This is a genomic window from Hymenobacter rubidus, from assembly GCF_016734815.1.
GTDB classification, from domain to species: domain Bacteria; phylum Bacteroidota; class Bacteroidia; order Cytophagales; family Hymenobacteraceae; genus Hymenobacter; species Hymenobacter rubidus.
Window position 1 is genome coordinate 1 of record NZ_JAERQF010000010.1, and the last position, 115,343, is coordinate 115,343.

The 115,343-nt window shown below is 59.8% G+C and carries 96 protein-coding genes, 3 tRNA genes and 1 pseudogene (1 of these 100 running past the window's edge); 55 read left to right on the top strand and 45 right to left on the bottom strand.

What is annotated here, in order from left to right; translation table 11 throughout:
* The first annotated feature begins 101 nt into the window (after positions 1-101).
* From JKL48_RS09140 to JKL48_RS09155, 4 genes are all read left to right on the top strand, one after another.
* A complete protein-coding gene (locus JKL48_RS09140) occupies positions 102-443 on the top strand; it encodes a hypothetical protein (protein WP_201981647.1) in 342 nt (113 codons plus the stop codon).
* A gap of 66 nt (positions 444-509) precedes the next feature.
* Positions 510-893 (top strand): hypothetical protein, encoded by a 384-nt coding sequence (locus JKL48_RS09145; protein WP_201981649.1) that lies wholly within the window; start codon positions 510-512, stop codon positions 891-893.
* Positions 894-1,536: 643 nt separating this feature from the next.
* On the top strand, positions 1,537-2,931 hold the full coding sequence (locus tag JKL48_RS09150) for a dihydrolipoamide acetyltransferase family protein (protein WP_201981652.1): 1,395 nt from the start codon (positions 1,537-1,539) through the stop codon (positions 2,929-2,931).
* Between the two features lie 77 nt (positions 2,932-3,008).
* Positions 3,009-3,275, top strand: coding sequence for a hypothetical protein (locus JKL48_RS09155; RefSeq protein WP_201981653.1), 267 nt, complete (start codon positions 3,009-3,011; stop codon positions 3,273-3,275).
* 9 nt (positions 3,276-3,284) lie between these two features.
* On the opposite strand, the gene JKL48_RS09160 is transcribed toward JKL48_RS09155, so the two are convergent.
* From JKL48_RS09160 to JKL48_RS09170, 3 genes are all read right to left on the bottom strand, one after another.
* Positions 3,285-3,743 carry an RES family NAD+ phosphorylase gene (locus tag JKL48_RS09160; RefSeq protein ID WP_201981654.1) on the bottom strand — a complete coding sequence of 153 codons (459 nt, stop codon included), beginning with the start codon at positions 3,741-3,743 and terminating at the stop codon, positions 3,285-3,287.
* A gap of 2 nt (positions 3,744-3,745) precedes the next feature.
* Entirely contained in the window at positions 3,746-4,174 is a 429-nt protein-coding gene (parS, locus tag JKL48_RS09165; protein WP_201981656.1) for a type II RES/Xre toxin-antitoxin system antitoxin, read from the bottom strand.
* 276 nt (positions 4,175-4,450) lie between these two features.
* The gene (locus tag JKL48_RS09170; RefSeq protein ID WP_201981665.1) at positions 4,451-7,084 is read right to left on the bottom strand and encodes a valine--tRNA ligase; all 2,634 of its coding nucleotides are present in this window, start codon (positions 7,082-7,084) and stop codon (positions 4,451-4,453) included.
* A 369-nt stretch (positions 7,085-7,453) separates the two neighbouring features.
* Here JKL48_RS09170 and JKL48_RS09175 point away from each other — a divergent pair, with 369 nt between their 5' ends.
* Positions 7,454-8,374, top strand: coding sequence for a carbon-nitrogen hydrolase family protein (locus JKL48_RS09175; protein ID WP_201981666.1), 921 nt, complete (start codon positions 7,454-7,456; stop codon positions 8,372-8,374).
* Between the two features lie 125 nt (positions 8,375-8,499).
* On the top strand, positions 8,500-9,708 hold the full coding sequence (locus JKL48_RS09180) for an N-acetyl sugar amidotransferase (protein WP_262895990.1): 1,209 nt from the start codon (positions 8,500-8,502) through the stop codon (positions 9,706-9,708).
* Positions 9,709-9,775: 67 nt separating this feature from the next.
* Here the strand turns inward: JKL48_RS09180 and JKL48_RS09185 are convergent, their stop codons facing one another.
* Entirely contained in the window at positions 9,776-10,126 is a 351-nt protein-coding gene (locus JKL48_RS09185) for a 4Fe-4S dicluster domain-containing protein (protein WP_201981668.1), read from the bottom strand.
* A 198-nt stretch (positions 10,127-10,324) separates the two neighbouring features.
* On the opposite strand from JKL48_RS09185, the gene JKL48_RS09190 reads away from it, so the two are divergent.
* Both JKL48_RS09190 and JKL48_RS09195 read left to right on the top strand, forming a co-directional pair.
* Positions 10,325-11,338 carry an acyl-CoA reductase gene (locus JKL48_RS09190; RefSeq protein WP_201981669.1) on the top strand — a complete coding sequence of 338 codons (1,014 nt, stop codon included), beginning with the start codon at positions 10,325-10,327 and terminating at the stop codon, positions 11,336-11,338.
* Between the two features lie 109 nt (positions 11,339-11,447).
* A complete protein-coding gene (locus JKL48_RS09195; RefSeq protein WP_201981670.1) occupies positions 11,448-11,753 on the top strand; it encodes a hypothetical protein in 306 nt (101 codons plus the stop codon).
* A gap of 154 nt (positions 11,754-11,907) precedes the next feature.
* Here the strand turns inward: JKL48_RS09195 and JKL48_RS09200 are convergent, their stop codons facing one another.
* The 8 genes from JKL48_RS09200 to xerD form a co-directional block, all read right to left on the bottom strand.
* Positions 11,908-12,777: a nucleoside phosphorylase gene (locus tag JKL48_RS09200; protein WP_201981672.1), complete on the bottom strand. Its 870-nt coding sequence runs from the start codon at positions 12,775-12,777 to the stop codon at positions 11,908-11,910.
* A 109-nt stretch (positions 12,778-12,886) separates the two neighbouring features.
* Positions 12,887-13,834 carry an oxygen-dependent tRNA uridine(34) hydroxylase TrhO gene (trhO, locus tag JKL48_RS09205; RefSeq protein ID WP_201981674.1) on the bottom strand — a complete coding sequence of 316 codons (948 nt, stop codon included), beginning with the start codon at positions 13,832-13,834 and terminating at the stop codon, positions 12,887-12,889.
* A 240-nt stretch (positions 13,835-14,074) separates the two neighbouring features.
* On the bottom strand, positions 14,075-14,707 hold the full coding sequence (locus JKL48_RS09210; RefSeq protein WP_201981684.1) for a NeuD/PglB/VioB family sugar acetyltransferase: 633 nt from the start codon (positions 14,705-14,707) through the stop codon (positions 14,075-14,077).
* A 104-nt stretch (positions 14,708-14,811) separates the two neighbouring features.
* On the bottom strand, positions 14,812-16,122 hold the full coding sequence (locus tag JKL48_RS09215; RefSeq protein WP_201981686.1) for a hypothetical protein: 1,311 nt from the start codon (positions 16,120-16,122) through the stop codon (positions 14,812-14,814).
* An 8-nt stretch (positions 16,123-16,130) separates the two neighbouring features.
* A complete protein-coding gene (locus JKL48_RS09220; RefSeq protein ID WP_201981688.1) occupies positions 16,131-17,432 on the bottom strand; it encodes a DUF2851 family protein in 1,302 nt (433 codons plus the stop codon).
* A 148-nt stretch (positions 17,433-17,580) separates the two neighbouring features.
* Positions 17,581-18,225: a LolA family protein gene (locus JKL48_RS09225; RefSeq protein ID WP_201981689.1), complete on the bottom strand. Its 645-nt coding sequence runs from the start codon at positions 18,223-18,225 to the stop codon at positions 17,581-17,583.
* Positions 18,226-18,392: 167 nt separating this feature from the next.
* Positions 18,393-21,350: a DNA translocase FtsK gene (locus JKL48_RS09230; RefSeq protein WP_201981691.1), complete on the bottom strand. Its 2,958-nt coding sequence runs from the start codon at positions 21,348-21,350 to the stop codon at positions 18,393-18,395.
* Between the two features lie 215 nt (positions 21,351-21,565).
* Entirely contained in the window at positions 21,566-22,465 is a 900-nt protein-coding gene (gene xerD, locus JKL48_RS09235) for a site-specific tyrosine recombinase XerD (RefSeq protein WP_201981692.1), read from the bottom strand.
* Between the two features lie 187 nt (positions 22,466-22,652).
* On the opposite strand from xerD, the gene aroQ reads away from it, so the two are divergent.
* The 6 genes and pseudogenes from aroQ to JKL48_RS09265 all read left to right on the top strand — a co-directional run bounded on the left by aroQ (position 22,653) and on the right by JKL48_RS09265 (position 27,390).
* Positions 22,653-23,099 carry a type II 3-dehydroquinate dehydratase gene (gene aroQ, locus JKL48_RS09240; protein ID WP_201981694.1) on the top strand — a complete coding sequence of 149 codons (447 nt, stop codon included), beginning with the start codon at positions 22,653-22,655 and terminating at the stop codon, positions 23,097-23,099.
* Positions 23,100-23,306: 207 nt separating this feature from the next.
* Positions 23,307-24,374, top strand: coding sequence for an aminotransferase class V-fold PLP-dependent enzyme (locus tag JKL48_RS09245; RefSeq protein ID WP_201981696.1), 1,068 nt, complete (start codon positions 23,307-23,309; stop codon positions 24,372-24,374).
* 121 nt (positions 24,375-24,495) lie between these two features.
* On the top strand, positions 24,496-24,957 hold the full coding sequence (rnhA, locus tag JKL48_RS09250) for a ribonuclease HI (protein WP_201981699.1): 462 nt from the start codon (positions 24,496-24,498) through the stop codon (positions 24,955-24,957).
* A gap of 120 nt (positions 24,958-25,077) precedes the next feature.
* Complete coding sequence (locus JKL48_RS09255; protein ID WP_201981701.1) at positions 25,078-25,803, top strand: tRNA1(Val) (adenine(37)-N6)-methyltransferase; 726 nt, start codon at positions 25,078-25,080, stop codon at positions 25,801-25,803.
* Between the two features lie 532 nt (positions 25,804-26,335).
* A pseudogene (locus JKL48_RS23745) lies at positions 26,336-26,488 on the top strand (hypothetical protein); the annotation flags it as partial.
* 416 nt (positions 26,489-26,904) lie between these two features.
* Positions 26,905-27,390: a hypothetical protein gene (locus tag JKL48_RS09265; RefSeq protein WP_201981703.1), complete on the top strand. Its 486-nt coding sequence runs from the start codon at positions 26,905-26,907 to the stop codon at positions 27,388-27,390.
* Positions 27,391-27,562: 172 nt separating this feature from the next.
* On the opposite strand, the gene JKL48_RS09270 is transcribed toward JKL48_RS09265, so the two are convergent.
* Positions 27,563-28,903, bottom strand: coding sequence for a saccharopine dehydrogenase family protein (locus JKL48_RS09270; RefSeq protein WP_201981704.1), 1,341 nt, complete (start codon positions 28,901-28,903; stop codon positions 27,563-27,565).
* Between the two features lie 302 nt (positions 28,904-29,205).
* Here JKL48_RS09270 and JKL48_RS09275 point away from each other — a divergent pair, with 302 nt between their 5' ends.
* Both JKL48_RS09275 and JKL48_RS09280 read left to right on the top strand, forming a co-directional pair.
* Positions 29,206-29,703, top strand: coding sequence for a cytidine deaminase (locus JKL48_RS09275; RefSeq protein ID WP_201981705.1), 498 nt, complete (start codon positions 29,206-29,208; stop codon positions 29,701-29,703).
* An 11-nt stretch (positions 29,704-29,714) separates the two neighbouring features.
* A complete protein-coding gene (locus JKL48_RS09280; protein WP_201981706.1) occupies positions 29,715-30,371 on the top strand; it encodes an alpha/beta hydrolase in 657 nt (218 codons plus the stop codon).
* Between the two features lie 79 nt (positions 30,372-30,450).
* Here the strand turns inward: JKL48_RS09280 and JKL48_RS09285 are convergent, their stop codons facing one another.
* The 4 genes from JKL48_RS09285 to JKL48_RS09300 all read right to left on the bottom strand — a co-directional run bounded on the left by JKL48_RS09285 (position 30,451) and on the right by JKL48_RS09300 (position 35,181).
* On the bottom strand, positions 30,451-31,197 hold the full coding sequence (locus JKL48_RS09285; protein ID WP_201981708.1) for an SDR family NAD(P)-dependent oxidoreductase: 747 nt from the start codon (positions 31,195-31,197) through the stop codon (positions 30,451-30,453).
* Between the two features lie 87 nt (positions 31,198-31,284).
* The gene (porT, locus tag JKL48_RS09290) at positions 31,285-32,004 is read right to left on the bottom strand and encodes a type IX secretion/gliding motility protein PorT/SprT (RefSeq protein WP_201981710.1); all 720 of its coding nucleotides are present in this window, start codon (positions 32,002-32,004) and stop codon (positions 31,285-31,287) included.
* A 32-nt stretch (positions 32,005-32,036) separates the two neighbouring features.
* Positions 32,037-32,765, bottom strand: coding sequence for a bifunctional demethylmenaquinone methyltransferase/2-methoxy-6-polyprenyl-1,4-benzoquinol methylase UbiE (ubiE, locus tag JKL48_RS09295; RefSeq protein WP_201981713.1), 729 nt, complete (start codon positions 32,763-32,765; stop codon positions 32,037-32,039).
* Positions 32,766-32,937: 172 nt separating this feature from the next.
* On the bottom strand, positions 32,938-35,181 hold the full coding sequence (locus tag JKL48_RS09300; RefSeq protein WP_236668702.1) for an OmpA family protein: 2,244 nt from the start codon (positions 35,179-35,181) through the stop codon (positions 32,938-32,940).
* A gap of 435 nt (positions 35,182-35,616) precedes the next feature.
* Here JKL48_RS09300 and yihA point away from each other — a divergent pair, with 435 nt between their 5' ends.
* From yihA to JKL48_RS09315, 3 genes are all read left to right on the top strand, one after another.
* Positions 35,617-36,237, top strand: coding sequence for a ribosome biogenesis GTP-binding protein YihA/YsxC (gene yihA / locus JKL48_RS09305; protein WP_201981714.1), 621 nt, complete (start codon positions 35,617-35,619; stop codon positions 36,235-36,237).
* 79 nt (positions 36,238-36,316) lie between these two features.
* Positions 36,317-36,778 (top strand): energy transducer TonB, encoded by a 462-nt coding sequence (locus tag JKL48_RS09310; RefSeq protein ID WP_201981715.1) that lies wholly within the window; start codon positions 36,317-36,319, stop codon positions 36,776-36,778.
* A gap of 121 nt (positions 36,779-36,899) precedes the next feature.
* Positions 36,900-37,463, top strand: coding sequence for a DUF5606 family protein (locus JKL48_RS09315; protein ID WP_201981716.1), 564 nt, complete (start codon positions 36,900-36,902; stop codon positions 37,461-37,463).
* A gap of 91 nt (positions 37,464-37,554) precedes the next feature.
* Here JKL48_RS09315 and fbp read toward each other — a convergent pair whose 3' ends face one another.
* Positions 37,555-38,604: a class 1 fructose-bisphosphatase gene (fbp, locus tag JKL48_RS09320; protein ID WP_201981719.1), complete on the bottom strand. Its 1,050-nt coding sequence runs from the start codon at positions 38,602-38,604 to the stop codon at positions 37,555-37,557.
* Positions 38,605-38,810: 206 nt separating this feature from the next.
* Here fbp and JKL48_RS09325 point away from each other — a divergent pair, with 206 nt between their 5' ends.
* From JKL48_RS09325 to rsgA, 5 genes are all read left to right on the top strand, one after another.
* The gene (locus tag JKL48_RS09325; RefSeq protein WP_201981721.1) at positions 38,811-40,106 is read left to right on the top strand and encodes an aspartate kinase; all 1,296 of its coding nucleotides are present in this window, start codon (positions 38,811-38,813) and stop codon (positions 40,104-40,106) included.
* 48 nt (positions 40,107-40,154) lie between these two features.
* The gene (locus JKL48_RS09330) at positions 40,155-40,928 is read left to right on the top strand and encodes an enoyl-CoA hydratase-related protein (RefSeq protein ID WP_201981723.1); all 774 of its coding nucleotides are present in this window, start codon (positions 40,155-40,157) and stop codon (positions 40,926-40,928) included.
* 116 nt (positions 40,929-41,044) lie between these two features.
* Complete coding sequence (locus JKL48_RS09335; RefSeq protein ID WP_201981727.1) at positions 41,045-41,623, top strand: peroxiredoxin; 579 nt, start codon at positions 41,045-41,047, stop codon at positions 41,621-41,623.
* Between the two features lie 52 nt (positions 41,624-41,675).
* Positions 41,676-42,926: a 3-deoxy-D-manno-octulosonic acid transferase gene (locus JKL48_RS09340; RefSeq protein ID WP_201981729.1), complete on the top strand. Its 1,251-nt coding sequence runs from the start codon at positions 41,676-41,678 to the stop codon at positions 42,924-42,926.
* 2 nt (positions 42,927-42,928) lie between these two features.
* On the top strand, positions 42,929-43,888 hold the full coding sequence (gene rsgA / locus JKL48_RS09345) for a ribosome small subunit-dependent GTPase A (RefSeq protein ID WP_201981732.1): 960 nt from the start codon (positions 42,929-42,931) through the stop codon (positions 43,886-43,888).
* Positions 43,889-43,972: 84 nt separating this feature from the next.
* On the opposite strand, the gene JKL48_RS09350 is transcribed toward rsgA, so the two are convergent.
* A complete protein-coding gene (locus JKL48_RS09350; RefSeq protein WP_201981733.1) occupies positions 43,973-44,602 on the bottom strand; it encodes a fasciclin domain-containing protein in 630 nt (209 codons plus the stop codon).
* Between the two features lie 174 nt (positions 44,603-44,776).
* Here JKL48_RS09350 and JKL48_RS09355 point away from each other — a divergent pair, with 174 nt between their 5' ends.
* Both JKL48_RS09355 and JKL48_RS09360 read left to right on the top strand, forming a co-directional pair.
* Positions 44,777-45,235, top strand: a complete 459-nt coding sequence (locus JKL48_RS09355) for a peptidylprolyl isomerase (protein ID WP_201981734.1) — start codon at positions 44,777-44,779, stop codon at positions 45,233-45,235.
* A gap of 59 nt (positions 45,236-45,294) precedes the next feature.
* On the top strand, positions 45,295-46,566 hold the full coding sequence (locus tag JKL48_RS09360) for a hypothetical protein (protein WP_201981735.1): 1,272 nt from the start codon (positions 45,295-45,297) through the stop codon (positions 46,564-46,566).
* On the opposite strand, the gene JKL48_RS09365 is transcribed toward JKL48_RS09360, so the two are convergent.
* Positions 46,563-47,132 carry a DUF3109 family protein gene (locus tag JKL48_RS09365; RefSeq protein WP_201981736.1) on the bottom strand — a complete coding sequence of 190 codons (570 nt, stop codon included), beginning with the start codon at positions 47,130-47,132 and terminating at the stop codon, positions 46,563-46,565. The two genes, JKL48_RS09360 and JKL48_RS09365, sit on opposite strands and share 4 nt — an antisense overlap.
* 101 nt (positions 47,133-47,233) lie before the next feature.
* Between JKL48_RS09365 and JKL48_RS09370 the strand changes: the two genes are divergently transcribed.
* From JKL48_RS09370 to murA, 3 genes are all read left to right on the top strand, one after another.
* Positions 47,234-49,480 carry an ATP-dependent helicase gene (locus JKL48_RS09370; RefSeq protein WP_201981738.1) on the top strand — a complete coding sequence of 749 codons (2,247 nt, stop codon included), beginning with the start codon at positions 47,234-47,236 and terminating at the stop codon, positions 49,478-49,480.
* A gap of 200 nt (positions 49,481-49,680) precedes the next feature.
* Positions 49,681-50,421: a DUF4290 domain-containing protein gene (locus JKL48_RS09375; protein ID WP_201981740.1), complete on the top strand. Its 741-nt coding sequence runs from the start codon at positions 49,681-49,683 to the stop codon at positions 50,419-50,421.
* A gap of 160 nt (positions 50,422-50,581) precedes the next feature.
* Entirely contained in the window at positions 50,582-51,886 is a 1,305-nt protein-coding gene (gene murA / locus JKL48_RS09380; RefSeq protein WP_201981742.1) for a UDP-N-acetylglucosamine 1-carboxyvinyltransferase, read from the top strand.
* Positions 51,887-51,963: 77 nt separating this feature from the next.
* Here the strand turns inward: murA and JKL48_RS09385 are convergent, their stop codons facing one another.
* The 7 genes from JKL48_RS09385 to JKL48_RS09415 all read right to left on the bottom strand — a co-directional run bounded on the left by JKL48_RS09385 (position 51,964) and on the right by JKL48_RS09415 (position 61,496).
* Positions 51,964-52,302 (bottom strand): phage holin family protein, encoded by a 339-nt coding sequence (locus JKL48_RS09385; RefSeq protein WP_201981747.1) that lies wholly within the window; start codon positions 52,300-52,302, stop codon positions 51,964-51,966.
* Positions 52,303-52,329: 27 nt separating this feature from the next.
* Positions 52,330-53,424, bottom strand: a complete 1,095-nt coding sequence (gene speB / locus JKL48_RS09390; RefSeq protein ID WP_201981749.1) for an agmatinase — start codon at positions 53,422-53,424, stop codon at positions 52,330-52,332.
* A 191-nt stretch (positions 53,425-53,615) separates the two neighbouring features.
* Positions 53,616-54,236: a chemotaxis protein CheC gene (locus JKL48_RS09395; RefSeq protein ID WP_201981752.1), complete on the bottom strand. Its 621-nt coding sequence runs from the start codon at positions 54,234-54,236 to the stop codon at positions 53,616-53,618.
* Positions 54,237-54,304: 68 nt separating this feature from the next.
* Positions 54,305-55,945, bottom strand: a complete 1,641-nt coding sequence (locus tag JKL48_RS09400; protein WP_201981753.1) for a chemotaxis protein CheA — start codon at positions 55,943-55,945, stop codon at positions 54,305-54,307.
* A gap of 105 nt (positions 55,946-56,050) precedes the next feature.
* On the bottom strand, positions 56,051-56,452 hold the full coding sequence (locus JKL48_RS09405) for a response regulator (protein ID WP_236668703.1): 402 nt from the start codon (positions 56,450-56,452) through the stop codon (positions 56,051-56,053).
* Between the two features lie 62 nt (positions 56,453-56,514).
* Complete coding sequence (locus JKL48_RS09410) at positions 56,515-57,045, bottom strand: chemotaxis protein CheW (protein ID WP_201981754.1); 531 nt, start codon at positions 57,043-57,045, stop codon at positions 56,515-56,517.
* Between the two features lie 38 nt (positions 57,046-57,083).
* Complete coding sequence (locus JKL48_RS09415; RefSeq protein WP_236668704.1) at positions 57,084-61,496, bottom strand: methyl-accepting chemotaxis protein; 4,413 nt, start codon at positions 61,494-61,496, stop codon at positions 57,084-57,086.
* A gap of 289 nt (positions 61,497-61,785) precedes the next feature.
* On the opposite strand from JKL48_RS09415, the gene topA reads away from it, so the two are divergent.
* Complete coding sequence (topA, locus tag JKL48_RS09420; RefSeq protein WP_201981755.1) at positions 61,786-64,260, top strand: type I DNA topoisomerase; 2,475 nt, start codon at positions 61,786-61,788, stop codon at positions 64,258-64,260.
* Positions 64,261-64,488: 228 nt separating this feature from the next.
* The gene (locus tag JKL48_RS09425; RefSeq protein ID WP_201981756.1) at positions 64,489-65,376 is read left to right on the top strand and encodes a DUF4846 domain-containing protein; all 888 of its coding nucleotides are present in this window, start codon (positions 64,489-64,491) and stop codon (positions 65,374-65,376) included.
* Between the two features lie 17 nt (positions 65,377-65,393).
* Here the strand turns inward: JKL48_RS09425 and JKL48_RS09430 are convergent, their stop codons facing one another.
* Together JKL48_RS09430 and JKL48_RS09435 are read right to left on the bottom strand one after the other, a co-directional pair.
* Positions 65,394-66,851 (bottom strand): T9SS type A sorting domain-containing protein, encoded by a 1,458-nt coding sequence (locus tag JKL48_RS09430; protein ID WP_201981757.1) that lies wholly within the window; start codon positions 66,849-66,851, stop codon positions 65,394-65,396.
* A 92-nt stretch (positions 66,852-66,943) separates the two neighbouring features.
* Positions 66,944-67,612, bottom strand: a complete 669-nt coding sequence (locus JKL48_RS09435) for an HAD family hydrolase (RefSeq protein WP_236668705.1) — start codon at positions 67,610-67,612, stop codon at positions 66,944-66,946.
* 167 nt (positions 67,613-67,779) lie between these two features.
* Between JKL48_RS09435 and JKL48_RS09440 the strand changes: the two genes are divergently transcribed.
* From JKL48_RS09440 to JKL48_RS09455, 4 genes are all read left to right on the top strand, one after another.
* Positions 67,780-68,496 carry a pirin family protein gene (locus JKL48_RS09440; RefSeq protein WP_201981760.1) on the top strand — a complete coding sequence of 239 codons (717 nt, stop codon included), beginning with the start codon at positions 67,780-67,782 and terminating at the stop codon, positions 68,494-68,496.
* A 59-nt stretch (positions 68,497-68,555) separates the two neighbouring features.
* The gene (locus tag JKL48_RS09445; protein ID WP_201981762.1) at positions 68,556-69,146 is read left to right on the top strand and encodes a nitroreductase family protein; all 591 of its coding nucleotides are present in this window, start codon (positions 68,556-68,558) and stop codon (positions 69,144-69,146) included.
* The gene (locus tag JKL48_RS09450; RefSeq protein WP_201981764.1) at positions 69,143-69,853 is read left to right on the top strand and encodes a pirin family protein; all 711 of its coding nucleotides are present in this window, start codon (positions 69,143-69,145) and stop codon (positions 69,851-69,853) included. Before JKL48_RS09445 ends, JKL48_RS09450 begins: the two co-directional genes overlap by 4 nt.
* Positions 69,854-69,977: 124 nt before the next feature.
* On the top strand, positions 69,978-70,394 hold the full coding sequence (locus tag JKL48_RS09455) for a pyridoxamine 5'-phosphate oxidase family protein (RefSeq protein ID WP_201981766.1): 417 nt from the start codon (positions 69,978-69,980) through the stop codon (positions 70,392-70,394).
* A 162-nt stretch (positions 70,395-70,556) separates the two neighbouring features.
* On the opposite strand, the gene JKL48_RS09460 is transcribed toward JKL48_RS09455, so the two are convergent.
* Positions 70,557-70,832, bottom strand: coding sequence for a hypothetical protein (locus JKL48_RS09460; protein WP_201981768.1), 276 nt, complete (start codon positions 70,830-70,832; stop codon positions 70,557-70,559).
* A gap of 266 nt (positions 70,833-71,098) precedes the next feature.
* Between JKL48_RS09460 and JKL48_RS09465 the strand changes: the two genes are divergently transcribed.
* Positions 71,099-71,788: an SIR2 family NAD-dependent protein deacylase gene (locus JKL48_RS09465; RefSeq protein ID WP_201981770.1), complete on the top strand. Its 690-nt coding sequence runs from the start codon at positions 71,099-71,101 to the stop codon at positions 71,786-71,788.
* A gap of 28 nt (positions 71,789-71,816) precedes the next feature.
* A complete protein-coding gene (locus tag JKL48_RS09470) occupies positions 71,817-72,365 on the top strand; it encodes a metal-dependent hydrolase (RefSeq protein ID WP_201981771.1) in 549 nt (182 codons plus the stop codon).
* 99 nt (positions 72,366-72,464) lie between these two features.
* Here the strand turns inward: JKL48_RS09470 and JKL48_RS23750 are convergent, their stop codons facing one another.
* On the bottom strand, positions 72,465-72,710 hold the full coding sequence (locus JKL48_RS23750) for an FAD-dependent monooxygenase (RefSeq protein ID WP_201981773.1): 246 nt from the start codon (positions 72,708-72,710) through the stop codon (positions 72,465-72,467).
* Between the two features lie 159 nt (positions 72,711-72,869).
* On the opposite strand from JKL48_RS23750, the gene JKL48_RS09480 reads away from it, so the two are divergent.
* Together JKL48_RS09480 and JKL48_RS09485 are read left to right on the top strand one after the other, a co-directional pair.
* Positions 72,870-76,589, top strand: a complete 3,720-nt coding sequence (locus JKL48_RS09480; RefSeq protein ID WP_201981774.1) for a BamA/TamA family outer membrane protein — start codon at positions 72,870-72,872, stop codon at positions 76,587-76,589.
* Positions 76,590-76,664: 75 nt separating this feature from the next.
* Positions 76,665-77,651 (top strand): Ppx/GppA phosphatase family protein, encoded by a 987-nt coding sequence (locus JKL48_RS09485; protein ID WP_201981775.1) that lies wholly within the window; start codon positions 76,665-76,667, stop codon positions 77,649-77,651.
* Positions 77,652-77,792: 141 nt separating this feature from the next.
* On the opposite strand, the gene JKL48_RS09490 is transcribed toward JKL48_RS09485, so the two are convergent.
* The 11 genes from JKL48_RS09490 to JKL48_RS09540 all read right to left on the bottom strand — a co-directional run bounded on the left by JKL48_RS09490 (position 77,793) and on the right by JKL48_RS09540 (position 91,593).
* Positions 77,793-78,731: an Omp28-related outer membrane protein gene (locus JKL48_RS09490; RefSeq protein ID WP_201981776.1), complete on the bottom strand. Its 939-nt coding sequence runs from the start codon at positions 78,729-78,731 to the stop codon at positions 77,793-77,795.
* 59 nt (positions 78,732-78,790) lie between these two features.
* Positions 78,791-80,446: a DUF6029 family protein gene (locus JKL48_RS09495; protein WP_201981778.1), complete on the bottom strand. Its 1,656-nt coding sequence runs from the start codon at positions 80,444-80,446 to the stop codon at positions 78,791-78,793.
* 81 nt (positions 80,447-80,527) lie between these two features.
* Positions 80,528-81,112, bottom strand: a complete 585-nt coding sequence (locus tag JKL48_RS09500; protein ID WP_201981780.1) for a TlpA family protein disulfide reductase — start codon at positions 81,110-81,112, stop codon at positions 80,528-80,530.
* A 42-nt stretch (positions 81,113-81,154) separates the two neighbouring features.
* Positions 81,155-83,206: a T9SS type A sorting domain-containing protein gene (locus JKL48_RS09505; protein WP_201981783.1), complete on the bottom strand. Its 2,052-nt coding sequence runs from the start codon at positions 83,204-83,206 to the stop codon at positions 81,155-81,157.
* A 733-nt stretch (positions 83,207-83,939) separates the two neighbouring features.
* Entirely contained in the window at positions 83,940-86,294 is a 2,355-nt protein-coding gene (gene ppk1, locus JKL48_RS09510; protein WP_201981785.1) for a polyphosphate kinase 1, read from the bottom strand.
* A 55-nt stretch (positions 86,295-86,349) separates the two neighbouring features.
* Complete coding sequence (locus JKL48_RS09515; protein ID WP_201981787.1) at positions 86,350-86,730, bottom strand: RidA family protein; 381 nt, start codon at positions 86,728-86,730, stop codon at positions 86,350-86,352.
* Positions 86,731-86,854: 124 nt separating this feature from the next.
* The gene (gene gyrB, locus JKL48_RS09520) at positions 86,855-88,849 is read right to left on the bottom strand and encodes a DNA topoisomerase (ATP-hydrolyzing) subunit B (RefSeq protein ID WP_201981788.1); all 1,995 of its coding nucleotides are present in this window, start codon (positions 88,847-88,849) and stop codon (positions 86,855-86,857) included.
* 236 nt (positions 88,850-89,085) lie between these two features.
* On the bottom strand, positions 89,086-90,555 hold the full coding sequence (locus JKL48_RS09525) for a T9SS type A sorting domain-containing protein (RefSeq protein ID WP_201981789.1): 1,470 nt from the start codon (positions 90,553-90,555) through the stop codon (positions 89,086-89,088).
* Positions 90,556-91,249: 694 nt separating this feature from the next.
* Positions 91,250-91,323 (bottom strand) — tRNA-Arg (locus JKL48_RS09530).
* Positions 91,324-91,348: 25 nt separating this feature from the next.
* Positions 91,349-91,422: transfer RNA gene (locus tag JKL48_RS09535), tRNA-Pro, on the bottom strand.
* Between the two features lie 80 nt (positions 91,423-91,502).
* A tRNA-Ser gene (locus JKL48_RS09540) sits at positions 91,503-91,593 on the bottom strand.
* 205 nt (positions 91,594-91,798) lie between these two features.
* Here JKL48_RS09540 and JKL48_RS09545 point away from each other — a divergent pair.
* From JKL48_RS09545 to hisS, 8 genes are all read left to right on the top strand, one after another.
* Complete coding sequence (locus tag JKL48_RS09545; RefSeq protein ID WP_201981790.1) at positions 91,799-92,776, top strand: VWA domain-containing protein; 978 nt, start codon at positions 91,799-91,801, stop codon at positions 92,774-92,776.
* Positions 92,773-93,780, top strand: coding sequence for a tetratricopeptide repeat protein (locus JKL48_RS09550; protein WP_201981791.1), 1,008 nt, complete (start codon positions 92,773-92,775; stop codon positions 93,778-93,780). Before JKL48_RS09545 ends, JKL48_RS09550 begins: the two co-directional genes overlap by 4 nt.
* 140 nt (positions 93,781-93,920) lie before the next feature.
* The gene (locus JKL48_RS09555) at positions 93,921-95,105 is read left to right on the top strand and encodes an acetyl-CoA C-acyltransferase (protein ID WP_201981792.1); all 1,185 of its coding nucleotides are present in this window, start codon (positions 93,921-93,923) and stop codon (positions 95,103-95,105) included.
* 163 nt (positions 95,106-95,268) lie between these two features.
* A complete protein-coding gene (locus tag JKL48_RS09560) occupies positions 95,269-96,723 on the top strand; it encodes a toxin-antitoxin system YwqK family antitoxin (RefSeq protein ID WP_201981793.1) in 1,455 nt (484 codons plus the stop codon).
* A gap of 455 nt (positions 96,724-97,178) precedes the next feature.
* A complete protein-coding gene (locus JKL48_RS09565; protein ID WP_201981794.1) occupies positions 97,179-99,710 on the top strand; it encodes an outer membrane beta-barrel protein in 2,532 nt (843 codons plus the stop codon).
* 364 nt (positions 99,711-100,074) lie between these two features.
* Entirely contained in the window at positions 100,075-102,018 is a 1,944-nt protein-coding gene (locus JKL48_RS09570; protein ID WP_201981795.1) for a M28 family peptidase, read from the top strand.
* Between the two features lie 181 nt (positions 102,019-102,199).
* The gene (locus JKL48_RS09575; protein ID WP_201981798.1) at positions 102,200-102,838 is read left to right on the top strand and encodes a hypothetical protein; all 639 of its coding nucleotides are present in this window, start codon (positions 102,200-102,202) and stop codon (positions 102,836-102,838) included.
* 113 nt (positions 102,839-102,951) lie between these two features.
* Positions 102,952-104,385, top strand: a complete 1,434-nt coding sequence (gene hisS / locus JKL48_RS09580; protein WP_201981800.1) for a histidine--tRNA ligase — start codon at positions 102,952-102,954, stop codon at positions 104,383-104,385.
* A 185-nt stretch (positions 104,386-104,570) separates the two neighbouring features.
* Here hisS and JKL48_RS09585 read toward each other — a convergent pair whose 3' ends face one another.
* Together JKL48_RS09585 and JKL48_RS09590 are read right to left on the bottom strand one after the other, a co-directional pair.
* Positions 104,571-104,942 carry a hypothetical protein gene (locus JKL48_RS09585; RefSeq protein WP_201981802.1) on the bottom strand — a complete coding sequence of 124 codons (372 nt, stop codon included), beginning with the start codon at positions 104,940-104,942 and terminating at the stop codon, positions 104,571-104,573.
* Between the two features lie 105 nt (positions 104,943-105,047).
* Positions 105,048-105,536, bottom strand: a complete 489-nt coding sequence (locus tag JKL48_RS09590) for a nuclear transport factor 2 family protein (protein WP_201981803.1) — start codon at positions 105,534-105,536, stop codon at positions 105,048-105,050.
* Between the two features lie 282 nt (positions 105,537-105,818).
* Here JKL48_RS09590 and JKL48_RS09595 point away from each other — a divergent pair, with 282 nt between their 5' ends.
* The 7 genes from JKL48_RS09595 to JKL48_RS09625 all read left to right on the top strand — a co-directional run bounded on the left by JKL48_RS09595 (position 105,819) and on the right by JKL48_RS09625 (position 114,205).
* Positions 105,819-107,021, top strand: coding sequence for a sensor histidine kinase (locus tag JKL48_RS09595; RefSeq protein ID WP_201981804.1), 1,203 nt, complete (start codon positions 105,819-105,821; stop codon positions 107,019-107,021).
* Positions 107,022-107,095: 74 nt separating this feature from the next.
* Positions 107,096-108,145 (top strand): sensor histidine kinase, encoded by a 1,050-nt coding sequence (locus JKL48_RS09600; RefSeq protein WP_201981805.1) that lies wholly within the window; start codon positions 107,096-107,098, stop codon positions 108,143-108,145.
* Positions 108,142-108,849 carry a LytR/AlgR family response regulator transcription factor gene (locus JKL48_RS09605; protein ID WP_201981806.1) on the top strand — a complete coding sequence of 236 codons (708 nt, stop codon included), beginning with the start codon at positions 108,142-108,144 and terminating at the stop codon, positions 108,847-108,849. Before JKL48_RS09600 ends, JKL48_RS09605 begins: the two co-directional genes overlap by 4 nt.
* A gap of 82 nt (positions 108,850-108,931) precedes the next feature.
* Positions 108,932-110,425 (top strand): histidine ammonia-lyase, encoded by a 1,494-nt coding sequence (gene hutH / locus JKL48_RS09610; RefSeq protein WP_201981808.1) that lies wholly within the window; start codon positions 108,932-108,934, stop codon positions 110,423-110,425.
* Positions 110,426-110,841: 416 nt separating this feature from the next.
* A complete protein-coding gene (locus JKL48_RS09615) occupies positions 110,842-112,515 on the top strand; it encodes a T9SS type B sorting domain-containing protein (RefSeq protein WP_201981810.1) in 1,674 nt (557 codons plus the stop codon).
* Between the two features lie 201 nt (positions 112,516-112,716).
* Positions 112,717-113,055 carry a YbaB/EbfC family nucleoid-associated protein gene (locus tag JKL48_RS09620; protein WP_201981813.1) on the top strand — a complete coding sequence of 113 codons (339 nt, stop codon included), beginning with the start codon at positions 112,717-112,719 and terminating at the stop codon, positions 113,053-113,055.
* A gap of 64 nt (positions 113,056-113,119) precedes the next feature.
* Complete coding sequence (locus tag JKL48_RS09625; protein ID WP_201981815.1) at positions 113,120-114,205, top strand: glycosyltransferase family 2 protein; 1,086 nt, start codon at positions 113,120-113,122, stop codon at positions 114,203-114,205.
* 179 nt (positions 114,206-114,384) lie between these two features.
* Here JKL48_RS09625 and JKL48_RS09630 read toward each other — a convergent pair whose 3' ends face one another.
* Positions 114,385-114,603, bottom strand: coding sequence for a PspC domain-containing protein (locus JKL48_RS09630; protein WP_046242767.1), 219 nt, complete (start codon positions 114,601-114,603; stop codon positions 114,385-114,387).
* Positions 114,604-114,777: 174 nt separating this feature from the next.
* Between JKL48_RS09630 and JKL48_RS09635 the strand changes: the two genes are divergently transcribed.
* Positions 114,778-115,343, top strand: the 5' portion of a protein-coding gene (locus JKL48_RS09635; protein ID WP_201981816.1) for a tetratricopeptide repeat protein. Its footprint extends 1,234 nt past the window's final position; the window shows 566 of its 1,800 coding nt (coding positions 1-566); its start codon is at positions 114,778-114,780; the stop codon falls past the right edge of the window.

The following is a 115,343-nucleotide window of genomic DNA, read 5'->3' on the forward strand; positions in this document are numbered from 1 at the left end:
GGCGGGGGCAGGCCCCGCACCCTACTTCGCGACGAGTATAACTAGCCGCTTCCTAGTTCTGCGTTATGTCTTCAAACCGCCTGTTTTTCCTAAAATGTCTGTTGGCAATCTCTGTTGCTGCAACTGGCAGCATCGCAAGTTGTGCCGATTCCTGCAACGGCAGCATCGAAACCACGGTGCTCTTTGCCAAGCCGGGGCCGAAGGGCGTGGGCCGAAATATCTACGTGGATGTGGTGAACAAGCCAGCTTTGGGCATTAAGAAAACATTGCTGTACGAGGGTAAGGAATTCGGCACGTTTCCGCATGTTGTCGTCATCAACGACCCCACCAACCGCTACGCCTCCAACCGCAGCATCTGCTTCTCGAAGTTTCGGCAAGCGGCACCGGAAACGGGTGGGGACTTGGCCGAAGAAGGCATCCCGACTATCGTCATCGAGCGATAAATTCCGTGCAACTTCCCGAAAGGGCCAGGATTCTTCTTTTTGAATCCTGGCCCTTTTCTTTGCTTGATGCTGTTCCGACTGCTGTTTTTCTTCTTACTGGCAACGACTTCCCTTCGGGCCCAGGATGCCGGTACGCCGCGTCCGGTCCGCGACTCTGCCTACGCGGTGCACAACCTGTTCCGACAGCGCCGGGGCACTGCCTTGGGTGAAGCGGGATACGGCCTTGCAGGTTTGGCGGGCTCGCTGTTCGCAACATCCCGGGGAAAAGGAACTGTGGCAGTAGTATTGACACTCAATGCACTGGCATCGACGGTGCTTGCGGTGCGGCAGCTTGGGCGCTACAGCGAGAGCCGAGAAGCGGGCGTGGTGCAAATGTATGAGCAGGGTTGGCCGTTGCCGCCAGCTATTCGCCGTCGGCTGCGCCCCAAGTATTTCCGCCCCCTGCGATAAGGTGCATCTGTCTTATTGCTTACCTTTCAAGGCTGCCCAGCAAGTTATCAGTACCTCGTTCAGTAACTTCATTCGCCAATGAAAACACACTTTTTAGTAAGCGCAGGAGCCGCCTGTTTCTTGCTCGGTGCGGGGGGTATGCAGGCATCGGCGCAGCCTCGTGTTTTATCGCCCCCGCCGACAGCATCTGACTCAGGCCCAAGACAACAGCCTACCGACGAGTGGAGTGGGCTGGGCTGGCGCTTCGAGCAACCGGTGTGCGTCGAAGCTTTAGATGATTTTTCGGGAAGTGTACGCTTTAAGCTTGTCGTCAATGCCACCGGCACGCTCGACTCGGTGCTGGCAATCAGCAGCACCGTTTCGGCCCGGCAGCAGGAGCTATGCCGACAGGCCTTGTGGGCGGTCCGCTTTGTCGCCGTTGGGGACAATCCCCGACGTGCCACGGGTTTTTACACGTTCAAATTCGTGGTTCGGTGAAGTTGTTAAGCCCAGTACTGCAGGCCATAATTCGTCGCTTGCCAGCATACTCAGATTATTAAAACGCCCCCGCTGCCCTGCGCGCCGGGGGCGTTCAGCTTTCTGGCTACCTTTGCCCCACCAAACTCCCACCCCACCCTTTATTCCCCAATACCCCTCCTAATATATGGCACGAGTGGAAATGACGATGCCCAAAATGGGCGAAAGCATCATGGAAGGCACCGTCCTAAAATGGCTCAAGCAAGTTGGTGACACCATTGAGCAGGACGAATCGGTGCTGGAAGTAGCCACCGACAAAGTTGATACCGAAGTTCCGGCCATCTATGCCGGCGTGTTACAGGAAATCCTCGTGCAGGAAGGCCAGGTCGTGGCCGTGGGTGCGCCCATCGCCGTGATGGAAACCGATGCCTCGGCTGCCAGCAGCGCACCGGCTTCCGCAACAGTTTCCGCTCCTTCCAGCAACGGCAGCACCCCGGATGCCAGAGTAGCCGAAGTACCGTATTTGCCCACGAGCGATGCCGCTCCGGCGGCACAATCGGCCCTCAACGGTGCCGAGCACCAGCCCGGCCGTTTCCTCTCGCCGCTGGTGCTGAGTATTGCGCGCGAAGAAGGGGTGAGCATGACGGCCCTGGAATACCTGCCCGGCACGGGCAAGGAAAACCGCGTGACCAAGAAGGACATTCTGGATTACGTAGCCGCTGGCAAGCCCGCCCTCGGCCCCAAAGCCGCCGCCGTAACTACTGTTCCCGAAGCGCCAGCCACACAGCCCCAGTCCGCTCCTACCGAAACCCAAGTCCCCAAGACCTCAAGTCCCCAAGTCCCCGCTACCAAGCCCGCACCCAGTGTGAGCGGCGGCCAGGAACTGATTGAGATGGACCGCATGCGCAAGATGATTGCGCAGCGCATGGTGGACTCGAAGCGGATTTCGCCGCACGTTACCAGCTTCGTGGAGGCCGATGTGACGGACATCGTGAACTGGCGCAACAAGCACAAGGACGCCTACAAGAAGCGCGAGGGCGAAAACCTGACGTTCACGCCCATCTTCATTCAGGCCGTGGCCCGCGCCATCCAGGATTTCCCGATGATAAACGTGTCCATCGACGGCGATTACATCGTCAAGAAGCGCGACATCAACATTGGCGTAGCCGTGGCCCTGCCCTCGGGCAACTTGATTGTGCCCGTTATTCACAACGCCGACCAGCTCAACCTCAACGGCCTGACCAAGAAGGTAAACGACCTGGCCAACCGCGCCCGCATCAACAAGCTCACGCCCGCCGACCTTGAAGGCGGTACTTACACGCTGAGCAACGTGGGTTCGTTCGGCAACGTGATGGGCACGCCCATCATCATGCAGCCGCAGGTGGCCATCATGGCCGTGGGCGCCATTAAGAAAAAGCCGGCCGTGATTGAGACACCGCAGGGCGACCTCATCGGCATTCGCCACTTCATGTTCCTGAGCCACAGCTACGACCACCGCGTGGTGGATGGCTCGCTTGGTGGCATGTTCGTGCGCAAAGTAGCCGATTATTTGGAGCAGTTCGACCCGAACACGGCCATCTAGCGCACCACTCACTGCATGTAAAGACCGTCATGCTGAGCGCAGCCGAAGCATCTCGCTTGGGGCAGTAATTCCTTCGATTGGTTTACTACTGCACGCGCGATGCTTCGGCTGCGCTCAGCATGACGGTCTTTCTTCTTTTGAATTATATGAAAAACATTCTGTTTCTCGGGGCGCTGGTTTTAGCGCTGGGCCTCATCGGTTACTTATACCAGCAGCTTGATGCCACGGAAAAGGCCTTGAAACTATCCGAGCAGCGCTTTACTGATTGCCAGAAGGTTACCTTCCAACTACAACACCAGCTGGCCCCTTTGCAAAAGGCCCAACCCGGTGGCATCCCGCAATAAGCACCAAAGCTATTTCTTCAGCCGCTCATCAAAATGAAAGGGCTGCGCCTCCAGCAGCCGCACCCGCAGAAACTCGGGGTGCACGGGGTTCAGCAGCAGATTACGCTCCTGCGGCACCACGACCGACGGCACTTGCAAGGCTACGCTACGGCCCGATTGCAACCACGCGTGGCCAAGGATGGCCGTGGGCTGCGGCATGGAGAGTCGCTGCCAATCGGTGGGCAGGTCGCTGGGGCCGAGGGTTTCGCGGCTGACATCGTCGGGCACTTCCAGCGTCATGAGATACATGTCGTTGGGCAAGTCCTCGACGGGCAGGTGAACCAAAGTTTCGAGCAGGGCAATGGCCCGCTGCTCGGCCGTGTAGAGCAGCGCCAAGCCGGGCAGGTTCCAGCGGCCACCGTAGAGGTAGGCCCCGTAGCCGCTCAGGTCGAAGCGCCGGGTGTAGCGGGCAAGCCGAAAAACTTCCATTTCTACCCAAAAACACCGTGCTCGATGCGCCCCAGCATGTCGCGCAGCATCCGAATGCCCACGGAGGAGTTGATGAACTCGACGGGTTTGCGGCTGCCCAATGCCGGAATAGAAGATTCCATCCAATGCCGAAACTTCGCTTCGCCGAATAAGTCGAAGCCCTCGGCGTAGAGGGTGGCCAGCTGCACCAGCCGGTCGGTGGCATCGGCTTTGAGGCGCTGGGCCGGGGTGTAGCGCTGCAGGGTACGCACCGACAAATCGACGGCCGCCGCCAGCACCGGCAGCGGCAGGTGCGAGCGCCGGGCCAGGTGGTCGAGGGCTTTGCGCTGGAGCCCGCGCTGAATCACGTCCACCAGCTGCAAGTCGCTGGCAATGGGCTCGCCCACCACCGACGGGCCGCCCAGCACATCTATAAACGCATACGGAGTCATGGCGTGGGGTTTGTAGTTATAAGTGCGGCCGCCACGCAGAGCGCAGCGAAGCACCTCGCTTGTGGTTGTAATGCTGTCGAATGCATTGCATTGCGCGCGAGATGCTTCGCTGCACTCGGCATGATGCCATCTTAGCACTCGGTGTTGCGACAACTGACGCGAATATAACGACACATGTCGCCGAATTGATTCTGACCGGCTTTGCAGCTAAAGCAAAAAGCCGCCCCCAATAGTCAGGAGCGGCCTTTTTGTTACTTAAAAACCTTCGGCTACGTGCTACAAGCCTTTCAGGGCTTGCGCCAATGCAGCAATTTTTGCCTCGGCATCGGCCAGCTTCTGGCGCTCACGTTCCAGCACGTCGGGCTTGGCATTTTGGGCGAATTTCTCGTTGCCCAGTTTCTTCTGCACCGACTCGCGGAAGCCCTGGGCGTATTCCAGCTCCTTTTCGAGGCGGGCGCGTTCGGCGGCCAGGTCAATGTGGCCTTCGAGCGGGATGAAGAACTCGCTGCCGCCCAGCACAAAGCTCACCGAGGCGGCGGGGCCGGCATCGGCTAAGCTCACCTCCGCGATGCTGCCCAGCTTGCGGATGATGCCTTCGTAGTCGGTCACGAGTTGCGGCTCGTCGGTTTTGGCTACCAACATCAGGGGCTTGTTGGGCCCGAGGTTTTTCTGGTTGCGCACGGTGCGGATGCCGGCCACAATGGCCAGCGCCTTCTCCATCTGGGCCATGGTTTCGGCGATGTGGGCGGGCACGGTGGCGCGCGGCCAGGGCGCCACGGTCACGTAGTCGCGGGGGCCGCGCTCGGCCAGCTCGTGCCACAGTTCCTCGGTGATGAAGGGCATGAAGGGATGCAGCAGCTTGAGCAGGGCCTCAAAATAGGCCAGCGTGTGGCGTAGCGTTTCGGCATCGATGGGATGCTGGTAGGCAGGCTTCACCATTTCCAGGTACTGAGCGCAGAAATCGTCCCACACCAGCTTGTAGATGGTCATCAGCGCATCCGACATGCGGAACTTCTCGAAATGGTCGTCCATTTCCACGATGGCGGCCTGCAGCTTAGCGTTGAACCACTCTACCGGCTTGGCATTCACGAAGGGCAGCGAGGCATCGGCTTCCCAGCCCTTCACGAGGCGGAAGGCGTTCCAAAGCTTGTTGGAGAAGTTGCGGCCCTGCTCCACCAACTTCACGTCGTAGAGCAGGTCGTTGCCGGCGGGGGCCGAAAACAGCATACCCGTCCGCACGCCGTCGGCGCCGTACTGGGCGATGAGGTCGAGCGGGTCGGGCGAGTTGCCGAGCTGCTTGCTCATCTTGCGGCCCTGCGCGTCGCGCACGATGCCGGTGAGGTACACGTTTTTAAAGGGCACTTCCTGGCGGTATTCCAGGCCGGCCATAATCATGCGGGCCACCCAGAAAAAGAGGATGTCCGGCCCCGTCACCAGGTCGTTGGTGGGGTAGAAATAGTTGATGTCGGCGTTGTCGGGGTCTTTGAAGCCGTCGAACACCGAAATCGGCCACAGCCACGACGAAAACCAGGTATCGAGCACGTCCTCGTCCTGGCGCAGGTCGCTGAGTTGCAAGTCCGGCTTGCCGGTTTGGGCGCGGGCTTTTTCCAACGCGTCCGCCGCCGTCAGGGCCACCACGAAGGTGCCATCGGGCAGGTAATAGGCCGGAATCTGCTGGCCCCACCAGAGCTGACGCGAAATGCACCAGTCGCGCACGTTCTCCATCCAGGCCCGGTACATGTTCTTGAACTTGGGCGGGTGCAGCTTGATGGTGTCGTTTTCCACCACTTCCAGCGCCGGCTTGGCCAGGTGCTCCATTTTCAGGAACCACTGCAAGCTGAGCTTGGGCTCAATCACCGTATCAGGATTTCGCTCCGACATCTGCGTGATGCTGGCGTATTCCTCAATCTTTACGAGGCATCCGGCTTCCTGCAAGTCCTTGGCAATCTGCTTGCGCACGGCAAAACGGTCCTGGCCCACGTAGAGCACGGCCTTTTCATTCAGGGTGCCGTCGTCAGCCAGAATATCTATTACCGGTAGATTGTGCTTCACACCCAGCTCGTAGTCGTTCAGGTCGTGAGCAGGCGTCACCTTCAGCGCGCCCGTACCAAAGTCGATGGACACGTACTCATCAAAAATCACCGGGATTTCGCGGCCCAGCAGCGGGATGCGCACTTTCTGGCCAGCCAGATGGGCAAACCGGGGGTCGTTCGGGTTCACGGCCACAGCCACGTCGGCCATAATCGTCTCGGGACGCGACGTAGCGACTGTCAGAAACTGACCCTCCTGCCCCACTACCGCATAGTTAAGGTAGTACATTTTGGCCATCACATCCTTGGGCACTACTTCCTCGTCGGATATCGCCGTGCGGCTTTTCGGGTCCCAGTTCACCATGCGCACGCCGCGGTAAATCAGGCCTTTATTATACAGGTCCACGAACACGCGGAGCACGGCCTCGGTCAGGTCGGGCTCCATGGTGAAGCGGGTGCGGTCCCAGTCGCATGAGGCGCCGAGCTGCTTGAGCTGCTCCAGAATGATGCCGCCGTATTTGTCTTTCCACTCGAAAGCGTGGGCCAGGAATTGCTCGCGGGTGAGGTCGGTTTTGGCAATGCCCTGCTCCTTGAGCAAGGCCACTACTTTGGCCTCGGTGGCGATGCTGGCGTGGTCGGTGCCGGGCACCCAGCAGGCTTCCTTGCCTTGCATGCGGGCGCGGCGCACCAGCACGTCCTGAATGGTGTTGTTGAGCATGTGCCCCATGTGGAGCACACCCGTCACGTTCGGCGGCGGGATGACGACGGTGTAAGGGACTTTTTTCAGGTTGGGTTTGGCCTTAAAAAAGCCTTGCTGCTGCCAACGCTGGTACCATTTGGCTTCAACGTCGGTGGGCGAATAGGTGGGGGCGAGGGACATGGGGTAATAAAGAAACAGAAAAGGCAAAAATAGGCAACAGGTTCCGGGACCAAGCGTGGCCCGGCTGCGATTGTCCGGTTTGAACAGCAGGTGCCACACCCGTCACAAAAGCCCGTTGTCCAGGCTCCGGGCCATTGGCTTTTTTCAACAATGCCCACAACCTGTAAAAATCAACTATTTGGCTTCACTGTAGGGTAAACGCCAGCCCTGACAACCAATCTATTGTCCTTATTCGCTTTTTAACCCTTGTTTAATGTAGGGCCTCCTCCATTTTTTATATTTGACTCGCGACTGACACCAGAAGGAAAAGTTTAATTCCTCCTTTGTACCTTACTCAGGTTTACGCAAGAAATTACCAGAAAAGTATCAATGGCCGCGCTTTTTTCTTTTCGAAAACCTGCTCCTGCCGCTAGCCCAGTTGCGCCCGCCGCCATTCCGCCGCCCGTGGGCAGCCTGCGCGTGGGCATGGCCCAGCTGCTGGTGGAGGGCGGCGAGCCCGCCCGCAACCTGGCCCGCGCCGTTGAGAAGATAGCCGAAGCCGCTGCCCAAAACTGCGACTTGGTGCTCTTGCCCGAAACCCTGGATTTCGCCTGGACCCACCCCAGCGCCTTGCAAGAGGCCCAGCCTATTCCGGGCCCCTTCAGCGACCAACTGTGCCAGGCCGCGCTGGAGCACGGCCTGTACGTGTGCGCCGGCCTCACCGAGCGCGCTGCCGACGGCCGCAACTACAACGCGGCGATTCTCATTAACCCGCAGGGAGAAATAATCGTTAAATACCATAAAATCAATTTATTATCGGTCGAACAGCCATTCTACTCCGTGGGCCAGACGCTGAACGTGGTGGACACGCCGCTGGGCAAGATTGGCGTCAACGTGTGCGCCGACAACTACCTCGACGGCCTGTCCATCGGCCATACGCTGGCGCGTATGGGGGCTGAGTTCATCATCGCCCCGGCTTCCTGGACGGTTGATTATTCCATCAACGAGGAGCACGACCCGTACCAGGAAAAATGGGTGAAGCCCTTTTCCATTCTGGCCCAGCTTTATAATGTGGTGGTCATTAGCACCACTTCGGTGGGCTACATTGTGGGCGGACCGTATGAGGGCAAAAAAAGCGTGGGCTGCTCCTTGGCGGTCGATGCCAACGGCGTCCAGGCCCAGGGGGCCTTCAACGAATTTGCGGGCCAACTGGTGGTAGCCGACCTGGCGCGGCCGCACCGCCCCGAGCGCGGCACCGACATTGGCGTGATGCTCCAGCGCAAGGGCTACCGCTTCGACGAGCTTCCGTAGTTTTCATCTTTCTATTCTATCACTTCTTCATTCACGCTGCCTCTACTCTTCCCATTCCAGATATTCCCGCATCCGTCGTTGCTGCCCACCCCTAATCATCCGCAGCACTAATTCGTCCCCCTCCTTTGCTAACACAATCACACCCTTCTTTTACCCAGATTGCAACCGAGCAGGCACCTGGGTACCAGCAGTGCACCCGTTGCCTGATGGACACGACGGCACCAGGTATCGCGTTCGAGGAGGACGGAACCTGTTCGTTTTGCGCGGTCCACGACCGCATGGAAAAGGCCTTTCCCCTGGGCGAGGCCGGCCGCCAAACCGTGCGTAAACTGGCCGACGCCATGCGCCAGGCCGGCAAAGGCCAGCGCTACGACTGCGTGCTGGGCGTGAGCGGCGGCCGCGACAGTACCTATTCCCTCTGGTATTGCGTGACGCAGCTAAAACTGCGCCCGCTGGCAGTGCATTTCAACGACGGTTTTGGCAACCCTGTGGCCGGCGAAAACATGGTGCGGGCCTGTCAACGGCTGGGGGTGGAGCTGCGCACCATCACCTCGGACTGGCGCGAGTCGAAAGACCTGAAAATTGCGTTTCTGAAAGCCTCCGTGCCCGACATGGAGGAAGGCACTGACCTCGGCATTGCAACCGCCCTCTACGGCGTGGCGGCGAAGGAAGGCATTAAGCATTTGGTCATTGGCCAGTCATTTCGCACCGAAGGCATTGCTCCCCTGAGCTGGAATTTCCTCGATGGCCGCTACCTGCGGGCCGTGCACAAGCAGTTTGGCACCGTGCCCCTGCGGCCTTGGCGGCCCACCGACCCCGGCTTCAATCTAGGGATTAAAGAGATGTTTTACTACGCTTTCATTCGGCGTATCAAAACCGTGACGCTGCTGTACCACCTCGACTACGTGCGCACCGAAGTTGATGAGCTGTTGGAAACAGAGCTGAGCTGGAAAAACCCGGGCGCACACTATTTCGACGACCTCTACCAGAGCCTGATTTATTACCTGAACCGCACCAAATTCAACATCGACCGGCGGCTGTTCAACTATTCTGCTCTGGTGCGCTCCGGCCAAATGAGCCGGGAAGTGGCCCTGGACCGGGTGTCGCGCATCAACCCCATTGAGGACGAGGCAATCATCAACCTCTGCATCAAGCGCTTGGGCCTGACCCGCGCCGAGTTTGAGAACATTGTGGCTGCTCCGCCCAAAACCTTCCACGACTACCCCAACAGCTACTGGTTTCTACGCCTGTGCCGCTGGCCCATCAAGCTCATGAGCCAGTTGAACCTGATTCCAGAATCGGCCTACGACAAGTTTTTTAATTGCGGTACCTGACGCTGCCACCAAAAAAGGCCGCTTCCTCGTGGAAGCGGCCTTTTTTTGGCGCTTATAGTACCCAATTTTAGGCGGCGATGTGCAGCCACTCTTTCTTTTCGAGCAGGCGCTCGCGGGTTTCGCGGTAGTCGGGGTCATCTACGCAGCAATCGACGGGGCACACGGCGGCGCACTGGGGCTCCTCGTGGAAACCTACGCACTCCGTGCACTTGTCCGACACGATGTAGTAGTACTCATCCGAAACCGGGGTTTGGGGTGCGGTGCCGGAAACCACGGCGCCATCGGCGGCGGTTACTTCTTTCAGGCTGGTGCCATCGGCCCAGCGCCATTGGGCGCCGCCTTCGTAAATGGCGTTGTTGGGGCATTCCGGCTCGCAGGCACCACAGTTGATGCACTCGTCGGTTATCATGATGGCCATGGGGCGGTCGGGGGGTCAGAAAGTGAAGGGAAACAAAGCGGGACACGCAGGCTTTACGTAAAACGCACGACCTGCGCCGTTCTACGGGCCTACAAAATTAACCAACAACGACCGGGTTTGCATGGTTTAGCCCAATTTTGCGGGGCAATAGTTCGGTAGCGGCCCCATGCCTTGCCGCCTGCTCCTCTCCCTTTTCCTATGAATCATTCCGAACGTTTAGCTGCTTTTGTCGCGCTGGGCCAGCGCCTCGCCACTATTCCGGCCGAGGAGCTGACCAACCTGGCCGCGCAGGCGCGCAACCAGAATGCCTGGTTTGACCGGCCGAGCGTGGCCGCCGCCGTGGCGGGCCTGGCCCACCTGCTGGCCGAAGAGCCCCTGCGCCATTGGGCGGCCCGCTACCCGGCCGAGCCCACCACCGTGCACCCGATTGGGGTGGTGATGGCGGGCAATATTCCCATGGTGGGCTTTCACGATATGTTGTGCGTGCTGCTCAGCGGGCACGTGCTGCTGGCCAAGCTCAGCAAGGACGATACCGTGCTCATGCTCTGGCTGATGGAAGAATTGACGAAACTGGAGCCCCGCTTCACCGATGCCATCAAGGTGCTGCCGCGGCTGAATGCGGCCGATGCTTTTATCGCCACCGGCTCGGATAATACGGCCCGGTATTTTGAGTTTTATTTCGGCAAGAAGCCCCACCTCATCCGGCGCAACCGCACCAGCGTGGGCGTACTTACGGGCCAGGAAACCAGCGCCGACCTGGCCCAACTGGGGCCCGACATTTTCCAATACTACGGGCTGGGCTGTCGCAACGTGAGCAAGCTGTTTGTGCCGACTGGCTACGATTTTGTGCCCCTGCTCGATGCCCTGCAGGTGCATGAGGGCGTGTTCGACCACCACAAATACAAAAACAATTACGACTACAACAAGAGCATTCTGCTGGTCAACCGCGTGCCGCACTACGACACGGGCTTCCTGCTGCTCACGCAAAATCCGGCGCTGGTGTCGCCCATTTCCATTGTGCACTACACGGAGTACAGCAGCGAAATTGACCTAGTGGACCAGCTTACCGATGTGGCGGTCCAAACGCAGTGCGTAGTATCGGCCGCCGGCCGGTTTGCGGGCAGCCTGCCGTTTGGCCAGGCGCAGTCGCCGGGCGTGGCCGAATACGCCGACCGGGTGGATACCATGGAATTCCTGGCGGAACTGCCCTAAATTTTTCAGGAAAACTACAGACAACTGGGGTTTACTTTCCGTTGTTAACACCAGTAGCAGGACTTTTTCCGCTGCTGCCACCCACGCAAACGCTTACTCCCACCCCGCCATGTCCTTTATTCCGGTTGCACCCACAGTCGAGATTGTTGAGAAAGAGACACTTCCCACCCTGCACTTTGCCCACGACGACGTGCTGGCCGACCCGGCCGACCGTCAGCGCCGCCGCGCCGATGCGGACCGCGCCGTCACGCTCGGCAACGCCTACCACGGCAAACTCGACATTTATTTCAAAACCTCCGACGGGTCCACCAAGCGCATGGCCACCACCGTCTGGGCCGCCGACGCCGACCACCTCACCCTCAAATCGGGTGCCTCATTGCCCTTACGAGCCGTGCTGGGCTTTGATTTTTATTAAGTTGACGCCGGGCAGAAATAACCGCGCAGAAAGGCGGTCCTGCTGAGCGCAGCCGAAGCATCTCTACTGCAGTAGTAAATCTAATTACTTGCGCGGGAGAGATGCTTCGGCTGCGCTCAGCAGGACCGCCTCTTGGCTAAAATCACTTACTTGATTAGAGCCGCTGCAGGGTCTTCTCAATCAACTCATCCACTACGGCAGCAGCGTTTTCGGCAAATTCCCCGGTGGCGCGGTTGGCCACGATGGCGTTCAACGACAGGACTTCGTGCCCCAACAGGCGGCCCAGCGCGTAGTAGCCGGCGGTTTCCATCTCAAAATTGCTGAGGCGGAAAGCGCCTTCCGCGCTCTGGTGCTGAAAGTTCTGGAGGCGGGCAATGTAGTCGGGCTGGCGCAGGTCGAGGCGCAGGCTACGGCCTTGAGGGCCGTAAAAGCCGGGGCAGGTGACCGTGTTGCCCATCACCATGCCAGCGCCCAGTTGTTCGCGCAGCAGGTCGGAGCCGCGCACCACATAGGGCGCGAAAGGCAGCGCCAGCGACTGCTGAAGCTGGGTGGCAATTTCGGTTTCCAGGCCGGTTTCCATCAAGGGGTAGAACTGCATCAGGCTGTCAAGGCCCACGGCGTGCTCGGTGGCCAGGTGGCTGCCAACGGGCACGTCGGCCTGCAGGCTGCCACTGGTGCCCAGCCGGATGATGCGCAGGCTGAGCCGCTCCTCGGGCGGACGCACGGTTCGGGCCATGAAGTCGATGTTGACCAGCGCATCCAACTCGTTCATCACGATGTCGATGTTGTCGGTGCCCATGCCGGTGCTCAGCACCGTGAGGCGCTTGCCCCGGTAGTAGCCCACGTGGGTCACGAATTCGCGGTGGGTGCCCTCAAATTCCACCGAATCGAAATGCCGGCTCACCTGCGCCACCCGGCCGGGGTCGCCTACGGTCAGGATGGTATCGGAAATGTGGTCGGGCAACAAGTTGAGGTGGTAAATGCTGCCGTCGGGGTTCAGGATGAGTTCGGAGGAAGGAATCATTTTTTGAATGAGGAATGAAGAATGAGCAATGAAGAATTGGGGGGTTAAGGACGAGGAATGAAGAACGGTGCCGCACGCCAATTCCTCATTGCTCATTCTTCATTCCTCATTAAGCTTTAGCGTAAGAGGCCAAGCCCTGCGCCGGATTATAATGGTTGCTGAGCTTGGGGTAGGTGCCGGTACCGTCGTAGGCGCGCTTGTCGGGGTGCGCGGCGCAGGCTTCGGAGCAGGCGCCTTGCAGGGTTTCGCCGCAGGCTTCGCACAGCGGCAGGTGGGCGTTGCAGTGCGGGTTGGCGCAGTTGATGAGGCGGCTGCTGGGCTGCTGGCAATGCTGACAGCGCGAAATAACCGTGGGGTTCACCCGGTTTACGTCCACGGCTACGCGGTTGTCGAACACGTAGCACTGGCCGTCGAAATCTTCCCCGCCGGCCTCCATGCCGTACTTGATGATGCCGCCGTGGAGCTGGTACACGTTTTCAAAGCCCTGCTCCAATAGGAAAGCGCTGGCTTTTTCGCATTTCACGCCGCCGGTGCAATAGGTCAGAATTTTCTTGTCCTTGAACTCCTTCAGGCGCTCGACGCGGTCGGGGAAGTCGCGGAAATTTTCGATATCCAGCGTCACGGCGTTTTTAAAGCGGCCGAGGTTGTACTCGTAGTCCGAGCGCACATCCACTACCACTACATCGTCGCGGTCCTTCAGGGCCTTGAATTCTTCGGGGGAGAGGTGCTGGCCGGTTTTCTCATGGGGCCGAACGTGGCGCAGGCTGCTGTGCACAATCTCGGGCTTCACGCGCACGTGCAGCTTTTGGAAGGTGTGAGCGGCCACGTTGTCAACCTTGAATTCTAACGCGGCAAAGCGCGGGTCGGCCTTCACGGCTTCCATGTAGCGGGCGCAGCTTTCCTGGGTGCCTGACACGGTGCCATTCAGGCCTTCGGCGGCTACGATGATGCGGCCGCGCAAGTCCAGCGCAAGGCACAGGCGGTGGTGCTCGTCGCGGAACTGCTCCGGGTTGTCGAGCGGCGTGTAGCAGTAATAAAGAAGTACCTGGTAGTTCATAGTTGTCAGTTGCTTGTTGTCAGTTGTTGGCTAGCTATCGAAGCTGTTTAGAAAGTCCATAACGTCATGCTGAGCTTGTCGAAGCATCTCTCCCGCTTCGTTGGATGGTGTAGATGAAGCTAGGGAGATGCTTCGACAAGCTCAGCATGACGTTCTGCTTACTTCTGGACACTTTTTAAACAGCTTCATCAGTTTGTTCATAAATCTGACAACTAGCAACAAGCAACTGACAACTAAAATTTAAACTTTAACTGCCGGGTTGCCAAATACGGTTTGGCCGTTTGGCACGTCGGCCACCACCACGGAGCCTGCCCCGATGCGGGCCTTTTCGCCAATTTTGATACCGGCCACTACCACGACACCGGCCCCCACGAAGGCCAACTCACCTACTTGCACGTCGGCCCCGAGCAGGGCGCCGCTGCCCAGCTGGGCAAAGTTGCCTACGGTGGCGCGGGCTTCCACCACGGCGTTGGCGCCCACCAGGCAACCGTCGCCGAGGGTGGCAGTGGCGGCCACCACGGCATTGGGACCCACGTAGTTGCCGTGGCCCAACGTGGCGTGGCCCGATACGCTGGCGCGCTCATGAATAGCGTTGACCGGGACAGCTTCGTACTCGGTGCGCAGCATTTGGGTCAGGCTGCGGCGGCTGGCCGTGTCCTCGGTGGCCACGAATACTTCGCACTTTTTGCCCAGCAGCTTCAGCAGCTCGCCGTCGTCGGTGTTGCCCATCACGGGCACATCAAGCAGTTCGGTGCCCTGTAGCTTTTTATCGTCGTCGAGCAGGCAGTACACCACCACGTCGTTGGAGAGAAAAGCATCGAGTGCGGCGGTGCCCACCGTTTGGGCACCAAGAATGATAACGGGGTTTTCCATGAATAGGGAAGCGGGTGTCGGAAATGGAGCAGGCCGGCAGCAACAAGTCGCCGACGCTCCCTCCGGAATTGCAAAGGTACAACGCCGGGCGCAGGGGGCTGTTTTCAGGGAGCAACAGCGCGCGGCGGCCAAGCCGTTTCGTTGCGCAGGCCCAGGCGGCGCATGGCGGCCACCGCATAGCCGTTTTGCAGCAGCAGCAGCAGCAGATACGGCAGCATTCCACTGCGGTAGCGGTGCAGCGAGCCCAGGTTGGGCGTGCTCAACCCAATCAACGCGGCCACTACGGCGCACTGAATCAGGAGGGCGAGCACCAGCCCAAACGGCAGCCGGCCCGCTTTGCCGCGCCACACGGCCAGCAGCGCCACGGCCAGCAGCAGCAGCAGCACCAGGTTTTCGAGGCCGGCGGCCACGTAGCGCAGCTCGCCGGATTCGCCCAGCCACGGGCGCGTGATGACGTTGGCAATGGCCTGGGGCACGTGCCGCACGATGCTTTCGAGCGTGGGCTGCATATCAGGGTATTCAAAATGCGGCTTGCCGGCCGAGGCTTCCAGGTCTTGCGTGTAGATGCGGCTGACCTGGTTTACAAATTTATTCAGCCGAAACGCCACGCTGACTTCGGCCGCCAGCCACGCGCCCCCGCTCAACACGGCCAACATCAGCACGGCCTGTGCCCAACGGCTACGCGCCCACCCCAGCGGCTGCAACAGCCGCACCACGCCCAGCGCCACAAGGGCCCCGATAAGCGCTACGGCAAAAAAATAGCGCATGTTGAAATGCAGGAGGGCCAGCGCCAGCATGGCCGCCCCCTGCCCTACCCGCTGCCATTTGCTGCGCACAGCCGGCCCGTAAATCAGCTGCACGGCCATGGCTAGCAGCCAGGCCCCGCTGCTCACCACCACCGATTCCTTGGTCACCCCCGACGTCCACAAGATGGCCGTGGGCCACACCACGAAGGCCAGGATGGGCGCCCAGGCGGGCGTTTGGGGCAGCGTGCGGGCCACGGCCCGGGCCAACTGCCAACACCCGGCGAAGCTGAACACCGACAAATACACCGAGTTTGGCCAGTCGGTACTCAGCGAAGCCAGGTTTAGCAAACCCAGGATTTTGGTAAAGAAAAACGTGTTCGACAGCCCATGAAATATCATGTGGTAGCCGCCGGCGTGCATCTCGTTGCCCACCAATGCCTGCCACGCCGCCGCAGGGTCGGCCCAGAGCTGGGCGGTGAGCTGCCGGCTGTATAAGCTCATGATGTGCGCATCGTACAACAAGTGCCGCGCCGCCCACAGGCCCAGCGCTAAGCGTCCGCCCAGCCCCACCGCAAACGCGGCCCGGCCCAGCGGCGCCGCTTGCTGCCACTGCCGCCGTACCCACGGCAGCACCCAGGCCAGGAATGCCGCGTTCAGTAAAATTGCCAACGCTATTTTCATCGGGCTACGCGGGGCTGCTGCACCAGCCGGCTGCCAATGGCGCAGTGCAGGCAGCGGCGCGGGGTGCAATAGTTTTTGTGCAGCGCCAGCAGGCCTTGCGAGTCGGCCGCCGTGCGGTGCGCAAAGCCAAGGGCTTCGTACACGTCCGTGAATTGGTTGTGCTCGGCGGGCAATTCGCTCAGCAACGCCACGCTGCTTTCCACCAGCGCAGGCTCGCCCAGGTGGCGGGCATAGGCCACGCGCAACGGTACCACCACGTTGGTGATGAGCAGGTCGATGCTGGCTTTGCCCAGGCTGGGCACCTTGCCGGCCCGGCCCGGCCGGTAATGCGTGCGCCAGTACTCGGGCGTGGGCGTTTGAAAAAAAGCCATCAGGGCGGCTACATTTTGTGCCGTGAGCAGCGCATCGAACAGCGCCGGACGGGCGTGTAGCAGGCCCGTCAGTTGCCCCAGCCGCACGGGCGGAAAATTGGCGGGCCGCAGGCGCAGGTAGTTCCAGTCGTGCACGGCCAAAGCGGCCGCGCCAAGGCTGTATTTGTGTTGCAAGAATTCGTGCTCGCGCTTCAAGTCCTGGATGTACTCATCCTCACTGGTTTCCTCATTATCAGCCAGGAAACCTGCTTGCCCGAATAGCAGCGCTTCGAGTTGGCGCACGTTGTGGCGGTGGCGGCGCAACACCGCCAGCGGCAGGGCTTTGGCGAGGCGGGCCAGGGGTTCGCTGTTCTTTTGGAAGCCAAACGCAGCCATCAAAGCGTGGTACGTGGTGGCCTCCCAGTCCTGCCCCAGCGTGTGGTGCAGGTCTGTAATGGCATCAGCCTTGCGCTCGACTCGCTCCAGCAGGGCGCGTTCGGTCATCATGGTTCTCGTGATTTCGGGTACCAGGTTCAGCAACGGCGCGCAGGGCAGCGGCGCGGCGGCCGGAGCGTCGGCCAGCGCCTGATACCGCGCCAACAGCTCGGGCGGTACACGGTTTTGCAACGCCAAGGCCGGAATCTGGCTGCCGTTGGTGCGAAACACGTCGGCGTCGAAATGGCCCACTACGTGCAGGATTACCTGGTCGTACTTAGGGTCGGTCTGGTGGTTGTGGCGCGCCCAGTCGGAGGCGCGAAGGTGAATCTCTACCGCGCCGTTCCACTCCACTTCGCCCAGGCGCAGGCGCGCATCGAGGAAATCGGGGCCGGCGTCGGCATTACGGTGGCCCGGCTTCAACACCTGGATTTCCTCTCCTGCCGTCGTGCGCAGGTCGGCCTTGTCAAAGTACTGGTGCTGCCAGACGTAATGGAGAAAATCTTCGCGCATGGCCGCAAATTAGTTGTCAGTTGGTAGTTGTCCGTTGTTAGGGCCGACCAATGGCTGAGCGCTAAAGAAAAGCGGCCCGCAACTTTCGAAGCGGACCGCCAAAATTATCGGCCTGACAACCGACAACTAAAAACTGACAACTAATCGATTACCGCAAATCCACCACCTTCACGTTCTTGTACTTGGCCTTGTCGAAGGCGAAGGTGCCGGCATCGGTGGGTGGGTTGGGCTGGAATTTCTTGATGAGGAAAGTATACTGGTTGCCGTTCTTTTTGAACATCTGCCAGCTTTTCACCGACGCATCCTTCTTGCGCACTTTCAGGCGCACTTTAAACACGTCATTCTGACGGTTTTCAGGGGCCAGTTCAATCACATCCAGCGGCTCGCCGCCTTCCGTCACTTGCTGCACGTAGGTGTACTTGTAGCCCTTTTTATACATGGTATAAATCTGGGAGGGCGACATTTCCTGCGAATCGGGGTCCGAATCCGAGATGTTTACCTCGTTTTCGTTCTTCAGGTAAGTCCAGGTGGTTTTGCCGTCGTTGATGACTTCCTGGCCACTGATTTTGAGGCGGAATTTCTGGCCGCTCACCACAATGTCGCCGTTGATGTTCTGCTTTACCTTGGCGCTGGGGTTTTCCAGCGTCTGGGTAAATGTGGCCTGAAACGCTTTCAGTGCCTGGTATTTGGCACTCATCTGGTCCAGAATCTTGCCGGCTTTGGGGTCCTGCTGGGCGGCAGCGGGCAATGCGAACGTAGCCGCGAGCAACAGGAAAGAGAAGGATTTTTTCATTATAAGGAGAAGGGTCAAAAAGCGCTTGTGCAGGGCTTGGAATGCCTGATACGGATTCTGTTTAACAAACGTCCGGCCAAAATGCCAATGAAGCATCAATGAAGAGAAAAAAGTGCGTCAGGCGGAGTACCGCGAAATTTTATTTCGCGGTACTCCGCCCGGCGGCGCTACTTCATGCTGTTAAGCAATTGCTCCAGTTGATATTCATCTGGAATGAGCACGTCGCGGGCCTTGCTGCCCTCGAACGGGCCCACGATGCCGGCGTGCTGGAGCTGGTCGATGAGGCGCCCGGCGCGATTGTAGCCGAGCTTGAGCTTGCGTTGCAGGAGCGAAGTGCTGCCCTGCTGGTGCAGCACGATGCAGCGGGCGGCCTCTTCAAACATGGAGTCGCGCTCGGAGGGGTCCATTTCCTCGTTGCCCCCGCCGTCGCCGTCGGCGCCAGCCACTTCGGGCAGCAGGTAGGCGTCGGAGTAGCCCTGTTGCTCGCCGATGAAGTCGCAGACGCGGTCGACCTCGGGCGTGTCGATGAAGGCGCACTGCACCCGAATCAGGTCGGAACCGGCCGAAAACAGCATGTCGCCCTGCCCGATGAGCTGGTCGGCGCCGCCGGTGTCGAGGATGGTGCGCGAGTCGATTTTGCTCGTCACCTTGAAGGAGATGCGGCAGGGGAAGTTGGCCTTGATGATGCCGGTGATGACGTTCACCGACGGGCGCTGGGTGGCTACGATGAGGTGGATGCCGATGGCGCGGGCCAGCTGCGCGAGGCGCGCAATGGGCGTTTCTACCTCTTTACCGGCCGTCATCATCAAATCAGCCAGCTCGTCAATCACCAGCACGATGAAGGGCAGGAAGCGGTGGCCTTTCTTGGGGTTGAGGCGGCGCTCGATGAACTTGGCGTTGTACTCCTTCAGGTTGCGGCAGCCGGCTTCCTTGAGCAAGTCGTAGCGCCGGTCCATCTCCATGCACAACGAGTTGAGCGTGTTCACCACCTTCTTGGTGTCGGTGATGATGGCTTCGTCGGTGTCGGGCAGCTTGGCCAGGTAGTGGCGCTCAATCTTGTTGAAGATGCTCAATTCCACCTTCTTGGGGTCAACGAGCACAAATTTCAGCTGCGCTGGGTGGCGCTTGTAGAGCAGCGAGGCCAGAATCACGTTCAGGCCCACCGACTTGCCCTGGCCCGTGGCTCCGGCCATTAGCAAGTGGGGCATCTTGGCCAAATCGGCCACGAACACCTCGTTGGTGATGGTGCGGCCGAAGGCAATGGGCAGGTCCATTTCCGAGCGGGCAAACTTTTCCGAGCCCAGCACCGAGCGGATGCTCACCATTTCCTTTTTGGTGTTCGGCACCTCGATGCCGATGGTGCCTTTGCCCGGAATGGGCGCAATGATGCGAATACCCAAGGCCGCCAGGCTCAGCGCAATGTCATCTTCCAGGCTCTTGATTTTGGCAATACGCACCCCTACTTCGGGCACGATTTCATAGAGCGTAACCGTGGGCCCGATGGTGGCCTTGATGCTGGCAATGCCGATGTTGTAGTGGCCCAGCGTCTCCACAATGCGGTCCTTGTTGGCCTCCAGCTCCTCCTTGGTCACCTGGGCTTTGGCCACGCCGTAGTCGTTGAGCAGCTCCAGGGTGGGGAACTGGAAGCGGGAAAGCTCCAGCGTGGGGTCGTAATTGCCGGGCGGCATGGCGTCGGCGTCCTCGTCTTCGTCCACCACGGCGGCAATGTCGGCTCCGGCGTTGGGGTCCAGGTCGTCGCGGCCGGGCACGGTGATTTCGAGGGGGCGCGGGACTGGCGGACTGACAGACTTGGCTACTGGTAGTGGCGCGTCGCCATCGGCCAAGTCGGCCAGCGAAAGCGGCGTAGGAATAGTCGACGCGGGTACACTAGAAGCCAAGGGGCCTTCCGGTTCCGGCGCAGGCATTTCAATAGAAAACGCCGGGCCCGAAGCCACCGCAGGCACAAGGGCCGCGGCCGAGGTCAGGGCAGTAGCAGCGGGTGCCACTGCTGCGCTGGCAACGCTCAGGGCCACGCCCGCGCCGAGGCGGGGAGCGGGCTCAAATTCCTGCGGGGCGGCGGGTTCTTCGGGCACGTCGCCGTCGAGCCGCAAGGGCAAGCCGGCGGCCTGAGCTCCCCCGGCGGCAACCGTAGCAGCCGAAGCAGCAGCGGCTTCGGGCACGGCTGGGCGCACTTTAGCAGAAGCAGCCACGGCAACGGGAGCGGCGGCTTGCTCGGAGGCAGCTTGTTCGGCCGCAATTTCGGCTTCCAGCTCGGCGTCTTCTTCAGGGTCGTCTTCGGTGCTGAGGCGACGGAAGCGGCCCAGGTTGAGGCTGGTGACGTTGAAAAAGAACACCACAAACGAAATCAAGGCAAAAGCCAATAGCAGCACCGTGCCCCAGCCAATGAGGCTGTCGAGCCAGGAGGCAGCCTCGAACCCCACGCCGCCGCACAGGAAATCGAGGCGGTGCGCCAGCACGGGGTCGGCGCCGGGCGTGGCCAGCGTCACCACCACATAGCCCAGCAGCAAACTCAGCCAAGCCATGGTGAACAGGCCCAGGGCCATCACGTAGCTCACCGACACCGTGGCGGTGCGGAACACAATTTTATACCCCAGGAAAAATACGATGGGAATGAGCGCAAACGCCGCAATACCGAACAGCTTATAAATAAACAGCTGCGCGGCCCAGGCGCCCAGCAGGCCCAGCCAGTTGCCGGATTCCTGCCCGGCCTCCCGCACGGGAATGGTACCCATGGCCGCCACCACGCTCTGGTCGGCGTGGCCCGTAAACAGGAACGAAGTAAAGGCAATGGTGAGGTAGAGGCTGCCCAGGAGCAGCCCGAAGCCAACGAACAAGTGAAAGCGGCGGTCGCGCAGCAGGCCCAGCAGCTTGCCCGCGCCGGGCACGGGCCCGCGCGGGGCGCGGGGCGCTTCGGGCTTGGGCGCGGTAGCGTAACGCGCCGCCTTGGGCACATTGGCGGCGGCGGGCCGGGGCTCCGGACGGGCGGGCGCCGGCTCCGGGACCGGGCCATTGGGACGCGGCTCGTTGCGCCGCGAGGGCCGGGGGTCGGCGGGGCGGTTGGCCGAGGTGCCGGGCGGAGGGGTTTTATAACGATTATCGGCCATTCGACGAATACAGAAAGGTCAAATTTACACAAGGCAGGTGGGAAACGACGGCGAAGAATACAGAAGGCCCGTCTGTCATCCTGAGCGCAGCGAAGGACCTTCTCACTTCCGGGTGTTTTACCGTAACCGAAGGTGCTACGTGTCATTCAGGGTTGGTAAGGTCCTTCGCTGCGCTCAGGATGACAGTACCGCCCACACCAGCATCCCCTCCTCCCCTAGCTGCGCGGGTGAAACTCGGTGATGACCTGCCGCAGGAAGTCCCTATCTAGGTGCGTGTAAATTTCCGTGGTGGTGATGCTGGCGTGGCCCAGCATTTCCTGCACAGCGCGGAGGTCGGCCCCGCCTTCAATGAGATGCGTGGCGAAGGAATGCCGCAGCGTGTGCGGGCTGATGGTTTTGCGCAGGCCCGCCTGCTCGGCCAGTTTCTTGAGGGTGGTGAAGACGGTGATGCGCGACAGCGGCCGGCCGTTCTTGCTCAGAAACACAAAGTCTTCGGCGCCGCTTTTGATGTCGAGGTGGCCGCGCACGCCGCTGAGGTAGAAGTTGAGGTGCTTGAGGGCTTCGCGGCCCACGGGCACGAGGCGCTCCTTGTTGCCTTTGCCCACCACTTTCATAAAGCCTTCGTCGGTGTAGATGTTGCTCAGGCGCAGGTCGCACAATTCGCTCACGCGCAGGCCGGAGGAATAAAGGACTTCGAGCAGGGCGCGGGCGCGCAGGCCGTCGTCGGTGCTCATGTCGATGGCTCCGAGCAGTTGCTCTACTTCGGGGTAGCTGAGGGTATCGGGCAGGTGGCGGCCGGTTTTGGGGGCTTCGAGGGTGTCGGTGGGGTCAAGCTTCAGCAAGTCTTCCATGATGAGGAAGCTGAAAAACGCTTTCAGGCCGGAGAGCGTGCGGGCTTGCGAGGTGGCGCTCAGGCCCAGTCCTTGCAGGGTGGCCAGAAATTCGCGCAGCACGTCGGTGCTCACCTGCGTGGGGCCGACGTGCAGCCGCTGAATGAGGAGGAACTGCTGGAGCTTGCCGATGTCGCGCACGTAAGCCTCCACGGAGTTGGGCGAGAGGGATTTTTCGAGGCGCAGGTAGCCGTCGAATTGTTTGATTGCCTGGGGCCAGGTCATGGTTGCAGTGGTTTAAACACCCCAAAGAACGCACCGGAACGTCCTGCGGAGCGGAGTCGAAGCATCTCTCCCGCTTCGTGGGGACAACAGAATTACCTGCACGGCAGAGATGCATCGACTCCGCTGCGCTTCGCTCAGCATGACGTTCTTTGGAGTCGTTTTATTCCCCGCAAGCACACTCTCCACCATGGAAATTCTGATAATCAACGGCCCCAACCTCAACCTGCTGGGCCGGCGCGAGCCCGGCATCTACGGCAACCGCTCGTTCGAAGACTTCTTCCCCGAGTTGGAAGAAACCTTCCCGCAACTGAAGCTCACGCAGTTCCAGAGCAACCACGAAGGGGTTATTCTCGACAAGCTGCACGAGGTCGGCTTCACGCACCACGGCATCGTGCTCAACGCCGGCGGCCTCACCCACACCAGCGTGGCCTTGGCCGATGCCGTGGCCGCCATCAGCACGCCCGTGGTGGAGGTGCACCTCAGCAACCTGCACGCCCGCGAGGAGTTCCGCCAGAAAAGCCTCTTCGGCCGGCACTGTGCGGGCAGCATCAGCGGTTTCGGACTTGAAAGCTACCGGCTGGCCCTGCAGTGGTTCATCAACCAGACGCCCAAGCGGGTGGGTTTCCGGGTCTAGTCTGTACCGCGGATTCAGCGGATTTTTCGGATTTCACGGATTTTGTAGGTCGTTGTCTGCGACCTTTGTGAGCGGCGACCTTTCCAGCCGGCTACACGGTTTTGCAAGTGCCCTCGTTAAAGGCCGGGGCAGTTGTCTTGGTGGGCGAAGGGTCGCCTCCAAAATCCGTGAAATCCGAAAAATCCGCTGAATCCGCGGTTCAGACCTATGTATACCTTCAATCCCGGGCCTTCGGCCGTTTACCCGGCCGTGCGCCAGTACCTCACCGATGCCTTTGACCAGGACTGGCTCTCGGCCGGGCACCGCTCCGAAAAGGTTATCGGCCTGGTGCGCCAGACCGTGACCGACCTCAAAGCCAAGCTCAACGTGCCGCAGGACTACACGGTGCTCTTCACCGGCTCGGCCACCGAGTGCTGGGAAATTCTGGCCCAGAGCCTCACGCCACGCCGCTCGTTTCACCTCTACAACGGCGATTTTGGCGAGAAGTGGTTCAAGTATGCCCAAGCCATTCGGCCGGCCAGCACGGGCCTGAAGTTTGGGCTCGATGAAGTGCCCGACGTGGCCAGCCTGCCCTTTGCCCCCGACGACACGGACCTCGTCTGCATCACCCAAAACGAAACCAGCACCGCCACCCAACTGCGCGAAGGCTTCGTCCTGAACCTCTACAACCGCCTCGGCGGCGCCCTGCTGGCTGTGGACGCCACCAGCTCGCTGGCCGGCCTGAACCTGAAATACATCAAGGCCGACATCTGGTACGGCTCGGTGCAGAAATGCTTCGGGCTGCCCGCCGGGCTGGGCGTGATGATTTTGTCGCCCAGAGCGGTGGCCCAAGCCAAGGCCGTGAACGACCGCGCCCACTACAACGCCCTGCCCGCCATGCTGGCCCAGATGCTGAACTACCAAACCAACTATACGCCCAACGTGCTGGGCATCTACCTCATGAGCCGCGTGCTGGCCGACCGCGAGCCCATCAAAAACGTGCACCAGCACCTCGTAGACCGCGCCGAGAAGCTGTACGCGTTTTTCGAGCAGGCCACGCCCCTCTCGCCCCTCATCAGCAACTACGAAACCCGCTCCACCACCGTCATCGGCCTGCGCGGCGACGCTGCTTTGATTGAAGAAATCAAAGGCAAAGCCAAGGAAGCCGGCCTGCAGCTGGGCAGCGGCTACGGCCCGCTCAAAAACACCACCATCCGCATCGCCAACTTCCCCGCCGTGCCCGATGCGGCCATGGAAGCGCTGGTGCAGTTTTTCGTGAAGGAATACCCTAATTAGGGCAAATAGAACGTCATGCTGAGCTTGTCGAAGCATCTCTACCGCAGCAGTAAACCAAATTACTCTTGCGGTAGAGATGCTTCGACAAGCTCAGCATGACCGTCCATTACCAAAAAAAGCCATGATTCATTTATTCACCGACGGCTCGGCCCGCGGCAACCCCGGCCCCGGCGGCTACGGCGCCATTCTGCGCTACGGCCCCCACGAAAAAGAGCTGACCCAGGGCTTCCGCCTCACTACCAACAACCGCATGGAGCTGCTGGCCGTGATAGTCGGCCTGGAGGCCGTGACGCGCCCCGAGCTGCCCATCCGCGTCGTTTCCGATTCCAAATACGTGGTCGACGCCGTGGAGAAAAAATGGGTCTTCGGCTGGGCTGCCAAATCCGATTTCGGCAAAAAGGCCAACGAGGATTTGTGGCGCCGCTTCCTGCGCGTCTACCAGCAGCGCAAGGTCACCTTCCACTGGATAAAAGGCCACGCCGGCCACGCCGAAAACGAGCGCTGCGACGTGCTGGCCGTGCAAAGCGCACTCGGCAAGGGCTTGCTGGTGGACGAGGGGTATGAAGCCATTGCCGCACACTAGCACGAGTACCGCGAAATTTTATTTCGCGACAAGCGCAGCGAGTGAGTTGCCCCTGAACATCCCCCCCCCCAAGCTCGCTGCGCTCGCCGCGAAATAAAATTTCGCGGTACTCGTCCTGCTATGCCCAACGACTACTTCCAGTTCCAGCAGTTCCGCATCGAGCAGGCCGATTGCGCCATGAAGGTGAGCACCGACGCCTGCCTGCTGGGCGCGGCGGCCGACCTCACCGGCGCCACGCGCCTGCTTGACATTGGTACCGGCACCGGACTGCTGGCTCTCATGGCCGCCCAGCGCCACGCCACGGTCGATATTGAAGCGGTGGAGATTGATGCGGCTGCCTCAGTTCAAGCAACGGCCAATGCGGCCGCTAGCCCGTGGGCCGGGCGCATTTGTATCCACAGCCTGAGTTTGGCAGAATACGCGGCCACTCGGCCGGCGCCGTTCAGCCACATTATCTGCAACCCACCCTTCTTCCGGCAGTCGCTGCGCTCGCCCGACGCGGCGCGCACCACCGCCCGGCACGAGGCAGCCGATACGCTTTCGTTTGACGCGCTGGCCGATTTCGCAGCGGATTTTTTGCTGGCCGATGGCCTGCTGACGGTGCTACTGCCGCCGCCGGAGATGCAGGCGTTTGAGCGAGTGGCGGCAGCAACGGGGCTGCAGCCGGCCACGCGGCTGCTGGTGCGGCACCGGCCCGGCAGCCGGCCGCTGCGGCACATCGTCGGGTTTCGGCGGGAAGCAGGTGCTACCCAGGAAACGGAGCTGAGCATTCGGACGGCCACGGATGAGGGAGAATATTCGGCGGAGTTTCGGGCGCTGCTAAGCGGGTTTTACCTGGCGCTGTAGCGTGGACTCTGCGAGTACGCGCGGTTGAACGTCTGCCCCGCAGGCGGCAGGCCAATAACAGGCAGGCGCGAAGTGGTATTATGCCCCAAAGTAACGCCAGCCGGATAGCAGCTATGATGAGGCAGTTCTATTGGCCGAAGCCGATTCAACCGTCGGCTAATTCAGGGAGCAGCTGCTAACACTCAAGCCGACTAGCTTGCCTGCTCATGACACGAAGCGAAGGCTGCAGCCCCACTAGCGGCAGCGGCCAGTACCACAGCGGCTACCATCAGCTTCACGGCCCCGGCCGGGGCTACGGGCTACTATGTGCTGCTGGCCCCAGCGGGCGTCGCGCCCGTGCAGGTATTGCCGGCCCCGACGACTTTGCCCTTCGCCCTGACCGGCCTGACACCGGGCACCGGGCACCGGCTACACCGTGTACCTGGGTAGCTCTTGCGCGGGGGGCCTCTTGTCGACGAATACGGAGGTGCGCTTCGTGACCTTGATCCCCGTGGCAACTTGTACTGCCCCCACGGCGGTGGCCGTTACGGGCGTGCTCGGCACGTCAGCCAGCGCCCGCTTTACCGGCCCGGCAGGGGCCGTGAGCTACACCGCCACGGCCACGCCCACGGCGGGCAGGGCGGCCGTGGCGGTGAGCGGCCCGTCGTCGCCCCTGTTGCTCACGGGCCTGCGACCCGGCACGGCGTACGCCGTGACAGTGCTAACGAACTGCGGAGCCGGAACGGCATCGGGGCCCAGCAACACAACGGCCTTTCATACCCTGCTGGCGTCGCGCTCTACGGCCCTGGCCGCCACGGTGGGCCTGTTTCCGAACCCCGCCCACCGCACCGCCACGCTGGCCGTGCCGGCCGACCTGCTCCAACAAGCCGCTGAAATGAAGCTGCTGAACGCCGTGGGCCAGGTGATGCTCCGCGCTACTGTGCCCGCCCGCCGCCCGTGCCGATGCCCAGCTAACGCTGGATTTGGCCACGCTGCCCGCCCGCCGGCCTCTACCTCGTGCAGCTGGCCACCGGGCAGGGTCCGCTGGGGAAGCGCCTTGTGGTGGAATAGCTGTCTCTCGTCTGCCAACCATCTTCCATCTTTTACCCAACCCCCACTCCCATGCCCAAAGACACCAACTACCCCGCCGCCGTGGACGCGGCTGCTTTGCAGAAAGCCCAAAAAGCCAGCGCCGACCTGGCCGAGTCACTGCACTTCATCCCCAACCTGGAGCCCGACGTGCTGACCTCGGCCACCATCATCCCGGAGCGCCTGCCCCTGGCCGATAAGGCCATTGAAGTGGCCCTTGCGGCCCCCGATGTCATGCGCCGCGCCTTCGACCCGCAGCGCCTCATCGACAAGCTGGCCTACTACCGCGCCCTGGCCAAGCTGCGCGGCGACCTGGCCACGGCCGATACCAAGCTCAAAAACGCCCTCAACGTGCGGGGCAGCGACATGATGTACGACATCGGCCACGTCCACGAAGACGTGGAAAAGGACAACGGCGAAACCATCGACCTGGGCCCCTGCGCGCCCAGCTGCACGACTACTACACCCACCTACACCCACCCCGGGGCCCGCAAGGACGCCGCCGCGAAGAAACCCTAAGGCACTTCCGGTGCTTCGAAGGACCCAAACGGCCCTTCCGACGACCAGATGGGTCGCTGGAAGGGCCGTTTGGGTGGTGGGAAAGGCGGATGAAGTCGCTGCAAGGGCAGTGGCGGTCGTTGCAACGCCCCCAGCTGTCCTTGCAACGAGCAGTTGGGGTGTTCGGAGGGCCTTACTCCTCGCTGAATCGAATCCCGTACTCCGCCGCCAGCTCGTCCAGAATGGGCTCGTATAGCTCGGGCAGCACCGGAATGACCACGCCGTGCGCCGCCACTTCGCCGCGCACCAGCCGCCGCACGGCCATGCCCAGCGGCAGGCCCACGGTTTTGGCCATGCCGGTGTGGGTGGCGTCGTCGCCCTCCACGGCCAGCGAGGACGTGAGGCGGTGCGTGGTGCCATTCAGCTCGTATTCGAACAGGTGCTGCATCACAATCAGGTCGTGGTCGTGGGGTTGCAGCTGCCACTTTTCGGCCAGCAGACGTTCCAGCAGCTGGGCGGGCGTGGCGTGGGCGTGGCCCACCCGTTTATCCGAAAACAGGCCCAGCCAGTTGAGGAGGCCGATTTCGTCGCCCACCGGGTTCAGGCCGAGGTAGGTGGCCACGCGCTGCGACAAATCGAGGTGCGGAATGAGCGAAGTGGGCAGGTAAGCTTCTACCAGCTCGGCCCAGGTCATGGTTTCGGGGTTGTCCAGGTTCACGCCGTCGTCGGTCAGCCCGAGGCGCACCAATGCGTGCCAGGCCGCGCTGTAGCCCGGCCGGCGCAGCGTGCCCCGCAGCATGGTCGGAATCTCTTCCAGCCCGTACGGCGCGCGGTAGCTCAGCGAGTCGCGGTTGGCATAGCCCTCAAACTCGCCGTAGTCGGGCACGGTCAGGGTTTCGGTCCGGCAGAAAAGCTGCTGGTAGGGAATGAAGCGCAGGTGCCCGTTTTCGAGAAACTTGGCCGTGCTCTGGCCGGCCAGCACCACGTTGCGCGGGTTCCAGGTGAACTTGTATTTCCAGGGATTATCGCCTTCGGCCGCCGGGGCCAGCAGGCCGCCGCAGTAGCTCTTGAAACTGGTGATGCGCCCGCCCCGCGCCCGAATGTGCGCAATGGCCCGCATAGCCGACATGTGGTCGAGGCCGGGGTCCAGCCCGCATTCCATGAGCAGCGTCACGCCGGCCGCCAGCGCCTCCCCGTGCAGCTCGCGGATTTCCGGACCCACGTAGCTGGCCGTGGCCAAGTGGCGGCCGTGGCGCACGCAGGCCCGTGCCACCACCGGATGGAGCATGGCGGGCAGCATCGAAATCACTACGTCGGCCTGGGCTACCAGCTCTTCCAGCAGCGCATCATTGGCCAGGTCCACGGGTATGGCGCGGGCGTATTCGGTGTGCGCGGCGAGTACCGGCACCAAGTGGGCCGGGTTCACGTCGGCCACGGTCAGAAACCACCGTTCGGTGGGCGCGTGGCGCAGCAGGTATTGGATGAGCGACGAGGCCGAGCGGCCGGCCCCGAGGAGCAAAAGGCGGGAAGTCATGAAGCAAATATGGGGAATTCAGGAAGAAGGGGTCAGAAACAGGGCCCTTGCGCGCTGGTGCCGGATAAGCAAACCATCTTTATATTTTACCTGCAACTCAAACTACGACCGGCGCGGCCGGACATTTCCTACGAAACGCTGCCCTTCATCAGCCCCAACGGCCCGCTCACTTTCCTGCTTCAGGAACGCCGCCTGTTACTACAAAATAGCCCTCAGAAAGCGAGCAAATTCCCTACCCAACGGCACTAAGGCTTCAGGGCTGAAGACTTTCTTCTATCTTCGCCGCCCCTATTCCCATCCTTATGGCCCGCATTTCCCGCCAGCAGCTCATCACCTTCGAAGAACTGGACGACGCCACTGACCTCACGCCCGCTGAACTGACCCTCTGGCAGGCGGCCCGCGCGGCCACGGCCCACGCCTACGCGCCCTATTCCGGTTTCCACGTTGGGGCGGCCCTGCTGCTGGCCGATGGCACTATTTTCAAGGGCACCAACCAGGAAAACGCCGCTTACCCCTCCGGCTTGTGCGCCGAGCGCACGGCTTTGTTTGGCCTGGCCGCCAACCTGCCCGGCCATGCGCCCATTGTGGGCATGGCCGTGGCTGCCCGGCCCGCCGCGGGCGACTTTGGTGCCGCGCTCCCCTGCGGTGCCTGCCGCCAGGTAATGTTGGAATACGAAGCCCGGCAGGGCCAGCCCATTCCGCTGCTGCTGCCCAGCCGCGCGGGCACCATCATGCGTTTCGAGTCGCTGGCGGCGCTCATGCCCTTCCATTTTTCAGCCGACGACCTGCCGCCGGCTTAGCCCGCCGCCTCATGGCCGAACACCACCTCACCGTTAGCCGCACGGCCCGCTACCAGCAGCTGGGCGACTTATCCGCCGCCACCAAACGCGTGTGGTTTGTTTGCCACGGCTATGGGCAGCTGGCCGCTTACTTTATCTGGCATTTCGCGTTCCTGCATGCTGCCGACCCCGCCACCGTCATCGTTGCGCCCGAAGGTCTTTCCCGCTTCTACCTCAGCGGCAACGACGGCCGCGTAGGCGCCAGCTGGATGACGCGCGACGACCGCCTGCACGAAATCGCCGACCACGTTAACTTCCTGAACCAACTGGCCGAAAAAGTACTGAACGAATGCCTGCCCGAGGTGCAGGTGACGGTCTTGGGCTTTTCGCAGGGCACGGCCACCGTCAGCCGCTGGCTGGCGCAAGCGTGGTTCCGTCCGGCCCAACTCATCCTTTGGGCCGGCAGCTTTCCCGAAGACATCGAACCCATGGCCGCGCAGCAACTCGTGCAGGGGCTGAACCTCGCCCTCGTAGTCGGCAGCCGAGACGAGTACATCACCGCCGAAAAAGCGGCCCAACAACAGGCGCTGCTTCACCAGTTCGGCGGTTCTCCCGTCCTCATCTCCTTCGCCGGCGGCCACGAGCTAAACCGGGAGGTGTTGGCGCGCCTCGCCTCGGCCGACACCTGACCCGACGGTCGCCCGGCCAAGCGCCAGCACCATTCTCCTTGGTACTGCCCTTGCGCCAGCGGCCCGGCTCCCCAACGGGCTACTTGCGCACGATGGTGGTAGCGGCTCCCTGCGCCCCAGCCAGCACCAATACCTCGGCAATGGTCACATGAGGCGGCCGCGTCACCATAAAGACAATTACGTCGGCAATGTCCTCGGCCTTCAGCGGCTCAAATCCTTCATACACCTTCGCCGCCCGGGCCTCGTCGCCCTTAAAGCGCACGCGCGAAAACTCGGTTTCTACCGCGCCGGGGTTCACTTCGGCCACCCGCACGCCGGTGGGCAGCAGGTCGAGCCGCATGGTTTTGGTGAGCATGTGCACGGCCGCTTTGCTGGCGCAGTACACATTGCCGTTGGCATAGGCTTCCTGCCCCGCAATGGAGCCAATATTCAGGATAAAACCCGTTTGGCGGGCCGTCATGCCCGGCAGCAAAGCCTGCGTCACGTTGAGCAGGCCGCGCACGTTGGCGTCCAGCATCTGGTCCCAGTCGCCGGGGTCGCCGGTTTGAATGGGGCTCAGGCCGTGGGCGCCCCCTGCGTTATTTACCAACACGTCGGGCGCCCGCAACGCCTCGGGCAACGTGGCCACGGCCGCGTCCACGGCCGCACGGTCGCGCACGTCGAACTCCAACACATGCACCGGCACCGGCGCCAGTTCGGCCGCCAGCCCATCGAGCCGTGCGCGCCGCCGTCCGGTCACCACCAGTTGAAACCCGGCGCCCGCCAGGGCAACGGCCGTAGCCCGCCCAATCCCCGACGAAGCGCCTGTAATAAATGCCGTCCGCATAGTGTAGTTGTCAGTTGCTGGTTGTCAGTTGTCAGGCAGTTGTCGGCAACTGTACTGCCAACTAACAACCAGCAACTGACAACAATGCTAGTTCTGAATATTGAGGTAAAGCGTTACCGAATTGGTGCTGATGCTTTGCAGGCTTTGGCTGAACACGTCGTTGTGCGGCACCAGCAGGTTGCGAAGGCCGTGCGAAAAGCGCAGCTCCGGGGCCAGCTTAAATAACGGATAAAAAAGGTCCAGGCCCACGCCGTATTCCAAGGTCAGGTCGCTGTTCAGGGCCTGAAGCTGGTTGCTCTTGGGGTTGCTGCGGCGGTTGCTCGCGGTCAGAATCGGATTGAGGCCGGCTATCATGTACATGCGGGTATTGCGCCGACGGTCCGATTGGTATTTCAGCATCAGCGGAAACTGCGCCACCGTGGACGTGACCTCCTGCGTCACGATGGAATCTGGAGAATGGTAGTTGCGCGGGGTGAACTCCACGCGCCGGGTGAGGAAATTAACCCCCGGCGAAAACCGCAGAATGAATGGCGACAGGGGCCCGCCCAGCCGCGCATCGCCAATAAAGCCCACCCCGAGGCTAGGGCTGGAAATGGAATTGGCCGTCACGTACTGGTTCTGAATGTAGCTGGCCGACTGCTCAATGGTGAACCGCGACGCCGAAATGCTCACGTACATGCCCGGATGAAACCACCGGAAGTCATAATTGGGCAGGTTGTCCACCGTAATGGACTTCAGCGTGCCGTTTTTGCCCCGGTTGGCGCGCGAGCTGGATTTTCGCTGCGCCGCCGCGCCCAATGGCAGCACCAACAGGAGAAGACACAGCAGCGCCAGCCCCTTTAGTTGTGAGCCGTGTAAATGGAGCTGATACCGAAAGTGAGGGGTTGCCATGCAGGTTCTTTAAAGCCGACTTTGGCCAAAATGGCCAGGAAATCGGGGCCGTCGGGGAATGCTTGCACCGAGGCAGGCAGGTAGGTATAGGCCGACTGGTCTTTGGAAATAAGCTTGCCAAAAACCGGCAGCACCCGGCGGAAATAGAAATTATAAGCTTGCTTGAGCGGGAAAGCCGTGGGCTTGCTGAATTCGAGAATCACCAGCTTGCCCCCTGGCCGCAGCACGCGCCGCATTTCGGACAAACCCGCCTCCAGGTGCGCAAAGTTTCGCACCCCAAAAGAAGCCGTCACCGCGTCGAACTCGCCATCGCCAAAGGGCAGGTTTTCCGAGTCGCCCAGTTCCAGTCGAATGCGGTTGCCCAGTCCTTTGGCAGCCAGCTTGCGGCGTCCCACCTCCAGCATGCCTTCCGAAATATCCACCCCGGTCACCTGCGCATCGGGCGCGGCAGTGCGCAGGGTTTCAATGGCGAAATCGGCGGTGCCGGTGGCAATGTCCAGGATGCGGGCCGGGCGCAGGGCCTTCAGCTCATCCACTGCCTTGCGCCGCCAATAGATGTCGGTGCCCACGCTGAGAAAGTGGTTGAGGAAATCGTACTTGCCCGCGATGGAATTAAACATCTGGGCAACCTGCGATTTCTTGTCGGCGGAATTGTCTTTATAAGGTACGACGGCCATAGGTGGGCGCAAAGAACGGGAACGAAGCAGGAAAATTGTCTTTCCAACGCCCGAGCCGGCTGGTTTGTTAGAGAACTCGTTCAAAAGAATCGGGCAGGGAGCAGCAGTGCCAAAAAAAGCGGGCCGGACAATTTGCCCGGCCCGCTCCCCTAACTACAAGGCAGAACGCTACTTAGTTCTTGGCCTTGATTTTGGTTTTTTCGCCGCTGGCGTCCTTGGCTTTGCCTTCCAGCTCACCGTTTTTGGTGGTGGTTTTGGTATCGCCGCTGGGGCCTTTGGTTTTCACCTTCACTTTGTCCGAGTCCTCGTCTACCTTGGTTTTCACCTTGGTGCCGTCGCTCAATTTCACTTTGCTCTTGCCGGGAGCCAGCGGAGCCGAAGTGGTCGTCGTCGTTGTGGTTGACGAGCCCGAAATGCCCGTACCGTTTGCGCCGGGGTTGGTAATCGTGGGCATGGCTTCACCCTCTTTCAGCACCACTTTGAACTCGTCGCGGCGGTTGAGCTGCATGTTCTCGGGCGAATCGTTCGGCGCAGCCGGACGGCGCTCGCCGTAGCTTACCGTCGTCATGCGGGTTTCGGCAATGCCCTGCTTCTTCAGGTAGTTGTAAGCTGCTTCAGCACGGTTCTGGCCAAGTACCATGTTGTACTCGTCGGTGTTGCGCGAGTCGCAATGGCCTTCAACCGAGATGTTGATGCCGGGGTTGGCCGTCAGAATCTGGCTGATTTGGTTCAGCGTCGTAATCGACTCCGGACGCAACTTATACTTGTCGGTATCGAAGTAGATATTCTTCGAGTTGAAAATATTAGTATAAGTCGTATCAACAAAGTTGATGTAGAAGTTCTTGGTGATGGTCGTCGAGTCGTTGGTCGACACCGGCACCGGGAACTCCTGCACTTCAATTGGCTTGCCGTCCTTGCTCACGGCCACCTGGTAGGTACGGCCCGAAAGCACGGCCACCTGGTAAGAGCCATCGGCTTTGCTGATATCGCGGAAGCTCAGCGCCGACTTATCGGCCGTAGCCCCGGTAAACACCAACTCTACGCCCGGCACTACCGACGTGCTGTCGCGCTTCGAAAACACCTTACCAACAATGTTGGCGTTCTTGATGTAGTTGATGGTGTAGATGTCCTTCTCACCGTAGCCGCCAATGCGGTACGAGCTCAGATAAGCGTACGAGCCATCGGGGCTCAGACGGTAGTAGGAGTCATCATCCGGCGTGTTGATGGGGTAGCCCATGTTCACGGCCGGGCCCCACTTGCGACCAGCTTCGTCCCACTCCGACTTGAAAATGTCGTAGCCGCCCATCGTGTTGTGGCCGCGCGACGAGAAGTACAGCGTCTTGCCGTCCTTGCTCAGGTAGGGGCTGTCGTCGTCGTACTTGGTGTTGATGTTTGAACCAAGCGACTTGGGCGGACCAAAATCACCGCCCGATACCCGAGTCGACTGGTACAAGTCCAAGGTGCCGTCCTCCGAGTACTTGCCGGTGGCAAAAATAATCGAGAGGCCGTCCGGCGTGATGTAAGCATCACCTTCGTAGGCTTTCGAGTTGATATTGCTATCCAGCGGCTTGGGGGCCGTCCAGTCGCTGCCCGACTTGTCCGACACGAAAATGTCACCGTTGTTGTCGTTGCGGTACATCAACAGCTTGGTGTCGTTGTCGAAGAGTTGGATAGAGGCATCGTGTCCTTTGCCGTTCAGCACGCCGCTCAACGAGCGGGGCTTCTGCCAGTTCTCTTCGTCCAGACGGGTGGCTTCGAAGATGTCCTCGAAGTATTCGCCGTCGGCGGCAATGGCTTTGTTTTTCTTGTCGCTGGGCTTGCCCGAAGCACCGGTTACGTCCTCACCACGCGAGGTGAAGATGAGGATTTTGTCATCAGACGAAATAACCGGGCTGTGCTCCGAGTATTGCGTGTTGATGGTGGGGCCCAGGTTTTTCACAAAAATGTCCTTGGGCGTATTGAACTGCACCTTGGCATTTTTGCTGTGCTGAATCAGCTGCGCTAGCTCTTCTTTGCGGGCGTCGTTCTTTTTCAGGGTCGCGTTGTAGGCCTGGAAGTGGGCCACCGCTTCGTCGAAGTTGTAGTTGAGGTGGTCAACCCGGCCGAGCCAGTATTCCACGTCCTTCGCCACTTTCGGCTTCAGCTTTTGCGCCTTGTAGATGTAGTCGCTGGCCTTTTCCTTGTCAAACGACATATAGGAAATACCGGCGTTGAACAGCGCTTTGGCATTGTTCGGGTCTTTTGCCAATACCTTTTCGTAATACGGAATGGCAGCACGATAATTTTCCTGCTCGAAGAACTTGTTGCCGGTCTTGAGGTCCTTACGCGTGCTTTGCGCATCGGCCGGGGTAGCCATTGCGGCGGTGAGGGCAACGGCGCACGACGCTTGCAGTAACCTTCTGGATAAGTTGTCCATTGGAGGAGTGATTTGAGAAAAAAGAATTTCTGAAGGGAGTTTTGTAGCAAGGGGCGCCGCGATTCTTGCAGAAGCGGCGCGGTATTTTGGGCTTATACTGAAAATTTGAGGCAGGGTTAGACTTTAATGCCCATTTGCGCAGAAGGTAACCGTCTGACCGGTACTGGCACCCCACAAAAAACCCCGCCAAGGGCAGGCCGATGGCGGGCAAAGGTAGGCTGTTTGCGTGGGCAAACTGTTTTTGGGCAGGATTTCGGCCATTCTACTGCGGTCGAGTTCGGCGGCAGCGGCCCGCTGGAATGGCAGGCATGCCCCGCAAATATAGAAGCAGTATTGAAATAGCCTCTCATTCCCCAGTTTTTATTTATGTGCCCGCCGCTGGGTTTACAACGTAATTTTGGGCTCCGTAAAACCCTGCTATTTCCTTGATTATCCATGCTTATTCGCGACGCTCGTTTCCTAACCAGTAATTCCCGGGCCGATTTGTGTCCTGCTCCTACCCTGCCCGAGTACGCATTTATCGGCCGCTCCAACGTGGGCAAATCATCGCTCATTAACATGCTCACGGGCCGCAACGGGCTGGCTAAAACGTCGGCGTCGCCGGGTAAGACCCAATTAATTAACCATTTCGTTATCAACGACAATTGGTACTTAGTGGACTTGCCGGGGTATGGCTATGCGAAAGTGAGCAAAACCTCCCGGGCAGAGTGGGCACGCATGATTAATTTTTATCTGCGCAACCGCGCCAATCTGATGTGCGTGTGCGTGCTCATCGACTCGCGCCATTCGCCGCAGGCCGCCGATTTGGAATTTATGGAAAAATTGGGCGAGGAAGGCATTCCGTTCATTATGATTTTCACCAAAGCCGATAAACAGTCGACGGCGCAAACCAAAGCCCTGGTGACGGACTACCTGCGCAAGATGAGCGAAATCTGGGACGAGCTGCCGCGCTACTTCCTGACTTCGGCCGAAACCGGCCTGGGCCGGGAGGATGTGCTGGACTTTATTGCCGGCGTGAACGAGCAATGGGTACCGGATGCCGCTACTGGTGCGTAGATTGGCCCCTAAATTGCCAACGGCGGCCTAACCCCCATAGGTTCTTTTCATTTCATCCCCCGCCCCCATCATTTATCACATGACCAAGAAGTCAACCATTTCGCAGCTGGCCCTGGGCTTGCTGCTGGCTGCCGCCGCGCCGGCCGTGGCCCAAACCGCTCCCAACACCACCCCCGCCGCCCAATCGCAGGCCGAAAAAGGCACGGGCATCGGCTCGGTGGGCAAAAGCATTCCGGTAGCTGAATATTATGAAGGCGGCCAGGCAGCCATGTACGACTTTATCAGCAAGGAACTGAAATACCCGGTAATGGCCAAGCGCAACCGCATTCAGGGCCAGTGCATTATCAGCTTCCAGCTCAACGCCGACGGCACCATGCAGGACATGCGCATTGTGAAGCAACTGGGCGGCGGTACCGGCGAAGAAGCCCTACGCGTGGTGCGCCTGCTGAAATTCAAAAAGCCCGAGCTGCCCATTCGCGCCAGCCTGCCCATCGTGTTCAAGCTGGGGCAAACGGCTTCGAACGCGACGGACGCCCAATAATTCCGTAGTTTTGCCTTGTTGAATGAAGAATGAGGAATGAAGAATGAAGAATGGCTTTTTGGCCTGTCATTTTTCATTCCTCATTCTTCATTCCTCATTTTTCATTCCTCATTTAAGAAAGATGCCCTACGAATTGCAAGAGTTGGCCGCCATCAGCGGCATGCCTGGCCTGTACCGCCTGGTGCGCGCCGCACGCCACGGTGTGCTGGTCGAAAGCCTCGACGAAAAAGCCACTCGCACCCTGGCCCCGGCCCGCAACAAAGTATCGTTGCTGTCCGAAATTTCCATTTACACCCAGGACGAGGACCAGAATGTGCCACTGACAGAGGTATTTGAGCGCATTCATCAGCAGCACGGTGCCGCTGCCCCCGTCACGGCCAAATCGAGCGAAGGCGAACTGACCGACTTTCTGGCCGGCGTGATTCCTGATTACGACCGGGACCGGGTGTACTTGTCCGACATTAAGAAGCTGGCTTCGTGGTACAACATCGTGGGCAAACACCTCACGTATCAGGAAGCCGCCGCCCCCGAAGCAGCGCCAGCCGCTGAGGCGCCTACAGAGCCGGCCGCCAATGAGCCACTGAGTACCGGCGGCGTCATTGCCGCTGCCGACGAAGCTCCTGCGGCTGAAGGTAACCCGGAAGCTGCCGCTCCGGCCAAGAAGAGCCGCAAGAAAGCCGAGTAATCTTTCCGAGCCGTTTCTCAGTAAACACAAAAAGGCCGCTCCTGAATCAGGAGCGGCCTTTTTGTGTTTACTGAGTTTGCTGAGAAAAGAGCTATTTGGCGATGGCGACGGCTTTGGCCGGTTTTTCCTTCACAGTCACTTCCTTTTCGCGGGCCAGACAGGCTTCGGCTTGTTCCACCAGCTCTTTGCTGCCGATGAACACAGGGCACCGCTCGTGCGGCACGCGGGGCTCTATTTCCATGGTGCGCTGCAGGCCGTTGCTGCTTTTGCCGCCGGCCTGCTCTACAATGAAAGCCAGGGGGTTGCACTCGTACATGAGGCGCAGCTTGCCTTGGGGCGCCTTGGCCGTGGAGGGATAAACGTAAATGCCGCCTTTCAGGAGGTTGCGGTGGAAGTCGGCCACCAGCGAGCCGATGTAGCGGGCCGAGAACTTCTGGTCTTTGCACTGCTGCACGAAGGCGGCCACGCCCGGCGAGAAGGAATCGGAGCTGCCTTCGTTGATGGAGTAGATATTGCCGGTTTTGGGCGTGATGATGTCGGGGTGCGAGAGGAAGAATTCGCCGAGTGAGTGCTCGTAGGTGAAGCCGTTGACACCGTTGCCCGTGGTGTACACCAGCATGGTGCTGGAGCCGTAGATAACATAGCCGGCCGCTACCTGGTGGGTACCTGGCTGCAGACAGTCGGCCGCAGTGCCTTCGCGGCCGGTGGGCGACACGCGGCGGTAGATGCTGAAAATGGTACCGATGCTCACGTTGACATCGATGTTGCTGGACCCGTCGAGCGGGTCGATGGCCACCACGTACTTGCCCTGGTTGTTGCCGGTCTGAATCATGTCGTCGTCTTCCTCGGAGATGATGGTGCAGACTTCGCCGCCGTTGCGCAGGGCCCGGATGAAACGAATGTTGGCAATAACGTCGAGCTTCTGCTGGTCTTCGCCCTGCACGTTCTGACTGCCGTAGGCCCCGGCAATGTCGATGAGGCCGGAGCGGTTGATTTCGCGGTTGACGATTTTGGCAGCCAGCGCAATGTCGCGCAGCAATTGCGAAAGCTCGCCCGTGGCATAGGGAAAATCCTCTTGCTTACGCATGATGAAGCGGTCGAGGGTGGTGCCGACGGGCAGGGCCAGTTTATTGTGGTCCATAACGGTGGGGTGTCAAAATGAGTTGGCGGGAATGCTTGACAAAGCTACTTCACAAAAGCCGATATTTTTCTCCTAAAAATGGCCGTAGTAATGCTATTTTCAAAGCGCAATCGGTTGCCTAAATTGGGCTGATTTTTGGGGTTTCTGTAGGCAAGTTTTCACCCTGATTTCGGCAAAGCCTAACGCCTCTCCTACCTTTGCCGCCCATGGAAAAAGTGCAGGTATACAAATTTGGCGGGGCCTCGGTGAAGGACGCAGCGGCTATTCTCAACCTTCGCAACATTGTGGAACAGTATGGCGCGGGACAGCCGCTGTTGATTGTGGTGTCGGCGATGGGCAAGACGACCAACGCATTGGAAGAAATTTACGAACTGGCCCGAAAACAACACCATTACGATGAGCCGCTTCGCCGTTTAGAGCAGTTTCATGAGCAGGCAGCTGTTCAATTGGAGCTGAAAGCCAACACACCTGCCCAATTACGCTTCGACACCTTGTTGCGTCAACTTCGTCAACAGTTGGAGGTACTGAGCCCTGAGCTGGAGTTTGATGAATATTATGACCAAATCGTCAGCTTTGGGGAATTGCTTGCCTCGCTCTTGGTTGCACATTGCCTTAATGCCCAGACCATCGACTGCCGAACTCTTATCAAAACCGACACAACCTGGCGCGAAGGCAAAGTAGATTGGGCAGAGACTGAAGCCTGCGTACTGGCCCAATTGCCGTCCCACCTGAACCAAGGCCCCGTTGTGACGCAGGGTTTTTTGGGAGGCACGAGCTACAGTGTGCCCACTGCTCAAGACCCGAACAAGACGTTGCTCCAAGAACGCACCACCACCCTCGGCCGCGAGGGCTCCGACTATACGGCTGCCATCCTGGCCTACTGCCTGCGGGCCGAATCGGTGACCATCTGGAAAGACGTGGCCGGGTTGCTCAATGCCGACCCCAAGTTCTTTCCAGACACGGTACGCTACCCCGAAATCAGCTACCGCGAAACCATTGAAATGGCGTATTACGGGGCTTCGGTTATTCACCCAAAAACGCTGAAGCCGCTGGCAGAACGCGGCATTCCGCTGCGGGTGAAATCGTTTTTGGACCCGGCGGCCGAGGGCACGCTTATTCACGACTGCCAGCACGCGGCCCTGGCGCCGGCCTTCATCCGCAAAGCCGACCAGTGCCTGCTGTCGTTTGCCAGCAAGGACTTCTCCTTTATCTCGGAAGAAAACCTGGCGGTGATTTTCAGTGCGCTGGCGCAAGCCAAGCTCAAAATCAACGTGATGCAAAATTCAGCTATCAGCTTTTCGGTGTGCACCGATTACTCGGAGCGCCGGGTGCACCAGCTGCTGGATTTGCTGCGCGAGCAGTTCACCCTGCATTACAATACAGGCTTGACGCTTTTCACCATCAAGAACTACGACGCGGCCAGCATGGCCCAGCTCACGGCCGGCAAGCGCCTGCTGTTGGAGCAGCGCACCCGCCACACGTTTCAATTTGTGTGCGCCTAGTCTGCACTTTTCACCTGCGGCTTTCCTAGTCCGCGCTACTACTCTCGCATGGAATTTCTATTGGTAACGCCGCAAGCGCGGCCGGGCGTGGCCCTCGTCCAGCTCAACCGACCCAAGGAACTGAATGCTTTGAACGGGCAGTTGGTGACGGAAATCCGCGATGCCTTGCAAGCCCTCGATGCCGACGACGCGGTGCGGGTGGTGGTGCTCACGGGCAACGAGCGGGCATTTGCCGCCGGCGCCGACATCCGGGAAATGGCCGGCAAAACGGCCGTGGATATGTTTCTGGACAGCCGCTTTAGCACCCTGGAGCAGATTCGCAAATTCCGCAAGCCGCTGATTGGGGCCGTGGCGGGCTTTGCCTTGGGCGGCGGCTGCGAGCTGGCCATGACCTGCGACATGCTGGTGGCGGCCGAAACGGCGCAGTTCGGGCAGCCTGAAATCCGCCTCGGCACCATGCCGGGCGCAGGCGGCACCCAGCGCCTGGTGCGGGCCGTGGGCAAGGCCAAGGCCATGGAAATGGTGCTCACCGGTGCGTCTATTTCGGCCCAGGAAGCCCTACGCGTGGGCTTGGTAAACCGGGTGGTGCCCGTGGGCCAGTATTTGGAGGAAGCCTTCCGGCTCGCGGCCAGCATTGCGGCCATGAGCCCGGTAGCCGCCCGCCTGGCCAAGGAATCCATCAATCGGGCTTTTGAAACGCATCTGGATGAGGGCCTGCACTTCGAGCGCAAAAACTTCTACCTCACTTTCGCCTCCGAAGACCAAAAGGAAGGCATGGCGGCCTTCATGGAGAAGCGCCGGCCAGAGTTCAAGGGGCGGTAACGCTTCGCTTAATGGGGAATGAAGAATGGGGAATGAAGAATTGCTTTTCAGCTATCAGCAATGGATTTCCGTAACCCAAGTTCTTCATTCCTCGTTCCTCATTCCCCATTTTCTACATGGCAGTACTCGTGGGCAAGCGCGCCCCTTCCTTTAAAGCCACGGCCGTGATTGACGGCACCTTCGAAGAGGAATTTTCGCTGGACCGCTACCTGGGCAAAAAACACGTCCTTTTCTACTTCTACCCGGCCGATTTCAGCCGGGTGTGCCCTACCGAGATTCTGGCTTTTCAGGACCGGTTGGCGGAGTTTGAGCAGCGCAACGTGGCCGTGGTGGGTTGCTCCACCGATTCGCAGTACGCCCACCTGGCCTGGCAATTGATGCCCCGCGACAAGGGCGGCATTGCGGGCGTAAAGTATCCGCTGGTGGCTGATTCAACCAAAACGATTTCGGCTAATTATGACGTATTGGGTGGGCACTACGATTATTCTGCGGAGGGCGAAATGACCTTTGTGGGTTCGCCAATGGCCTACCGGGGCCTGTTTTTGATTGACCGCGACGGCGTGGTACGCCACCAGCTGGTGAACGACCGGCCACTGGGCAGGAGCCTGAACGAAGCCCTGCGCATGATTGATGCCTTGCAGTTCTTCGAGAAAAATGGCGAGGCCTGCCCCGCCGACTGGGAGGCAGATAAGTAGATATCACCGGGCACAGGTGGCTTGCTGGATGCGTGGTGCGTAATTTTGGGGCTTGCTATTCCTGTATAACATTGCTCTGGGCCTGTATGGCCTGCTGCTGCGCCTCGCAGCACCGTTTGTGCCCAAGGCGGCGGCCTGGGTGGCCGGCCGGCGTGGGCTGCTAGCGCATATTTCCCAAACCATTGGCACCGATACGGCGCCGCGGGTATGGTTTCATTGCGCCTCATTGGGCGAGTTTGAGCAGGGCCGCCCGCTGATTGAAGCCTACCGCAAAGCCCACCCCGGCACCAAAGTCGTGCTAACCTTCTTCTCGCCCTCGGGTTATGAAGTCCGGAAAAGCTGGCCGGGAGCCGATTACATCTTCTACCTGCCGCTGGATACACGCCGCAACGCCCGCGCCTTTCTCGATGTGGTGCAGCCCCGGTTGGTGGTATTTGTGAAGTATGAGTTCTGGTATCATTTTCTGAACGAAGCGCATCGGCGCGGTATTCCGGCCGTGGTGGTGTCGGCCATTTTCAGGCCCGAGCAGGTTTTCTTTCAACCCTGGGGCAGCTTTTTCCGCCGCATTCTGACCCGGTTCGCCCACATTTTTAACCAGAACGAAGCCTCGGCTCGTCTCCTTCGCGGCATTGGCCTCATGGCCGTGAGCGTGGCCGGCGACACCCGGTTCGATACCGTGGTAGCCACAGCCGCGGCGGCTCCTCGCCAACTACCGATTGTGGATGCGTTTGTGGCCGACGGTGCGCCGGTGCTGGTAGTAGGCAGCAGCTGGCCCGAGGATTTACCGGCCCTCACGCCCTTGCTAAAGCGCTATCAAAACGACCTGCGCGTGCTGGTGGCCCCACACGAAATTAGCGAGGCCAACCTGCGGCTGGTGGAGGAAGTGCTGCCGGGGCAGGTAGTCCGCTACTCCCAGGCCAATGCGGCTACCGTGGCGCAGGCCCGTATTTTATTATTCGACAACGTGGGCTTACTGAGCCAGCTTTACCGGTTTGGGAGGTACGCCTACATCGGAGGCGCCTTCGGCAAGGGCTTGCACAATACGTTGGAAGCGGCTGCTTTTGGCCTGCCCCTGTTCTTTGGGCCGACGTATGCTAAGTTTCAGGAAGCCGTTGAGCTGGTGGAGTTGAAATGTGCCTTTCCGGTGCAAAACGCTGCAGAACTGGAAGCCGCCTTCGCTTATCTGTGGCACAACGAGGACGCCCGCCTGCGCTTACAAGACGCCATGCTCGACTACGTGCACAGCCAGGCCGGCGCCACCCGCACCATCATGGCCGCCCTGCCCGGCCTCACCAACCCATAACTGTGGATACTTCGGCCTCAACTTCTTCCAGCACGCTACACGGCACAGTCGTGAAATCGACGGGCTCGTGGTACATCGTGCGCGGTGCCGAGGACGGGCAGCTGTACCGCTGCCGCCTGCGGGGCAAATTCAAAATAAAAGGCCTGAAAGCCAGCAACCCATTGGCCGTGGGCGACCACGTCGAATTTGCGGTGGAAGCGCAGGCGGAGGGGGCGGCTGTTATTTCGCACATCGTGCCGCGTCGCAACTACATCGTGCGCAAATCGGTGCACAAAACCGGCCACGTCCACATCGTGGCGGCCAATCTGGACCAGGCGCTACTGGTAGTCACGCTGGTATCGCCGGCCACCTCGTTCGGATTTATTGACCGGTTTTTAGTAACCGCCGAAGCCTACCATATTCCGGTCACGCTTCTTTTTAACAAGACGGATTTGTACGATGAGGAAGGCTTCGAATATCAAGCCGAAATAGCCGGCATGTATGCCAGCCTGGGCTACCCCAGCCGCACCTGCGCCGCCACCACCGGCGAAGGCGTGCCCGAAATCGACCTGTTGTTAGATGGCAAAGTGAGCCTACTGGCTGGCCATTCCGGCGTGGGCAAAAGCACGCTCATCAACGCCCTCGTGCCCGACCTCGACCTGAAAACCGCCGAAATTAGCGACTTCTCCGACAAAGGCGTGCACACCACCACCTTCGCCGAGATGCTTGAGGTTCGCCCCGGCACTTTCATCATCGACACGCCCGGCATCAAGGAATTGGGCCTCGTCGACCTGCCGCCCGCCGAGCTTGCCGGCTACTTCCCCGAAATGCGCGCCCTGCTCAACCAGTGCCGCTACCACAACTGCCAGCATACCCACGAGCCCGGCTGCGCTGTGCGCGAGGCCGTGGACCAGGGCCGCATCGCCCTCCCCCGCTACGACAGCTACCTCAGCATGCTGGCCGGCGAGGACAACCGGCATTAGCGCCTTCGGCTTAATGAGGAATGAGGAATGAAGAATTGTCGTTGGATAATTCTTCATTCCTCATTCCTCATTAAGCCGAAGGCGTTACTGTGCCAGTGGCAACACCACACCGTCGATAACGTGCGTGACGCCGTTCTTGGAAATTACGTCGGCAATCTGGACGGTGGCGGGGGCATCCTTGCCGTTGCCAACCATCACCTTGCCGTCTTTAATCGAAATGTGCAGCTTCTCGCCGTTAACAGTGGTTATTTCCTGGCCATCCTTCAAGTCGGCGGCCACCAGGCGGCCGGGGATGACGTGGTAGGTAAGCACGCCCTTCAGCTTTTCTTTGCTGGCGGGGTCCATCAGGCCGGCCACGGCGCCTTTTGGCAATTTATCGAAGGCGGCATTGGTGGGGGCGAATACGGTAAAAGGGCCTTCCCCTTTGAGCGTTTCCACTAGCCCGGCCTGCTTCACGGCGGCCACCAGCGTACTCACACTTTTGGCGCCCATGGCATTATCGACGATGTCTTTATCAGCCGTCATGGCCACGCCGTCGACCATCACGCCGCCGGGCTTGGCCATGCGGGCCGAATCGCCGGCCAGCACGGCGAGCGAGTCGGCGGGATTAACGGTGCTTACCGTTTCGGTGGTGGCGGGTTTGTCGTTGCCGCAGCTGGCCAGTAGCAGCGAAGTTGCCAGCGTAGCCATCAGGGGAGCGAAGAGCTTTTTCATGAAATGGGTGTTTGATAAAAGATTGTGAGGTGGTAAGCCAATAGGGCCGTTGGGCTTACGAAATAACGGTGCACAATGGTTGTTTCCCACATCGGCTGGCTTCTTACCTTCGCTGCCGCATCGGCCAACCTATCGGTCGTCTCAACTGTTTCACCCCCAAAAAATCCCCACCCCATGAAAACTGCCGAAATTCACACCAAAAAGGGCACGATGAAAGTCGAGTTCTACGAACAGGACGCTCCGAACACCGTCAAAAATTTCACTGACTTGGCCAAAAAAGGCTTCTACGACGGCCTGAAATTCCACCGGGTTATCCCCAACTTCGTTATTCAGGGCGGCTGCCCCAACTCCAAAGACGGCGCCAAAGGCCAGCCCGGCACCGGCGGTCCCGGATACAAAATTGACTGCGAAACCAGCGGCGGCCACCAGTACCACGAGCGCGGCGCGCTGAGCATGGCCCACGCCGGCAAAAACACGGGCGGTTCGCAGTTCTTCATAGTCCACTCGCGCGATAACACCGCCCACCTCGACCGCGTACACACCGTATTCGGCAAAGTAGTAGAAGGCCTGGACGTTATCGACCAGATTAAAGCCAACGATGAAATCGAGAAAATTGTGGTAACGGAGGAATAACCGCTGACGACATAATAATGAAAAGGACCGGCCCAAAGCCGGTCCTTTTTTGTTGGCATTTGCTCTCCACCGAGGTTTGTGCATTCGCAGATGCCACAGGTAAACTTGCGCTGGTTCTGAATACTTATACGTCGCTATTTTGCAGGATGCAAATGACCAGCCGAAATCCCCTCCCATCAATTTCGCTTGTGAATACGCTTGTTGCGGCCATGCTATGGGGCGCTTTGCTTGGGCATTGGCTATACCCGTTGGGAGCCCACCTGGGGCTGTGGCCCGCGCTACTCTCGCCCGGTACCAAGGGCAATTACCCACTGGATAGTTCAACGACCATTTTCACGATGGTTGAGACAGGGACTGCCTTGGGTGGCATCGCCGGCCTTATAGCTGTGGCCGGCCAGCTGTGGGGCCGCTGGCCTAGCTCAGTTGTGAAAATATCCGTCGACCTGCTCCGCTTTTATTTGGCCTATGCTTTACTGGGCTACGGACTTAAAAAAGTGTATGGTATGCAGTTTCAACTCCTGTGGGCCGACCAGGACACGCCGCCCGCCGATTTGTCTCCGATGAATGTGATGTGGCAATTTTTTGGCTATTCGCAGCCCTACCAGCATTTGCTGGGCTGGCTGGAAGTGGTGGCGGGACTGTTGCTCCTGTACCGACGCACGACCATACCCGGTGCGCTGCTGGCAGCAGCGGCCATGTTCAATGTCGTCGCCCTCGACTATTTCTTCCAGGTAGGCGTGCTCTTGGACGCCGTTGTCTACCTAGCTACGGCCTTGCTTATTTTAGCCCAGGAAGCGCCCCGCTTCTGGAAATTCTTCGTTGCTAACCAATCAACGGCGCCTAGTGCTGTAGTTGCTGCGTGGTTTGCTACACCACAGGCATACCAGCGTTATCATTTTTTTTGCGTGGCAGTAACTTCGCTATTGCTCCTTTATGAATGCCTGCGCACACTGCCCCACCTCCTCATTTCCAGTCAAGCCCCAAGCCCACTAACGGGTATCTGGCAACCCGCACTGGCCGAAAAGTGGCATCAGGGACACTGGCAACAGCTTGTGCCCCAAGACTCGGCTTATCCAAACCGACTTTATTTTCAACAGGGCCAAGCCGTTTTTCGCAACGGTTTTCGGCGTGACCAATTTGGGTACCAGCAGGCTGGTGCAACCCAAGCGGTAACATTAGCACGTTACGATGAGCGTTTCAACTACCCCCCACCAAGCACCTGGAGCTACGCCCGACGTGGCAACTCGCTACGCCTGAGCGGCGCGTGGCGTGGCGACTCCCTTCGCCTAGTCCTGGTTCCCGCCCGCCTTGGCACCCTTGCCCGGCCCTAAGCCGAAGGATTATCAATTTCCCGCACCAACTCGCCGTACCAGCTTTCGCCGTACTTGCGAATCAGCGGCTCCTTCAGAAACTGATACACCCGTATCCCTAGCTTCTCGCCAAAGGAGCAGGCTGGATTGCAAATGCCCCACCGGTCATAGTTCAGCGCGTCGAAACCTTCGTACTTTGTGATGCGAATGGGGTACAAGTGGCAGCTGATAGGTTTTTTAAACGTTGTGGCTCCCGCCAGATAGGCCTGCTCGATGCCGCATTTTAGAATGCCACGCTCGTCGTAGAGGGCATACGCGCACTCCTTGTCGTCAATCGTGGTGGTGCTAAAGTCGCCTTCCCAATCCTTGATGTAAAGTCCCTGCGCCTCAATGGCCGCGCGGCCGGCATCGGTGAGGAAGGGCTTGATGTTGGCGTATTCCTGCTCCAGAATTTTCAATTCGGGTTCTTCGAGCGGGGCGCCGAGGTCGCCTTCTACGCAGCAAGCGCCCTTGCAGGCTTCGAGGTTGCAGACAAAAAAGTGGTCGGCGATGTCGTCGGAAATGACCGTTTCCTGGATAATAATCATTCACAAAGATAACCCCGGCTTGGGTCGTTCGAATTCCTTTCGCCTCCCGCCCGGTGGTCTGTACCTTTGTCAACCCGCTCTAAAGGCGGCTTAATTAGCTGATGGCACTAGATTATCTTTCCCTCCTGAATCCGTCGCAGGCCGGCGCGGTGATGCAAACCGACGGCCCCTGCATGATTATCGCCGGTGCTGGCTCGGGCAAAACCCGGGTGCTCACCTACCGCATTGCCCACTTACTCGAAAAGGGTGTCGACCCGTTCAATATCCTCGCCCTCACCTTCACGAACAAGGCCGCCAAGGAAATGCGTGCCCGCGTAGAAAAGGTAGTCGGCCCCGCGGCCCGCAACCTTTGGATGGGCACCTTCCACTCCGTGTTTGCCAAAATTCTGCGTTCCGAAGCCGACAAGATTGGCTACCCGCGCAGCTTCACCATCTATGACACGCAGGATTCGAAAACCCTGATTGGCCAGATTGTGAAAGAGTTGGAGCTCGACGACAAGCTCTACAAACCCAGCTTGGTGCTCGGCCGCATTTCGGCAGCGAAGAATAAGCTGATTTCGGTGAATCAATACCTCAACGACGCGGCCATCAAGGCCGACGACGAGGCCGCGCTCCGACCCAAAATTGGGGTGCTTTACCAGCAGTACCAGCAGCGCTGCTTCAAGGCCGGCGCGATGGATTTTGACGACTTGCTGTTCAACACCAACGTGCTGTTCAAGGAACACACCGACATTCTGAATAAGTACCAGAATATGTTCCGGTTTGTGATGGTGGACGAGTACCAGGACACCAACTATTCGCAGTACTTAATTACGCGAAAACTGGCGGCAAAAGAGCGAAATATCTGCGTAGTGGGCGATGACGCGCAGAGTATTTACGCCTTCCGGGGCGCAGATATTTCCAACATTCTCAATTTTGAGAAAGACTACCCGGAATTGCAGGTATTTAAGTTGGAGCAGAACTACCGCTCCACCAAAAATATCGTGTGGGCCGCCAATTCGGTCATCAAAAACAACCAGGCGCAGTTGCGCAAAGACGTTTTTTCGGAGAACGAGGACGGGACGCTAATTGAAGTAATTAAAGCCGCTTCCGACAACGAAGAAGGCAAATTGGTGGCCTCCTCCATTTTTGAGGACAAGATGAATGGGCATTTGTCTTACGACAATTTTGCCATTCTCTACCGCACCAACGCGCAAAGCCGCGCCATGGAAGAATCGTTGCGGAAATTAAACATCAAATACAAAATCGTTGGCGGCTTGTCGTTTTACCAGCGCAAGGAAATCAAGGATTTGGTGGCTTATTTGCGTCTGACGGTTAACCAAAATGATGAGCAGGCCATCCGTCGGGTAATTAATTACCCGAAGCGCGGAATTGGCGACACCACTATCAGCAAACTAATTACCACGGCCGACGAAGCAAACCATACCTTGTGGGAGGTAGTGGCGCACGCCGACCAGTTTATGCCGGCGCGGGTATCGAACCCAGTAGTAGGTTTTGCAGAGAAAATCAAGAGCTACATGGTGATTGCGGAGAAAGAAGATGCTTTCGAAGCCGCCAAATTCATCGCCAAAAACTCCGGCATGCTGGAGGAATTGTACGCCGACAAAAGCATTGAAGGCCTCTCCCGCTACGAAAATATTCAGGAGCTACTCAACGGCATCAAGGAATACGTAGACGACCCCGAGCGCGAGGACAAAAGCCTTGGCGCGTTCCTCCAAGACATTGCGCTGGTAACGGACTCTGACCTGAAAGATGCCGCGCAGGAGGGCGAAGCCGTGACGCTGATGACCATTCACTCGGCTAAAGGCCTGGAATTCCGCAATGTATACATCGTGGGAATGGAGGAAAACCTTTTCCCAAGTCAGATGATGATTACCTCGCGGGCCGATTTGGAGGAGGAGCGGCGCCTGTTTTACGTGGCCATCACGCGGGCTGAAAAAAAGTTAACACTGAGCTACGCCACCTCGCGCTACCAGTGGGGCAACCTGCGCAGCTGCGAGAAAAGTCGTTTTTTGGACGAAATTGACCCGCAGTATATTAACTTTAAATTTGCGCCGGGTCCGGGTGGCGGGGAGGCACCTTTTCAGCATGTATTCGAGCGGCGCTCGAACCTGATTCCGACCGCGCCCCGCAAGGTGCAGGCCACGAAATACGTAGCTCCGGCCGACTTCGCGCCTTCCGACACGTCCAAACTGCAAGCCGGGCAGCGCGTGGAGCACGCCAAATTTGGTTTCGGGGTCGTGAATGCGCTCGAAACCCAGCAAGGCACCACCAAGGCCACCATTCTATTCGAGGAAGTGGGCGAAAAAGTGCTGCTGCTGAGCTTTGCCAAGTTGCGGGTGCATTAATTTGTGTTGGCCAAGTCCGTCATGCTGAGCGCAGCCGAAGCATCTCTACCGCAATAGTAAATGAATTACTTGCCCAGTAGAGATGCTTCGGCTGCGCTCAGCATGACGGACTTTAACTGGCCAGCCGCTGCTAACCGACGCGCTTCAACTCCGTATCTTTGGCCTGAGCCCTGCCCCCGGCGGCCTCCCTCCTGTTTTCTATGACCGATATTAATTCCCTGCCCTTCCACCTGCAATTGCTGGTGCGCGAATACGGGCACAGCACCTACCAACTCATTCTGGGCCTTAAAGACATTGAGGACTTGGCCGAACGCACCAAGCGCGCCACCCAGATTGTGCAGCTGATGCTGCGCCTGCAACCGGCCCTGCGCGACCTGCCCGAAGTGCAAACCCGCCTCTGGAACCACCTGCACGCCCTCGCCGGCGAAGAAGTGGCCCTGGATGCTCCCGTGCCGTTGCGCAGCCTCACCGTGCGCACCGAGAAGCCGGCTCGTGTGCCCTACCCGCGCCAAACCCCCAAGCTGCGCGCGTACGGTGCCGGCATCGAGGCCCTCATTGCCAAAGCCATTACCATTGAGGACCCAACGGAACGCGAACAAGCCACGGTTCAAATCGGCCGGACGATGAAGTTCCTGTACCGCCAGCACAACAAGGAAAACGCCAAGGACGTGACCATTCTGCGGCATTTGGGGGAATTGTCGGGTGGGCAGCTCCGGCTCGACCCCGCCTTGGTCGATGCCGAAAACTTGTTTGAGATGCCCGCCCCAACGGGCCGCACTCCGGCGTTCATCGTGCCCCAGCCGCAGCAGCGCGAAAACCGCGACCGGCGTGAAGGCCGCGATAACCGGGAGAGCCGAGACGGCCGTAGCAGCTTTGGTGGCAAAAACGGCAAGAAGCGTAAAAAAGGCCGCAGCCAGGAGCCGCAGCAGCCTCCCCAATAATCTTTTTCCTAATTCAATTGCCCGTCATGCTGAGCGCAGTCGAAGCATCTCTACCGCGAAACTAATCCAATGGACAGGATTACTGTTGCGGTAGAGATGCTTCGACTGCGCTCAGCATGACGGGCAATGTTACCTGTACACGAGATAACTACTCTAACGAATGGCTGCATTTGAAGTACGCGGCGGCAAAGCGCTACGCGGCGAAATCACGCCCCAGGGCGCCAAAAACGAGGCGCTCCAGATTCTTTGCGCGGTGTTGCTGACTCCGGAACCGGTTACCATCAGCAACATTCCCGACATCCGGGATGTCAACAAGCTCATTGAGCTGTTGCGCGACATGGGCGTAAAAGTGGGCAAGCTGGCCACCGATACCTATATTTTCCAGGCCGAGAACGTGAAGCTCGACTACATGGATTCGCCGGAATTTGTGGCCCAGGCGGGCGCACTGCGCGGCTCGGTGATGATTCTCGGTCCGATGCTGGGGCGCTACGGCCGTTGCCAACTGCCCAAGCCGGGCGGCGACAAAATTGGCCGCCGGCCCATGGACACCCACTTTCTGGGCCTTGAAAAGCTTGGCGGCAAGCTCACGCTGGAAGGCCTCGACTTCTACAAAATCAAAGTAGAAGGTAAGCTGACGGGCACCCACATGCTGTTAGATGAGGCCTCGGTAACGGGCACGGCCAACATTCTGATGGCCGCCGTATTGGCCGAAGGCACCACCACCATCTACAACGCCGCCTGCGAACCCTATCTCCAGCAGCTGTGCCGGATGCTGGTGCGCATGGGAGCCAATATCCAGGGCATCGGCTCCAATTTGCTAACCATTCAGGGCGTGGAGCGTCTCGGCGGCACCGAGCACCGCATGCTGCCCGACATGATTGAAATTGGCTCCTTCATCGGCCTTGCAGCCATGACGGGCTCCGAAATCACCATCAAGGACTGTCAGATTCCAGAGTTGGGCCTCATCCCCGACACCTTCCGCAAGCTGGGCATTCAACTGGAATTCCGGGGCGATGATATTTACATTCCGGCCCAGGCCCACTACGAAATTGCCACCTACCTCGACGGCTCCATCCTCACGGTGTCGGACCACACCTGGCCGGGGTTTACGCCCGATTTGCTGAGCATTGTGCTGGTGGTGGCCTGCCAGGCCAAAGGCACGGTGCTCATTCATCAGAAAATGTTTGAGTCGCGCCTGTTCTTCGTGGACAAGCTCATTGACATGGGCGCCCAGGTTATCCTCTGCGACCCGCACCGCGCTACCGTTATCGGCCTCGACCAGCAAAAACGCTTGCACGGCATCACCATGACCTCGCCCGATATCCGCGCGGGCGTGGCCCTACTCATCGCCGCCCTGAGCGCGGAAGGCACCAGCACCATCCTCAACGTGGAGCAGATTGACCGCGGCTACCAGCACATCGACGAGCGCCTGACGGCCCTGGGAGCTGATATTCGGCGTATCTGATTATGGTATCTCGTTAAATAAAAAAGAGGCCTCCCGCAATTGCAGGAGGCCTCTTTTTTTTACATCTGGTACCGACGTTAATCAATTACCATATCCACTACGGAGTTCACCAACGAGATGGCAATGCTGAACAACAAGGCATTAAGGAAGCCGTGCACATCGAAGCTGCTCATAAGGAAGTCAGCAAGTTTCACAATAATGACGTTGATGACCAGCAGAAAAAGGCCCAGCGTGAGCACCGTGATGGGGAATCCCAGAATCTGAAGAATGGGTTTCACAACGGCATTCAGAATGCCCAGCACCACGACCAGAATAGCCGCACTGCCCACTCCCGCCAGCGCCACCCCTGGCAGCACGGTACTAAGGCCGTACACCAGCACAGCCGTCAGAATGAATTTGAGGATAAAGCCAAGCATGGCAACAAAATATTAGAATGAGAAAACCTATTCGGCGTGCATGCCCTTTGCCACAAGCCGCCCTTGCGATACGGCCATCCAGTTGGAAAGTTGGTAGAGCAGACGGGCACCCACAATGGCGTTCCATTCGGTGTCGCCGGGCGCTACTTCGTTCAGGTCGCAGCCGATGATGGTGATGCCCGCCCTTACAATGGCGCGCAGCAGATACGTGGCTTCCTCAAACTCCAGACCGCCGGGCACGGGCGTGCCCGTGCCGGGGCATAATTTGGGGTCCAGCCCATCGATGTCGAAGCTGATGTAAACCTTCTTCGGAAGTTGGGCGATGATTTTGCCGCATACTTTCTTCCACGACTTCTTGCCAAACTTTTCGTCGCTCAGGAAACGCTGTCCGAAAAGCGCTACGCGGCCGTTGGAAGTTTCGATGAGTTCGGCCTCCTGCTGGCAGTAGTCACGGATGCCGACCTGCACCAGTTTCTTCACCTGCGGCAGTTCCAACGCGTTATACATGATGCTGGCGTGCGAATACTTGAAGCCTTCGTATGCCGGACGCAAGTCGCAGTGCGCATCAAATTGCAGAATAGCAAACTCGTCGTGGCGCTCGGCCAACGCGTGCAAATACCCCAGCGGCGTGCTATGGTCGCCGCCCAGCACCACTACACCCTTGCCCGCATCGAGAAGGGCACCGGTTTTATCCTTCAGCCACTTCAGCATTTTCTCGCCTTCAGCGGTAACCTGGTCGGGCACACCGCCGAACTTCTTGTGTTCGGCTTCGGGCTGGCCCTCTTCCAGCCAGCCGATGTAATCGGCCGCCAGCGGGCGCAGCTGGCGGCTGGCGGCGGCAATGGTTTCGTCGTGCTCTTCCATGGCCAGGCCCAGCTTCCAGGCGTTGGGCAGGTCCGGGTCGTAGAGGTCTACCTGCAGCGACGCCTCGCGGATAGCCGCCGGGCCTTCGGCCGTGCCGGCCCGGTAGCTCACGGTCACCTCCCACGGCACGGGCACCACCACTACCTGCGCCTCCTCGGGGGTGAAGGGCAGCCCGAATAAGCCGCCCGCAGCATCGCCAAGGGCATTGGGGTCGAAGGATTCTATTTTTTTGGCTAAAGCGGTGTCAGCTTTCGACATCAGATTGAATGAGTAAAAGAAGTATTAAAAACCAAGGCCGCCAAGCGGACAAAATCCGTTGGCGGCACCTGAAAACTTACAAAACGGAATACGTGAAAACCCAGCTCGCGGCCGAAACCGACTTCGATAAATGCAGCACTGGCGGGCAACCGAATCAGGATTTTACAGGCCCGAAAGCCCAGCTTTCCTTTTTAGGCCGACATTTGGCTTCCCAGGAAGTCGTAGCTCCGGATAATATCCAGGATTTTTACGAAAGTCACCCGGTCAAAAAACAGCATCAGCGGCAGCTCAACCATGTTGTCCTTATCCGAAAACTGAGTGATGACGGAGAAGATGAGCGGCTGCAATTGCTGGGCAGGCAGCAGGTTCTGCAGCGTTGCTGCAATGTCACCGTGCGGAGCCGTTGGAGGCGCCCCGTAGATATTGGCTTTCAAGATGTTGGCCAACTGGGTGACCAGCGCACCGGTAATGATGTTGCTGATTTCCAGCAGCAAGGATTCCTGAAGCTCATTCACATCCAGGGTTTCGGAGGTTTGCATGCGCAAACAGACACGCGAAAGCCGCTGCACGTGCTGGCCGGAGAAGAACATCAGGGTCGTGCCGTTGAAATCACCCCGGATATCGGACTGAATGGCGACGTGCCGGGCCTGATATTCCCGCACTTTGCGCATGATATCGTCACTGACCAGCAGGTCGATGTTCGGCACTTCCAACAGCACACGCTCCTGGGCAATAACGGCGAACGAATCGGCGGCACGAGCCAGGCCGATGTTCAAAATCTCGCGGATTATATCACGCTCTAAGTCAGTCATCGATAAATCCATAACGTCAAAGATAAGGGAATGTGCAGCTGCGAGGACTGGAGTGAAAGAAAGGAAAACTAGGGGCGTTTGGCAAGAAAAAGGCGGGTGAGCGCCGGCACGTCGAGCACCAGACACACTTGTCCGCTGCCGAGTAAGGTCACGCCTCCAAAAAGGTCAATGGTATCTAAAGGCTTGCTCAGGGGCTTGATAACGATGTTTTGCTGCCGGATAAACCGGTCCACCAGCAAGCCCAGGCGGCGGTTGTTGTAGTTCACGACCAATACCTGTTGGGCGCCGGTCATGTCATCTTTGGTGGCTAGCGGCAGGAGTTCGTCGCCTTCGTCGTGCAGCAGCTGACGTAGCGGCACCAATGGTACCGCTTGCTCCTGAAAATGGGTTACGAGTACACCACCCACTATCGAAATCTGGCCGGGATGCAGGGCTAGTACCGTATCGGTATGCAGCAGCGGCACGGCGTAAGGCCGGTCGTCCAGCTCCACCAGCAAAGCGCCTTTCACGGCAATAGAAGTAGGCAGCACCAGCGTAAACGTAGTACCTACGCCCAGCTGCGACTCGACCCGCAACTGCCCGCCCAACGAGTCGAGGGCCAGCTTCACCACGTCCAGGCCCACGCCCCGGCCCGAAATATCGGTCACTTGCTGCGCCATCGAGAAGCCCGGCTCGAACAAGAAGGCCCACACCGCTTGCTCGTCAAGCGTGGCTGCTGCGTTGGCAGTGGTCAGCCCGCGCTCCACAGCTTTGCGCCGCACGGCTTCGGTATCGATGCCCCGCCCGTCGTCGCGGACCTGAATGAGCACATCGTCGCGCTCGGTCATTGCCGAAAGGGTGAGGTGGCCAATCGGCGATTTGCCCGCCTTATGACGTTGGTCCTTGGTTTCGAGGCCGTGGCTGACGGCATTGCGAACCAAGTGCAACAAAGCATCGGTAATGATTTGCAGAATATTACGGTCAATCTGGACATCCTGACCGCTCAGCGTGAGTTCTACTTCCTTGTCTTCGGCCGACGCCACGTCGCGTACCACGCGTGGAAACTTGTTCAACAGCACACCTACCCCTACCAGCCGGGCGTCCATTACGCTGTACTGCAGGTCATCGGAAATGCGGAAAAGGTGTTGAGCAGTGGCGAGTAGCGCCGGGTTGCCGATTTCCTGGGCCAGGGTCATTACCCGGTCACGGTCAATTACCAACTCCCCTACCAGATTTAGCAGATTGTCAAGCTTTTTCACCTGGATATACACCAGGTCCGAAAGCTCCATTTTCTTATTGGCCTCCTCCTCGGTTTCTGGAGCATCGGCCTCATCTAAAATGGGTGCTTCGCCGCGCACAAGGCGGTCGAGGTTATCGAGCAAGGCGGTGGCGTCGGGCAGCGGCTGGTTGGCGCCCACCGCCCGAATCATATTGCCTAGCGCATCAACCCCGGTAAAGACGACCTTGATAAGCGGCCCGCTGAACGTCCGTTCCTGGTCCCGAATCAGCCCGAAGAGCGTTTCCAAGTGGTGCGCCACCTCGCCCAAGTCATTGAAACCCATGGCCCGGGCGTTGGCCTTGAGGTTGTGCATCAGCCGGAACAGCTCATTAAGGGCCGGACCGGCATTTGGGTTGCGTTCCAGCTCGCTCAGGTGCCGGCTCATGGAGTCATAATACTCCAACGCTTCGGCCATGAACAGCTCCCGGTATTCTTGGTCGCGCGTTTTCATTGGCCGAAATTGATTGTTTTAGTTCTCCATCTCAGCACCGCGCACAGGTAAGCCCCGTCGTTTCCGACGAAGGTCAGCTGTACCACGGAGCATTGAGGGCGCACTTTACGCCGGCTGCTCTGAGGCGTCATTTTGCAGCGCCGAACCCACAATCTCCAACACTTTCTCTTCCGAGAACGGCTTCACGATGTAAGCCAGGGCACCATTTTCGATGGCTTCGGTCACGATGACTTCCTGGCCCACCGCGCTGCACATCACCACTTTGGTTGCGGGCTGCGTTTGGCGCAGGCTTTTGAGAACATCCAGGCCGGTGTTATCCGGCAGGATTACATCGAGCGTGATGAGGTCGGGAGTAGTCGAAGCAGCCATTTCCAGGGCTTGCGCACCGTTGGCTGCCTCGCCTACTACTTCGTAGCCAGCATCGGTGAGCATGTTTTTGAGCATCGTGCGCATGTAAAAAGAGTCGTCGACGATGAGGATGCGCTTATTCATGGAATTGGGTGACATGAGTATGATATCGGGAGGGTAGCTGGTCGACCGACCAAGCCACGCGTTGTACGGGCTGAAAGCTACTTAGATGCGGCTCGACCAGGAAGTCGCATTATCTCGCTTGGGGTGAGCAGCTTGCGCATATCCAGCACAATGATTATTCCTCCTTCGGGCAGCTTGGCAATGCCTTCAAGGTATTTGTCGCGGGTGCCGGCATCCTGCACAAATTCGGGCGCTGCTTCAATCTGGCTGAGGGGCAGGGTGAAAGGCCGGGGCACTTCCCGCACCACCAGGCCCAGGGTGTAGTCGGCGGCTTCTACGGCCACCGTGTAGCTACGCTCGGGCAGGGGCCGGCCGGCCGGCCGCAGCCGAAACCGCTCCTCCAGGTCAATGATGGCAATGATGTCGCCGCGCAGGTTGGCAATGCCCTTGATGAACGGCGGGGTTTTGGGCATCCGGGCCACTTCGGGCGTTACGGTTACTTCCTTCACCTGCTCAATGCGAATACCGTAGTCCTCATCGCCCAGCCGGAACACGATAAGCTGCACCATTTCGGTGGGCTTGGCGCGTTCGGCTTTGGGGGTCGGGGTTGCTAGTTCAATCTCAGCCATGCGGTAGACGATAATGGGTCAACGATTGGTTTGAGAAATTACTTGGTCTTGGCTTTCGACTTCGCGCCACCCTTAGCCGCCTGTCCATTTTGGGGGGAGCTGCCATTTTCCGACGGCGCGGCTTTTTTTGTAGGTCTGGCGGTTGAGCGGGGTTCAGGAGTTGCCGCGGCCGCAATGCGAGCCGTACGTTCCCGACGCACTACAGCGGGTGCCGTCGCAGGACTTGCGGCTGGCTCGGACCGAGTTGAGCGACGGTTTGTAGCGCCTTGGCGTGCATTCTCGGCAGCGGCAACTTCGCCTTGGCGCTGGGCGCGACGGGCGGCCATGCCACTTTGCGGTGTGGGGGTAGCTACGTAGGGTTCGCGGGTGCGATAGTTGTCGCGGGTCAAGGGTCGGCGCACCGGCAGCGGCTCGGGTTCCGGCTCGTAGGAGCTGAGCTGGAAGGTTTCGAGGCCGGCCTGCAGGTCGTCGGCAATGTCGGTCAGGCGCTGCGAGCTGGTCGTCAGTTCCTGCATGGCCGTGGAGAGTTGCTTGGCCGTGCCGGCTACCTGCTGCGTGCCGGTGGCCGTTTGCTCGGCAATGGCTACCACCTCCTCCACGTACTTCACCACGTCGCCAATCGAAGTTTTCTGCACCTCGGTAGCCGTGAGAATGTCGCGAGAGGTGCGGAGCGTTTCGCCGCTGCTGGTGGCAATGTTCTTAAAGGCCGAACTGGCTTCAAATGTGGCGTTCTTGCCTTTGAGTACTCGGTTTTCCATGGTCGAAATAGCCGTGGCGGCCGAGGTCGTATCCTTCTTAACGTCCTCTACCAGCGTGGCAATTTCGTTGGCCGATTTGCGCGAGCCCTCGGCCAGCTTTCGGATTTCTTCGGCTACTACGGCGAAGCCGCGGCCAGCTTCTCCGGCACGGGCGGCTTCGATGGCGGCGTTCAGAGCCAGCAGGTTGGTCTGCGAAGCAATGTCGGTTATCACGCCGAGCGACTTGCTGATTTCCTGCGAGCGGGTGCTTAGCACTTCGATAGTGCGCGAGGTTTGGGAAGCGGCGCTGGATATTTCTTCCATGTTTTTCACCACTTCGGCCACCGTTTTCAGACCGAGCTGTGAGGTCTGCTCACCCAAAATAGCCGATTTGTTCACCACGTCGGCCTTATTGGCCGTTTCCTTGGTGGCCTGCATGATTTCTTCAATCAGCTTAAAGGCCTGGTCGGTTTTCAATGCCTGATTCTGGGCGCCTTCAGCCATCTGCTGCATGGCCAAGGCCACATCGACGGTTACTCGGCTCATTTCCTGGCCTTTACCGGCCATTTCTTCCGAAGAGGTTCCCACAATCTGTGACGATTCGTTGATTTCGCCGAGCAGTTCGTTCAGGTTTTCCACAGCCAGGTTCAGGGCGTTGGCCATGGCCAGAATGTCGCCCGTGGTGGGCACTTCCACGCGCTGGGTCAGGTCGCCTTCCGAGATGGCCCGTACCACCCGCGATACTTCCAGTACCGGCGAGGCGATACTCTCAATCAGCGCGTTGAGCGTGTCCACCAGTTCTTTCCAGGAGCCCGACACGCCGCCCACGGTAGCGCGTTCGGTCAGCTTGCCTTCTACCCCAGCCACTTTGGCCACGCGGCTGACTTCCGAAGCGAGGCGGTTCAGGTCGTCCACCATGCGGTTGATGGTGTCGGCCAGCTCGGCTACTTCGCCTTTGGCTTGCAGCGTGAGCTTCTGGGTCAAGTCGCCTTTCGAAACGGCGGTTACTACTTTCACAATGCCCCGCACCTGCGTGGTGAGGTTGGAGGCCATGTAGTTTACGTTATCGGTCAGGTCCTTCCAGGTGCCGGCTACGTTGGGCACGGCAGCCTGGCCACCCAGCTTGCCTTCGGTGCCCACTTCCTGCGCCACGCGGGTTACCTCGCCGGCGAAGATGTTGAGCGAGTCCACCATTCGGTTCAGGTTGTCCTTCAGGTCCAACAGCTCGCCGTTCACGTCCACTGTCACCTTCTGCGTCAAGTCGCCGCGCGATACGGCGGTGGCCACGTTGGCAATGTCCCGCACCTGACTCGTCAGGTTGCTGGCCATCGTGTTCACGTTGTCGGTCAGGTCTTTCCACGTGCCGCGCACGTTGGGCACTTTGGCCTGGCCGCCGAGCTTGCCTTCGGTACCTACTTCGCGCGCCACCCGGGTTACTTCGTCGCCGAAGGTATTCAGCGAGTCCACCATTTCGTTGAGGTTCTCCTTCAACTGGAGCAGCTCACCGCGCACGTTTACAGTGATTTTCTGACTCAAGTCACCTTTAGCCACGGCCGTTGCTACGTTGGCAATGTCACGCATTTGCGAGGTCAGGTTCGAGGCCATCGTGTTCACGTTGTCCGTCAAATCCTTCCAGGTTCCGCTCACTTTCGGCACGTTGGCCTGACCACCGAGGATACCCTCTGTGCCCACTTCACGCGCCACACGGGTTACTTCGCCGGCGAAGATGTTGAGCGAGTCCACCATCTGGTTGAGGTTGTCCTTCAGGTCCAGCAGCTCGCCTTTTACATCTACTGTAATCTTCTGCGACAAGTCACCTTTTGATACAGCGGTGGCCACGTTAGCAATGTCCCGTACCTGACTCGTCAGGTTGCTGGCCATCGTGTTTACGTTGTCGGTCAGCTCTTTCCAGGTGCCGCCTACGCGGGGCACCACGGCTTGGCCGCCGAGCTTGCCCTCGGTGCCTACTTCGCGGGCCACGCGGGTTACTTCGTCACCGAAGATGTTGAGCGAGTCCACCATCTGGTTGAGGATGTTCTTCAACTCCAGGATTTCGCCCTTCACGTTCACCGTCATCTTCTGGCTCAAGTCGCCGCGGGCTACCGCTGTGGCCACGTTGGCAATGTCCCGTACCTGCGAGGTGAGGGCCGCAGCCATGTCGTTTACGTTGTCGGTGAGGGCTTTCCACACGCCGGCCACGTTGGGCACGCTGGCCTGGCCGCCGAGCTTGCCTTCGGTGCCCACTTCCTGGGCCACGCGGGTTACCTCGCCGGCAAACAGGTTGAGCGAGTCCACCATCTGGTTCAGGTTCTGCTTTAGCTGCAGGAATTCGCCTTTTACATCGACGGTCACCGTCTGGGTCAGGTCGCCTTTGGCTACGGCCGTGGCCACGTTGGCAATGTCTCGTACCTGGCTGGTGAGGTTACTAGCCATGTAGTTCACATTGTCGGTCAGGTCTTTCCATACACCGGCCACGTTGGGCACCACAGCCTGACCACCGAGGCGGCCTTCGGTGCCTACTTCCTGGGCCACACGAGTTACCTCGCCGGCAAACAGGTTGAGCGAGTCCACCATCTGGTTCAGGTTCTGCTTCAGCTGAAGCAGCTCGCCTTTTACGTCAACGGTTACTTTTTGCGACAAGTCGCCTTTAGCAACCGCAGTCGCCACGTTGGCAATATCCCGTACCTGAGAAGTCAGGTTCGAGGCCATGTTATTTACGTTGTCGGTCAGGTCCTTCCACACGCCGGCCACGTTGGGCACGCTGGCCTGGCCGCCGAGCTTGCCTTCGGTGCCCACTTCCTGGGCCACGCGGGTTACCTCGCCGGCAAACAGGTTGAGCGAGTCCACCATCTGGTTCAGGTTCTGCTTCAGCTGCAAAAACTCCCCTTTTACGTCTACCGTGATTTTCTGCGAAAGGTCGCCTTTGGCTACGGCCGTGGCCACGTTGGCAATGTCCCGCACCTGCACGGTGAGGTTCGAGGCCATGTTGTTTACGTTGTCGGTCAGGTCTTTCCAGATGCCGCCTACGTTCGGTACCGATGCCTGGCCGCCCAGTTTGCCTTCGGTGCCCACTTCCTGCGCCACACGAGTTACCTCGCCGGCGAAGATGTTGAGGTTGTCAATGGTTTTGTTGATGGTTTCGGCCATCAGCTTGAAGTCGCCCGAAACCGGAATCTGGAAGCTTTCGTCCAAGTTGCCGCGGCTGATGTTCTTCAATACCTTGCCTACTTCCAATACCGGTACGGCAATGCTGTCCACGAGGCCGTTGATGTTGTTCACCATGTCGCGCCAGAAGCCGGCGGCACCGTCCGAAGAGGCGCGGGCTTTGAGGTTGCCCTCCACACCGGCCACTTTCGAGATGCGCGACACCTCGCCCCCTACCCCGGCAATCATGTCCACCATCGAGTTGTAGGCCTCGGCGATTTCAGCGAAGATGTCGTCGTTCTGCTTGGTCAGCCGCACCGATACGTCACCCTTCTTAAAGGCGTCGAGGGCGAAGAGCACGCGGTTGAGTTGGTCGTTGACGTAGCCGGGGTCCTGGGTATCGATGGAGCCGCGCGAATTGCCTTTCTTGCGGGTTAGGTCGTTATTGGTGCGAACAACATCGAGAGGCGACACCGCGCCAGAATCCGGCGTTCCACCGGTATCCATATCCGAGGTAGCGTCGGTGGAGGTCCGACCGGGCTTAGATTGCGGATTCTTGGGAGAAGCCATATAAGAATGATTGGGAACGGATGGGAAGGGAATCGGATTGGAGGACGAATGTACGGGGCTTCGTCGCGAATAAGCAAAGGTATTGGCGGCGCATGAGGCAATAATGAGGACGTGAACTCTGCTGGGGGATTATTCTGTTGACGGGCTCAGGTTGCGGCCAGATTCTTGCGGCTTGCGCCAACGCTGAGAATTATCCGGCATCTTTGCGCCCTGTTTAACTTTTCAGCCCGGCTGGCCGTTTCACCACCCACTACCCCTTTCAGCTTGCCGTCACCCCTTAATCGCCCACATGGTCAAGAATTTAGTTATCGTCGAGTCGCCGGCCAAGGCCAAAACCATTGAAGGCTACCTCGGCCAGGATTTCGTGGTGCGCTCCAGCTACGGCCATGTGCGGGACCTGCCAAAAGACAACAACGCCATTGACATTGCCAATGGTTTCAAGCCGACGTACGTGGTTTCGGCCGATAAACGCGAGCTTATTGCCCAGCTCAAAAAACTTTCGAAAGAAGCCGAAACCGTCTGGTTGGCGAGTGACGACGACCGCGAGGGTGAAGCCATCAGCTGGCACCTGGCCGAAACCCTGAACCTGCCCGACGCCAAAACGCGCCGCATCGTATTCCGCGAAATCACCAAAAATGCCATCTTGGGAGCCATTGCCAACCCGCGGCAGGTGAACCAGGATTTGGTGAATGCCCAGCAGGCCCGCCGGGTGCTCGACCGCCTCGTAGGCTTCGAGCTGAGCCCCGTACTCTGGAAAAAAGTGAAGCCCGGCCTCTCGGCCGGCCGCGTGCAGAGCGTGGCCGTGCGGCTGGTGGTGGAGCGGGAGCGCGAAGTAGCCAGCTTTCTGAGTGCCAGCGCCTACCGGGTAGTGGCACGTTTCGATGCCGGCCGCGGTGCCGTGCTGGAAGCCGAGCTGCCGACCCGCTACAAAACCCGCGCCGATGCCGAAGCTTTTTTGGAGCGGTGCGTGGGCGCTACGTATCAGATTGAAAGCCTGGACAAGAAGCCGGGCAAGCGCAGCCCCGCCGCACCGTTCACCACGTCTACGCTGCAACAGGAAGCCTCGCGCAAGCTGGGCTTTTCGGTGGCGCAGACGATGAGTGTGGCTCAGAAGCTGTACGAAGCTGGTAAAATCAGCTACATGCGGACGGACTCGGTGAACCTGTCGCAGGAGGCACTGGCGGGTGCGCAAGCCGCCATTACGGCTGCTTACGGCGCCGAGTACCATCAAATCCGCACCTTTAAGACGAAATCCGCCTCGGCCCAGGAGGCCCACGAAGCCATTCGCCCTACCGATTTTGGGGCGGTGAAAGCGGGTTCCGATGCGTCGGAACAGCGGTTGTACGACCTGATTCGGAAGCGGGCCATGGCCTCGCAAATGGCAGAGGCCGTGATTGAGCGCACCACGGCCGTGATTGGCATCAGCACGCAGCCGGGCGTTACGCTGTCGGCCACGGGCGAGGTCATCACGTTTGAGGGCTTTCTGAAAGTGTATGCCGAGAGCAAGGACGACGAGGACGAAGACGATGCAAAAGACGGCGAATCGAGCTTCTCGCGCGGCCTGCCGCCGCTGAGCGTGGGCCAGAATTTGCCCTTGCAGCGGCTGAACGCCACAGAGCGATTCTCGGCGCCGCCGGCCCGCTACACGGAAGCTTCACTGGTGAAGAAGCTGGAGGAAATGGGCATCGGCCGGCCTTCGACCTACGCCCCAACCATCAGCACCGTGCAGAAGCGCGGCTATGTGGAGAAGGACACCCGCGAGGGCAAAGAACGTAAGTTCCACGTGCTGACGCTGGACGGCAATGTTGTGCAAACCGAGGTTAAAACCGAGAACTACGGGGCGGAGAAAGCGAAGCTGTTCCCGACGGATACGGCCATGGTGGTCAATGACTTCCTGGTGGCGCACTTCCCGGTGATTGTGGACTACCAGTTCACGGCTAAGGTGGAGGACGAGTTCGACCAGATTGCCAATGGCCACGAAAACTGGACGCAGATGCTGACCGGCTTCTACGACAAGTTCCACGCAACCATTGAGGCGGGGCAGGACATTGAGCGCAACACCTTGGGCAGCACCCGCGAAATCGGGGTGCATCCGGAAACAGGCGAGAAAATCACGGCCCGTCTGGGCCGCTACGGCCCTTACGTGGCGCTGGGCGACACCACCGACCCAGAGGTGAAACCCGCCTATGCCAACCTGCGCAAAGGTCAGTTCATCGAGAGCATTACGCTGGAAGAGGCACTGGATTTGTTTAAGCTGCCGCGCGTAGTGGGCGAGTTTGAGGGCAAGGACATGACGGCCAACCTCGGCCGCTTTGGTCCCTATATCCGCCACGACAGCAAGTTCTACTCGCTCACCAAGGAGCAGGACCCGCACACCATCAACGCCGAAGAAGGTGTGGCCCTGATTGAGAACAAGCGCAAAACCGACGCGGAGCGCCTCATCAAGTCGTTCCCCGAAAACCCGGACATTCAGGTGCTGAACGGCCGGTTCGGGCCGTACATCGTGGCGGGCAAGAAGAACGTGAAAATTCCCAAAGGCGAGGAGCCCACGGAATTGACGTTGGAACGCTGCATTGAACTAGCCGATGCCACGCCAGATAAGCCCGCCAAAGGTGGCCGCTTCGGCAAAAAAGCGGCCCCCGCCGCCAAGGAAGAAAAAGTGGATACTCCGGCCAAGAAAAAGCCCGTTGCGAAGAAAGCCGCGGCCAAAAAGCCCGCTACCAAAAAGGCGCCAGCCAAGAAAGCTACTGCCAAGGCAAAATAATGACCCACCTTCGGCGTGGCCTCTATGAAGCTGTTTAAGTAGGATGTCGTTTGCTGGTCCGACGCCGTAGGCGTCTGACCGGTCGTCGCCAGAACCACTCCCGTTCGACCGTCGACTAACAACCGGTCGGACGCCTACGGCGTCGGACCGCGTGCCGCCGACCTTCAAAACAGCTTCTATATCTAAAAAGCCCGCTCTTTGCGGGCTTTTTTGTTACTTACCGCCCTGATGAGTACACGTCGATTTATGTTGCCAGTTGGGGTGCTGCTCCTGCTGACGGGCCCAGTTTGCTCTACCGCTCCGCCGGACAATGAGCAGCAAGCGCCAGCGGGTACGGGGCGCCCAAAGGGACTCTCCTACCCTTGGCTGGCCCAGGCTGGCAGCGCATCGCAGACGCTGGCGGGGCGATTTGCTCCCCCGGCCGGGTGCCGCCGGGTGGCAGTAGCGCCCGGCTCCTGGGGCGAGTGGCTGCGGTGGCTGCCGCTGCGGCCAGCTGGCACTCGGGCGCGGCTGTTCAACGGCGAGTTGAAGGACCGGCCCGAAGTGGTAGCCGCCGTGGTCGACATCGATGTGGGTACAAAGGACCTGCAGCAGTGCGCCGATGCGGTTATTCGCCTGCGGGCTGAGTACGTGTTCAGCCACGACCCTAAAAAGGTGCATTTTCACCTGACTACGGGCTATGATTTCTGGTTTTCTGACTTTGTAGCCGGCAAAACCTTCAAGGTGCGCGGCGAGGAAGTGACGCCCGCCACCCGGCCGGCCGAGGCCCCCACGCACGCCGCCCTGGCGCGCTACCTTATTCCCACGTTTGGCTATGCGGGTACGCTTTCGCTGAGTCGGGAGCTGCGGCCGGTGCCCCTGACGGCAGTTCAGCCCGGCGATGTGCTCATTCACGGCGGGGCGCCCGGCCACGCCGTGCTGGTGGTAGACGTGGCCGAAAACCCCGCCACGCACCAGAAATTTATGTTGCTGGCGCAGAGCTACATGCCAGCCCAAAACATTCATGTGCTGCACGAAAATTGGAACGCCAGCCCGTGGTTCGCCGTCGATGCCAACGCGGCGGAGGTGAATACGCCGGAATGGACGTTTGAACCGCAGGAGCTGGCGCGGTTCTGATGCCAATACTCGCGGGATTATTCTAACACGATTTTGCGCGTGGTGGCCGTGCCATCGGCCTGGCAAACCTGCAGCACGTAGAGGCCGGGGGCTAACGCGGCCGTATTTATGGTTGTAGTTGAAGCCGTGGGCTGCTGGGTTAGCACAATGCGGCCGGTGATATTCAGCAGCGTTATCTGCTGAGTGGAAACGTCACCTGCCAGGGCAATCTGTAATTGGTTGTGCGCGGGTACTGGCCAAGCCTCTACCGACGGTCCCTTTTCAGACTGCCGAGTAGCCAGCGGAGTTGCGGCTAGCAGGCGGGCCAGCCCATTGTGCGCCACACCGCCAGCTTGCGAAAATCGACCGGCCACTAGTAGCTTGCCATTGGGCTCTACCAGCAAATCATTTACCCGCGCAGCATTGTAAACGGGCACGGTACCGAAAAGCGAGTCGGGCCAATAGAAATAATCTGGGTTCCAGGTGACGTCAGTTCCACCTTGTGGCTGGGTGCGGAGCAGCGTAACGTCATGGCGAATAGCAAGTAGGTCCCCGCAAGCCAGAATTCGGCCATCGGGTTGCACAGCCAGCGCCCCTACCGGATTTACTACATTAAACCCAAAGGACATTCTGGTGCACGGGAGCGAGAATGGGAAAGCAGCGTCAAGTGCACCCGAAGGCAGCAGCCTACCCACGGCCTGCCCACTGGCTCCCATTAGCCCCCCAATGGCATAAGTGCCGCCCGGGCACAAGGCTATTTTGCCGATTTGGATGGCTTGCGGTGAGGTGTAGGCAAAAGAGGCATCGACCTGCCCGCTTGGCAACAGCCGCGTGACCAAAGTTCCGGTGCTCGGCGCATCAAACGCGCACGAAGCGAAAAGCATCCGGCCATTGGGTTCTAGCACCAAACTGGTGTAGGCATTGCCAACCGGAAAAGAGGCCATGAACGAGGCATCGACCCGGCCGCTGGGCAACAGGCGCACCAGCCCGCTCCGGCCCAGCGAGTCAGTGACCATTCCGGCCAGCAGGATTTTGCCATCGGTCTGCACCAATACTTGGTCGAAAAGGCCACTACGTTGCAACGCGGGGTGGAAAGCCGCATCGGGTTGCCCCGACGGCAACAGCCGGGAGAGCCTATGCCCGGATGGCGGAACCGCACTATAATTATTTACGAGCAACTTGCCATCAGGCTGCACAGCCAGCAAAAAGCCGCTGCTAGTGCAAGTGAACGTGGTATCGACGTGTCCGTCGGGTAGCAGGCGGGCAATGCCGCCACTGGGGTGGCCATCGACCGACTGGAAGCCGCCGGAAATGAGGTAGCGGCCATCGGGCTGGCGCAGCACCTTGCTAATCGTCACCGAATTCTGAACCGCTGGGTTTACAAATACGGGCGGGTGAAAAGTCGGGTCGAGCTGCTGGGCCCGCAACCTCGTAACGGGTAGGCCCAGCAGCAGCAGGCCGGCCACAAATCGAGTAATCGGGGTAAGATTGGGCATAAGGCAGAAAGGAAAAGGCGAGATAACCGCCTGCGCAAAAACTGCGCCTCCTTCCCTCACGTCAATGCCTGTTCAGCAATTTATTTGGTAACCTATGTTCTATTGGGCTCAATGGCCTCAATTTCCGGCGCGGTTAGTTCCGAGAAATGCTGGATAATTCGGTCGGCCAGGTGCAGGTCCTGTCCGGCCGAGTGCTCACTAGCGTAGCCGATGCAGTAGATACCGGCCGCCTTGGCCGCGGCCACGCCATTGGCCGAATCTTCAATGACGATGCACTCGGTAACGGGCGTGTGGGCCAGCATGGCCGCGTGCAGGAAAATGGCCGGGTCGGGTTTGGAGTTCACAAAATCTTCGCCGCTGACGCGGTGCGCGAAGTACGGCCCCAGCCCGAAGCGGTCGAACACCCGCGCAATGGTGGCTTTGGAGGCGGAGGACGCCACCACCAGCTGCACATCGTGGCGGCGCAGGTCTTCGATGAGGGTGCGCACGCCGGGCAGCAGGTCGAGGCTGGCGTCTTCGTCGAAGGACTTGTTGAACAACTCACGCTTGCGCAGCACCATATTTTCCACGGTCTGCGAGAGGCCGTATTGCTGTTTGAGCAATTGGAAGACGTTGCGCGTCGATTTGCCCAGGAAAGTGGCGTATTCGGCTTCCGTGACGGGAATGCCGAGTTCGGCAAACTGCGTGAAGAAGGCGTGGTGATGGCTGGGTTCGGTGTCGATGATGACGCCGTCCATATCGAAAATAACCGTACGAATCATGGGTGCAGAAGCAGGGAATGGTTGTGGGCAAAGGTACCGGCTGCTCGCCCGGTGCCTGCTCCTTTTGCAAATAATGAAAGCGAGAAAACTTTTTTTCTATGAATAATGTATAGACATTAAATGTATGTACATTTGTCATACGAACACACTAATTCAACGCCTCAATCATGGCCCGCACCGTTCTGCATCCTGCCAACACCCGCGGCCACGCCAACCATGGCTGGCTCAATTCCTTTCACACTTTCAGCTTCGCCGGCTACAACAATCCCAGCCGCGTGCACTTCGGGGCATTGCGCGTGCTGAATGACGATACCGTGGCAGGCGGCATGGGCTTCGGCAAGCACCCGCACGACAACATGGAAATCATTTCCATTCCGCTCTTTGGCGATTTGGAGCATCAGGACTCGATGGGCAACAAAACCGTCATCCGCCAGCACGACGTGCAGGTGATGAGCGCCGGCACCGGCGTAGCCCACTCCGAGAAAAATCACAATGCCAACCAAGAAGTGAAGTTCTTGCAAATCTGGGTGTTTCCGAACGAGCGCGGCATCAAGCCGGCTTACGGCCAGCAGACCTTTGCACCGGAAGCCCGCCACAACCAGCTGCTGCAAGTGGTATCGCCGGAAGGTGATGGCACCAACCCGCACATCCACCAAGATGCCTGGTTTCACCTCGGCAATCTGGATAAAGGCTTCGCCACTGATTACACCGTGAAAAAAGCCGGCAACGGCGTTTACGCCTTCGTGCTGGAGGGCGATGTGACCATCAACGGCCAGGCCCTGCACCGGCGCGACGGATTCGGCATTTGGGAAACCGACAAGCTGGAAATCAGCGCCGACAGCAATGCCGAACTGCTGCTGATGGAAGTACCGATGGAATTTTAAGGAATGAATAACGAGAACGCCGTGCCGGGCACGGCGTTCATTTCAACATAGCAACCACCATGAACGCCGCTCCCACTACCTACCCTGTCCACGAACTCATCCGCAGCCGGTGGAGCCCCCGCTCCTACGCCGCTACGCCCGTGACACAAGACGCGCTGAATCAGGCTTTTGAGGCAGCCTCCTGGGCTTTCAGCGCCATGAATGCGCAGCCCTGGCAGTACATCTACGCGCATAAGTCCGACGCCGAGGCCTTCCAGAAAATTCTGGATACGCTGATGCCCGGCAACCAGCCCTGGGCCAGAAATGCGCCTGTCCTCATCATTGCCCTGGCCAACACCCGCTTTGAAAACGGCCAACCCAACGGCGCCGCCCTGCACGACCTGGGCGCGGCCAACGCCACGCTATTCCTCGAAGCCACTGCGCTGGGCCTGCACGGCCACGTGATGGGCGGCTTCGACCGCGAAAAAGTGCGCCGCGAGTTCAACCTACCCGAGGGCCTGGAGCCCGCCGTCATTATGGCCCTGGGCTACCTCGGCGAGGCCGAACAGCTGGAAGAACCCTTCCTGAGCCGCGAGAAAGCCGCCCGCTCCCGTAAGCCCGTGTCAGAGTTTGTGTTTCAGAACGAACTGCCCGTAGCCGCTACCGCATGAAGACTCGCCTCACCCGCGCCACCGAGCGCGGCCTCAAAGACATTGGCTGGCTGAAAAGCCACCTCTCGCTCAGCTTCGGCCCCTACCCCGACCCAGAGCGCAGTGGTTTCGGCCTGCTCCGCGTGTTCAACGACGATGTGGTGCAGCCGGGTGGTGGCTTCGGCATCCATGGGCACGCCAACATGGAAATCATTTCGGTAATGCTGGCCGGCAGCATGAACCACAAGGATACCCTCGGCTACACCGAAGTGGTGCACCAGGACTGGGTGCAAATCATGAGCGCCGGCTCGGGCCTGCGCCACGAAGAGCACAACGTGGGCGACACCGACGTGAACTTCCTGCAAATCTGGATTGAACCCAAGCTCCAGAATATCGGCCCGCGCTACCAACGCCGCCAGTTCCCGGAAGCGCAGCGCGTAAACCAGCTCACCACCATCGTGAGCAACGAAGAAGGGCCGGCTCATTGCTGGATAAACCAGAACGCCAAGCTCTCCCTGGGCTATTACACGGAGGCCCAGACGGTGGATTACACCTTCAAGCCACTGAATAAGCTACTGTTTGTGTTCGTCATCAGCGGCAGCGTCGCGGTGGATGGGCAGGAAGTGGGTACTCGGGACAGCCTTGGCATCTGGGAAACCGACGGCGTAAGCATTGAAGCGGGAGCCGGTACGCGGTTTCTCTTAATTGAGTGCCCAATAAACCATTAGGCGCTTCTGTGGCACCAACTGAGTAACTCACGTAGTAGAAAGAGCTTGCAGATTGCAGGCTATTTGAACCAGGCAGCGAAGCGCCGCGTACTCCGCCCTCACGCCTTTCCCACCGAACATCCTCATGGCCGAAACCTCCCTGAAAGCCGTCGCCGCCAAAATGGCGAAGCTCGACATCACGATGCTCACCACGCACACCAGCCGCGGCCAGCTCAGTACCCGCCCCATGAGCAACAACGGCGACGTGGAATACGACGGCAACTCCTACTACTTCACCTACGAAGGCTCTCGCACGGTGAGTGACATCGAGGAAAACCCGCACGTTAGCCTCGGCTTTGCCGGCCCCGACTACCTGTACGTGTCCGTGGTCGGCAACGCGACGCTGATTCGCCAGCGTGCCACCCTCGAAAAGCATTGGCTGCCTGAACTAAAACGCTGGTTTAAAGAGGGTGTCGACACGCCCGGCATTGTGCTCGTCCGTGTGCAGGCAAAGCGCATCAAGTTCTGGCACGGCGAAGACGAAGGCGAGGTGACACTGTAAGCGTCACTAGCAAAAATAAAACGGCGGTTAGAGATTCCGCATAACCAACAAAAAAGCCTTTCCAACACAATGGAAAGGCTTTTTTGTTGGTTATGCGGGTCGGCTATTCTCCTAGTTCGCGGTACTTTGGCATCTCTTTGGGCTCAGAGAGCAGGCCGGTGGTCAGAAGCGTGGCCCCGATGGCCAGGAAGATGTTGCGCGCTTTTTTGTTTTTGGAAAAACCAGCAGCCACGGGGCGCTCAGACTGGTAAGAGCCGTTACCACGTCGAGGGTGAGGTGGGTTTTGAAGGGGACTGCCTTAACCAAGCCCCATTCGGCGCGGGTGCAGGCGGTGAGGGCCAGGATGCCGCTGCCTAATACATAGCTCAGGAGCGTGGGCGTTTTGTCCTGGCTGAAGCCGATGAGGGCGGGAGCGGCGGCCACCAGGGCACGGCCCACTAGTCGAGAACGCCGTGGACTTGGCGGGAAATGGGCTTACTCATAGTTGGGATTGGGAATTGGGAAAGAATGGATTGGTAAAAAGCTAACGGCAGCCTGCCGGCAAGGGATATTTTCGAGTTATGAGTTTTGGGGCCAACTGGGGATGCCTCCTTCCCCTTCTAAACCCGAGAAATAACTGGTTACTGAACTCAGTTTAGACGGGGATACGGCTATCTTTGAGCGCGGGGCAAAAGCCGCTTTTTGCCCCGAATAACCTGGTTTTTATGGCTGACAAACACCTCGTCGTGCTCACGGGAGCCGGCGTCTCTGCCGAGTCCGGCATCCGCACTTTCCGCGACACCAACGGGCTCTGGGAAGAGCACCGCGTCGAGGACGTAGCCTCCCCCGAGGGCTTTGCGCGCAACCCCGCCCTGGTGCTCGATTTCTACAACCAACGCCGTGCCCAGGCCCGTACCGTGCAGCCCAACGCCGCCCACCTGGCCCTGGCTGGCTTTGAGGAAGCACCCGGCTGGCGCGTGAGCATTATCACCCAAAACGTGGACGACCTGCACGAGCGCGCCGGCTCTACCGAGGTGCTGCACCTGCACGGCATGCTGAACCAGATGCGCTCGGTGGCCGACGAAACCACGGTGTATGACTGCCCCGCCGACATCCGGGTGGGCGACCTCGCGCCCGACGGACACCAACTGCGCCCCCACATCGTGTGGTTTGGCGAAATGGTGCCCGCCATCGAAGTAGCGGCCGAAACCGTGAGCACGGCCGATGTGCTGCTGGTGGTGGGTACTTCGCTGCAGGTGTACCCGGCGGCCGGCCTGCTGCATTACGCCCCAGCCACCTGCCCCGTTTTCGTCATCGACCCGCACCAGCCCGAAGCCGGCCGACACGGCGTGCGCTACGTAGCCGAGCCCGCCAGCACGGGCGTGCCCAAGGTGCTGCAAGAGTTGACTAAATAATTGGCGGCTTCCTCACCCAACAACCACAATGGCTTCTGCCTTTGCTCACGCCGCCCTGGGCGCCACTTTGGGCAAGCTGCTGCTTCCCAGTCGCATGCATTGGCCCTATTGGTTGGCCGCCGGCATTTGTGCCGCCCTGCCCGACGTGGATGCGCTCGGCTACCGGCTGGGGGTGCCGTACGACAGCCTATGGGGGCATCGGGGGCTCACGCATTCGCTGTTGGCGGCTGCGCTGGTGGCGGCCGTGGGCGAGGGCCTGGGGCAATTAAGCCCGCGCGCCAGGCGTCCTGCGGCCGGGCGGCTGGCGGCGCTGTTGTTTCTGGCTACGGCCTCGCACGGCTTGCTCGATGCCATGACGACGGGCGGACTGGGCGTGGCCTTTTTCAGCCCCTGGGAATTGAAGCGCTATTTTTTCGGCTTCCGGCCCATCAACGTGTCGCCCATCAGCATCCGGGCCTTTTTGGGCGGGCGCGGGCTGCGGGTGCTGGCCAGTGAGGCGCTTTGGGTGGACCTGCCGTGCCTGCTGATGCTGTGGCTACAACGTCGGTTGCCTGTGTTGAAGAAAGCCAAAGGCTAAGCCCGGCCGGCTTTTTTGGCGAGGAGAGCGGTTGGCGGTTAAGCTTGATTGGTTAGCGCTTGCATTGCCAAACCATATTGCTGCGCGTAGGCAACAAAATCAGCCTCGTTGAAGGAAGCGGCCACCAGGCCGAGGTGGCCGTCGGGGCGCACCACATAGGCGCGGGCTACCCGCCCGCACCATTTTGCCTTGCGCCACAAACTGCTCGGCGAGACCCTGGCGGTCGAGCAACTCCAGGGTGCAGGCGTGCATCACCAGCGCCCGACTCAGGGGCGACGGCCCGGGCAGCGCGTCGATGAGGCGGGGGCGCACGCCGTGGCGCGCTAACTCCAGCGCCAGCAGCAAGATGGCCCGGCTCCTACTACCAGCACATCGGGTGCGGATGAGTTCATCGGCAAAGTCGGTGGGTTAGCCGGTAAATGTGGGTAAAAGCGGCTTTTCCAGTCGGCGGGAATAACCGCACAGTAGCCGTCCGCCGTAGAAGAAAATCTTAACCATCTCTTTATGCTGTTTCGCTACGTTAGTGCCCTGCTTTTCGCGCTGGGCTTTGCCGCTGCTTGCCCTGCTTTCGCCCAAGCTCCGGCGCACACCGTTTTCCTGCTGGGCAACACCGCTCAGGCCGACATTCCGCCCGCCCGCCTGCAGCAGCTACGCCACGTGCTGGAACAGCAAACCGGTTCCTTCACCGTGGTGCACCTCGGCGACATTGTGGGGAATACCGGCTTGGTTTCCAAGAGCGACACCGCGCTGGCCCAGGCCGAGCGCACCCGCGCCGACGCCCTCATTGCGCTGGTAAAAGGCTTACCGCAGGGCAAAATCTACTTCCTGCCCGGCGATAAGGACTGGGCCAACTCCGGCCGCGACGGCCTGAAAGCCGTACGGCGCCTCGAGAAATACATCGAAAAGCAACTGCCTGGCCAGAATGCTTTCATTCCCACCAACGGCTGCCCGGGCCCGGAAGTGGTGGACGTGGCCCCGCTGGTGCGCCTTGTGGCCATCAATACACCCTGGTTCACGCACCCCTACGACCGGCCCGAGGCCCCCGACACCGACTGCAAGACGCTTACCAAGGAGGAGTTCCGCGAGCAACTGCAGGACCTGATTGACGACTCCAAGAACAAGAATGTGCTGCTGCTGGGCCACCACCCCGTGGTAAGCAACGGCGTATACGCGGGCCACGAGCCGCTTTCGCGCCATTTGAGCCCGCCGGTGCTGGGCACCATTTATGCCGCCTACCGCCAGAACGTGGGCAGCCCGCGCGACCTGGCCAGCCCCGGCTACCAGGAGCTGAAAAAGGAGCTGCTGAACACGCTGCAAAGCAACCCCGGCGTGATTTACGCCGCGGCCCACGATTACAGCCTGCAGCTCACCCCTTTTCAGGGCAACTACCACGTGGTGAGCGGCAGCTTTGTGGAAAGCGAGCACGTGGGCGCCAAAGGCCAGTCACTCTACAGCAAAAGCGAAGAAGGCTACACTACCCTGGAGTACTTCCCCGATGGCACCGTGAAGTCGCACATTTTCACGTTTGGCAGCGGCGACCAGCCCGCCAAAGACGCGTACACCGGCACGCTGTTCCGCTCGGCCTGCGCCGGCACAGCCGACTCGCAGGCGCCCCAGAATCCGTTCATCATCACCTGCCCCGGCACTACCCAAGCCGCGGCCCAGGCCAAGCCTGATGCGCCGTTTCAGGCCACTACCACGGTTGTGCCTGGCCCGGAATACAAGCCTACCGGCAGCCGCAACTTCTTTATTGGCAAAATCTACCGCTCGTCGTGGCTGCAGCCCGTCACGGTGCCCACCCTCAACCTGGCCACCGAGAAAGGCGGCCTGCGCCCCACCGGCAAAGGCGGCGGGCGCCAGACCACTTCGCTCAAGCTGGTGGCGGCCGACAGTTCGGAATACGTTTTCCGGTCCGTGGACAAGGACGTGACCAAGATTCTGCCGCCCGAGCTGCGCAACTCCATTGCTTCGGACATACTGCGCGATGTGACGGCCACGGCCAACCCGTATTCCAACCTGCCCATCAGCTACATGCTGGACCAGACGGACATTCTGCACGCCCGCCCGCGCTTGTTCCGGCTGCCCGACAACCAGGAGCTAGGCGCCTACCGAGCCGAATACGCCGGCCTGCTCGGCACCCTCGAAGACAGCCCGAAAGACCCCAAGGCCAACCTGCCCGGCTTTGGTGGCTCCAATGAAGTGACCCGTTCGTTCGGCCTCTTCCGCAAGCTCTACAAAGACCACGACAACCACGTGGACGCCCCGGCCCTGGCCCGCGCCCGCGCCTTCGACATGCTGGTGGCCGACTTCGGCAAGCACGAAGACAACTGGAAATGGGCCGGCTACAAGCAGCCCAATGGCGGCATCCTCTACCGCCCCATCCCGCGCGACCGGGACCAGAGCTTTACCCTGTGGAATGGCTTCCTCACTTACCTCGCCAACCGCGAGTGGGCCGTACCCAGCATCGAGGGCTTCAACACCGAATTCCAGGACATGAAAAGCCTGAACTGGCCCGCCCGCCACCTCGACCGTTTCCTCCTCCAAAGCCTCACGCGCGAGCAGTGGCAGGAAGCCGCCAAGTACCTGCAGGCTAAAATAACGCCCACTGTTATTGATGGCGCTACTGCTCAACTACCCGCTGAAATTCATGATAAATCGGGCCAAGACATCAACCGCAAGTTGAAGGCAAGAATTCAGGAATTGCCCAAGGCCATTGATGAGTATTATTTGCTCCTGGCCCGGCGCGTGGACGTGGTGGGCTCCAACAAAGGCGAGGTGTTTCAGGTGAACCGGCTGCCCGACGGGCAGGTGCGCGTGCAGATGTTTGACCGCGCCGGCGACACCGACAATTCTAAGGGCACGGCCCTGTTTGACCGCACATTTAATCCCAACGAAACCGACGAAGTCTGCCTCTACGGGCTGGCTGGCAAGGACGTATTTACGGTGACCGGGGACGGCGGCAGTCACAGCGTGCTGGTGCGCGTCATCGGCGGCGACGGCAAGGACAAGATTACCGACAACTCCACAGCCACAGGCCTGCGCACCCGCACCAAAATCTACGACGTGCCCGACACCGAGATGCAGCTCGGCAAGGAGTCGGACAACCGCACCAGCACCCGCCCCGGCGTGAATGCCTACGACCGGGAGCAGTTCGAATTCAACAGCTACAAGCCCAGCATTGGCTTGTTCTACAACGCCAACGACGGCTTTGGGGCCAGCGTGGGCGTTACGTTTCTGCGCCAGGGCTTCCGCAAGCCGGGCTACAAAAACATGTACTCCTTCGACGTGCAGGGCAGCGTCAACGGCCTGCTGCAGCTCACGGCCAGCACGCGCCACCGCTACGCCATTGGCAAAATTGATGCGGGCGCCACGGCCAGCTACGGCAGCTACTTCCCGTTCTACCGCTTCTTCGGGTTGGGCAACAACACCGGCTTCGACCAAGGCTTGTACGACAACAAATTCTATAACGCCCGCTACCAGGGCTATAATTTCAATGCTTTCCTGGAGCGCACCTTCTTCCAGCGCAGCGTAATCCGGGTGGGCCCCACGTTCGAGAATTATACCAGCGACTTCGGCGGCAACACCTATCTGGGCACCATCGATACCCGTCCGGCCGACGTGCGCCCCAACACCAGCAGCCAACGGCTGGTAGGCTTGAATGGCGTGTTCGACCTCGACTTGCGCAATCGTCCCAGCTTCGCCCAGCGCGGCGTTCGCATTCGCTTGCAACACGATTCTTACCGGCAGCTTACCAGCACCAAAAGCAACTTCGGCCTTTCCCAAGGCTTCGCCGAATACTACGGCACCGCTAAAATCGGCATCCCCGTCACCCTCGTCCTGAAAGGCGGCGGAGCCAAGAACTACGGCCCCGACAACGACATCCCCTTCTACAAATTCGCCAGCATTGGCCAGAACGAAGGCCTGCGCGGCTACTACCGCAACCGCTTCAGCGGCGACGCCGCCCTGTACTACAACACGGAGCTGCGCTTGGCGCTGGGCCAGGTCAAAAATGGTTTCCTGCCTTTCTATTACGGCGTGTTCGGCTTCTACGACCAGGGCCGCGTGTACTACCAGGGCACCTCGCCCGGCGGCTGGCACTCGGGCTACGGCGCCGGCTTCTACATAGCCCCGGTGGTCGAAACACTGGCTTTTGCCGTGTCGTACCAAAAATCGGTGGAGAGCAGCCTGATTCAGTTCGGCTTGGGTTTCCGGTTGGACAAATAGCCTCCGCTTCCTAATTACCCAAACGCAACGCTACGGCTTACCTTTGGGCTTTGGTTTAAATCTGACGCATTCTGCATGAATTTTCCCCTCCGTAAACTCGCCGCCATTGATATTGGGTCCAACGCCGTACGGTGTCAGATTTCGGCGGTTTTGTATTACGAAGGGCGCTACCGGCTCAAGCGCGTAGAGTACGTGCGCTTTCCCATGCGCCTGGGCGAAGACGTGTTTGCCACCGGCGAGATTTCGCCGGCCAAAGAAGAGCAGTTCGTGAAGTTTCTGCACTCGCTCAAGCTGCTGATGGAGGTGCACAGCGTGGCCCATTACCTCGTCTGCGCCACTTCGGCCATGCGCTCGGCCGCCAACGGGGCCGCCATTGTGGCCCGCGTGCGCGAGCAGCTGGGCATGGAAATAAAAGTGATTGACGGCCAGGACGAGGCTTTTTACATCAACCGCGTCATCGAGCACGTGCTGGAAGACAAGCGCCACTACCTGCACATCGACGTGGGCGGCGGCAGCACCGAGTTCAACATCTACCACGACCGCCGCAAGGTAGCTGCGCAGTCGTTCGAAATTGGCTCCATTCGGCGCATGCAGCAGGAAGAAAGCGGCGGCGCCAGCACCGAGGCTCAGAACGAGCTGTGGGCCCGCATGGAAGCCTGGGTGCGCACCAACGCCCGGCAGTACCACGTCACGCGCGCCATCGGCACGGGCGGCAACATCAACAAGCTGTACAGCCTCACCCCCTCGGCCCCCGACCGGGCCGTGACCCGACGCACCCTCGAATCAACCCTGGCCCGCCTCGCCGGCCTGAGCATGAACGAGCGCGTGAACGTGGCCATGCTCAACCCTGACCGGGCCGACGTCATTGTGCCCGCTGGCCATATTTACCTCTCGGCCATGCAGTGGGCCAATGTTAACAACATGGTGGTGCCCGATATTGGCCTGAAAGACGGCATGCTGCAGGCTCTGTTCGAAGACTACTTCGATGAGCTAAGCCCCGACGGCACCCACCCCGCCCACTTGCCAGTGCCGGACGTGCAAAATTCACCGGCCATTGATTAGGCAGTCGAGTAGAATTACCTACGCAAAAGGCCCGTCATGCTGAGCGAAGTCGAAGCATCTCTACCGCAATAGGAAATGATTACTATTGCAGTAGAGATGCTTCGCTGCGCTCTGCATGACGGCCTTTATTATTACAGCCGGTTACAGAAACTTCGCCTGCACGGCCTGCACAATCTGGCGGGTGTCGGCATCGGCGATGTACACGATGACGGAGCACTTCCGGTCGTTCCACACGCTGGCGGCCGGCATCTGGTAGCCTACATAGTCGCCAAACTGCTGCCCGGCCGTGGGCGCCACCACCTGCTGCGTACCAAAAGTGCCCGCCAGAGCCGCCCGCAGCACGTTGTGGTGCACGTAGGTATCCACTGTTTGGTCGGGAAACTGCACCCGGTTCAGCCGGTAGTCCTTTTGGGCCCCTACCACGCTGTCTTCCACCACCATTATGCCCAGGCGCATGCTGCGGCCGGGCCGGGCCGTGAGGTACTTGGTGGCCACTTTCAGGGTGAGCAAGCGGCTGCTGCGGTTGAACAGCGGCGTGGCGCGCAGCTCCACCGTAGGCGTTTGGGCCAGTTGGGCAGTAACCACGCCCGGCCACAGCGAAAAAGTTGCCACCGGGTCGTTGTTGGCAGCCACAAAGGGACTGCGGTTCACGGCACCCTGCGGCAGGCCGCGGTTCGAGAGGTCGTACGTTTTATCCAGCTCCTGGCTCACCACCGGCACCCGAAAGTCGATGGGAAAATGCGGCAGCCGCGGCGCGGCAAAGTAATCGGTAACGTGTTCCTCGGTCACGAGCACGCGGCCGGGGTAGCGCAGGCGCAGCGAATCGGCCATGCTGGCTGCCCGGGGGCAGTTGCCGCAGTACTGGCCGGTCAGGTCCTCAATCAGCACGTGTTGCGTCAGCGCCGGGGCCGGGTGCTTGGCATCAGCCGAGTCGAGCCGGGCTTGCTGAATTGGCGTGAGGCTCGACGTTATTTTGGCCGGTTGCGGGTTGTCGATGACATCGCAGGCCGAGAGCGCGGCCATGCTGCCCAGCACCACCAAACTCGCGGAGCGCATCCAGATAAGGGTAATGTTGTTCATAACAAGTGTCGATACATAGCCGCTGGTAGTCGGCACACGGCCGGCCTCCTTACTGCTGCTTAAAAAGAACTGGTGATGCTCAGCGTAGCGCCATTGGAAGCCGGCACGTAGCGGCACACACCGCCCACGCACACAATGCCGGCCCGCTGCCGGCCGTAGCCCACGGCAATGCGCGTGGTGCCGCCAATGTAGCCCACCTGCCCCACCAGGTAATGGATTTGCTTGGTAGGGTCGTCGTTGCCATAATTGTACTGGTCGTAGGCAGTCGCAAAAAAGTGGGGCGAGTAGGTGTATTCCAGCAGCGCCGCCGCCCAGGAGCCCTGGTCGCGCTTGGTTTGCAGGGTCTGGAGCTCGCCGCGCAGGCTGTGCTTGGTCGAGAACTTGTAGGCCACGTCCACCACCCCCAGGTCGGAAGTAATGGTGCCGAAACCGGCCACGCCTTCCACTACATCTTTGTTGTACACAAAGTGCGCGTACATAGCATTCGCCTTCACCTTTTTGGAAAAGCGCCGGTGCACTTCCACGTTGAAATCGCGAAAATACGGCGTCCCTCCTACCTTAAAAAAGTCGGAAGTATAGCCCTGCCGGGTCGTTTGCTGGTCGTTGAGCGGGGTGGTGTCCAGGTTATTCACCGCCGAGTAGTTCAGGGCAATGTCGGTGCCGTAGTGGCCGCCCACCGGGCCGCTGGGCAGGTGGTAGGTCACTTCCAACTGGCCGCTTACCTCGCCCAGCGGCTGGGTAGCGTAGGGGTAAATGCTGGCCGCCAGCAGGTAGGTGTGCTGCTTGGTGAGCGCCGGCAGAAAGTTCAGCCGGTTCAGAATCCCCGTCGCATTGCGGTCGGTCCGAAAGTCGAAGTTATCGACGCGCTTCAGGCCCGCCACAATGCCAAAGCCGTTGCGGGCGTAGCTGCTGGTCACGAGCAAGGACTCGCCCTTGCGGTAAATGAAGTTGTTGGCCACCGAAGGGTCGTTGGCCCGCCGGGCATATTCGGCATTGAACACGAAGCCACCATTGCTGATGCTCAGCCGGCCAGCGCCCGCGCCCACATTCTCCGGCAAAATCAGGGCCGGGTCGTCGGCCGCCTGGTACTTGCTCACGAACGAGCCGCCCACCGTCAGGCGCGTGGCGGCCGAGTCCAGGCCCGGCAACAATTCGTTAAGGCTCACTTCGGCATCCACGCCGCGCACGGTGGCGGGGGCTTTGTCAAAGAAATAGCGCTGCTTGCCAATCAGGCCCGTGAGACGCACGCCCGGCACGGGCTGTAGCCGCACCCGCAGCCCGTCAATCGACGTGTCGATGCCGAGGTTGCGCTCCTCATAGGCCCGAAACACGAGCCCGGACCCGAACTGCTCGTAGAAATTGCCCACCGTCACGGCCAGGCGGCCGGCGTCGTAAGTAGCGTAGCGGTACGGGACGCCCTGGCCGTTGTAGCGCTGGTCGAAGCCTTGCAGCGGCGGCAGGTAGGCCTCGTAGCGCACGCCGGCCGAGAACTTGCCGGCCGTCAGAATCAGGTTGGCGAAAGTGTTGCTGCGGATGCGTTCCGGCACGGCCGGCGCACCAATGGCCGGGTCGGCCTTGTAGCTCTGCACGTCGGTCTGAAAATCGCCGTGAATCTGGGCTCCCTCGAGCCCGTTGTTGCCGCTTTGGGCGCGGGCGGCCAGCGGCAAGGCCAGCAGCGCCAGCCCTACCGGCAGCCTTCGGGTAATGGTTATCATCAATACAGACATAAAAACGCCAGTCGGAAGCGGGTAGCTGCGACTGGCGTTTTCGGTTAGAAACATGTACGTGAGCGCAAATTACTGGCTGATTTTTTCGCCTTTGGCCACTTTGTGCACCAGCTCCAGCAGGTGGTTTTCGTCGCCTTCGTTGTAGGCGTTGTGCTGCCACACAATGTTGCCGGCCCCATCGAGCAGGAACGTGTGCGGGATGTTGTTCACGTTCAGCGCCCGCTTCAGGTCCTGGTTTTGGTCGAGGTACACCGGGTAAGTCCAGCCCCGGCCTTTGGTCAATGGCCCCACTTTGGCCGCGTTGCGGGCATCGTCGATGCTGATGGCAATGAGCTGCGCGCCGGTTTCGGCCTGCAAGTCCGGAAACAATTCGTGAATATTGGTGAGCTCGGCAATGCAGGGCTTGCACCAGGTAGCCCAGAAGCTGATGATGACCGGCTTGCCCTGCCCCACGCCCGGCAGCGCCGCCGTGCTAATGGACTTGCCATCCAAGGTGCGGATGCTGACGGCGGGCAGCTTGCGGCTTTTCAGGTCGGCATCGTTGGGCGTAGCCGCCTGCGCGGGCGCCGAAGAGCCCGACTGGGCCCATGCGGCCGGTGCCAGCCCCAAGGCCAGCAAGCCCGCCAGCAGCCCGATAACGGTGGTATTTTTCATTAACGAAGGGGGAGAGGAAAAGGTACCTGGCTAGAATGGGTGCTATTCCAGGGTCAGTTTGCTGGTCCGGACGCCCTGGCTGCTGGTCAGGCGCACGGTGTAGAGGCCGGCCGCCTGATGGGTCAGGTTGAGGCTCAACTCCTGGGCACCGATGCCCAGCGCCTGCGGGGCCAGGTCCAGCACGTTGCGGCCCAGCATGTCCAGCACTTCCACGCGCACGGTTTCGGGGCGAGAAAGGTTGAGCTGCAAGGCGGTGCGGCCGGTGGTCGGGTTGGGGTACAGGCTGAAGGCCGGGCCGGTTTGGGCATTGCGAGTAGCTAACGGGTTACGCAATGTCATTTGCTCTCCCTGGTAGACTTGGTTGGTCAGCTTATCCTGCACAAAAACGACAACCCGCAAGCTATCGAAATGCTCTACTGCTTGAATGCTCGGTAACGTTGACACGTCGAATGACTGACTAAGGTTGAATACTTGGCCCGAGGCCAAAGCGGGTAGCAACGTGCCGTATTGATTGGGCATCATCTTCTTCATCACATCGTAAAAGTCCGTTTCGCCGTTGGTGCGGGCGTTGAGCACAGTGTGGCGCTCCGTGATGGCCATATGAACGACCAGCCGGCCGGCTGGTGCAGCAAAAAACGGCTTAATCTGGGCATTGGCTGTTACCAGCCGCCCGCCGGTGAGGGTATAGGTGCCTTGTACCCGCGCAAACGCTGGCTGGCTCTGAAACTGGTCCAAAATGCCCGCCGTGTATGTCTGGGAGTTACCGCTCCAGCCGCCATCCAGCATCATATAAGGAATACCCGTACCCTGATAAAAATCAAAGCGGGACCTGCCTTCTACCGTATAATAAGGGTCATTGCCTGGAGAAGGAAAATTCTGCTGATACTTGATTTCTACCTGTTTGTTGCGGTTAATAGGTTGTGTATTTATGGCTCTGGTATTAATGTTACCAAGTCGGCAATAAGGATTACATGTGCTGCTAGTAAAATCTTCCTCTACCACTTTCCGGCGCATGGTGGAGTCGGCTACCACTACTGTGGCACGCAATGTATCATTGGCCGGGTTCTGGTCAGGCTGTCCGTTCGGCAGCGACACCCAGACTTTCACCGGCAATACCCCGCCCGTACTGGGCACCCAGCGCGTAGGGTGAATGAAGGTGCCCACGTTCTGGGTTGGCACGAGGTAGTTGCTCAGCACCGCCGATACCACCGGGCCATTGGCCACGCGGTAGCTGACTGTCAGACTGGTGACATCCTGCGTGCCCTGGTTGCGAAATTCTCCCCGGACGGCAAGGTTGGCGCCGCGCAAGGCCGTAGCCGGCAGGGTCAGCGAAGCAGCCGATATATCGTAAGCCGGCTGATTACCCGGCCCAAACTCGTAGTAGACGTTATCGGCCGGTGTGGTATCGCTCAGGCTTGGGATGCTAACCGATGGAGAGGCTGGCAATTGCACGGCGGTAGTAGCATCAAGTTGGATGCCTGCCGTAAGGGATTGCGGCTGCGACGAAGAGCGCTGCCACACCAGATAAACTTTGTTGGTCGTTTCCTCAAGTACAATAGAGGCATACAGCAAGCTTCCAACAATCGGGGAGGTACCCGTGCCTGTGGGAAAGGGCAGCGTGGCGGAGTTGAACTGCACCCAATGCTGCCGGAAAGGCGCCGTCCCGAACGTTTTGCTCACCACGTAGTCTGCGTTGGCGGTCAGCAGTGTTCCCCATACACACACCGAGTTGTTGGGCACCTGCGCCGAAGGCAATGCCGTGTTCAGCGTGGGTGGTACCGCTGTAGCTGCGGTGCTGAAGGTCAAGACCCCGCTCGAAGATACTTTGTAAGTGGTAAAGCTTTGTCCATTCATTTGAAAGGCAAAGGGTAAGGTTTGCACGCCCGTCCAGACTGGCTGTGCTGCAGAAGCCGAGTCGCCGGTAGCCAGCAGGCTCCAGCCGGGTACGCCCCCGTATGCCAGTTCATTATCTTGGTTCACACTGTTAGGGTTGCGCCCCGGCGTGAGGTTGGGAATTATGTAATACTGCGCCTGGGCTAGCTGGCTGGCTATAATACCAAGCAATGTGATGGTCGCGAGGAAAACTTTTTTCATAGAATGGTTTAGTTGGGTGAGGAGAACCTATTGAGCGGTGGCATGCGGAAAATGAGCTTGGGTGATACACTTGGCCGGTCATAAAGTTAAGGTAGCGAGTTGCGTTAGTCATCATATAGTAGCTACTTTATAGCCCAGCACGTATTTTTGTTTACGTACCACCTGTTATTTACCCCCTCATCACCCGTCTATGAACAAATTCTTACTTGCCGCGGCCTTGCTGTTTGGTGCCACCACTGCCTGCCGAGCCGGCCTTTTGCAAGGCGTCACCCTTAGCGGAGCGCCGACCATCACCGTAAGAGGTGGCTACTCTCAGCCTGATTTAACAACCACGATTCAAGTCACCAATCGTTCGGGTAATACCCTGTCATTGGGTCTGCAACGTCAGATTCGTTCTGAAGTAGTAGGTTCGGAGAATAGCTTTTGCTTCGGCGTGGGCTGCTATCCGGGCAACGTCACCACTTCCCCTGCCAATGCTCCATTGGTACTAGCCAATAACGCTATTGATAGCGGCATGATATTAGACTATATACCTAATAATCAGCCCGGCATTACCACCATCCGTTATGCCGTGTACGTGCAGGGCGGGCAGGACTCTACCTACGTCACCGTTCGCTTCGATGCCTCCCAGCGCGTGCTGGCCACGGCGGCCAGCCACGCGTCGGAATCCATTCTGAGCCAGCCGTGGCCCAACCCCGCCGCGGCCGGTGCCACTGCTCAGCTCAACTACCAGCTACCCAATGGCAGCCGGGGCGCTCACCTCGTCCTCGTCTCGATGGCCGACGGGCGTCGCGTCCGTGATGTCGTCGTCCCCGTCGCCCTCGCCGAAAGCAGCATCCGTTTCGGCACCGAGGGGCTCGCAGCTGGCATCTATAGCTGCCTGCTCTTCAGCCGCGCTGATGGCCGCGACCTGCTCCTCGCGGCGCGCCGTCTGCAGGTTCAGTAGCGCCAGCAACCCTTCGGGCGTGGCGGTGGCCAGCAGCGCCTCGTCACGCTTGAAGAAGTCCTTGTGTACGTTCACGACCGGCTCGCCTGCGGCGGGCCGCTGTCGTATATAGGCCCCGTCTTCGCGCATCACGTAGCTATTCTGGTTATCCATCATGTTCATCATCAGAATGTTGATGGCTTCGCGCTTGAGCTGCGGATTCACAATCAGGAACAGGGCCTCGATGCGGCGGTCGAAGGAGCGCACCATGATGTCAGCCGAGCCGGCGTACACCTTGGCATCGCCGCCGTTGTGGAAATAAAACAGGCGGGTATGCTCCAGGTACTCGCCCACAATGCTGCGCACCTCAATGTTCTCGCTCAGCCCCGGCCGCCCCGGCCGCAGGCAGCAAATGCCGCGCACAATGAACCGGATGGGTACCCCCGCCTTGGCCGCCCGGTAAAACTCATCAATCAACTCCTTGTCTTCCAAAGAGTTCATTTTCATCACAATGCCGCTCGGCAAGCCTTTTTTGGCATACTTTACCTCTTCCCGCACCAAGTGGATGAGCTGCTGCCGCATGTCCTTGGGCGCGGTGATGAGGTATTCGTAGTCGTCGGGCTGCGAGTGCCCGGTGATGACGTTGAAGAATTCCGAAACGTCGTGCCCGTAGGTGTCGTTGGTCGTCAGCAAGCTCACGTCGGTGTAGAGTCGGGCGGTTTGCTCGTTGTAGTTGCCCGAGCCGATGTGCACGTAGCGCGTCACCTTCTCCCCTTCCTTGCGGATAATCATGAGCAGTTTGGTGTGCGTCTTGTACTTGCTCACCCCATAAATCACAAAGCAACCGGCCTTTTCCAGCCGGGCACCTTCCCGGATATTTTTTTCCTCATCGAAACGGGCCTTCACCTCGAACAGCACCGACACGTGCTTGCCGTTTTCGGCCGCCTTCAGCAGCGCAGCGCTCACGCGCGAGTCGTCGGCCAGGCGGTAGATGGTTTGCTTGATGCCCAGCACGTGCGGGTCCACAGCCGCCTGTTCCAGCAGCCGCACCATGGGTTCAATGCTGTTGTAGGGGTGGTGCAGCAGCACGTCGTGGTGTTTGAGGTATTCAAACAGGTTGTCTTCGGCGCCTTCGGGCAAGCTCAGCGGCTGCACCGAGGAAGGCGTTTTGGCCGACTTCCCCCGGAAATTGGGATGACGAACTATCTGCCACAGGCCTTTCAGGTCAATCAGCGAGTTGATAACGAATACGTTGCCGTTGTCAATATTCCACCGCTCGCGCAGCACCTGCATCAGAACCGAGGAGGCATTCGGCTCGACTTCTACGCGCACCACGCGGCCGCGCTTGCGGGTTTTCAGGCCCACCTGAATTTCCTTGATAAAGTCGTTGTCAATGTCGTCGGACTCTTCCAGCGTAAAATCGCCGTTGCGCGTAATGCGAAACAGGTCGGCCGACACAATCTCCACGTTGCGAAACAGGCGCGGCAGAAACTCGCGCACCACTTCTTCAATCGGCACAAAAATGACCTTATCCTTGCGCGTAAGCTCAAAAAACCGGGTCAGGTTCTGTGGTATTTGCACGAAGGTGAGCCGCTCCTGCCCTTTCTCGGCCTCGCCGTCGAGCCCGACCGCCAAGCCGTTACCGATGCGCGTCACCACCCCGAAGATGAGCATCTGGTTCATCATCAGCGGAAAGCCGTGGTACGAGTCGTACACCATCGGCGTGAGCAGTGGAAATACAGTGTTCTTGAAGTAGCCGTCCGCCTTCTTTACTTCCAGTTCTGTCAGGTCGCTCATTTTGAGAATGTTGAACCCATTTTTTTCAAAATTGGGTTTCAACTCATTCAGATACGTCAGGCTTTGGTCATTCACGAAGCGGTGCGCAAAGTCCAGCAGCTTGCGCCGAAACGGCAGCTCGCGCAGGCCCGAGTAGTCAATTCGCTCCTTGCCGTAGTCGAGGTAGTTGTAGAGCGACCCCACGCGAATCATAAAAAACTCGTCGAGGTTGGAGCTGGTGATGGCCAGAAACTTCAGCTTGTCAAACAACGCCCGACTAGAGTCCTGCGCCTGGTCGAGCACGCGGTAGTTGAACCGCAGCCAACTCAAATCACGGCTGATGTACTTGCTTTTGCGGATAAGGTCGGCGGATTTGAAGAGCTTCATGGCGGAATAAGGATGACAGGGCAAAATACGGGAAAACGGCCCTGTGAATAAGCAATTACGCAGAAATAATAGCAGTGGCCTCAATTTCGACCAGCAAGCGAGGGTCAATCAGCGCGCGCACTTCCACCATGGCCGTGGCCGGGCGGATTTCGCCGAACACCTCCCCGTGCGCCCGGCCCACGGCCTCCCACTGCGAAATGTCGGTGACGAAAATGCGCGTGCGCACCACGTCGCCAAACGCGGCCCCGGCGGCGCTTAGTGCCTCGCCAATTTTTTCGAGCGCCCGTTTGGTTTGGGCGTAGGCGTCGGCAGCGGGCACGGCGTCGCCGTCCTGGGCGGTGGTGCCGGCCACTTCCACCACGTTGCCCACGCGCACGGCGCGCGAGTAGCCCACAATCGGCTCCCAGAGGGCGCCGGAAGAAATCAGTTGTCGCATCGGGGTAAACGTTTGTTCAACTCTATTCTGAACGTCCTGCTGAGCTTGCCGAAGCAGGACCGTTCCACCAAAAGAACAAATAAAAAAGGCCCGCTTCGCAGCGGGCCTTTCAATGCGCGGCTGGCTACACGTCCAGCTTCGCGTACTTGGCGTTCCGTTCAATGAAGTCGCGCCGCGGGGCCACTTCGTCGCCCATCAGCATCGAGAACAGGTGGTCGGCTTCGGCGGCCGACTCCACGGTTACCTGCTTCAGGGTGCGGGTCGAAGGCTGCATGGTGGTGGTCCAGAGTTGCTCGGCGTTCATCTCGCCCAAGCCTTTGTAGCGCTGTACGTTCACGGTCTCGGGTTTGCCGCGGCCCATATCTTCTTGGGCTTGCGTGCGTTCTTCCTCGGTCCAGCAATAACGCTCCTCCTTGCCGCGCTTCACGAGGTAGAGCGGCGGCAGGGCGATGTAGATGTAGCCCCGGTCCACCAGCTCGCGCATGTAGCGGAAGAAGAAGGTCAGAATCAGCGTGCGGATGTGCGAGCCGTCGATGTCGGCGTCGGTCATGATGATGACCTTGTGGTAGCGCAGCTTGTCGAAGTTCAGCGGGCCGGTCTCGGCGCCGGTATCATCAGTCGTGAAAGCCAAGGACTTCCGCTCGTTGAAGCTCACGCCCAGCGCGGTAATCATGTTCCGGATTTCTTCGTTCTCCAAAATGCGGTGCTCCTGGGCTTTCTCCACGTTCAGGATTTTGCCCCGTAGCGGCATAATGGCCTGGAATGCCCGGTTGCGGCCCTGCTTGGCCGTGCCACCGGCCGAGTCGCCTTCCACGAGGTAGAGCTCGCAGATTTCGGGGTCCGACTCCGAGCAGTCGGCCAGCTTGCCCGGCAGGCTGTTGCTCGAGAGCACACCCTTGCGCTGCACCATGTCCTTGGCCTTGCGGGCGGCAATGCGGGCCTTGGCGGCCAGAATCACCTTCTCCATGATGCGGTTGGCCTGGTTGGGGTTCTCGTCGAGGTACTGCGTCAGGATTTCGCCCACCACCGAGTTCACGGCGCCGCTCACTTCGGAGTTGCCCAGCTTGGTTTTGGTCTGGCCCTCAAACTGCGGCTCCTGCACTTTCACCGAGATAACGGCCGTCAGGCCCTCGCGGAAGTCGTCGCCGGTGATTTCTACCTTGGCTTTTTCAAACAGCTTGTTCTTGTCGCCATACGTTTTCAACACCCGCGTCACCGCCGAGCGGAAGCCCGCCACGTGCGTGCCCCCCTCAATGGTGTTGATGTTGTTGACGTAGGAATAGACGTTTTCCTGGTACGAGGTGTTGTACTGCAGAGCCACTTCCACGGGCGTGCCGCCCTTCTCGCTTTCCACATAGATGGGCTCGGCCAGCAGCGAAGGCCGCTGTTCGCCGTCGAGGTACTGCACAAAGTCGCGCAGGCCACCGGTCGAGTAGAACTCCTCGCCCCGGAACTCACCATTCTCCAGCTTCTCGCGGCGGTCGGTGAGGGTGATACGAATGCCCTTGTTCAGGTAGGCCAGGTCGCGCAGGCGCGAGGCCACGGTGTCGTAGCGGTACTCGGTTTCGGAGAAGATGCTGGCGTCGGGCAGGAACTGCACCTCGGTGCCGTGCTCGTCGGTGTCGCCAATCTCCTTCACCGGATACTGCGGGAAGCCAATCTTGTATTCCTGCTCGTACACGTGGCCTTTGCGGCGCACGGTCACTTTCAGGTCGGTGCTCAGCGCGTTCACACAGCTCACGCCCACGCCGTGCAGGCCGCCGGAAACTTTGTAGGAGCCCTTGTCGAACTTGCCGCCGGCGTGCAGCACCGTGAGTACCACCTCCAGGGCCGACTTGCCTTCCTTGGCGTGCCAGTCCACCGGAATGCCGCGGCCGTTGTCGCGCACGGTGATGGAGTTGTTCTCGTTGATGGTGACGTTAATCAGGTCGCAGTGCCCGGCGAGGGCTTCGTCAATCGAGTTATCGACCACTTCCCACACCAAATGGTGCAGGCCTTTAAGGCCGGTGTCGCCGATGTACATGCTGGGCCGCTTGCGCACGGCCTCCAATCCTTCGAGTACTTGAATGCTGTCAGCGGTATAATCCGGCTGCGGGATTTTTTCGGTTGTTTCGCTCATGAAGGCGGGGTTAAATCAGGTCATTAAACAGCCCATCGGGCTGCTAGGTACTGAACACTCAAAAGTACTCATTTAATCCCATTTTTGCGCGTTTTTACGGTTTTTATCCCAGTATCTTTTCATTTTTCATCTCTCCGAATTTTTGTTTACAAATCCGCATAAGCTGCAAAAAAAAGGACAAAAAAAAGGGCCTTTCCTCAGCAGGAAAGGCCCTTTTTCGCAAATTGGAAATGCGCTTACTCGATTACCACTTTTTGGGTAGCAATGCCGTTGTCGGTACGGATTTGCAGGGTGTAGATGCCGGTTTTCTCACCGCTGAGGTCCAAGTTGAATTTCTTGGCACCAACGGTTGTCGCGTTAAGCACCTGCGACTTCACCTGACGGCCAAGGGCGTCGGTCACGGTGAGTTGGGCACCTGCTTTCAACGATGACCCCAGGTCGACGGTGAATATGCCCGAAGCGCTGGGATTGGGGTACACGCCCAGTTCGCTTTGCAAAGCCACATCCCGCGTGGTAGAGGTGATAACCCGGTTGGACTGATAGACGCCACCCGCGCCCTGGCCGTCGGTAAACGAACCGGCATAGCCTACTGCGCCAGTGCCGCTGGCAATCAAATCAAGGGTAAGGAAAATTTGGTTGTTAGCCAATGCATTGATGTTGGTGATGTTTCTCCAGTTGATGCCATCGGTGCTGTATGAGCTACCAAAGTCCGCAATGACGCTGGGCGATGCCCGCGGGAAACGAACCCCGACACTGTAGTAAGCGCCGTTGACGCCGTCGATGTCGGTACGGTAGAAGCTGCCGGCAGCACTGTTGACGGGCGTAATTGGCGACCAAGTTGCACCACCATTAGAGGTGCTAATCATGTGAATGGCAGTCACCGCTCCGGTGGTAGCGTCGACGTCGTAATTGTAAGCAATGCCATTGCTTGCATCCTTGAAGGCAAGGCGGTGCACGCTGCCAAGCAAAGCGGTAACCGGGCTGGCAGTCCAGGTAACCCCCTTATCGGTAGACTTGAAAATGCGCACCGGGTCGGTTGCTTGCGACGAGGCACCCGCAAACCAGATGGTGTTGCCTTGGGCAAAAAACGAACGCACCAAGCCATACTCGCGTGTGTTCAGCACCGGGGGAATGTTGGCCTGGGGCACACGCGTCCAGCTGACGCCGCCGTTCGAAGTGGTATAGATTTCGAAATAGCCCAGGGTGGGGTCGCCCACAGCCACCCCGTCGAGGGAATTGAACATGTGCACGAAGTCGAGGAAACTGCTGCTGTTCGCAAACGTCAGGACTTTGGTCCAGCTAGCGCCCGCGTTGGTGGTGCGCAATATTTCGCCACCACCATTGGCGCCATAGTTACCCGCAATGGCTGTGGTAGCCGAAACACCCACGGGAGCAATGTTGGCCGTTTCGTAGGCTTGGTTTCCGGTAGGGGCCGAAATCGGGCCGAAATCGAACTGGGTTCCAGCCGCGTTATTGGTTACCAAGTAAGTGTTGGCCGGCGTGTTGGTAGTAGCCGAATACTCTTCCGTCAAAGCCCAGCAGATGGTGGGTGAGGCAGTAGCTATGTTAACTACGTCATAGCCAGGTGCAAACGTACCGTAGCCGACAGTATTTACTTGCGTCCAAGGACCCATAACAATTGGGGTTTGTGCACGGGCACTGGCCGCGAAGCCCAGTAAGCCCATAAAAAGTAGTGTTTTTTTCATGGCAACAAAAAAGTGATAAGGTGGTGAGGGGAATGATTTACGAATGCAGTACAGACGAGCGCATTTTGTACAATGCAAAGAACAAAAAGCGGTATGGAATGAAAAACCGCTTTTCGGACGACAAGATATGGACCTTGGCCGGTTATCGCAAAAACAACGGGATGGAGCGGGCTAGGGTTTTGGACAGAATCATGGAGGAGCCGCTAGCGGCTCTTCACAATCTGACCTTGGATAAGCAGCGACAATCCCACGCCTGATGATGCACTGGCCAAGCGTCTGCCCGAACCGGGAAAGGCACCGCCTTTATTGTCACTAAATTTCCGCGTTTTTAACAGCGCCTGGTTCTGCATATTGAAATAAAAAATGCGCCACAAACAGGGCTCCTGGCAAATAAACTGAAGCTGCGGCGCAAGTTACCCTGCGTTTTTTCCATTGCATAGGAAGTTGGATACGAACATCGACAGGGGCGCTCAAACCATCGACGGGGACCGTAAATGGAGACGCTTAAAAATTTCACTTATCCCCAATACTGGCTCTAAGTACGGGCTGTATGCCACCTACCGGTACCAGCAAGGCCACGTGCTTATCTACTTCTTTTCAGGCATCAAATTTGAACAAGCATGGGATTTAGTTGATTGAACCATGGGCGCAACGCACAAAAAAAGCCTCTCACGGACGGTGAGAGGCTTTTTAGTGGCCCCGTTTGGATTCGAACCAAAGACCGACTACTTAGAAGGTAGTTGCTCTATCCAGCTGAGCTACGGGGTCGAAACCGGGGCTGGAAAAACTTATGTCGGGGTGGCAGGATTCGAACCTACGACCTCCTGGTCCCAAACCAGGCGCGATACCGGGCTACGCTACACCCCGAGGGAAAAAAATAATGCTGGGCCTAGAAAACTGCCTACTGGGTGGAGCCCCAATGGGAAACTTTCGCAACCCAACATTATTGGTGGAGAAGGGGGGATTCGAACCCCCGGTAACCTTTAGAGCTACGGCAGTTTAGCAAACTACTGGTTTCAGCCACTCACCCACTTCTCCGGCTGGTTACGCTTCCGTCCGAAGCGGGTGCAAATATACAGGCCGAATCGAAAAGGCCAACCTTTGGCAAAAAATTTATCTTTGCTAGCAGCCGGCACCGCTGCGGAGGTGGAGCGCAAGCCAGGCTGCGCCCGGCGTCGCAAGAGGGTGCATGGTTCGGTACTTGGCAAATGGTGGTATTATTGACGGTCTTTTTCCTTCGCACTTGCTAACCTGGGCGTACCCGTATTTTCTAGCCGTTGGGCTGGCACTGGCCGCGGCGCTGGTGCTGCTGCGCCGGCACTGGCAGCGGAGCACGCGCCTAGGCCGGGCGCTGGGCACCCGGCCCCGAAACCGCGGCTGGAAGCTGTTGCTGCGCCTGCTGGCCGCCGTGCTGCTGGGCAGTGCGGCGCTGGGCCCTTCGCTGGGCGTAAGCCAGCGTCCGGTGCGCACAGCGGGCAAGGATGTGTGGCTGCTGGTGGACGTGTCGCGGTCGATGGATGCGCCCGACGTGGCCCCTACCCGCCTGCTGCGTGCCCAGGCCGAACTTCAGGAGCTGGTGGCCCAGTTTCCGGCCGACCGGATGGGGCTGGTGGTGTTCGGGGCCGAAGCCATGGTGCAATGCCCGCTTACCTACGACCAAGCCGCGGTTCAAACCTTTGTCAGCACCATGCGCACGGGCTTGCTCCCCCCCGGCCCCACCACCCTGCGGGCGCCGCTTGACTTGGTGCTGCCGCGCTTGGTGCCAGCCGAGGGCGCCGCCAGCGCAACGCCCCGGGCAACGGCCCTGGTGGTGGTGAGCGACGGCGAAGACTTTGGTGAAAACCTGGAGCCGGTGCTGCGCGCGTTGGGCCGCACCGGCGCACGGGTGTACACGGTGGGCGTGGGCACAGCGGCCGGCACAAAAATCCCTAAAACCGGCGGCGGGTTTGTGGTAGACGGCCGGGGAAAGCCGGCGCAAAGCCGCCTGCGCGAAGCACCCCTGCTACAATTGGCCGCCCAAACAGGTGGGCAGTACGTGGAGCTGAATAATCAGCAAAACGGCTTTGGCACGCTATTGCGCGGCTTGCGGGCCATGCAGGGCGCCGTGGAGCAGGTGCGCACCGTGGCCGTGGCCGACAACCGCTACCGCTACCCACTGGCCGTGGCGCTGCTGCTGCTGGCGCTGGATGTTGCCCTTACCATTCCAATCCTTCGCCCATGAAATACCTGGCGCTGCTGCTGGTTCTAAGCGGTTCGGGCTGGCATTGGCTTGCCCATGTGCGCGACCGGAACGCCGCGGTGGCCGCCGGCACGGCCGCCTACGCCCGCGGCGACGCAGCCCGCGCCGCAACGGCCTTTGCCGAGGCACTGGCGGCGAAAGCACGCCGCCAACCCGACCCGCGCCTGCTGCTCAACCTGGCCCACGCCCAGGCCCGGTCGGGAAGGCAGGCGGCGGCTTATGCCAACTACGGCCGTCTGCTGACCACCAACGCCCCGGCGGCGTTGAGCAGCATTGCCCGGCAGCAACTGGCGGTGCTGGCGGCCCAACGGGGGGAAATAGCCCAAGCGGCGGGGCTGCTGCGGCAGGCGTTGGTGCTTGACCCTGGCAACGCCGGGGCACGTTTTGATTATGAAGTATTGAGCGACTACCTGGCCAAGCGTCCAAACAGTCCGCAGATTGCGCCGCCGCCGCCAGGCACGGACGCTGATACGCCGAAGCCGGCCCCCGAAAAAAACGATGCCGACAAGGCCCAGGCCGGGACGAAGGAAGGCACGGACCATCAGGACGAAACCAATGATTCGAAGGCCGCTCCGGCTGCTCCCACCACGCCGCCCGCCCGCCGCCCCGACGCCATGGAACAGCCCGATGACCAGCGTCCCTCTTCCGGCTCGGGCAACGCTGCCAAGGGCGGCCGACAACCCGGCGCAGGCACACCCCAACCCCTGGCCAGCGGGGAGCAACCCGGCACCCAGCGGGGCCTGGACCGCAGCAGTTCTGCGCCGGCCTCCCCAGCCGGCGGGCGCAGCAACCGCCCCGGTACCGAGGATGCTACTCCTACCGACGTCCAGCTCCAAACTCAGCGCGAGCGCCTGCAAGCCATGAACTTGAGTCCTGCGCAGGCCCGCCAGCTATTGGAAACCCTCCGCGCCCAGGAGCAGCAGTACCTGCAACAGCTGGCGCGGCCCGCAGCTGAAAAACCCGACCCCACCAAGCCTACTTGGTAATTCATAAGCAGATACCGGGCTTGGTGAGCAAGCAACCAACTTGGGCTAACACCTGTTAGGCTGACTCTGCGTTCGGGGACGGTAAATCCGTACTTTTGCGGCCAGATTCAACCTCCCACCCCACTTCATTTTACATCGGTATGCAAACCAAAGAAGTTGTCATTATTTCCGCTGTCCGCACACCCATTGGGTCTTTTGGCGGGGCGCTGGCCTCGTTATCGGCCACGGAGCTGGGCGCCATTGCGTTGAAAGGAGCCCTGGAAAAGGCCGGCGTTGCGCCCTCGGAAGTCGAGCAGGTAATTATGGGCAACGTGATTTCGGCCAACCTGGGCCAGGCACCGGCTCGTCAGGCTGCTAAAAAAGCCGGCCTGCCCGATACGGTGGAATGCACGACCGTTAATAAAGTGTGCGCTTCGGGCTCGAAGGCCATCATGTATGCCGCCCAGGCCATCATGCTGGGGCAGGCCGATGTGATTCTGGCCGGTGGCATGGAAAGCATGAGCAATGTGCCTTATTACCTTGACAAGGCCCGTTTTGGCGCCAAGTACGGCCACGGACAAATGATTGACGGCCTTGTACGCGACGGCTTGTGGGACCCCTACCACGACTACGCCATGGGCAACGCGGCCGAGAACACGGCCAAGGAAATGGGCATCACCCGCGAGCAGCAGGACGCTTTTGCCATCGAGAGCTACACGCGCAGCGCTGCCGCCGCCAAGGCCGGCAAGAAGAAGGACGAGATTGTGCCCGTCACCATCGAGAGCCGCGGCAAAACCACCGTCATCGAAGACGACGAGGAATACTTGAAGGTGGACTTCGCCAAAGTGCCCGGCCTGAAGCCGGCCTTCATCAAAGAAGGCGGCACCGTGACGGCCGCCAACGCCTCCACCCTGAACGACGGGGCTGCTGCCGTGCTGCTGATGAGCCGCGAGAAAGCCGACGCGCTGGGCCTCACGCCCATTGGCCGCATCCTGGGCTTTGCCGATGCCGAGCAGGCACCGGAGTGGTTCACCACTTCGCCCTCGCTGGCTATTCCGAAGGCCTTGAAAAACGCCGGCAAAACCGCTGCCGACGTGGATTTCTACGAAATCAACGAAGCTTTCTCGGTGGTGAGCCTGGCCAACAACAAGCTGCTGAACCTGGAAGGCGACAAAGTGAACAAGTACGGCGGGGCGGTGAGCCTGGGCCACCCGCTGGGTGCTTCCGGTGCGCGCATCGTGACCACGCTGATGAACGTGCTCAAGAACGAGGGCGGTAAAATCGGCGTGACGGGCATTTGCAACGGCGGCGGCGGTGCCAGCGCCATTGTGGTGGAGGCGCTGTAGAGCGCTTCTTTTACTGGGATGAACGTCATGCTTAGCGGAGTCGAAGCATGACCTTACTTATTCAAGCCCCGCCAATTTCTTGGCGGGGCTTCCTTTTTTGGCCCGAATTTTAAGAGCTACTCGTTCACTGCACGGAAATAGCTTTTCCTGCGTTCTTGCGCCTATGAAATACCTATTGCCTTTTCTCTTTTTGCTGGTGGTTCTGCCTTCGCATGGACAACGACTGAAGCGCTTTATATCTTACTACGACTCGCTCAAGACGAATAAACGGGAAGTTTACACGGCCTTGGTAGCGGCCGATACTGTGCCACAGGGCACCTACAAGCGGTTTTACCGCAATGGAAAGCTGGAGCAGCAAACGAGCTTTAACCAGGGCAAGCGCGACTCGGCCTACGTGGAGTTTCACCCCACGGGCACGCGGCGGCTGGAGGCTACTTATAAGGACGGCATCCGCCAGGGTCCTTTCAAAACCTACTACGACGATGGGAAAGTGGCCCAGGCCGGCTTCTTCGAAGACGATGTGCCCAACGGCGAAATCACCTACTACCACCCCGATGGCTCGGTGAAGCTGCGCACAACGCTCACCAAGGGCCAGCCCAACGGGCCCTTGAAGTCATTATACCCGGACGGCAAGACGCAGGCCGAAATCACCTACGTGGACGGCCAGCCCAACGGGGCCGTGAAATTCTACTACCCCAACGGCGTGGTGCAGAGCGAGGGCAGCTTCACGAAAGGGCTGCTGTCGGGTCCTTACAAAACGTATTACCCCAATAGCCAGATTGAGGTGGAAGTGCTGGCCGATAAAAACGGCCGCGGCCGCTACCGCAGCTACTACCAAAGCGGCAAGCTTCAAACGGAAAGCACTTACGTGCCCGCCCCGCTGGTGCAACGCACGGTGCGCAACCCCCTGGGCGACGACCTAACCAAACGCGCCGCTCCGGTGAGCGGCACGGCCAACCTCGACGGCCCCGCTACCAGCTACTACGAGAGCGGGCAGGTGAAAACCAAGCTTACTTATAAGAACGGCATCCTGACGGGCCACGGCCTGGAGTACTTCGAAAACGGTCATCTGCGCGAGGAAACCGACTACGGCAACGGCGGCAAGGACCGCAAAATCACCCGTTACCACGACGTGGCCGGGCAGGTGAAGCAGGCCGAAGAGCAATATAAGAACAACCGCCCGGCCGGTACCTGGCGTGAGTTTTACCCCGATGGGAAAACGCCTCGCAAGGTGGAAACCTACGGCCCCCAGGGCAAGCTGGTGGGCGAGCGCCTCACCTACTTCGAAAACGGCGAAGTGCAGAGCCGACAGCCGTACCTAAACGGCTTCATGGCCGGTGTTGGGCAGGAATATTTCCCCTCGGGCAAGGTGCGCAAGGAAACTACCTACGTGCGCAGCATGATTCAGGGGCCGTTTAAGGAATACCGCGAGGATGGTACGCTGGCCGTGAATGGGCTGTACCGCAACAGCAAGCAAAGCGGCGTGTGGACTTACTACAAGGAAGACGGCAAAACCGTGGACCGCACCGTGACCTACCGCAACGGACAGCAAGTGCTCGACCCCGTGCACCAGTCCAAGCCGAAACTCAAGCCCAAGGCTCCGGTGAAGAAGCGGTAGTGTTCAAGTTAGCCTCCACAAGCGAAAGCCCTGGCCACAAGGTCAGGGCTTTTTTGCGATTGAGTAAAATTTTCAGGCCTCGGGCAACCCTCCTAGAGGGCTATGCATCTATTGACTGAATGCCACGCTCAGCCATCAATCTGTTTCGAGGAACTATCGGCCGCTTCCGGCCATAAAATTTTCCTGCTGTAAATCAAGGGTTAATGAATTCAAAAGCCAAGCTTAAAGCAAAATATTTGTAACAGTACCTTGCGTTGCAAAGTACCTGCTTTACATTTGTTCCATACAACACCAAGTAGCTGCCGTCAGCGCGTACTAAAGACGGCCCGCTACCGCCCCAAACCTCCCACTCACCGGGAAAAACGGGCGACTGAGCTACTCACCTCCGCAGCGGAACCGCGGCCGCTGCCCGACCTGAGTAGCCGCATCGCCCTCCCACACCTCCCTTCTGCACCATGAAAACCTTTTTCACAACCGCTTCCATTTCCCGCGTTGGCCGCGCCTTGCTCGGCCTTGCTATTGCCGCGCTAGCCATGCCATTGGCCGCGGCAGCCCAAACCGGCGGCCCCGGCGCCGTGAGCGGCAGCCTGGTGGAAGCCGGGACAGGCAAGGCAGTGCCATTTTCGGATGTACTGCTGCTGCGCGCCGCCGACTCCACGTTTGTAGCCGTGGCCCAAACAACGGAGCAAGGCACATTTAAGGCAACGGCCCTGCCGCTGGGCACCTACTTGCTGCGGGTGCAGGACTTGAACTACCAGCCCCTGCGCCGCCGCTTCACGCTCACGACCGACGCACCGACCATGCAGTTTGGGGGCTTGAAACTTGCAACCGCCACGGCCACCAAGCTCAACGAAGTGGTGGTGACCGGCCAGAAAGCCGCCGTGGTAGAAGAGTTAGGCAAGCGCGTGATTAACGTGGAAAAAGACCTGGCCAGCGTGGGCGGCACGGCGGCCAACGTGCTGCAAAACGTGCCCTCGGTGAGCGTGGACGTGAACGGCACCGTGAGCATGCGCGGCACTTCTAACGTCACCATTCTCATCGACGGCAAGCCTGCCGGCGTGAGCAACGGCGGCACCGGCGGCCAGCGTCTCGACCAGATTCCGGCCTCGCGCATTGCCCAGGTGGAGGTGATTACCAACCCCTCGGCCAAGTACGACGCGGCCGGCGGTGGCGGGGTTATCAACCTGATTACCAAAAAAGAAACCCGCACCGGCACCAATGGCACGGCGTCCATCAACCTGGGCACCCACGACAAATTCAGCGGCAACCTGAGCCTGAGCCGCAAGGTGGGCAAAGCTACCTGGAGCGGCGGATACGATGGCCGCGACGTGACCTACAGCAGCAAAGGCCACTCGGAGCAAACGGCGCTGCTGGGCTCCGAAACGATACGCACCACCCAGGTAGGCGCCGGCAGCGAAGGCCACCGCAACCACAACGTGCGGGTGGGCGTGGAGCTGGAACTGCCCAAGAGCCAGACGCTGAGCCTGAACGTGAGCCCCGGCACCGAGCGCAACCTCGAAAGCGAAGGCCAGGAGTTGACCCAGCAAACCAACAACGGCCCGGTGCAGCGCGCCCGTGGGCGTCAGGACCTCGACGTGCAGGTGAAGCTCCTGAACTACAACGGCAACTACCGCCGCACCTGGGCCGAGCACAAAGGCCGCGAGCTGACGGCCAACTTCGGCGGCGTGGTGATTGACGCCAACGTGCCGGTGGTGCAGCGCCAGTACGCCGAGGCCGGCTCGACGGGCGTGCCGCAGCCCGGCACCCGGCAGCAGCTCGACTTGCTGGGCAATATCCAGTTCGGGCAGGTGGACTACACCCACCCCACGGCCGGTGGCAAAGGCCGCCTGGAAATGGGCGCCAAGATTGAGCACCAGGGCAACCACGGCAGCAACAGCTTTGGCTTTGCCGCCAACGAAAGCCGGCCCGACGACTTCGTGAACGACCCCGCCCGCTCGCTCACCTACACATCCAACCAACTGGTGCCCGCCGCTTACTTCACCGCCCAGCACGCCCTCGGCCCGAAGTGGAACGCCCAGGCCGGCCTGCGCACCGAATACACCTACCTGAGCGGCAGCATCGAGGGCGGCGTGGGCATTGCCCAGCGCGGCAGCCTGGCCCAGGACTACCTCAGCTTTTTCCCCTCGGCTCTCATCAGCCGCGACTTTGGCAAGGAGCCCGGCCAGAACCGACTGCAGCTGAGCTACGCCCGCCGCCTCAACCGGCCCAACTTCATGCAGCAACTGCCGCTGGCCATTTACCAAGACCCGCGCAGCTACCGCCTCGGCAACCCCCGCCTGCAGGCCGAATTCAGCAACAACATCGAGCTGGGCCACCAGCTGACCGTGGGCCAGGCCACCATCACCAGCACCGTGTTTGCCCGCATCACCACCAACTCCATCCAGCGCCTGCGCTTCGTGGACACCGTGGCTACCCGCCTCGCCGGCAACGCCGGCCTGGTGATGGCCGAAACCTACGACAACTTCGGCACCACCACCAACCTCGGCGCCGAGCTGAGCCTCAACCAGCCGCTGGCCAAGTGGTGGCGCCTGACGGCCAGCACCAGCCTCTACCGCGCCCAGATTGCCGGCAACGGCATTGCCAACAACCGCACGGCCCTGGTAGGCACGGCCCGCCTTTCCAATAATTTCACCCTCCGCCCCACTCTGGAAATGCAGCTGAGCGGCAACGTGCGCTCGGCATCTGTCACGGCGCAGGGCCGGCAACTGGGCTGGGGCCAGCTAGACCTGGCCCTGCGCCAGCGCCTATTTTCCGACCGCGCCGCCCTCACCCTGCGCGTATCGGATTTCCTGAATACCAACTCTTACCGCAGCGAAGTAGCCACCGACGTGCTCAGCAGCACCCGCTACGCCAAAGACGAAACCCGCGTGGGCTGGCTGGGCTTCACTTGGTACATCGGCGCCAGCAAGGCCAAGCCGGGCCGCATCGAGGCCGCGCCCCAGGGCGGTGGTGGCTTCGGCGGCTGAGTTGCCCCGCTTCTGAAACCACCCCCTGCTTTTCTCTCCTTCTTTCTGCAAAAAGCCCCGTCGTCGGTTTGGTCCGGCGGCGGGGCTTTGCGCTTTTAGAACGATGCGGCGACGGAACTGGCCATCGCCCGGCTATTTGCGCATTTCAACGATTTCGTTCAACGTTTGGGCGGGGTCAGCCCTTACGTCGCACAGCTGAAAACCAAATAGAACCCTTGTAATGCAAGAAATAACGGTGCGATTTAGAACCCGATTCCAGGCAGCGGCGCGAGTGCGGCCAAAGGCTTAGCTTCGCTGCTGGACTCGAAATTGTCTGTTTCACACCTCCTTCCTGCACGCCTTTTCTCCATTCTTTCTGACTTTCATGTCAAAACAACTCCCCCTGACCGTTGCGCTTCTACTGGCGGCCGGCACCGCTTCGGCCCAATCGGGTAAGGTGAAAGTCAAGACCAAGCCGGGCCGCAACCAAGAAGCCGCCGCTGCTCCCGCACCGGCCGCCGCGCCCGCTGACTGGTCAGTTACCTATGCCAACAGCATCACGCCCGCCGGCCTCAAAGCCGACCTCGACGTGCTGGCTTCAGATGCCTACGAGGGCCGCGAAACCGGCAAAAAAGGCCAGAAAATGGCCGCCGACTACATTGCCAAAGCCTTCGCCGCCGACGGACTGACCGGCCCCGTACAGGGCTCCGACAACCCTTACCTGCAGCACTTCGATATGATTCGGACGACCTTGGACGGCCCGGCCAGTGTGCTAAAAGTGGGTTCCAAGACCTATCAGGGCAGCAAGGACTTTTACGCCACAGTCAACGAGACGTTTGCGGCACCGCTTACTCTGAAGCCGGTGTTTGTGGGCTACGGCATTAAGGAAGAAAAGTATTCGGACTTTATTGCTGCCGCCGACTACCAAGGCAAAGACTTGGTGTTCCTGCTGGGCGAGCCCCTGAACGCGAAGGGCCAGTCGCTGGTGAGCGCCGACGGCAAACCCAGCCCCTACGCCACCGCCGACCTGGCGGGCCTGTACGCCCGACAAGGCGCGATGGTCCCCCTTGGGGCTAGTTCCATCACGGTGATTATGCCGACGGCGGCATCCTTGGCGGCCGCGCCCAAGGTGTTTACCGACATACTGGGCCGTGTGCAGCTCTCGTTTGTGGGCGCCAAAAAGCGGCAGGGCGGGCTGAACATGTTCTTTGTTTCGCCCGAGCTGGGCGCTAAGCTATTGGGTACTACCCCGGCCGGCCTCGATAAGTACCGCCAGAGCGTGGCCCAGGCAGGCAAACCGGTTGCTCCTTCCTTCCAGCCCGTGCCAGTCGAGGCAACGGCCGTACTGCGTAACGAGCCCTTCACCACCGAAAACGTGCTGGGCTACCTCGAAGGCACCGACAAAAAAGATGAAGTCGTGGTAGTATCGGCCCACTACGACCACCTGGGCATCAAGGACGGCGAAGTATTCAACGGGGCCGACGACGACGGCTCGGGCACGGTGAGCGTGCTGGCCATGGCCCGCGCCTTTTCGCAGGCCAAAAAGGACGGGCACGGCCCGCGCCGCAGCATCCTGTTCCTGGCCAATACCGGCGAGGAAGAAGGCCTGCTGGGCTCGCAGTACTACACCGACCACCCCGTGTTCCCGCTCGAGAAAACGGTGACCGACCTCAACATCGACATGGTGGGCCGCGTCGACAGCCTGCACCAGGGCAAAGGCGACTACCTCTACCTGGTGGGCGCTGACCGCCTCAGCACCGAGCTCAATACCCTGAGCGAGAGCACCAACCAGCAGTACAACCCGCTGGCCTTCGACTACAAGTTCAACGACCCCAACGACCCCGAGCGAATCTATTATCGCTCCGACCACTACAACTTCGCCAAGCACAACATCCCGATTATCTTCTACACCAGCGGTCTGCACCCGCAGTACCACAAGGCCACCGATGACATCGAGTTCATCGATTTCCCGGCCATGGCCCGGCGCGACCAGCTCATCTTCCACACGGCCTGGACCCTGGCCGAGCGCGACACCCGCGTGGCCCTGAAGCCCGAGTTTGTGAAGACCGGCTTCGTGCCCGCCCCCGCCGACCTCGACCGCTACGCCGGCACCTACGGCAGCGCCCAAGTGCCGCTCAAAATCACCTTCACCCGCGAGGGCAGCGTGCTTAAGGCCCAGGCCACCGGCCAGCCCGCCTTCTCCCTCGAAGCCGTGAGCCTGGGCGTGTTCAAGTTCGACCCGGCCCAGCTGCGCGTGGATTTTTCGGCCGACCAGCCCACCTTCAAGCTGAAGCAGGGAGGTGCGGAGCTGGAGTTTAAGAAGGAGTAGCCCGTTTTTTTGGAGCAAGCCCCGTCGTTGGTTCGTCCGGCGGCGGGGCTTGGTGCTTAGGAAGGCGTGCTTATTGTAATGAAGCTACCTTTCTGACTATCCAGACAAAAAAATAAAACCATCTTATCTAATGAGAAGGATATATCGGAACAGCTTAGCCAACTCAATTGCAACATCAGGTTTGAATTTGACTGATTTTAGCATCGAGGAGGACAATGGAAGATATGTTGTAGCTCACAATGCATTGGATAGAGGATTTTACTTTTCTATAAAAGTCAATAGCAGTTCACCAGATATAACAGTTGCTCTAAACCCCTTTGCCAATATTCTGACCAAAGTGCATGGGACTTTCAGCGTAGAAATGTCACCTGGTCAGATTGCATCAGTTGAGACAAGTCATTACCGTGAATGGGAAGCACTATCAGATTCTTTTGATACTTGGCTTCAATGGGTCAAAGAAGAAATAGACACCCCCGACCTCTGGGCCGAAGCGGCCAAAACCGCCCAACTCTTTGCTTATACCGCCGAACCCTCCGACGACAAATTTACCCGCACTGAACTGGCCGAAGTGCAGGGACAATTGCGGCAACTGCAACTGAGTTTCACGCAATCAGCATTGCCCGAAGAGGCTAAGCAAAAGTTGATTGAGTTGACCCAAACTGCTGCGGTAAAGGCCGAAGGACTAACCAAGAAAGATTGGCAGAACTGGATTATCGGCGGCTTCATCAGCGCCATAACAGGACTGCTGTTAAATCCTACGCAAGCCGGGGAGGTGCTGAAATTAGTAAAGGCAGCTTTCGGAGGATTGTTTCTCCATTAATATCGAATCAAACGTCTGGCTCCCCCTCTCCTTTGGGAGAGGGGGCCGGGGGGTGAGGCGCCCGGTCGCGCCGTTCGGGTACCTGATGCGGCCCTGCCTACCTTTGTTCCGTTATGCAAAAACCGAGTATTCCCAAGGGCACCCGCGACTTTGGCCCCGCGCAGGTGGCGCGCCGCCAGCACATCTTCAATGTTATCCGCCGCACGTTTGAGTCGTTTGGCTACGCGCCACTCGAAACGCCGACGCTGGAGAACCTGTCGGTTCTCACCGGCAAGTACGGCGATGAGGGCGACCAGCTGCTGTTCAAAGTCCTGAATTCCGGCGACTTTGCCAAGGACATGACGGCCGACGACCTAGCTACCGGCTCAAAAGCCCTGCTGCCCAAAGTGGCCGAAAAAGGCCTGCGCTACGACCTTACCGTGCCTTTCGCCCGCTACGTGGCCATGAACCGCGGCACGCTCACTTTCCCCTTTAAGCGCTACCAGATGCAGCCCGTGTGGCGCGCCGACCGCCCCCAGCGCGGCCGCTACCGCGAGTTTTACCAGTGCGACGCCGACGTAGTGGGTACCGACTCGCTGCTCTGCGAGGCCGAAATCGTACTGATGATGGCCCAGGTGTTGGGCGGCCTGGGGCTGCATGATTTCACCATCAAAATCAATCACCGCGGGGTGCTGCGCAACATCTACCAGGCGCTGGGCGGCGAGGGCCGCGAGACGGATTTGTTTGTGGCGATTGACAAGCTCGATAAAATTGGGCGCGACGGCGTGAGCAAGGAGCTGCTGGAACGCGGCTTTTCGGAGCCCACCATCGACACACTGTTTGCCTTGCTGACCGTGGAAGGCACCTACGAAGAGAAGCTGCAGCGGCTGCTGGCGGGTTTCGTGACGGCCGGCGTGGAGCCCGATGGCGTGCGCCCCACCACTGCCGACATAAATGCTGACTCACCGGAGCCGCTGGCCAACTACCGCGGGCTGACCGAGCTGGCCGAGGTGCTGGACATTCTCCGAGCCTCCGGTTTCAAGCAATTTGACCGGCTCGAATTTGACCCCACCCTGGCGCGGGGCCTCTCCTACTATACGGGCTGCATTTTCGAGGTAAAAATCAACAACGTGCAGATGGGCAGCGTGAGCGGCGGCGGGCGCTACGACAACCTCACCGGCTCCTTTGGGCTGCCGGGCGTGTCCGGGGTGGGCTTCTCCTTTGGCGTCGACCGGCTGTATGACTGCCTGGAGGCGTTGGACCTCTTCACCGTGACAGCCGAAACGCCCACCCGCTGCCTCCTCACGCACTTCGACGTGGCCAGCGGCCGGGCAGCCCTCCCGTTGCTCGCTGAGCTTCGAGCTGCGGGCATTCCCAGCGAGTTATATCCTGACGCCAGCAAGCTGCAAAAGCAGTTCAAATACGCTGACGCCAAAGGCATTCCCCTGGTTGTCATCATGGGCCCCGAGGAAGTAGCGGCCGGCGTAGTAAAAATCAAAATCATGCAAACCGGCGTGGAGCGGGTGCTGCCCGTTAGCGAAGTGATAGCGGCGCTGACGGGGGAATAAGGCTGACGTTTGGCAAATAAAAAACCGTCGTGCCTCAACTACGCTTGGCACGACGGTTTTTTATGGCTGTGTTGCTACAGGTTTTCGCAGATAATATCGGGCAGCATTTGAGCGGCTATCTACCCGGGCTGGGCCCAAACACGCAGACGATGATGAGGGGGTGTGGCCAATGCTGTCCGTACCCGTTAGCGCGCGGCGTACACCCGCGGCGTGCGGCGGCTGGGGCCAAACTGCTGGGCGAGCAGGGTATTGGCTTGGCCGGCGGTGGGGTCGCGCAGTACCTGTTGCAGCACCAGGTTCAGGCGCTGCGCGGTACGGCGGCGCTGGGCGGGGTGGCGGGCCAGGTTGGGGCAGCGGTCAGGCAGGGTTTCTTCGTACACCAGCTGGTCCTGGGCACTGTAGAAACGCACGGTGGTGTAGTCGCGGGAAGTGAGGTTGGTTTCCACGTTCCAATAGCCCGGCAAAGCGATTGTGGCCGGCGTTTGGGCCTGGGCCAGCGGGGCAGCCAGCAGGAAAAGGAACAACAAGCTAAGGCGGAAGTGAAGCGGCATTTTCATGATGCGGAGGGTATAAAAGGTGGATTAAAAAAGCAATGCGAGCGGCCGAATGCCCCGAATGGGCGGCCATCGGCCACTACCAAGCGAATAGAGAAACGGAGCCCGCTACTGGCCCACGTAGGTGGTGGAAACGTAGGTGCCTTGCCCGGAAATGGCTTGCCACTGCGTTTCGCCTTTCTGGAAAATGATGGAGCGGCGCACGTAGATGAAGGAGTCGCCGGCCGGCGTGCGCACTTTGATGCGCTTGGTAACGGTCATCGTGGCCAGGTCGCCGGTGTAGGCGAAAATGTCGAACTGCGGGGCCATGCGCTCCACCGTCAGCCAGGGGCCGTGAATGAGGGTTTTGATTTCGGCAGCCTTGTTGTTGAGCTCGTTGTTGGGGGTGCAGTTGTAGTAGGGCGCGCCGTAGTACTTCACAAAAAAGGCCGAATCCTTGGCCACCATGGCCCGGTTGTGCTGGTCGTCGAGGGTGTAGAAGTAAGCTTTTGCCTCGGCGGCGCTGGCAAACTCGGCGGGTGTCTGGGGTGCCACGGATTCTGTTTTCTGGCAGGCGGCGAGGGGCAGGAGAGCCAGGAGGTAGGCGAGCTTTTTCATGGAAATGGGGGTTGGTCGGTGAGGTGTTGGCAGTAAAAAACCGGCCTGACAGTGGCGTCACTTGGCCGTTGACTTGCCCAAAGGTGGGGGTTGCGAAAAGCCATTGCTGGGCTATTCGCCCGGCGACACCAGAGCCCCGCAACACGGCACGGCGCCGTCGACCAACCGCTGGTTTGGTCGTTGGTCGACGCCCGGATGTCGTTGGTCTACAAAGCGGATTTTTAAGGCGTTACCAAGGCTCGGCTCGATATATTTACTCAGGCTAAGGCACCCACTTCCTTCATGACACACACGGCAACGCACCGGCTGGCTGCAGCCCTGCAGGCAATAGACGAGCGGTTTTGGCTTCGGCACGGACTGTTCTGGCTGGTGCGCACCCTGCTCATGGCCTGGCTGATGGTCCATGTCATTCACGTGGCGGTGAATGGGCGGCTGGCCCTGCGCGACGCGCTGCTGTTTCTGGTGCCGTTGGTGCCGGTCACCTACGCGTTGCTCTATGGCGTGCTGCCGGCGCTGGAGCAGGGCCGCCGGCTGCGGTTTGCGCTGCTCCTGGCCGCCTGGGTGCCGCTGAGTCTGGCGCTGAACTACCTCTTCCGCTTCCTGGTGCTGGTGCCGCTGTACCAGAACGTGAAAACGGCCATTCCCGACCAGCATCACGCGCTGGCCGTGGGTCCCTTTCTGCCGCTCATCATTACGGTAGGTGTGGCCGTGTGCTTGCGGCTGTACCGCCAATGGCGGCAGCGCGAGTTGGCCAACGCCCGCCTCCGCCAGGAAAACTACCAGGCGGAGCTGCAACTCCTGAAGGCCCAGATTCACCCGCACTTTCTCTTCAACACCCTCAACAACCTCTACGCCCTCACCCTCAAGCAGTCGGACCAGGCACCCGAGGTAGTGGAGCGCCTCACCGGCCTCCTGCAGTTCGTGGTGGAGCAGGGCGACGCACCGCTGGTAGCCCTGCGCGACGAAGTGGCGCTGCTCCGCAACTACCTCGCGCTGGAACAACTGCGCTATGGCAGCCGCCTAAAGCTCGATTTCGCAGCCGACCACATTCCGGCTAACGGCCGCATAGCCCCCCTCCTGTTGCTGCCGCTGGTCGAAAACGCATTCAAGCACGGCTCGGCCGAGCAGCTGGGGCAGGCGCACATCCGGGTGGCGCTGGGCGTGGAGGGGCGGCGCTTTACCTGCGTCATCACCAATAGCAAAAACGAGGCCCCCGCACCCGCCGGTGGCAAAAACGGCATCGGCCTGCGCAATGTGCGGCAGCGCCTCCAGCTGCTTTACCCCCATCGCCACCGCTTCGAGACCGAAGCCGGAACCGATGTATTTACGGTGCGCCTGTGGCTGGACATGGGCGCTGGGTCTGCTGCCGCACGGGCCGCGGAAATCACGTCTCTGCCTTCGGCAATAACAGCGCGGGCCCCGGTGGCCGAAGCCGCCACAGACGCCCCCGAAGCACTGCCGCACCTAGCCACGCACCGCCCATGAACGTCCGGTTTCTTTCCCATCGGCGACGGTGGCGGCACGGACTGTTCTGGGCCGTCGCGTCAGCGTTTCTGTTTATGATACAGCTACCTAGCCCTTCCTACCTGGGTGCGCGGCTCTACTGGCGCGAGTACTTGCTGGTGCAGCTGCCGGTGTTTCTGCTGGCTACGTATCCGCTGCTGTACGGGCTGCTGCCGCAGCTGCTCCAGCGCCGGCGAGCGGCTATTTTTCTGGGTGGGCTGCTGGGCTGGCTGGCAATCAGCGCGCTTGTATCGAACGCGTTTTGGGTGTTTTACGGCTGCGTATTGACGCCCATCGTATTCGGCGAAAAGCCGTTGGTGGCTTTCAGCTGGCAGCACATCGGGGGTGAGTTTTTTGCCCTGCTGCTGGTGGCCGGGGCGGCCAGCGCCATCCGTGTATTCAACGAATGGTACGCACAGCAACAGCTCAGCCAGGTGCTGCGCCAACGCCAGCTCCGGGCCGAGCTGCAATTGCTGAAGGCCCAGCTGCAACCAACGTTTCTGTTCAGCACGCTGCGCTCCCTGCACGCCCTTACCAAGCAGAAATCATCCGATTCGCCGGCGGCGGTGCTGCACCTGTCGGCCCTGCTCCGCTACATGCTCTACGACGGCCAGCTCGACGCCGTGCCGCTATCAGACGAAGTGGACATGATGCGGCACTACGTGGCCCTGGAACAGCTGCGCCTGGGCCGGCACGTGGATGTGTCGCTCAGTTTCAATGGCCCGCTTGGCCAGCACCACATCGCGCCGCTGCTGCTCCTTCCCTTTGTCGAAAACGCGTTTGCGCACATTACCGTGGCGCCCGCCGACTGCCAATGGGTCAGCATCGACCTCACAGTTAAGGTCCATTCGCTCACCTTCAAAGTTATCAGCGGCCGTCCCGAAGCGGAAGTAGCTACCGAAACTGCTTTGCCCGAAACGCCCGTGTTGGCCAGCATCCGCGAGCGGCTGGCCCGCCTCTACCCCGGCCGGCACAAGATGAGACTTGTATCGGAGCCCGATACCTTGCTGGCCTCGCTGCACTTGCAGCTGGCGCCAGCTGATGCACTACCAGCCGTGCCCGCCAGGGCCGCCCGGGCAGAACTTCACTTCAATTCCCAGCCATGAAACTGCACTGCCTGTTGGTCGACGACGAGCCCCCGGCCCTGGAGGTGCTCGAGTCATACGTGCGCGAAGTGGCGCACCTGGAGCTGGTGGGCACCTGCGGCAATGCCCTGGAGGCCTTCGGTGTGCTGCAGCGGCAGCCGGTCGATTTATTGTTTCTCGACATCAAAATGCCCAAAATGCTGGGCACCGATTTTCTGCGCAGCCTGCGTCACCCGCCGCAGGTCATTTTCACCACCGCCTACCGCGAGTATGCCTACGAAGGCTTCGAGCTGGATGCCATCGACTATTTGCTGAAGCCGATTTCGCTGGAACGGTTCCTGAAAGCGGTGGCCAAAGCCAGCCCGACCGATGCCGTCGCGGCCGCCCCTACAGAAGCGCCGCTCCCGGCAAACCCCGACGCTTTCCTGTATTTCCGCATCGACCGCAAAATGGTGAAAGTGGTGCTGCGGGACATTCTGTACGTGGAGGGCTTGAAAGACTACGTCAAAATCCACACCGTAGCCGGGCCGCCGCTGGTGGTGAAGCAAATCATTAACGGCCTGGAAGAGAAGCTCTCGGAGAGTAATTTTCTGCGCATTCACCGCTCGTTTATTGTGGCGATTGATAAAATCCGAACCTACAGTGCCCGCCACATTGAGGTAGCCAATCAGGAGCTGCCCATTGGCCGGTTGTTTCGGCCCCGGGTGGAGGAAGTACTGGGGTAAAGCAGGCCAATACGGCTGGGGCGGCGGGGCCGGAAATGCGTCTAATTTTGTAGCCCCCAACCGCCCCTCACCCACCACCTGAATGCCCACCCATACCATTTCGCCCGCGCAGCCGCTCACCTTGGCCGCGCTGGCCACCCTGCTGGCCGATGGCCGGCCCGTGCAGCTTGGCGACGATGCCAGGCAGCAGATTGCCGCCTGCCACAGCTACCTGCACCAGCGCCTGGCCCACGACGACCAGCCGGTTTACGGCATCAACACCGGCTTCGGCTCTTTATACAATGTGAGCATTGCGCCCGAGGCCCGTGCCCAGCTGCAAGTCAACCTGATGATGTCGCACGCCTGCGGCACCGGCGCCGAGGTCCCGCAGCACCTTGTGCGCCTCATGCTTTTTCTCAAAGCCCAGAGCCTGAGCTACGGCCACAGCGGTGTGCAAACCACTACCGCCGAACGCCTGGTGGCCATGTACAACCGCGAGCTGCTGCCCGTGGTGTACGAGCAGGGCTCCCTGGGTGCCTCCGGCGACTTGGCCCCGCTGGCCCACCTTTGCCTGCCACTGCTGGGCCTGGGCGAAGTGAACTACCAGGGCTACCGCCTGAGCGCTGCCGATGCCATGAGCCTCTTCAGCTGGGAGCCGCTGGCGCTGCAAGCCAAGGAAGGACTCGCCCTGCTCAACGGCACCCAGTTCATGCAGGCCTACGCCGTGGACGGGGTGCTGCGCGCCCAGCGTCTGGCCAATGCAGCCGACGTGATTGGGGCGCTCTCGACGGAAGCTTTTGGGGGCTGCGCCGACCCGTTCAATGAAAACCTGCACCGCATCCGGCCGCATGCCGGGCAGGTGCTGGTGGCCCAGCGTCTGCGCGAGCTGCTGACTGGCTCCGAGCTGCAAACCCAGCCGCGCCACGCCGTGCAGGACCCCTACTCCTTCCGCTGCCAGCCGCAGGTGCACGGGGCCTCGCGCGATGCCCTGGCCTACGTGGCCCAGGTGGTGGAAACCGAGTGCAACTCTGTGACCGACAACCCCAATATCTTTCCGGAGCAGGACCTGATTCTGAGCGGGGGCAACTTCCACGGCCAACCCCTGGCCCTGGCCCTCGACCACCTGGCCGTGGCCGTGGCCGAGTTGGGCAGCATCTCGGAGCGCCGCACCTACCAGCTCATTTCGGGCCAGCGTGGCCTGCCCACCTACCTCATAGCCGAGCCCGGCCTGAACTCCGGCCTGATGATTCCGCAGTACACCGCGGCCGGCATCGTGAGCCAGACCAAGCAGCTGTGCACACCCGCTTCGGTCGACAGCATTGTGAGCAGCAACGGCCAGGAAGACCACGTGAGCATGGGCGCCAACGCCGCTACCAAGAGCCGCCGCGTGCTCGATAATGTGGAGCAGGTGCTCGGCATCGAGCTGATGACGGCAGTGCAGGCGCTGGCGTTCCGCCGGCCGGGGCGCAGTTCCGAGGCGCTGGAGCGGGTAGTGGAAGCTTTCGGACAGGAAGTAAAATTTGTGGTGCGCGACCGGGTGCTGTACCCGGATTTGCACAAAGCCGCAGCCTTCGTCCGTAAGTTTGACTGGCAATAAAGCGCGCCTTTCTTCGTAAAGAGCCGCCGCCACGGGCTTTCTCTCAAAAGACTGCCCGATTTTTGCGTGGCTTGGGCGCCATTCGGCCCCTTTGCGCGTTACGAGAGCTACCTATGAAGTTGGTCAAATACCTTTTTTTAGCATTGTGCGGCTGGACGTGGAATACGGTGGCTGCGCAAGCTCAATGTGTTACACAGCCCAATGACCCTACTGCATTCCGAGCTGTTGACGCCTCCGGAGTTGAAGTAAATGCTTTTTGCGTGGGCCAACCTGTCAGATTTGAATCTCGGGCTAACCGTAATATAGACCCTACCCTTGTGACCTATGGAGTGCTCAAAGGAATTGATAAGGACTACTTCCCTAGTTGCCTGCCACCTAATAAGCTCCCATACACATATACTCCCCAGGCGGCTGATGTGGGCGACGTAACCGTTTCTGAGTTACTTACAATCCCTGGCGGAACTCCCATTTACTATATCCGCAATTACAAAGTCTACGGCACCCCGCCGCCTGCTTTTACGGCCATAGCCTGTGCGGGAGGGGCCTACGCCATTACTGTTACGGATGCTACTTACGACAACTACACGGTCCAGACTGCAGCAGGTACCACAAATCTCATTCGCAACCAGTCGGTCACCATCCTACCGCCCGCTGGCGCTACCACTATTTCTGTTACGGGAAATTACACCCTAATCGGAACCTGCGTTGGCAACAGCTCGCAGCCCCTGCCGGTGCTGGCGCCGCCCCAAACGCCCCTTTTCACTACTCTCACCCTGCAAGGCCCGCTGCCCGGCGGCGCGGCCACTCTGGCCGTGGGGCAGCTGCCCGCCGGCTACCTCTACACCCTGCAAATTGCTGACGCCAGCGCCCCCGGCGGCTTCCGGCGCGTGGCCGACGTGCCCGCTGGCAGCACCAGCATTGCCCTCTCGGCTCCCGAAGCTGGCTGCTACCGGATTTCCCGCACCGATGCCTGTGGCACCAGCCAGGCAGCCACGCCCGTCATCTGCACGCTGAGTTTGAGTGGCACCTCCACCCAAAACCGCAACCAGCTGCTGCTCAGCGATGCCGGCAGTCCCGGCACCACCTACTCTGTGCTGCGCAACAACACCCCAATCACCAATTATACGGTGATTGCGGGGGGCCTGGAAGATGCCGACGTGCAGTGCGGCACCACCTACACCTACGTGGTGAGGGCTACCCAGCCGGGCGGCACAGCCATTTCCAATCCGATTTCCATCCTGACCAAATCCAGCCTGGCCCCAGCGCAGCCGCAGCTCATTGCCAGTGTTAAAGATGACAATTCTGTTGAGTTGACGCCGCTTTTGGGCGCGCCGCTCACGCCGGGTAGCAGCTTGCACTACCAGCGCACTGCCCCCGGCCAAGTCCTGGCAGACCTGGGCACGTTTACCGATGCCAATGCGCTGGTCGATTCGAAGCCGCTGGAGGAGTTGCTGGCTGCCCCGCCCTGCTACTCGGTGCGCCTCACCGATGTGTGCGGCAACGTCTCGCCCGAAAGCCCTGCGGCTTGCCCGGCACTCCTCACCGCCACCCCCGCCGACCCCGACGGCAACACCGTCGCGCTCACCTGGACGCCCTTCGGCGGGCCGAATCCCAGTATTCCCGTTGCCTACACCCTCCAGCGCCTGGCCGCCGATGGCACCGTGCTGGGCCCGCCCCTTGCCGTGAGTGGCACCCGCTATACCGACTTTGCTCCGCCCTCCGACCGCCAGGTAGCGCGCTACCGCCTCCAAATCAGTGGGGCAGGGCTGCCGGCCGGCACATACAGCTACTCCAACCACGCCAGCGTGACCCGCAAGCTGACCTTGACCATCCCCACTGCCTTCACCCCCAACGGCGACGGCCTGAACGACGTGCTCGAAGTGAAAGGCAAGTACCTGAACCACTACACCTTTGTTGTGGTCGACCGCAACGGCCAGGAAGTGTTCCGGGGCACGCAGCGCAGCGACACCTGGGACGGCCGCATCCAAGGCCACCAGCCAGTGCTGGGCGCCTACGCCTGGCGCTTTCAGCAGGACCAGGAAGACGGCAAGCGCTTCACGGCTACGGGTTCGGTCACTATTTTGAAATAGTGCTCCCGTCATGCAGAGGCGCAGCCGAAGCATTTCGCGTGCTTTTTAACTTTGGAGGCGGCTTTAATAAAAATCGACTTCAATACAACCGGAGGCTACGCCCACCTTTGTGAAAGAATACGGCATCAGTGAATAAAAAAGGCATCCTTTTTCGCACGTAGCCTGTTCACTGCAAACTGACAACTGTTAATCGAGAGACATATGGCATTCGACCTCACCGGGATGATGGGCAAAGTGAAAGAGCTGCAGGATAAAATGCAGCAGGCCCAACAGGAAATTCAGCACATCGTGGCCACGGGCGAAGCCGGCGGCGGCCTGGTGCGCGCCACGGCCAATGGCCACCGCAAAATCATCAAGCTCGACATCGACGAAACCCTGCTCACGCCGCAGGACCGCGACATGCTGGCCGACCTGGTGGTAGCCGCCGTGAACAAAGCGTTGGACGAAGCCGCCGAGCTGGCCCGGCAGGAGCTGCAACGTAAAACCAGCGGCCTCATGCCCAACGTGCCCGGCCTGGATTTGAGCGGTTTTGGCGTCTGACGCTGCGTTCCGCTTGCTTAATCTGGAATGAAAAATGAGGAATGAAGAATTATTTGCTGAGCCGATGAACCCGAAGGATGAGAAAGAAAATTTCTCATTCTTCATTCCTGATTCTTCATTTGAAGGCGCCTGCGCCGACGTAGCCATCGTCATTCTGAACTGGAACGGGGCGGGTTTTCTGCGGCGTTTCCTGCCCGGCGTGCTCACCCACGCCGACGGCGCCCGCGTGCTGGTGGCCGACAATGCCTCCACCGACGACTCGGTAGAGCTGCTGGCCCGCGACTTTCCCACAGTAGAACTGTTGCTGCTGGACCGCAACTGGGGCTTTTGCGAGGGCTACAACCAAGCCCTGGCTCAGGTCGACAGCCCGTATTTTGTGCTGCTCAACTCGGACGTGGAAGTGACGCTCGGCTGGCTGCGCCCCCTGCGCGACCTGCTCGAAATCAACCCGCGCATTGCCGCCGTGCAGCCCAAAATTCTGGCCCACGCCGACCCCACGCTGTTTGAGTACGCCGGCGCCGGCGGCGGCTACCTCGACAAGCTGGCCTATCCCTTCTGCCGGGGCCGCCTGTTCGACACCCTGGAAAAAGACCTCGGCCAGTACAACGACGCCCGGCCCGTGGCCTGGGCCAGCGGCGCCTGCCTGCTGCTGCGCCGCAGCGCCTGGCTGGAGATGGGTGGCCTGGAGCCGGCTTTTTTTGCGCACATGGAAGAAATCGACTTCTGCTGGCGCCTCCAGAATGCCGGCCACGAAGTGTGGTACCACGGCGGCAGCGTGGTGCAGCACGTAGGCGGCGGCACCTTGCCCAAAACCAACCCCCGCAAAACCTACCTCAACTTCCGCAACGGCTTGGCCCTGCTTTACAAGAATGCAGCCCCTGGTGAGTTATACAGCTCTATTTTCCAACGCCTGGTGCTGGATGGCGTAGCAGGCCTGCGCTTTTTGGCCGGCGGCCAGCTCAGAAATTTCTGGGCCGTGTTGCGCGCTCATTTCAGCTTCTATGGCAAGCTCGGCTATTGGCAGCAGCGGCGCCAAGCAGCCCGGCCCCACTTGCGGGCCACCGAGCGGGCTGGGGTGTACGCGGGCAGCATCGTGTGGGCCTATTTCGCCAAAAGCAAGCGCAAGTTCAGCGAGTTGGGCTTGAAGTAGCGCCGGTCGTTGCCAAGGTAGTGTGGCACAACCGTTAAGCAGTCAAGCAAACGTAAACGGATAGTAAAAAGGTGGTCATGCTGAGCGCAGTCGAAGCATGACGTTCGAGCGAATACGGTGACTACTTAAAAAAAGCCCCGACTCTATACAGAGCCGGGGCTTTTGCATCTATTATGCTGCTACAAATCCCACACCGTGCTGCGCTGCTGGCGCATGGCCCGGCGCACATTCATCCAGAAAGCGCCGGCGAAATAAAGTACGATGGGCGAGCCAAACGTAAAAAACGAAGCGTATACAAACGACAAGCGCACGCTGCGGGTACTGAACCCCCATTTCTGGGCCAGCGCCGAGCAAAGGCCAAAGGACTGCGTTTCGAGGTAGTCGGTGAAGCGTTTCATGGGCGGTAGCGGCTAGCGAAATACAGAATGTCTGGGCTAAGATAAGGCTTTGGGCGGGGCAGGGCAAGCACAAGCGCGTAATTTTGCTGCCCCTAACCCAGCTACCCGAACGCCTTGTACGTTTACAGCGGTAGTTTTCGTTTTCCTGCCTTGCGCATTTTGATGAGTATTTTTTTGCGGCCTCTGGCCTACGGGCTGCTGGCAGCCGCTGTTGCTTTATTGCCGGGCTGCACCCTGCCGCGGGTGCTCAAACAAGCCGAAACCGGCCGTACCGTAACGGCCCACCCCGCGCCGCTCACGGCCTCGGGCGATGACGTGCCCTTTACCGTAGAGGCCCGCGTGCCGGCCAAGCACCTGCACAAAGGCGTGGTGTACGAGCTACTGCTGAGCTACCGCTACGAGCACGGCCTGCGCGAAGACACCTTGGGCCGCATCTCCTTCAGCTTTGGCAATTACGTGTACGACGACGAACACAAGGGTCAGTTGTTGGCAACCGGCAAATACAGCATCCCCAACACCCCCAGCCGCCACCCCGGCGAACTGCTGGCCCATGGCCAGGTGCGCGAGCTGAAACGCGACGGCCGTCTGCTGCGCGCGCCCGACAACGTGCTGGTGGCCCGCGGTATTTCCGACCCCGCCCGCCTTGTGGTGCGCGAAGACACGACCCTAAGCCTGCTGCCCGAGCAGGCCAACAACAACATGAGCGGCACCCGGGTGCTGCCCTTTTATTTTGACGAAGA

Coding starts and splice junctions, on each gene's coding strand:
- JKL48_RS09145 (WP_201981649.1), top strand. CDS start 510: ATGCTGTTCCGACTGCTGTTTTTCTTCTTACTGGCAACGACTTCCCTT.
- JKL48_RS09150 (WP_201981652.1), top strand. CDS start 1,537: ATGGCACGAGTGGAAATGACGATGCCCAAAATGGGCGAAAGCATCATG.
- JKL48_RS09160 (WP_201981654.1), bottom strand. CDS start 3,743: ATGGAAGTTTTTCGGCTTGCCCGCTACACCCGGCGCTTCGACCTGAGC.
- parS (WP_201981656.1), bottom strand. CDS start 4,174: ATGACTCCGTATGCGTTTATAGATGTGCTGGGCGGCCCGTCGGTGGTG.
- JKL48_RS09170 (WP_201981665.1), bottom strand. CDS start 7,084: ATGTCCCTCGCCCCCACCTATTCGCCCACCGACGTTGAAGCCAAATGG.
- JKL48_RS09175 (WP_201981666.1), top strand. CDS start 7,454: ATGGCCGCGCTTTTTTCTTTTCGAAAACCTGCTCCTGCCGCTAGCCCA.
- JKL48_RS09185 (WP_201981668.1), bottom strand. CDS start 10,126: ATGGCCATCATGATAACCGACGAGTGCATCAACTGTGGTGCCTGCGAG.
- JKL48_RS09190 (WP_201981669.1), top strand. CDS start 10,325: ATGAATCATTCCGAACGTTTAGCTGCTTTTGTCGCGCTGGGCCAGCGC.
- JKL48_RS09195 (WP_201981670.1), top strand. CDS start 11,448: ATGTCCTTTATTCCGGTTGCACCCACAGTCGAGATTGTTGAGAAAGAG.
- JKL48_RS09200 (WP_201981672.1), bottom strand. CDS start 12,777: ATGATTCCTTCCTCCGAACTCATCCTGAACCCCGACGGCAGCATTTAC.
- trhO (WP_201981674.1), bottom strand. CDS start 13,834: ATGAACTACCAGGTACTTCTTTATTACTGCTACACGCCGCTCGACAAC.
- JKL48_RS09210 (WP_201981684.1), bottom strand. CDS start 14,707: ATGGAAAACCCCGTTATCATTCTTGGTGCCCAAACGGTGGGCACCGCC.
- JKL48_RS09220 (WP_201981688.1), bottom strand. CDS start 17,432: ATGCGCGAAGATTTTCTCCATTACGTCTGGCAGCACCAGTACTTTGAC.
- JKL48_RS09225 (WP_201981689.1), bottom strand. CDS start 18,225: ATGAAAAAATCCTTCTCTTTCCTGTTGCTCGCGGCTACGTTCGCATTG.
- JKL48_RS09230 (WP_201981691.1), bottom strand. CDS start 21,350: ATGGCCGATAATCGTTATAAAACCCCTCCGCCCGGCACCTCGGCCAAC.
- xerD (WP_201981692.1), bottom strand. CDS start 22,465: ATGACCTGGCCCCAGGCAATCAAACAATTCGACGGCTACCTGCGCCTC.
- aroQ (WP_201981694.1), top strand. CDS start 22,653: ATGGAAATTCTGATAATCAACGGCCCCAACCTCAACCTGCTGGGCCGG.
- JKL48_RS09245 (WP_201981696.1), top strand. CDS start 23,307: ATGTATACCTTCAATCCCGGGCCTTCGGCCGTTTACCCGGCCGTGCGC.
- rnhA (WP_201981699.1), top strand. CDS start 24,496: ATGATTCATTTATTCACCGACGGCTCGGCCCGCGGCAACCCCGGCCCC.
- JKL48_RS09255 (WP_201981701.1), top strand. CDS start 25,078: ATGCCCAACGACTACTTCCAGTTCCAGCAGTTCCGCATCGAGCAGGCC.
- JKL48_RS09265 (WP_201981703.1), top strand. CDS start 26,905: ATGCCCAAAGACACCAACTACCCCGCCGCCGTGGACGCGGCTGCTTTG.
- JKL48_RS09270 (WP_201981704.1), bottom strand. CDS start 28,903: ATGACTTCCCGCCTTTTGCTCCTCGGGGCCGGCCGCTCGGCCTCGTCG.
- JKL48_RS09275 (WP_201981705.1), top strand. CDS start 29,206: ATGGCCCGCATTTCCCGCCAGCAGCTCATCACCTTCGAAGAACTGGAC.
- JKL48_RS09280 (WP_201981706.1), top strand. CDS start 29,715: ATGGCCGAACACCACCTCACCGTTAGCCGCACGGCCCGCTACCAGCAG.
- JKL48_RS09285 (WP_201981708.1), bottom strand. CDS start 31,197: ATGCGGACGGCATTTATTACAGGCGCTTCGTCGGGGATTGGGCGGGCT.
- ubiE (WP_201981713.1), bottom strand. CDS start 32,765: ATGGCCGTCGTACCTTATAAAGACAATTCCGCCGACAAGAAATCGCAG.
- JKL48_RS09300 (WP_236668702.1), bottom strand. CDS start 35,181: ATGGACAACTTATCCAGAAGGTTACTGCAAGCGTCGTGCGCCGTTGCC.
- yihA (WP_201981714.1), top strand. CDS start 35,617: ATGCTTATTCGCGACGCTCGTTTCCTAACCAGTAATTCCCGGGCCGAT.
- JKL48_RS09310 (WP_201981715.1), top strand. CDS start 36,317: ATGACCAAGAAGTCAACCATTTCGCAGCTGGCCCTGGGCTTGCTGCTG.
- JKL48_RS09315 (WP_201981716.1), top strand. CDS start 36,900: ATGCCCTACGAATTGCAAGAGTTGGCCGCCATCAGCGGCATGCCTGGC.
- fbp (WP_201981719.1), bottom strand. CDS start 38,604: ATGGACCACAATAAACTGGCCCTGCCCGTCGGCACCACCCTCGACCGC.
- JKL48_RS09325 (WP_201981721.1), top strand. CDS start 38,811: ATGGAAAAAGTGCAGGTATACAAATTTGGCGGGGCCTCGGTGAAGGAC.
- JKL48_RS09330 (WP_201981723.1), top strand. CDS start 40,155: ATGGAATTTCTATTGGTAACGCCGCAAGCGCGGCCGGGCGTGGCCCTC.
- JKL48_RS09335 (WP_201981727.1), top strand. CDS start 41,045: ATGGCAGTACTCGTGGGCAAGCGCGCCCCTTCCTTTAAAGCCACGGCC.
- JKL48_RS09350 (WP_201981733.1), bottom strand. CDS start 44,602: ATGAAAAAGCTCTTCGCTCCCCTGATGGCTACGCTGGCAACTTCGCTG.
- JKL48_RS09355 (WP_201981734.1), top strand. CDS start 44,777: ATGAAAACTGCCGAAATTCACACCAAAAAGGGCACGATGAAAGTCGAG.
- JKL48_RS09365 (WP_201981736.1), bottom strand. CDS start 47,132: ATGATTATTATCCAGGAAACGGTCATTTCCGACGACATCGCCGACCAC.
- JKL48_RS09370 (WP_201981738.1), top strand. CDS start 47,234: ATGGCACTAGATTATCTTTCCCTCCTGAATCCGTCGCAGGCCGGCGCG.
- JKL48_RS09375 (WP_201981740.1), top strand. CDS start 49,681: ATGACCGATATTAATTCCCTGCCCTTCCACCTGCAATTGCTGGTGCGC.
- murA (WP_201981742.1), top strand. CDS start 50,582: ATGGCTGCATTTGAAGTACGCGGCGGCAAAGCGCTACGCGGCGAAATC.
- JKL48_RS09385 (WP_201981747.1), bottom strand. CDS start 52,302: ATGCTTGGCTTTATCCTCAAATTCATTCTGACGGCTGTGCTGGTGTAC.
- speB (WP_201981749.1), bottom strand. CDS start 53,424: ATGTCGAAAGCTGACACCGCTTTAGCCAAAAAAATAGAATCCTTCGAC.
- JKL48_RS09395 (WP_201981752.1), bottom strand. CDS start 54,236: ATGACTGACTTAGAGCGTGATATAATCCGCGAGATTTTGAACATCGGC.
- JKL48_RS09400 (WP_201981753.1), bottom strand. CDS start 55,945: ATGAAAACGCGCGACCAAGAATACCGGGAGCTGTTCATGGCCGAAGCG.
- JKL48_RS09405 (WP_236668703.1), bottom strand. CDS start 56,452: ATGTCACCCAATTCCATGAATAAGCGCATCCTCATCGTCGACGACTCT.
- JKL48_RS09410 (WP_201981754.1), bottom strand. CDS start 57,045: ATGGCTGAGATTGAACTAGCAACCCCGACCCCCAAAGCCGAACGCGCC.
- JKL48_RS09415 (WP_236668704.1), bottom strand. CDS start 61,496: ATGGCTTCTCCCAAGAATCCGCAATCTAAGCCCGGTCGGACCTCCACC.
- topA (WP_201981755.1), top strand. CDS start 61,786: ATGGTCAAGAATTTAGTTATCGTCGAGTCGCCGGCCAAGGCCAAAACC.
- JKL48_RS09425 (WP_201981756.1), top strand. CDS start 64,489: ATGAGTACACGTCGATTTATGTTGCCAGTTGGGGTGCTGCTCCTGCTG.
- JKL48_RS09430 (WP_201981757.1), bottom strand. CDS start 66,851: ATGCCCAATCTTACCCCGATTACTCGATTTGTGGCCGGCCTGCTGCTG.
- JKL48_RS09435 (WP_236668705.1), bottom strand. CDS start 67,612: ATGATTCGTACGGTTATTTTCGATATGGACGGCGTCATCATCGACACC.
- JKL48_RS09440 (WP_201981760.1), top strand. CDS start 67,780: ATGGCCCGCACCGTTCTGCATCCTGCCAACACCCGCGGCCACGCCAAC.
- JKL48_RS09445 (WP_201981762.1), top strand. CDS start 68,556: ATGAACGCCGCTCCCACTACCTACCCTGTCCACGAACTCATCCGCAGC.
- JKL48_RS09450 (WP_201981764.1), top strand. CDS start 69,143: ATGAAGACTCGCCTCACCCGCGCCACCGAGCGCGGCCTCAAAGACATT.
- JKL48_RS09455 (WP_201981766.1), top strand. CDS start 69,978: ATGGCCGAAACCTCCCTGAAAGCCGTCGCCGCCAAAATGGCGAAGCTC.
- JKL48_RS09465 (WP_201981770.1), top strand. CDS start 71,099: ATGGCTGACAAACACCTCGTCGTGCTCACGGGAGCCGGCGTCTCTGCC.
- JKL48_RS09470 (WP_201981771.1), top strand. CDS start 71,817: ATGGCTTCTGCCTTTGCTCACGCCGCCCTGGGCGCCACTTTGGGCAAG.
- JKL48_RS09480 (WP_201981774.1), top strand. CDS start 72,870: ATGCTGTTTCGCTACGTTAGTGCCCTGCTTTTCGCGCTGGGCTTTGCC.
- JKL48_RS09485 (WP_201981775.1), top strand. CDS start 76,665: ATGAATTTTCCCCTCCGTAAACTCGCCGCCATTGATATTGGGTCCAAC.
- JKL48_RS09490 (WP_201981776.1), bottom strand. CDS start 78,731: ATGAACAACATTACCCTTATCTGGATGCGCTCCGCGAGTTTGGTGGTG.
- JKL48_RS09495 (WP_201981778.1), bottom strand. CDS start 80,446: ATGATAACCATTACCCGAAGGCTGCCGGTAGGGCTGGCGCTGCTGGCC.
- JKL48_RS09500 (WP_201981780.1), bottom strand. CDS start 81,112: ATGAAAAATACCACCGTTATCGGGCTGCTGGCGGGCTTGCTGGCCTTG.
- JKL48_RS09505 (WP_201981783.1), bottom strand. CDS start 83,206: ATGAAAAAAGTTTTCCTCGCGACCATCACATTGCTTGGTATTATAGCC.
- ppk1 (WP_201981785.1), bottom strand. CDS start 86,294: ATGAAGCTCTTCAAATCCGCCGACCTTATCCGCAAAAGCAAGTACATC.
- JKL48_RS09515 (WP_201981787.1), bottom strand. CDS start 86,730: ATGCGACAACTGATTTCTTCCGGCGCCCTCTGGGAGCCGATTGTGGGC.
- gyrB (WP_201981788.1), bottom strand. CDS start 88,849: ATGAGCGAAACAACCGAAAAAATCCCGCAGCCGGATTATACCGCTGAC.
- JKL48_RS09525 (WP_201981789.1), bottom strand. CDS start 90,555: ATGAAAAAAACACTACTTTTTATGGGCTTACTGGGCTTCGCGGCCAGT.
- JKL48_RS09550 (WP_201981791.1), top strand. CDS start 92,773: ATGAAATACCTGGCGCTGCTGCTGGTTCTAAGCGGTTCGGGCTGGCAT.
- JKL48_RS09555 (WP_201981792.1), top strand. CDS start 93,921: ATGCAAACCAAAGAAGTTGTCATTATTTCCGCTGTCCGCACACCCATT.
- JKL48_RS09560 (WP_201981793.1), top strand. CDS start 95,269: ATGAAATACCTATTGCCTTTTCTCTTTTTGCTGGTGGTTCTGCCTTCG.
- JKL48_RS09565 (WP_201981794.1), top strand. CDS start 97,179: ATGAAAACCTTTTTCACAACCGCTTCCATTTCCCGCGTTGGCCGCGCC.
- JKL48_RS09570 (WP_201981795.1), top strand. CDS start 100,075: ATGTCAAAACAACTCCCCCTGACCGTTGCGCTTCTACTGGCGGCCGGC.
- hisS (WP_201981800.1), top strand. CDS start 102,952: ATGCAAAAACCGAGTATTCCCAAGGGCACCCGCGACTTTGGCCCCGCG.
- JKL48_RS09585 (WP_201981802.1), bottom strand. CDS start 104,942: ATGAAAATGCCGCTTCACTTCCGCCTTAGCTTGTTGTTCCTTTTCCTG.
- JKL48_RS09590 (WP_201981803.1), bottom strand. CDS start 105,536: ATGAAAAAGCTCGCCTACCTCCTGGCTCTCCTGCCCCTCGCCGCCTGC.
- JKL48_RS09595 (WP_201981804.1), top strand. CDS start 105,819: ATGACACACACGGCAACGCACCGGCTGGCTGCAGCCCTGCAGGCAATA.
- JKL48_RS09600 (WP_201981805.1), top strand. CDS start 107,096: ATGATACAGCTACCTAGCCCTTCCTACCTGGGTGCGCGGCTCTACTGG.
- JKL48_RS09605 (WP_201981806.1), top strand. CDS start 108,142: ATGAAACTGCACTGCCTGTTGGTCGACGACGAGCCCCCGGCCCTGGAG.
- hutH (WP_201981808.1), top strand. CDS start 108,932: ATGCCCACCCATACCATTTCGCCCGCGCAGCCGCTCACCTTGGCCGCG.
- JKL48_RS09620 (WP_201981813.1), top strand. CDS start 112,717: ATGGCATTCGACCTCACCGGGATGATGGGCAAAGTGAAAGAGCTGCAG.
- JKL48_RS09625 (WP_201981815.1), top strand. CDS start 113,120: ATGAACCCGAAGGATGAGAAAGAAAATTTCTCATTCTTCATTCCTGAT.
- JKL48_RS09630 (WP_046242767.1), bottom strand. CDS start 114,603: ATGAAACGCTTCACCGACTACCTCGAAACGCAGTCCTTTGGCCTTTGC.